We start from the raw sequence: 110,552 nt of genomic DNA on the forward strand, positions 1-110,552 counted from the left end.
GCATCAACGAAGGCGACTGGGTCGGCATCGGCAGCCGCGCCGGGCAGACCGTGCTGCGCGCCCGGGTCACCGAGCGGGTGGCACCGGGGGTGGTCTACACCACCTTCCACTTCCCCGAGTCGGGGGCCAACGTGATCACCACCGACAACTCCGACTGGGCCACCAACTGTCCGGAGTACAAGGTCACGGCGGTGGAAGTCAGCCGCGTCTACCACCCTTCCGAATGGCAGAAGCGCTACCAGGCATTCAGCGACGAACAGCATCGCCTGCTGGACAAGCGCGGCCGCTCCCGAGATGGCAAGGCGGAGATGCGCCGATGAGCACCGCCAACCTGATCAAGATGGCCAACCAGATCGCCTCGTACTTTGCCAACGAGCCGGATCAGGCACAGGCGGTGCTCAGCGTGCGCAACCACATGCAGATGTTCTGGACCCCGGCCATGCGCAAGGAACTGCTGGCCTGGCAGACCGAGCAGCAAGGCGCCGAACTGCACCCACTGGTGCAGCAAGCGCTGCGCGACACCGGCTGGGAGGCCTGAACCCGCACGCCCCGGCTTGTTGCAGCAGGCCGGGGATCCTGCAGCGGCTCAGTTACCCGGGCATTTTCTGTCCACCGGTGGCTTGGCCTGGAGCGCCAGCGGCATCACCGCCCCCGGCTTGCCCAGAGGCAACAGCTGGTACACCGCAAAGGCACACATCGCTGCGGTTTCACCACTGGCCTGGGGGATGTAGTTCAGGCCGACGTAGGCTTCGTAACTCTTGCCCGGCTCGAACACCACCACCTTCTTCACCTCAGGACAGGTGCGATAGGTGCTGCCGGATCCAGCGGCCGACACCCCACCTCCTTCCAGCAAAAAAGGCCGCCCCGCCGGCACCCGATACTCGGTGACAATCTCGTGGTACGCGCCCTCTCCCATGCGGATCGAGCCAACGTAGGCCGGCAGCTTCGGCGCGAAGCGCGGCAGCATGTCGATCTGCCGCGGCTGCAACGGAAACTGCGGGTAATTGATATTGGCTTGCTGATTACTGCCAAAACGCCCGGCCTTGGCCAGGCGCTTGCTGTCCCCCAGGCAACCGGCATAAGCCTCCCCACGCACCTCACCGTTGGTGATCACCCGCAACTGCGCGGTTGGCACACTCAGGGGTGGTTCCGAATAGGGCAGCACCGGTTTGACACTGCAAGCACCGAGCAACGACAGCAGCGCCAGCAAGGTGATATTTCTGGGTTTCATGACTGATCTTTCCTTTATTTGAAGCGGCATGAGCGGCTGAGCAGGCTATCGGCCGCGTGCCGGCAGTCTTCACTGGAACATCCCCTCATCGCGCATGAACCTTGAGTGCCGGGGAACACTGCGCACACAGCCCGCACAGGCCCATGCAAAAATAGTCAGATTTCAGGGGTTTACAGAACCCCGCCAATCGCTATAATCGTCGCCCTAACACGCCGGTATAGCTCAGTTGGTAGAGCAACTGACTTGTAATCAGTAGGTCCCGGGTTCGACTCCTGGTGCCGGCACCATACAAAACGAAGCCCCTGCAGAAATGCAGGGGCTTTGTTGTTTCTGGGGCCTGGGTGATGCCCTAGCCCCCCCTGTTCAAGTTATCCACAGCCGTAGACAGGAAGAACAACGGCTGTCGATGAAGCAACGCCCCGCCCCGCGTCAGTGGGCCCCCTCACCGGCCGCAAGGGCCTTGGTCCCCAATAGCACTCAGCGTCCACAAATTCCTTTGCCTTTTTATCCTTGAGCCCCATCTGCACACGGCACAGCGTGGCCCCTGATCTTGTCGCTGAATCACGCATTGTTTTAACGTGCTGCCGTTAGTACGACCTGAGCAAAAAATTGCGCTAGTGTTTCCCTGCGGCCCAGGACGGTTTTCACGTGCATTGCCTTAAACAGGGGGCGAAGGCTCATGACGAATGCAACGCCCTCGATCAAACTCAGCACGCTTCAACAAATAGCGCCCTATCTGAGCATGCGCGGGGTGTCGCCGCTGGAGTTCTTCCGGCGCTACGGTATTTCCCCGCATGTCTTTCAATACCCTGATGCCTGGGTGCCGCGAGCGACCTGCTTTCATATTGCCAATGAAATGGCCGCCATCGCCCAGGACCCCTTCGGCGGGGCAACGGTGGGGCACCTGATCGAGGTGCGTTCACTCGGTGCCTGGGGCGAGCTGATCTTGGGTTCGACCAACCTCGCTCAAGCTTGTGCGGTGGCGTCGATCCATACGGACTTACTGCATCAGGGAGGAGAGGTAAAAATCATCACCGAAGGCCGTACGACAAAACTCATCCATCGATTTACCGGGCAGCACGGGGCGGATCCGAAGCAGGTCATTCTCGGCACGCTGGCGCTGCTCAGAAAAGTACCGCTCATGTCCGGTGAGCCTGGCGCCATACGCGTGCATCTGCAAAACCCAAGGGAACGAGGAGATGAGGCGCTGGAGGAATACCTGGGGCCCCACCTGGAAATGAACGCGCAGTACAACATGATCGAATTCGACCGTGAGTTGCTCGACACGCCCCTGCAACCCGCTCGGGACGATGCCTGGAAAGTCACCGAAGCCTTGAGGTCGACCGTGGCCGCCGCCGGCGTGCTCAGCGAGCGGATCGCGGATCAGGATCAATCCAAACTGGGCGTGATCTCAAGGAACGTGGGGCTGTCTACTCGAACATTGCAGCGGCGCCTTAAATCCTGCGGTATCGACTTCGAAGACTTGCGTGACGAGACTCGCCGCAGTGAAGCACTTCAACTCATTGCCAGCGGTCGATACACCGCGACCGAAATTGCCTACAGGGTGGGCTACAGCGATCAAGCTCACTTCACCCGTGCCTTCAAGCGTTGGACCGGGAGTTCACCGTCGCACTACCGCGCCCTCTTGAAACGCGATCGCTAACTGGCTCTTCAACCTTTCTCGCCCCCCCTTACTCCCTGCAACTGACTGACTTCAAAGTTCGTCTTCGCGGCACGCACTCGCTTGGTTTTTGGCACCAAATGGCAAGTTTCCAGCGGGGCCTTCTTATAAAGTTTGAAAAACTGATGCCCACTTAAAAGCCCACGAGGTTTAAATGTCCTGTTCATCCACGGCGTGCATTGTCGCTCTGACATTGGCAACTTTCGGCAGTGTTAATGCCCAGTCGTCCACTGATACGACGCTCTTGGTGGGGGTCGACAATTTTATCCGTGCCGAGTCCGACCTCTACATGGGCAAGACCGTCGCGGATGGCGGCCTGGGTCGGTTTGTGCATAACCGCGAACCGGTTCCCATCGACGCTCAGAATGTCATCCGCATGAATCGCGACACGCTGTATTCGTCGGCCGTGTTCGACCTCGATGCTGGCCCGGTCACCATCACGTTGCCTGAGGCCGGCAAGCGGTTCATGTCGATGCAAGTGGTCAATGAAGACCACTACGTACCCGCGGTCATCTACGGTGCCGGCGACCATAGGCTGACGAAAGAGGTGATCGGTACCCGCTATGTCTTCGTCGCCGTCCGCCTGTTCTTCGATCCCACGGAGCGCAAGGACCTTGAGCAGGTGCATGTGCTGCAGGACGCAATCAGGGTCAGCCAGGCCAAGGTCGGGGAATTCGTGGTGCCCAAGTGGGATCAGGCCAGCCAGAAACAGGTGCGCGATGCCCTGGCGGTCCTGGGTTCGACGATACCCAACTACAACCAGTCCTTTGGCCCCAAGGGCAGGGTCAATCCGATCCATCACCTGATCGGCACAGCAACCGGCTGGGGCGGAAACCCCAGCAAGGACGCCATCTACCTCGGCGGCGTGATACCGCGCAACGATGGGAAAACCGTTTACCGTCTCAAGGTGGGGCAGGTGCCGGTCAACAGTTTCTGGTCCGTGAGTGTTTACAACGCCGACGGCTACTTCCAGAAAAACCCTTCTGATGTCTATTCGCTGAATAACCTCACGGCCAAAAAAAGTGATGACGGCTCGATTGTCATCCAGTTCGGGGCTTGCGACGCCAAGATCGTCAATTGCCTGCCGACCACGCCCGGTTGGAACTATACGGTCAGGCTCTATCGGCCAAGCAACGAAATACTCAGTGGCCAGTGGAGTTTTCCCCAGCCGCAGCCCATCGGGCTCTAGTCAAGGCATCCACTAAGAAGTGCTGAAACTTATACACAAGCGCAAACGCTGCCACGCCCGATAGTGCCCATCAAGTCGGGGGGCATCTCTGACTTGAAGCGTTCTACACCAAAGGAAATAAACAATGACAACCCAAGGTGCTTACAACTTCTTGCTGCATCAATTGCTGTTCATTAGCGCCTTGGCGACGGTGTTGCCGGCACAGGCGGAGGATGCAAGCGGCGCTGCGTCCGTGACGGTAGGCGGCGGATTGGCCGTGGGCCCTTTGTACGAAGGCTCCTCACGGTACGCCGCCTTCCCCTCACTGAAACTCAAGGCGGTCTTGCCGACCCAAGACTGGGGCACCTTTACCGCGGCCTTCCCGGAGGGGCTGCGTTGGGACTTGCCGGGGCTCTCGCCTTTTGGGGTGGCGCTGCTGGTCGGCTATGACCAGGGGCGCAAGGAGCGGATTCATACCCTGGACGGCCGTGACGATTACCTGAAGGGCATGGGCAACCTGGACAGCACCGCCCTGGTGGGGGCCGAAGCCTACTGGATCCTGCCGGCCGGCCGCCTGTTCGTGCGCGGCCTGCAATCGACCCAGGACCGCAACTACGGTGGCGAACGCCTGGGGCGTACCGCCTACCTGGAAGCCGGAGTCGCCACGGCGTACCCGCTGTCTTCGACCTTGACCCTGGACTCGACGCTGTACGGCACCTGGAGCAATGAGAACGACATGATGGCGCGCTTTGGCGTCACCGCTCAGCAAGCCGCCCGCACCCGGTTCGATGAATACCACCCGGGAGGCGGAATGCGCGACGTGACCCTGAAGCTGGGCCTCACCTGGCAATGGCAGCCACAGCTGGCACTGGAAGGCGGTATCAAGACCTACGCCCTGGTCGCCGACGCCCGCGACAGCCCGCTGACGGGCGAGAAAGTCGGCGCCGGGGCCTATCTGAATGCCCTGTACCGCTTCTGATCAACCCCCGGCCCCACGCGACGTAGAGAAGGAAACAGTCGATGAAAAAAGTACATGAACCCTGGGGGGTGACGCTGTCCCTGGCCGGCTTGCTTTGGCCCGGGCTGGTGCTTGCCGACGATGCCGCCACAACCGTCACGGACCCTCATTTCAAGCTGGCTCCAGGCTACCTGGCCCCGGCCGACTTGCCGTTGCGCCTGGCGCTGCTCGGCGCACCGCCCAAGCCTGGCTCCGCAGCACTGGCACGGGATGAAGAAGCACGGCATGCGGCGCTGGCGCTGCGCGGCAGCGCCCGGGAAAAACTCGCGGCAACGGATGCCGAACTGTCATTCCCAGGCCCGGCGCACACCTTCTCCTGCGCGCTGGGCACGCCCATCACCGAGCAAGGCACCCCGCATCTTTATAGCTTGATGCAACGCACCCTGACCGATGCCGGCGGCTCCACCTACGCCGGGAAGAATGCCTACAACCGGACCCGGCCCTTCGTGGTGCATGACGAAGGAACGTGCCGCAAGGACATGGAGCCACTGCTGCGCACGGACGGTTCCTGGCCGTCCGGCCACTCCGCGGCGGGCTGGGCCTGGGGCCTGGTCCTGGCCGAGATCAATCCTGCACGCGCCACGGAGTTGATGACCCGTGGCCTGGCATACGGCCAGAGCCGGGTGATCTGCGACGCACACTGGCAGAGCGACGTGGATGCCGGGCGCATCATGGGCGCCGCCACGGTGGCGAGCCTGCACGCCAATCCGGCGTTCCTGGCGGACTTGGCGGCAGCGAAGGAGGAGGTCAAGGCGGCGCAAAAGGCCGGTCTGAAGCCTACGCAAGACTGTAGGGCCGAGGACGTGGCGCTCGCGCTGACTCAGCACTGACCGGAGAAACACCATGATGCACCGTCCTTCCCCTCGTTCGTCATCACGGCTCAGGCACACCCGCCTGGCGCTGCTGCTCAGCGCGTTCAGCGCCGCCGGCTCCAGCCTGCCAAGCGTGGCCATGGCAGCGGACGATGACCATTGGCAGTTCAACGGCGGGCCTTACCTGTGGGGCGCCGGAATCCGCGGGCATGTCGGCCACCGCAGCACCGGCACCCAGTTCATCAAGTCCGACTTCTCGGACATCGCGCGCAGCGTCGACCTGTCGGTGATGCTGATGGGCGAGGCACGCCGCGGGCCCTACAGCGTGCTCGCCGACCTGATGTACATCGACACCGATACTCGCAACCGCCTGCCTGCCGGCGCCCCGGCGTCCAAGCTGGAGGTGGAAAGCAAGACCGCCTCGGGCTTCCTCGGCGGCGGCTACCAGGTGCTGGGGGATGACCAGCATCGGCTGGACATCGCAGGGGGCGTGCGCGTCTGGTACAGCAGCACCAGCATCACCCTGCACGGCGGACCGGCTGCCGGTCTGTCCGGGTCTGACAAGGCGACCTGGGCCGACGCAATGGCGGGACTGCGCGGACACTATGCCGTGAGTGAGCGCTTCTGGTTGTCGTCATGGGCAATGGCGGGCGCGGGGCAGTCGCGGGAAGACTGGGACCTGACCGCGCTGGCGGGCTGGGAGTTCCTGCCGGGATTTTCCGCGGTGGCCGGCTACCGGGCCATGGGGGTGAATTATCGCCATGACGGGTTTGTCTACGACATCGTCCAGAAGGGACCACTGCTGGGGATCAGCGGGCTCTTCTGAGGGCGTCATCGCCAAACGCCCACGCAACTCCCGGAACGCTCACTGCCCGCCTTTGCCAAGCAGGGGCACGGTTTCCACTTCCAGCATCAGCAAGACCATTGCCGTCAACTCGGCATCGGACTTGCGGCTTCCATAGAGGTCATGCAGGGCTTTGGCGAAGGGGATGCGCAGGTCCTGGTTTTCTTCGCGGGCGCTTTCGCCGTCTTGCATCAGTTCGCCGATGGCTCGCAATACAGCCGCTTGCCACCGAGCGGTGGTCCTCGGACCATCGCCGGTGGTGGCAAGCAGCTGGTCCTTCACCAACTGACGCAGGGCGGGTTCCCGCAGCGGCCTAGGCGGCCTTGGCTTGTGAGTGGTCTTTGACATGCCGGACGATACTCAACGTTTCCTGCTGGAACTGCTCATAGTCAATTTGCTGGGCATTGATAAACGTGCTGCCCATCATGGTCAATGCGCCCATGAAGCTGGCTTCGGATATTTCTTCGTCGCTCGCGCCAAACAACCGCGCAGCTTCCGTATGGAACAGGGCGCAATACTTGCAGCGGGTCGCCCCGGACACTGCCAGACCTATCAACTCTTTATATTTATTAGGAATCTTGGTCTCAGCCAGCCAAAAATCCCGTGCCATTCCCCAGAATCCATTCGCCCCGCCTTCCGGCATCTGCTTGATCCACTCAGGTACCTGGCCCAGGGCCTGCTCAATTTCCCGATAGGTATCACGAACATCCACTTGACACCTCCTTGCCTCTGCAACGACCTGTGCTTCAGAGGTACAGATTCAGTCTAGTACTCAGCCGGTGACGCAAGCGCCGGCAGCTGGGCTGAACCGGCGGTACGGGTTTAAACCTCGTAAAAACAAGAGGATGGGTTTAGATTTTTTCGGCCGCGATGAGCGCCCCCTCAGTACCCATAGTTCTCAAGCCTGTCGGGCTGGCCCGATGGCAATCGCAAGCTTCTGCTCGGGTCGAGAAGTGCATGGGGAGGCGCCCTGGGGTCCAGGCAGAAACACGAAGCGCCTGTGGCTTCAGGTGCCTGCAGCAGCACCGCAGCAAATTGCCGCAAGTTCTCCCGAACAATGGCTCTTCATGATCAAATAGCCGCCGATTTCCGCTGCATGCAGGCAAAACATGAAGCCCTTCGCCGTATCGATCCTGACCCTGTTGCTCCACTCCATGCTGTTTAGCGCACCGGCCATGGCTGGCGATGCCGAAGCCGGCGCCAAGCTGTTCAAGCGCCTGTGCAGCGGCTGCCACAACATCGGCCCTTCGGTACGCAGCTCGTTCGGGCCGCAGCTCAATGGCATCATCGACCGCCCGGCCGGCAGCGCCGCGGACTACCAGTATTCGACGGCCATGAAGTCGTCGGGCATCGTCTGGAGCCGGGACAAACTCATCCAGTACCTGGAAGATCCGAAGGCCGTGGTGCCCGGCACCCGGATGATTTTCTGGGGGCTGAGCGATGAGGAAAAAATCGATAACCTGCTGGCCTATCTGCAGACGTTCCCGACCCCCTGATGGGTTCCCGACAAGGATGTTTTGATGAAGCTCCCGTTACTCTCGCTGGCGGCCTTGGGCCTCGCTCTGGGCGTGTTCGCGCCGCACTCGCACGCCGCCGGCTTCGACTGTGCCAAAGCCACGACCCTGGTGGAAAAGACCGTCTGCGCCACGCCGAGCCTGTCCGCCCGCGACGACGAGATGAGCCGCCAGTACCAGGCACTGAAACACTTGCAGGTGTTCCGGCTGCTGCAAAGCCACTGGCTAAAAAACACCCGCAACAATTGCCCTGACACCGATTGCCTGGAGTCGGTCTACCGGGCCCAGGTGAAGATGTTGACGCTGTTGCCGATTCCGCCCGAGCCCGCCCCAGAGGCATTGCGCCCACTGGCTCCCGGCGGGGCCTACCTGGTCTATGACCCGGACGACTGGCAGAACTTCACCCTGGCGACCTTCAACTCCATGCTGCCACAGGGCGACCAGCAGATCGTCGACGCTCAGGTGATTGCCGGGGTGCTGCACGTGGTGCTGTTTGTCGGGCGCTACCAGCAGGGGCGACCGGCGTATGTCGGCACGCTGTACGAGTACGCCGATGACCAGCCGGGCCTGCACCCCATCGCCCAGGACATCGCCTTCGCCGGCTGGGCCAACCCCGGGGCCAATGACCAGGGACCGCGCTACGCCGGAATCGCCGACGGCCTGTTCTACTACCGCGAACAGCAGGCGGGCGGCCTGCAGCAAAGCATGGTCTACCGCCTGGGCTCGCGCAGCGCGCCGCACAGCACCCAGCAGGTGTTCCAGGTCGGCTCCAACACCTTGATGCATGCTCGAGCACGGGTGGAGCAGGACCTCAACCGCGACAGCAGCGAGCTGTCCCTGACCTATGACCGCGCCAACGCCGGCAGCTATTCGGAGAACATCACCGAACACAATCAGCCCGACGCCGGATGGGCCATCGTCAACCCGACCTGGAGCACCACGCGCCCGGTGCTGTACTTCGACAATGAAGGCCCGCGGGCCTGTATCTGGCGGGTCGATATCCGCGGCAAGGAATTGTCGAAGATCGTTGTCGAGCACGACGCCATGTCGGCCCGGCCAGTGGATATCCATGGCCGTGAAGCGGTGGTCTACCTACAGGGCAATCAGCTGAAGTTCGCCATCAATCCGGACGACTGAAGGGCCGCGCCGAAAAATGAAAAAGGCTCGCGATCAGGCGAGCCTTTTTTTATTGCATCGACAGCCCTGTACCTAGGGCAGCGTAATACGGTACTCGGCCAGCTTGGCCTGGTGCTGCGGTTCGACGTACTTCTGGTTCACCCGCTTGGCGAACTGGGTAAAGTCAGCGCGGGCATCGTCGGTCAGGCCCAGTTTTTCGTAGGCCAGGCCCCGGTGGTAGAAGGCCCAGGCATAGTCCGGCTGCTTCAACAGGCCGGTGCTGTACGCCTCCGCGGCCTCGCGGTAGCGGCCCAGGTCGTACAGCGTCTGGCCCAGATGGTAGTAGGTCGGCATGTTGAAGCCGCTGCCCTTGCCCGCCTCGCCCAGGTTGCCATCGAGGTTGGACTGCACCAGTTCCAGAGCCTTTTGCGGGTTGCCCGCTTCACGATACAGGCGGCTCAGGTCGAGCACCGCACGGGCATCGGGCTTGGGCCCCAGTTCGATGGATTTTTCCTTGGCAGCGATGGCTTCCGGGTAACGCTTGAAGCTCGCGTAGGCATCGGATTTCAACCAGTACACCAGGCTCTGCATGGGCTGGCTCAGCTGGTTTTTCTCAAGGCACAGGTCGGCCTCTTGCAGCACCACGTCAAATTTCTCGGCCTTGGAGGCCTGGCCCACCAGGCGGCAGTGGGCATAGTTGACCTGGTCCTGGCTCTGCAGGCTGGCGCAGCCGGTCACGGCCAGGGCACACACAAGCAGGATCGACCCGCGTACAGACAATAAAGGCATGTTGTTCAATCCAGCAGATGGGCGTTGAGGTCAGGGCGGTAGACTTGCAGCAGCGGCGCGGTGACCGTGCCCTGCAAGCTGCAGAAGATCGTGGTGCGGCCGGCAATCGGAGCGCTGCGGGTGCCTTTGTCGATGCTCAGCACCCGCTCGACGTAACCGAATGGCGTGGCCACCCCGCCACCCGCCAGGCCTTCGGTACGCCAGGCGTCGATGGGGTCGCCAACCCGGCGGATCTCCACCCGGGTCATGGCGCTGCGGTCTGCCTTCAGGCGGCTGTTGTCCACCAGCAGCGGCTTGAGCGCTGCGGCTACGTCCTTGGGTTCGCCCTCGGCAATGAACCCCCAGAACAGCAGGTTGCCCACCGACGGCAGCGACTGGGCTTCGTTGTAATAGCCCACCAGGCGCACACCGTTGACCAGCAGCGGCTGTGCAAAGGCCTGGTAGCGACCGCCCTCTTGCAAGGGGTCCATGACCTTGGGCGCACTCACCGCGCCGTACCGGGCCAGGGTCAAGGTAGCGGCCGGCAGTTGGGCCGTGTTCAAACTCTGGAAGAACTGTGCGTCGCAACGGGAGAACTGGCTCAGCAACTGCTCGGGAGCAGTCGCTGGCTGGCCGTGGGCAATGCTGGCGACGCCCAGCAGGCACAGGCCGGATAGCAGGGTACGGAACATCGAAATCATCCGTGACGGGAAAGGGGAGCGGACTGTAACAAGATTGATATCGACCAACCACTCGCCGAAAATACCGGCGCCATATGACCTGGCCATTCATGACCGAGGGCACAAAAAAGCCCCGAACCAGTCGGGGCTTCTTGCGTTGCGGCCACCTGCAATCAGGCGGTGATCAGGCGTTCATCAGAACACGTTGATCGGGTAGTCGACGAACACACGCAGTTCGTTGCCGCTGTCGTTGTAATCGCTGGATTTCTGCGATACACGCAGGATCGAGCTACGTACCTTGACGCTCAGGTCCTTGGCCGGGCCGCTCTGCACCACGTACTTGAGCTGGTTGAAGATTTCCCGCTCGGTGCCGCCGGTGGAGGTCGAGGTGGTGATGTTGTCGCCACGCACGTAGGCCACGTTGTAGGTCAGGCCCGGTACGCCGAAGGCGCCGAAGTCCAGACCGTAGCCCAGCTGCCAGCTGCGCTCGTCTTCAGCGTTGAAGTCGGACCAGTAGGAGTTGGCCAGGTAGATGGTGTTGCCACCGTCACCCACGCGGTTCTGACCACGCTGGTAGCCGCCGTAGGCATAGCCCAGGTGGCTGTCGCCGGTGCTGCGCTGGTGCGCCAGAGTGAACGAGTGCGGGCCCATGGCGTAGGTGGCCGCCAGGCTCCAGATCTTGTTGTCCTGGCCACCGGCGCCGGCGTCTTTGGCGTAGGCCTTGTCCAGCTTGGTCTGGTAACCGTTGAAGTCCAGGGTCAGGGACCGGTCGGTGGCCAGCGGGAACACGTAGTTCAGGTTGACGTATTGCTTCTTCAGCACGTCTTCGACGTCGGAAGCGTACAGCGCGCCCTTGAACTGCTCGGTGAACTGGTAGCTACCGCCCAATACGTTGATCGACTTCAGGCCACCGCTGTCACGACCTTCGGCGCTCTTGCGCGATTCGGCGGTGAAACGACCGGCGTTCAGCTCCAGGCCCTTGATCTCCTTGGAGGTGATCAGGGTACCGGTGTAGCTTTCCGGCAGCAGGCGCGAGTTGTCGTAGTTCAGTACCGGCAGCGCCGGCATCTGGTCACCGTAGGTCAGGACGGTGTTGGACAGGCGGAACTTGACCGCGGCGCCGGCCTTGGCCAGGTCGCCCGCAGGGGTCTGGTTGCCGTGTTCGCTGCGCTTGAAGAAGTCGATACCCTGGCCGCCGCTGTGGCTGCCTTTGTCCAGACGCAACGCGTACAGACCGAAGGCATCCACACCCACGCCGACGGTGCCTTGGGTGAAGCCCGACGAGAAAGTACCGATGGCCGCTTGGCCCCACTCGCGCTGGTCGTCGTTGCCGTCTTTCTTGTCACGGTTGATATAGGCGTTGCGCAGCAGCACTTTCAGGCTGCTGTCTTCAACAAAACCCTTGGCGTCGGCCTGGCCGTCGGCCATGGCTTGTGTAGCGCTCAAAATCCCCAGTGCAATCAAGCAGATCCGCTGTTTAAACATCTTATTTTCCTTATTACGGTTTGAGACGCGCTGTGAGCTCTGCGGCGACGGCGTTTGAACGCTCTTTTACCGCCGAAACAAAAAAGCCCGACCGCGAGTGATCGCGGCGGGCCTTTTATTATTTTGAAATATGGCTCTTGGCCACAGGCGTTGGGGCGAATCCTATCTGCGCCCTTAACAACGTGTCAATTTCGTGAATCGTCTTTGAATAGCTGAAAATATTCTAAGAACTGCGGGCTAGAGCATTGCCAGCTGCACACTGTGGCTGTCGACGAATTGCTCGAAGTGGGTCACCTTGCCGTCCTTGAGTGTCCACAAGTGGGCCACCCGGACATCGATCGGCTTGCCCGAGCCGTTATAGACGCCCTGATAGTTGCCATAGGCAAACACCTTGTCGCCCTGGGCCACATAGCCCTCGACCTTGAAAGTGAAGTCCTGCCATTCCGAGCCCAGGCGCTTGAAGACGTGCTCCAGCACCGCCTCGAAACCGACATAGGTGCCGGCATAGGGAAAGCCCGCCGCCTCGGTCCAACGCGCATCGGGGGCCAGGGCCGCGGCGGTGTTGCGCGCATTTTCCTGGGAGTTGGCACCTTCGTAGGTGCTCTTGATCAACGCTAGGTTATCCATGGGTAACTCCACGCAGGTCAGGTGAGATCAGAGCGTGCAACCGTCCAGGCCACAAGCCTGGACCACGCCATCATGAGGGCCGCTACCGGCGCCCAGGGAGGTCTTCAACCAGTCGGCGAAGGCCTCGGGTTTACCCAGCCAGGGGCTGATGTCGAGCAACTGGTAACGGCCATCGCGTTCCAGTACCAAGGTCGGGAAGCCCTGGCCGCCGACCTTGGCCAGCAAGGCCCGGCTGGCCTTTATATGGTGATCCAACTCATTGGCCACGGCCTGGTCGTAGGCGGCCGCGAACGCCGCCGAGGCAAACCCCAGGGCCTGCGCCAACTCCAGCAATACCTCCCGATCAGCGATCCGTCGCCCTTCCAGGTAATGGGCCGTCTGCAAGCGCCCCAGCAGTTCCAGCCCGCGCCCTTCCAGGGCCTCGGCGGCCAGCACGGCGGCAATCGGCGGCGCCGAGTCGAAGACCGCCGACGGATCACGCAGCAGGCCTTCGAAATAGGCCTGGCCAAAAGGCTGCCCGGTGTACTCGGCAATCCGCCGGTCGTGGGGCATGACGTAGTCACGCAGTTGGGGCGAGACCGCCTGGCGGTTGCGCCCGGTCATCATGCCCCCGGCATGGGCCAGCACCGGCACCACCGCCTGGGCCGCCTGCACCAGAGGCTTGGCGCCATAGCACCAGCCGCACAGCGGGTCATAAATATAGTGAAGGGTGGCCGAGGACATATCAGGGCTCCAGCAAGGTCTTGAGTATTCGATGCCACGCAGACTATGCCGCGCACGCCAGAGGAAAAACCTCGAATTGGCTTTTAGTCTGTTGCTGTAACCGGTCGAATCAGCCTGTTTAGCCAGTGTATTCGGGCAAATACCGCCAGACACATTTAGAAATAATCGCCCAAGGGAAGTTAATAGCGAATTTTTAACATTAGGCAATGGTAAGCATTACCATTCGCACCCCTCGAACTCCCCCTTCTCGGATGCGTTTCAGATGCCTGCCCATTTTCGCCTCACGCCCTTGTCCCTGGGACTTTGTACCCTGCTGACCGCCGGTTTTGCCTGCGCCGCCAGCACCACCCTGCCCATGACCTCCATCAGCGCCGAGGCCGAAGCCGACCCGGACGATCCCCGGGTCAAGGAAGTCAGCACCGCGACCCGTACTTCGACCCCGGCACGCTACGTGCCCCAGGCCATCGACACGATCAAGACCGCCAATGTGCTGGACTACGGCGTCAATGACCTGGGCAGCGCCCTGAGCGGTATTCCCAACGTCAGCAGCGGCTCGGACACGCGCTTCGACAGCCTGCGGATCCGCGGCTTCGATGCCAGCAACGACTTCTATCTGGACGGCATCCGCGACGACAGCCAGTACGTGCGCGACCTGCACAACATCGAACGCATCGAAGTGCTCAAAGGCCCCGCGGCAGTGCTCTACGGCCGAGGCAGCCAGGGCGGGATCATCAATCGGGTGAGCAAGCTGCCGGAATTCGGCCGTCGCTCCAGCGTCGAAGTCCAGGGCGGCAGCCAGGACCTGCGCAGCCTGTATGCGGACCTGAGCGCCGACCCGGCGGAAAACATCAGCCTGCGCCTGAACCTGGGCAACGAGGACCGCAACAGCTTCCGCAAGGGCGTCAGTGGCAACCGCCAACTGTTCGCACCGTCCATGAGCTGGCAACTCACCCCGGAGCTGAACTGGCTGGTGCAATACGAGTACAGCCGCTACAACCGCACCCCGGACCGCGGCATCCCCGGGGTCAACGGGCGCCCGGCAGACGTCGGCCGCGACACCACCTACAGCGACCACCGCGACTACATCGATGACAAGTCCCAGTCCCTGCGCTCCAAACTGAGCTACGAACTGAGCGACAGCTGGCAACTGCGCCATACCTTGGGGGTGTTCAAGCTCGACAGTGATTTCGAAAACACCTACCAGACCGGCTACAACGCCACCACCGGCAAGGTGCAGCGCCAACGCTGGCAGCAAGACCTGAAGACCCGCAACATCTACAACAACAGCGAGCTGGAAGGCCGTTTCGACACCTTTGGCCTGGAGCACCGCCTGCTCACCGGCCTGGAATTCGGCAGCCAGCGCCGCGACCCGATCCTCTACAACGCCGCCACCTCGGGCCCTGGCAGCCAGGCAGTGCCCGCCGTGGACCTGTACAACCCCAACCCGTACCAGAGCCATACCGGGCTCATGCAGGTCTGGAGCAACAACCACACCGAGGTGGAAAGCCGGGCGCTCTACGTGCAGGACCAACTGCGCCTGAACGATCAGTGGCAATTGCTGGCCGGCCTGCGCTACGACAACTTCGAGGTAGAAACCACCAATCGCAAGAACGGCCTCTCCGACAGCCGCGACAGCCACAGCGTCAGCCCGCGCCTGGGGGTGGTCTGGACGCCGCTGGAGCACCACTCGTTCTATGCCTCGTGGAGCAAGTCGTTCGCGCCGGTGGGCGGCGGCCTGATCGGCATCACCCCGAACGCCTCTGGCAACGACCTGAGCCCGGAACTGACCCGGCAGAAGGAAGTCGGGGTCAAGAGCGACTGGCTGGACGAACGCCTGAGCACCACCCTGGCGGTGTATGAGCTGGAACTCTACAACCGTCGTACCCCTGACCCGCAGGACCGCAGCATCACCTTGCTCACCGGCCTGCAACGCTCCCGGGGTGTCGAGCTGACCGCCAGCGGCAAGCTCGTCGGCAACTGGTACCTGCGCGGCGGCATCGGCCTGCAGGACGCGGTGGTGGTCAAGGACAACAACGGTTTCGAAGACAAGCGGGTGAACAACGTGGCCAAGCGCAATGGCAGCCTGTTCATCACCTGGAAACCGGAGCTGGGCTGGTACGCCGAAACCGGCCTGACCCTGGTGGGCGACCGTTACGCCGACAGCAGCAACACCGTGGTGCTGCCGGGCTACGGCCGCTGGGATGCCCTGGCCGGCTACCGGCACAAGGACTGGGACGTGCGCGCGGCGCTGAACAACATCGCCGACCGCGAGTACTACAGCTCGGCCACCAGCGTCTTTCAGATCCAGCCGGGGGATCCGCGCAGCCTGGTGGTCACCGGCAACTATCGTTTCTAAAACGACCGGCCAAAAAAAAGCGCTGCCATCCTGGCAGCGCTTTACCAATCCTTTGTCTTCTTATCCTTTCACCACATCCCACAATGCCTGCAGTTCCGCCTCGCTGAGCAACCCGGCGGGGTAGCGCTCAATGATGATCCGGCGCGGATCAGGCTCCCTGATCTGACGCGTTCCATTGGACTTCAACCATTGCACCAGAACCTGCAGCGACTCGTTATTCATTGCCAAGGGATGTGACGCCCGCTCGCTGACCATATTCATTCCAGCGCTCTCTCCTGGTATCTGAGCGGCCTAACTTATCCAAGGTTTATGACAGAACGAACACCGTTCTCCATGTCTCAGAATCACCTCGCAAGAGATACAAGACCTATGCCAATGTGTCGGCAACACCGACATCCGACCACAAAAAAGCCCGCAACCTGTCTAGGCTGCGGGCTTGGCGAAAAGCGTCACGCCCGGGACCGGGCCAACACCGTCAAGCAAACGACAACTTCTGTTACAACGGCACTCAATTGCGCTGTGGCGCGGGTTGCTGTTGGGTAAGGCAATGGATATTGCCGCCCCCCAGTAACAGTTCGCGGCCAGGCACCATCACCACCTCATGCTCGGGGAACAGCGCCTGCAAGATGGCCTTGGCCGGTGCATCCATCGGGTCGTCAAAACTCGGGGCGATGATCCCGCCGTTAACGATCAGGAAGTTCACGTAGGAACCCGCCAGACGCACTGAAGGATTGCGTTCCTGGCTGCCTTGCACCGCATCGACACCGGCACATTCCTCTTCGGTGGCGTACAACGGACCGGGAATCGGCATCTTGTGCACCTTGAAGGTGCGGCCCTTGGCGTCGCGGGTGTTTTCCAGCACCTGCAGAGCGGCCTGGCAACGGGGGAAGTTCGGATCCTGGGGGTCGTCGGTCCAGGCCAGCAGCACTTCGCCCGGGCGCACGTAGCAGCAGAAGTTGTCCACATGGCCGTCGGTTTCATCGTTGTACAGGCCGTCCGGCAGCCAGACGATCTGCTCCACTGACAGATGCTCGCGCAGCACCGCCTCGATCTGCTCGCGGGACAGGTGCGGGTTGCGGTTGTGATTGAGCAGGCACTCTTCGGTGGTGATCAGCGTGCCTTCGCCGTCGACGTGAATCGAGCCGCCCTCCAGCACGAAGCCCTCGGTGCGGTACTCCTGGCAACGTTCGATTTCCAGCACCTTGCTGGCCACCTGTTCGTCACGGTTCCACGGCGAGTACAAGCCACCCTCGAAACCGCCCCAGGCATTGAAGCCCCAGTGCACGCCGCGCACTTCGCCGCTGTGGTTGATGACGAAGGTCGGGCCGGTGTCGCGGACCCAGGCGTCGTCGCTGGACATTTCCACGACGCGGATATTCGGCACGTCCAGGCGCGCCCGGGCGTTTTCGTACTGGGCCGCGGACACCGCCACGGTCACCGGTTCAAAGCGTGCAATGGCCTTGGCTACCGCGACGTGGGCAGCCTGCGCCGGCTTGCCGCCCAGGCGCCAGTTGTCCGGGCGCTCGGGCCAGATCATCCAGGTCTGGGTCTGGGTCGCCCATTCGGCCGGCATGTAGAAACCGTCGGCGCGCGGCGTGCTGTGCAAAGTACTCATAGTGTTCAGGACTCCAGGGAACCGTCGAGGGTTTTCAGTGCGCCATAGAGGTTCGGACGGCGGTCACGGAAACTGCCCCAGGCGCTGCGGATGTGTTCGAGCTCGTCGAGGTCGAAGCGGTGCACAAGGATACCTTCTTCAGTTTGGTTGAGCTCCTGAACCTTCTCGCCGAACTGATTGGCAATGAAGGATGAACCGTAGAAGGTGATGTCGTAGCCGTCCTGTTCTTCGTTGCCGATGCGGTTGCTGGCGATCAGCGGCATCAGGTTGGCCCCGGCATGGCCCTGCTGCACGCGCTGCCAGTGATCGCGCGAGGAAATGCTCTGGTCGTGGGGCTCGCTGCCGATGGCGGTCGGGTAGAAGAGGATTTCCGCCCCTTGCAGGGCCATGCTGCGGGCGCACTCGGGGAACCACTGGTCCCAGCAGATACCCACGCCGATTTTCGCGTAGCGGGTGTTCCACACCTTGAAGCCGGTATCGCCCGGGTTGAAGTAGTACTTCTCGTGATAGCCGGGGCCGTCCGGGATGTGGCTTTTCCGATAAATCCCCAGGTTGCTGCCGTCGGCATCGATGATCGCGATGCTGTTGAAACGCGCACGCCCGGCCAGTTCGTAGAAGCTGATGGGCAGCACCACCTGCAGCTCCCGGGCGACCTTCTGGAAGTGCGCGATGGCGACGTTGCTGTCCACCGTGGTGGCCAGTTGCAGGTAGTCCGGGTTGGGCTTCTGGCAGAAGTACGGTGCCTCGAACAGCTCCTGGATCAGGATGATCTGCGCGCCTTTGGCGGCGGCTTCCCGGACCAGTTTTTCGGCGGTTTCGAGGTTGGCCTCAAGGTCCCAGGAACAGGCCATCTGGGTAGCGGCGACGGTAACGGTACGGCTCATGGATCAACTCCTGGGCAATGCGAAGCGGTCGATGACAACGGAGGAGAAAGGACCGGGCACGAAGGGCTCGTACCCGACTATGGCCACTTTATATCCGATAAATATCGACTTTAGAAGCTATAAAAATCTATGAGCAGCTAGATATCCGACAAAATACCGATAACAATCGAATTAAGAAAAACCCATTCGCCGGCAAGCCGGCGAATGGGGGCAACGCAAACCAGCGTCGTGCGCCTATAGCTCTTCGCCCAGCACCTTGGCCAGCATGTCGACAAAGAAATCCACGCTCTGGCGGGTGGTGACCATCGGCGGCTTGATCTTGAGGATGTTCAAGTGGTCGCCGGTCGGTTGCATGAAGATCCCCAGCTCGCGCAAGCGCTCGCACAACAGGGTGGTTTCCTCGGTCGCCGGTTCCAGGGTGGCGTGGTCGCGGATCAGCTCCAGCCCCAGGTAGAAACCGGAACCATGCACCGCCCCCACCAGCGGATGGCTCTGCTTGAGCGCCTCCAGGCGTTGGCGGAAGTGTTCACCGACCACTTGGGCGTTCTCCCAGAGTCGCTCTTCCTGCATCACGTCCAGCACGGCGATGCCGATGCGGCAACTGACCGGGCTGCCACCGGACGAGGAGAAGAAATAGCCCTCGGCCTCCAGCGCTTCGGCGATCTCGCGGCGGGTGATCACCGCGCCCAGGGGCTGACCGTTGCCCATGCCCTTGGCCATGGTGATGATGTCCGGCGTCACGCCCTGCTCCTCGAAACCCCAGAAGAACTCGCCCATGCGCCCGTAACCGACCTGGATCTCGTCGGCGATGCACACCCCGCCCCGGGCCCGCACCCGCTCATAGACCTGCGCCAGGTAGCCCGGCGGCAACGCGATGCCACCTGCGTTGCCGTACACCGGCTCGCAGATGAAGCCGGCCAACTGGCGGTGCTGCTGGTCCAGCTTGTGCAGTTGCTGGTCGACACTGCGCAGGTAGTCCGGGGTGCTGTCCTGGCCGCGAAACTCGCCGCGGTAGGTGTTGGGCGCCGTCACCGGGTGCACCCAGTCCGGACGACTGGTGAGGGCCTGGGGGTTGTCGGCGATCGAGGTGGACACCGCGTCCGCCGCCACCGACCAGCCGTGATAGGCCTCCAGCACACTGAGCATGTCGCGCCCGCCGCTGTAGGCCCAGGCCAGGCGGATCGCCAGGTCGTTGGCCTCGGTGCCGCTGTTGACCAGGAACACCCGGTCCATGGAATCCGGCGCCAGGGCCAGCAAGCGCTCGGAGAACTCGGCGATCGCCGCGTAGTGGAAACGCGAGTTGGTGTTGAGCAACGACCATTGCCGCGCGGCTTCGGCAACCATGCGTGGATGGCCGTGGCCGAGCACCGCGACGTTGTTGAGCATGTCCAGGTAGGAACGCCCCTGCATGTCGATCAGGTGGTTGCGCCAGCCGCGTTCGATCCGCGGCGGATCGACGTAGTAGTGCTTCTGCGAGCGAGCAAAGCTGGCATCGCGTCGTTCCAGCAGGGTCTGTGGATCCAGCTCTGGTTCGGCATCGCAGGCCAGCCCCAGCAGCGCCGCCGGCGAGGGGCACAGGGCTTGCCAGGCCGGGGCCCGGGACGGGCTGCAAAACAGCGGCGGGGCCAGTTCGGCCCCTCGGCACAGCTGGACCTTGAGCCGGCCATCCGCCGCCACTTCGCCCAGCACCTGGCCCTTGACCAGGGCCGCGCCCGGGTGCAGCGAAGGCACCACGCCCCACAGGTGCACGCTCAGGGTCGGGCCATCGAGGCGCAGCAGGCCCTGTTCGCCACGGTGCAGGACCCCGGCGAACGGCGCTTCCACCGCGGTGCCCGCCGGTACTTGCAGTTGTACGTGCAGGGGGCAGGTCGAGGGCTCCTCGGCACTGTCGGGACGGGTCTGCGACAGGCGGTACTGGCCATAACGGCTGGCGGCCAGGCCATGGGCGACGCCGGCTTCGGCCAGCAGCCGATCATCGATTCCCGGCTGCTCCCAGTTGCCGGCTTCGAAGTGCGGGCTGAGCACGCCCAGGTCGATCAAGGCGAACTCGCGGCCCACCAGGCTCGGCAACAGCGGCGCGAAACCCTCGCTGCCGATGGCTGGCAACGCCTGGCTGACGGCGCAGAGGATCGCCGCTTCCATCAACTCGAACGGCACCGAATGGGCGACCCGGAAGATCTCCCACTCGTGGTTCAGGTTGGCGCGGCTGTAGTCGTTGCCCGGGTCGATACTGACCTGCTGCTCGCCACTGAGCACCAGCACCGCCGCCCGGGCCACGATCAATGGCCAGAGCGCCAGCAGTTCCGCCCGTTGCAACGGATTGACCCGATGGTAGGCCTGGATCGCCGGCAGGATCCGCCACGGGTCGCCCTCGGCGTGATGCAGCAGCGCCGCGCAGGTCACCGACAGGTCAGTGATGCGCCAGGTGCGAATCAAGTCGCCAAAATCGATCACCCCCTGCACTTGCCAATGGCGCGCGGCATCCCGCTGCCAGACCACGTTGTCATCGGTGATGTCCATGTGGATCGCCTGCACCGGCAATTGCCCCGACAGCGCCTGCAAGCGCCGCTCGGCGTGCTCCGCAGCGGTGGCGATCAGCTCGCGCTGCTGCGGGTCAGCGATGACCGGCAGCAAATGCTCGATCAGCGCCGGGGCATGCCGGGCATCCCACTGCAGCGTACGTTCCAGGCCCGGATGCTCAAAGTCCGCCAGGGCCAGGTCCATCTGCCCGCAAAGCCGGCCCAGCCCCGCCACCAGCTCGGTGCCCAGGTGCGGCAGGTGGGTCAGGGAGCGGCCGTCTATATAGTCGAGCAGACGCACGTGCAAGGCTTGCCCGGCGATCTCCAGAGAGAGCAGTTCCTGGCCATTTTTCGCCGGAATCACCCTGGGTACCCGCAGCTCGGGATGCTGTTGCAGATGCTTGAGGGCAGCGTGTTGCGCCTGCAACTCCAGGACGGCGTAATCGCCGCGACAGATTTTCAGGACAAAGCGCCCCTGGGGGCTGTCGACGCGATAGTTGAGGTCTTGCTGGCTGCCCAGCGGGTGCAAGCTTGCGTGCAGGCCGTAATGGCTTTCCAGCAACTCCAGCGCTTGCTGCGCGGTGACTTGCGGGCTGGGCAGACTGGCGCGGTGGATCAAGGTAGCGAGCAACATACAACGACCCCTGGATTTGTTATAGGGGGCTTATATCGCCATTGCGCAAGGCGTTGTGCAAGCCCCGTATACCAGACAAAACCGAGAGTCTCATTGGCGATAGATGCCAGCGAGCGAAACAAAACCGACTGCCGGCGGTGACATCATCAGACAGTACCTATTGCGCCCAAGGCAGCTTGCCGACAAGCTATGCTGCATTTTTTGCAGCAAATGACCCTTTTCAAGGATACAGGCCCCCACAACATGCGCATTCTCGTTACCGGCGGAGCCGGTTTTATCGGCTCGGCCCTGGTTCGCCACCTGATTCAGCACACGGAACACGAAGTACTGAACCTGGACAAGCTGACCTACGCAGGCAACCTGGAATCGCTGCACAGCATCGCTAGCAACAGCCGCTATGAGTTCGTCAAGGCCGATATCGTCGACCAGGCTACCGTCGCCGCCGTGCTGGCGCGTTTCCAGCCCCACGCGATCATGCACCTGGCCGCCGAATCCCATGTCGATCGCTCCATCGACGGGCCGTCCGACTTCATCCAGACCAATATCGTCGGCACCTACAGCCTGCTGGAGGCCACCCGCGCCTATTGGCATAAGTTGCCCGAAGCGGACAAAGCCGCCTTCCGCTTCCACCATATTTCCACCGACGAGGTCTATGGCGACCTGCATGGCGTCGATGACCTGTTCACCGAAACCACGCCCTACGCCCCCAGCTCGCCCTACTCCGCCAGCAAGGCCGCGTCCGACCATCTGGTCCGCGCCTGGCAACGTACCTACGGCCTGCCGGTGCTGATCACCAACTGCTCCAACAACTACGGCCCGTTCCACTTCCCCGAGAAGCTGATCCCGCTGGTGATCCTCAATGCCCTGGCCGGCAAGCCCCTGCCGGTGTATGGCAATGGCCTGCAGGTACGCGACTGGCTGTACGTCGAGGATCATGCCCGAGCCCTGTTCAAGGTGGTGACCGAGGGCGTGGTCGGCGAGACCTACAACATCGGCGGCCACAACGAACAGAAGAACATCGACGTGGTCCGCGGCATCTGCAGCCTGCTGGAAGAACTGGCCCCGGAAAAACCCCAGGGCGTTGCCCACTACGCTGACCTCATCACCTTCGTCCAGGACCGTCCCGGCCATGATCTGCGCTACGCCATCGATGCCGGCAAGATCGAACGCGAGCTGGGCTGGGTGCCTGAAGAAACCTTCACCAGTGGCCTGCGCAAGACCGTGCAGTGGTATCTGGAAAACCTCGAGTGGTGCCGCCGGGTACAAGACGGCAGCTACCAGGGCGAACGCCTGGGCTCCACCAACATCAAGGATCTGATTGCATGATCAAAGGCATTGTTCTGGCGGGCGGCTCCGGCACCCGTCTGCACCCCATCACCCTCGGCGTATCCAAGCAACTGCTGCCGATCTACGACAAGCCGATGATCTACTACCCGATTTCGGTACTGATGCTGGCCGGTATCCAGGACATCCTGATCATCTCCACCCCTCAGGACCTGCCGCAATATCGCAACCTGCTGGGTGACGGCAGCCAGTTCGGCGTGCGCTTCAGCTACGCCGAACAGCCTTCGCCGGATGGCCTGGCCCAGGCCTTCCTGATTGGCGAGGAATTCATTGGCAATGACCCGGTGTGCCTGATCCTCGGCGACAACATCTTCCACGGCCAGTACTTCGGCGAACAACTGCGCGACGCCGCCAAGCGCAACTCCGGTGCCACGGTGTTCGGCTACTGGGTCAAGGACCCGGAGCGTTTCGGCGTCATCGATTTCGACAGCGAAGGCCGTGCCCTGTCCATCGAAGAGAAGCCCAAGCAGCCGAAATCCAGCTACGCCGTCACCGGCCTGTATTTCTATGACAACGACGTGGTGCAGATCGCCAAGGCGGTCAAGCCATCGCCCCGCGGCGAACTGGAGATCACCGACGTCAACAACGCCTACCTCCAGCGTGGCGACCTACATGTGGAACGCTTCGGCCGGGGCTTCGCCTGGCTCGACACCGGCACCCACGACAGTTTGCTGGAAGCCTCGCAGTACGTGCAGACCATCGAGCATCGCCAGGGCCTGAAAGTCGCTTGCCTGGAAGAAATCGCCTACGAGAATCACTGGATCAGCCGCGAGCACCTGCTGGAGCGCGCCGCCTATTTCGGCAAGACCGGTTATGGCCAGTACCTGTTCACTCTGGCAGGGGAGGCGCAATGAAGGTGATCCCCACCGACCTGCCCGGTGTACTGGTCATCGAGCCCAAGGTCTTTGGCGACGAACGCGGTTTCTTCTACGAAAGTTTCAATGCCAAGGCCTTTGAAGACGCCACCGGTTTGAACAAGAGCTTTGTGCAGGATAATCACTCGCGATCAGTCAAGAACGTCCTGCGCGGCTTGCACTACCAGGTCGAACACGCACAGGGAAAACTCGTCCGGGTGATTGCCGGCGAGGTGCTGGACGTCGCCGTCGATATCCGCCGCAGCTCCCCGAACTTTGGTCGCTGGGCCAGCGTGCGCCTGTCTGCGCAGAACAATCGTCAGCTGTGGATTCCCGAAGGGTTCGCCCACGGTTTCGTGGTGCTCAGCGACTCCGCCGAGTTTCTCTACAAGACGACCGATTACTACACGCCTTCCGCTGAGCGGTGCATTAGCTGGGACGATCCGACCCTGGCGATCGACTGGCAATTGCAGGAGCCACCAACCCTCTCGGCCAAGGATCAGAAAGGTAAAAGCCTTGAAGAGGCCGATCTGTTCCCATGACCGCCCCCCTGAAAATCCTTATCAGCGGCCAACACGGCCAAGTCTCCCGCGAGCTGCAACAACGGCTAGGCGACCTGGGAGAACTGGTGGTACTGGGTCGTGAGCAACTGGACCTGAGCCACCCGGAACAGATCCGCCAGCAGGTCCGGGCCATCCGTCCGGACCTGATCATCAACGCTGCCGCCCACACCGCTGTCGATCAGGCCGAAAGCGAGCCGGAGCTGGCCTTTGCAATCAACGCCAGGGCCCCCGGGATCTTCGCCGAGGAGGCCAAGGCCCTGGGCGTACCGCTGATCCACTACTCCACCGACTACGTGTTCGATGGTCGCAAGGACACGCCTTACGTGGAGGAAGATGAGCCCAACCCGCTGGGTGTCTACGGCCAGAGCAAACTGGCGGGCGAACGGGCCATCAACCTGATACAGGGCCAGCACCTGATCCTGCGCACCAGTTGGGTCTATTCCAGCCACGGCAAGAACTTCCTGCTGACCATGCAGCGCCTGCTGCAGGAAAAACCCGAACTGCGGGTAGTGGCCGACCAGATCGGTGCACCGACCTGGGCCGGCACCATCGCCAACAGCACCCGCGCGCTGATCGAACGCTGGCGGGCCGGGCAACCCGGGGCCTGGGGCACGTACCACCTCACCGCCCAAGGCGAGACCTCCTGGTTCGGCTTCGCCCAGGCCATCGGCGAGCAGTTGCAGGCCATGGACAAACCTTGCGCTGTGCTGGAGGCCATTCCTTCCAGCGCCTACCCGACCCCGGCGCCACGGCCATTGAACTCGCGCCTGGACTGCAGCCGCCTGGCGCGTGAATGGGGCGTGACCCAGCCAGACTGGCACAGCGCATTGCGCGAGTGTCTTGCCGAGCAGGGCTAGGCATAATGCGCCTGTATCCACAGGCGCCTTTTCCATGACTCCACCTCTTCCCCGTCGCCCCCGCTGGCGCAGCCTGGCCCTGCTGGCACTGTGCCTAGCGCCGTTGCTGTGGCCGCTGGAGCATCTGGCGGAACGCTATTACCGCAACGAGCTGATCAGCCAGAACCGCCAGACCCTCGACCTGTACGTGGCCAACCTGCTGGGCACCCTGCACCGCTACGAAGTGCTGCCGCAGATCCTCGGCGACCTGCCGGCGCTGCGCGCGGTACTCGGCGCCCCGGACGACGGGGTGACCCAGGGCAACGCCAACCGCCTGCTGAAAAACATCAGCGCCCAGACCGGCGCCGAAGTCATGTACCTGATGGACACCAGCGGCAAGACCCTGGCGGCCTCCAATTGGGACAAGCACGACAGTTTCGTCGGGCGCAACTTCGCCTTCCGTCCCTATTTCAGCGAAGCCATGGCCGGGCGCCTCGGACGTTTCTTCGGCCTGGGCACCACCTCGGCCAAACGTGGCTATTTCTTTGCCGCAGCGGTGCGCGACGGTGAGCGGATCCTCGGCGTGCTGGTGGTCAAGGTCGACCTGGACCACACCGAAAGCCTGTGGGGCCGGACCCCGGAGCAGTTGCTGCTGACCGACCACAATGGCGTGGTGATCATCACTTCGCGCCCCGAATGGCGCTTTCGGGCGACCCGTCCCTTGAGCGACGAAGAACGCCAGGCGATCGTCGCCATCCAGCCCTACCCGACCCAGGACCCGCGCCCGCTGAACCTCAATCCCGATGCCTGGCTGACCCAGACCCAGCAGATCGAGGAAACCCATTGGAGTGTCAGCATCCTCGCGCCGCGCACCCTGATCGATCGCCCGGTGCGCACCGTGGTGGCGGTCGGCGCCGCGGCGCTGCTGGCGCTGATGCTGCTGCTGGGGCTGATGATGCAGCGCCGCCGCCATTATCTGGAACGGATCGCCTTCGAAGCCAAGGCCCGGCGTGAACTGGAAATGCGCGTGGCCGAACGTACCAGCGACCTGGAAAGCCTCAACCGGCGCCTGAAACAGGAAGTCCTGGAGCGCGAAACCGCCCAGCAGGAACTGGTGCGCGCCCAGGACAATCTGGTCCAGGCCGGCAAGCTCTCGGCCCTGGGCACCATGTCGGCGAGTATCAGCCACGAACTCAACCAGCCGCTGGCGGCGATCCGCAGCTACGCGGAAAACGCCGAAGTGCTGCTGGACCACCAGCGCACCGACGACGCCCGGGGCAACCTCAAACTGATCAGCGAACTGACCGGGCGCATGGCCTCGATCATTGCCCACCTGCGGGCCTTTGCCCGGCGCGATCATCACGCTCCGGAAAGCGTGGCCCTGCAACCGGCCCTGGACGATGCCCTGGCACTGCTGGCCAAGCGTCGCCGGGCCATGGAAGTGGAACTGATCCGCGACCTGCCGGCCGCCACGCTGTGGGTCGAGGCCGGGGAAACCCGCCTGCGCCAGGTGCTGGGCAACCTGCTGGCCAACGCCCTGGACGCGCTGACGGAAAAAGGCCCGCCACGCAAACTCTGGCTGAGTGCCGAATCCACCGCCACCGGCGTCAACCTGTACATTCGCGACAACGGCCCGGGCTTCTGCATGGAAGCCCTGGGGCGCGCCGGAGAGCCGTTCTACACCACCAAGACGCGTACCCAGGGCCTGGGCCTGGGGCTGGCCATCTGCGACACCCTGATGCGCGCCTTTGGCGGCGAGCTGTCGTTTGCCAACCACCGCGAAGGCGGAGCCCTGATCACCTTGCGTCTGCGCGCCGGAGCACCCGGGGTCAGCCTGCAACCCTCCGAGGACCGCGGGGTATGAAGCGCAGCGGCCACCCGTTATCAACCCTGTCCGGCCCGGCGCTGCCGGCCACGACACGATCTGGAAAGTGAGCGATGAGCCATCCCGACAGCCTCGATCCCCAGCTGCAAGTGGTGCTGATCGATGACGACCCCCACCTGCGCCAGGCCCTGAGCCAGACCCTGGACTTGGCCGGGCTCAAGGTGCTGTCCCTGGCCGAGGCCCAGGGCCTGGCCCCGCGCCTGGAGCGGGACTGGCCGGGGGTGGTGGTCAGCGACATCCGCATGCCCGGCATGGATGGCCTGGAATTGCTCAACCAGCTGCATGCCCAGGACCCGGAACTGCCGGTGCTGTTGATCACCGGCCACGGCGATGTGCCCCTGGCCGTGCAGGCCATGCGCGCCGGCGCCTATGACTTCCTGGAAAAGCCCTTCGCCAGCGATGCCCTGCTGGACAGTGTGCGCCGGGCCCTGGACTGGCGCCGCCTGGTGCTGGACAACCGCAGCCTGCGCCTGGCCCTCAGCGACCGCCAGGAACTCAGCGCGCGGCTGGTGGGCCAGTCGGCGCCGATGCTGCGCCTGCGCCAGCAGATCGGTGCCCTCGCGGCAACCCGCGCCGATGTGCTGATCCTCGGCGAAACCGGCGCCGGCAAGGAAGTCGTGGCGCGCGCCCTGCACGACCTTTCCGGGCGGCGCAACGGGCCGTTCGTGGCGATCAACGCCGGGGCCCTGGCCGAGTCGGTGGTGGAGAGCGAGCTGTTCGGCCACGAGCCCGGGGCGTTTACCGGTGCGCAGAAACGTCGCATCGGCAAGTTCGAATTCGCCAACGGCGGCACCCTGTTCCTCGACGAAATCGAAAGCATGAGCCTGGATGTCCAGGTCAAGCTGCTGCGCCTGCTGCAGGAGCGGGTGGTGGAACGCCTGGGCGGCAACCAGCAGATCCCCCTGGATATCCGCATCATCGCCGCGACCAAGGAAGACCTGCGCCAGGCCGCGGACCAGGGGCGCTTTCGTGCAGACCTCTACTACCGCCTGAACGTCGCGCCGCTGAGCATTCCGCCGTTACGCGAACGCGGCGAGGACGTGTTGATGCTGTTCCAGCACTTCGCCGACGAAGCCAGTGCCCGCCACGGCCTGCCGCCCCAGGAACTGCAACCCGGGCACCGCGCCTTGCTGCTGCGCCATAACTGGCCGGGCAACGTGCGAGAACTGCAGAACGCCGCCGAGCGCTTCGCCCTGGGCCTGGAGCTGGCCCTGGACAACACCCCGCCGGAGGCGGCGACAGCCGCTCCGAGCCTGATCGAAGGTGGCTTGAGCGAGCAGGTGGAACACTTCGAAAAGGCCCTGATCGCCGCCGAAATGGCCCAGCCCCACAGTTCCATGCGCAGCCTCGCCGAAGCCCTGGGGATTCCGCGCAAGACCCTGCACGACAAGCTGCGCAAGCACGGTTTGAATTTCGCCGACAGCGTCGCCAGCCAGCCTGGCGACGACGCCGAATGAATCCTTCCGTTATTCCCTTGACCCTTGAGGCCCTTGCATGAACCGCGACAGTCGATACCTGGAATCCATCCTCCACCACGACATTCCCCTGACGCGGGACATGGGCCTCAAGGTGCTCGACTGGCAGGCGCAGCAGCTGCGTCTGCAATTGCCGCTGGCAGCCAACGTCAACCACAAGAGCACCATGTTCGGTGGCAGCCTGTACTGCGGCGCAGTGCTCGCCGGTTGGGGCTGGCTGCATTTGCGGCTCAAGGAACAGGGAATCGATGACGGGCATATCGTCATCCAGGAAGGCCAGATCAGCTACCCACTACCGGTAACCGGCGATGCCGTGGCGATCTGCGCGGCGCCGGATGACAAGGTCTGGAAAAAATTCATCACCATGTACCAGCGTTATGGCCGCGCCCGGCTGACCTTGCACACCCGGGTGGTGAATGCCGGCAGCGACGAAGACGCCGTGCGCTTCGCCGGCCAGTACGTCCTGCACCGCTAACCGCCGCTATTGCGCAGGAGCTGGCGTGCCAGCCAATCTTGCACAGGGCTCAAGGGGCCCTTCGCCGGCAAGCCGGCTCCTAGCAGCGGTTGCAAAAACCAATCGCCGCAGGGCGATCAGGAGCGGGCCAGCTCCAGCAGCTTGCCGCGCCACGCGGCCCTGGCCGGCAGTGCCAGGAAGAAACCGTTGAGCAATGACTCCCGGGGCGGATAACAGAACGCCGCGCCGGCCAGATCCAGCACCTCGCCTCCCGCCCCTTCAAGCACGCCCTGGGCCGCAGCGGTGTCCCACTGCGACGTGGGCGCCAGGCGCGGATAACAGTCTGCAGCGCCTTCGGCCAGCAGGCAGAACTTCAGCGAACTGCCGATATTGGCCAGTTGCAACTCACCCAGGGCGGCGCTCAAGCCACTGAGCAGACGCTCCTGCTCCGGGCTCGAATGCCGGCGGCTGGCGACTACGGTAAACGCTTCGCCGGCACCCGGCTGCTCACGCACCTGGATCACTTGCGGCGGCTGCCCGCGGTCCACGCGCCAGGCTCCCAGCCCGGCACCGCCCAGATAGCAGCGGCCGTTGGTGGGCATCGAGACCACGCCAAACACTACCCGCCCCTGTTCGATCAGGGCGATGTTGACGGTGAACTCCTCACTGCCGGAAATGAACTCCTTGGTGCCATCCAGCGGGTCCACCAGCCACCAGCGCTGCCAACTGGCACGAGTCGCCTGGGGAATGTTCGCGTCCTCTTCGGAAAGCACCGGAATGCTCGGGTCCAGGGCCTTGAGGCCGGCCACGATCAGGTGGTGGGCGGCCAAGTCGGCAGCCGTCACCGGCGACTCGTCGGCCTTGTGGCTCACTGCCACGTCGGCGCGCCAGAACGGCAGGATCGCTTCGCCAGCGCGCAGGGCCAATTCGGCAACCGGCGCCAACAGAGGGTGGGGAAAATTCATCGACGCCTCACTCATGCTTGAAAGACCCCGCGCTGGCTCAACAGGTCGCGGGTCAGGTACAGCGCGGCCAGGGCCCGGCCTTCGCTGAACTGGGGATTCTGCGCCAGGCTGGCCAGTTCACGCAGGTTGATCTTGTCGACCCGCATCGGCTCCGGCTCATCGCCCTCCAGGCGCTCTTCATACAGGTCGCTGGCCAGCACCACCTGGATCTTCTGGCTCATGTAGCCCGGGGACAGCGACAGCTCGGTCAGGTGCTCCAACTGCCGCGCGCCGAACCCGGCCTCTTCCTTGAGCTCGCGCTCGGCCGCCGCCAGCACATCTTCACCCGGCTCGATCAGCCCCTTGGGCAGGGACAGTTCATAAGCGTCGGTGCCGCCGCAGTACTCTTCGACCAACACCGCATGCTCGGCATCGAGCATGGCCACAATCATCACCGCGCCGTAGCCCGCGCCCTTGCCCACCAAGCGCTCGTAGGTCCGCTCGACGCCATTGGAAAACCGCAACTGCACCTCTTCGACACAGAACAGACGACTGGTGGCGACGATCTCGCGGGCGAGTACGGTGGGTTTCTGGCGCATAGCGGGCTCCTTGGCGATAGCGGGTTACTATACAGGCTGTTTTACGGTGATCGGGTTGCAGATTGCGCGTGCGCCGCCCTGCTCCGGGACCTATTGTTTACTGCGTGTGACCGTCCTCTTCAGTGCGGCTCCTTTCTATCCTTCTAGTGACCGGCGTCCCCTGCCCCACTGGCCTTGTCGACCTAGCCGGTCGGCTGTTTTCTTACCGCTGGAGAAGTGTTCGATGGCCCTACTGCCCTGGCACGAGATCGATACCGTCCTGCTCGACATGGACGGCACCTTGCTGGACCTGCACTACGACAATCATTTCTGGATGGAACACCTGCCCCAGCGCTACGCCGAGCTGCACGGGGTCAGCCGGGCCATGGCCGAGCTGGAGCTGCAACCGCTGTTCGAGCGCAATGCCGGTCAGTTGCAGTGGTACTGCCTGGACTTCTGGAGCGCCGAACTGAAGCTCTCGGTGCGCGAACTGAAACTCGAGACGGCGCACCTGATCGCCCTGCGCCCAGACGCCGACACCTTTCTTGCGGCGATCAAGCAGGCCGGCAAACGGGTGATCCTGATCACCAATGCCCACCGTGACTCCTTGTCATTGAAGCTGGAGCGGATCGAACTGGCGCCCTACTTCGAGCGCCTGATCAGCTCCCACGATTACGGTTTCCCCAAGGAGAGCCCACAGTTCTGGGACGCCCTGCAGGCCGATATCCAATTCAATCCGGCCCGCAGCCTGTTCATCGACGACACCCTGCCGATCCTGCGCAGTGCACGGGATTTCGGCGTGGCGCAATTGCTGGCGGTCAGCCAGCCGGACAGTCGCAAAGGACCAAAGGACACCGCGGAGTTCGCGGCGCTGGGGGATTACCGGGCGTTGATCGAAGGGCTGTGAAACCCTTCGCGGGCAAGCCCGCGCCTACGCCCGGCAACGGCTCGAACGGTTACTCGGGAATACGCAGCACCTGGCCCGGGTAGATCTTGTCCGGGTGGGACAGCAGCGGTTTGTTGGCCTCGAAAATCTTGTGGTACTGATTGGCGTCGCCGTATTGCACCTTGGCAATGGCGCTCAGGGTGTCGCCCTTCTTCACGGTGACAAACACCGCGGACACCAGCACTGGGCCGGTCACGCTGATCTGGTCCTCGACGCTGCCGACTCCGGCGATGTTGCCCAGGGCCAGGAGGATCTTTTCCTTCTCTTCCTGGCTCGCCACTTCACCGCTGACGATCACCTTGTCGCCTTCCACCGTGGCATGGACATTGGGATTGCCCAGGCCGACCTTTTCAATGTGTTCCTTGAGTTGCTCACTGGCATTGGCGTTACCCGGGGTCAACAGATCGATCAGTTTCTCACCGGCTTCCTTCACAAAGCTGAAAATGCTCATGTCGCACACTCCTTGGTTGATAGATCCAGACGCGAAAGACTAGACCAGCCCGACCAGATGAGGTTCCCCGGCGACCGGTGACCCAAGGTCACGGCGACGCGGTAGAATCCCGGCCTTTTGCCGCTCCGGAGCGAAGATGGACCTCAAGCAGCTGAAATTCCTCATCGCCCTCGACGAAACCCGGCATTTCGGCCAAGCCGCCGCGCGCTGCCATATCACCCAGCCGACCCTGTCCATGCGCCTGCGCAGCCTGGAAGAAGAACTCGACCTGCCACTGGTCAACCGGGGCCAGCGTTTCGAAGGCTTCACCGCGCCCGGCGAACGGGTCCTGGCCTGGGCCCGCACGGTGCTGACCGCCTATGACGGATTGCTGGCCGAGGCCGCCGCCTGCCGCGGCAACCTGGTGGGCACCCTGCGCATGGGGGTCGTGCCGCTGTCGAGCTTCAATCCGCAGCCATTGATGCAGCGCCTGCATGCCGAGCACCCGAACCTGCGCTTCGAACTCTCGTCCCTGAGTTCGGAGCAGATCCTCGAACAGCTGGCCAGCAACCGCCTGGACCTCGGGGTTTCCTACCTGGAGCGCCTGGACAGCGAACACTTCGACTCGCTGCCCCTGGAGCCGACCCACATGGGCCTGCTCTACGATCATCGGCACTTCAGCTTCGGCGAGCAGCCGCTGAGCTGGGAGGCGCTGATCGAGCTGCCCCTGGGCCTGCTCACCAGCGGCATGCACTTTCGCCAATCCATCGACCACAACTTCCACATTCGCGGCCTGCAACCACAACCGGTGCTCCAGACCGACGCCGTCCATCAACTGGTGCAGATGGTGCACGGCGGCCTGTGCTGCGCGGTGATGCCGTTGGACAGTGGCCTGGAAACCCTCACCGAGCACCTGCGCCTGCAACCCATCGAAGACGCCCAGACCCTGGCCCGCCTGGGCCTGATCATGCGCCGCAGCGCGCCACGCTCGGCCCTGGCGCAAGCCTGCTTTGCCCTCTACCAGCAATCCTTCAGCGGTTCGTGATCGACGCCATCTATCAATAGATCAGTACTAGCAATTAGACGCGACAGAATGCCGCGCTTAGTCTTGGGAGCCGTTACGCCGCTGGTCACCCAGGCGCGGCGCCAGCCCCGGCGAAACGGGCACCCGCACTCGCTGCCAACCAGCCCCTCAACACCCTTCGAACGCTAGTACGCGACCGCTCTTGCCTGGCCATGCACCAGCCGCGCGAGCCGTGTCGCCACCTTGTCCACCTGCCGCCTGACAGTGCGCTGCGGGTCCGTAGCCCGCGATGGAGAGTCGCCCGTGAGTACACATAACCAAGCCGATCAGAAACCCGTGGCCCGCTACAAGCCCTACAAGGGACCGGCCGGTGGCTGGGGTGCCCTGATCAGCGTGGCCCAGGCCTGGCTGACCAGCGACAACGCGCTGAAGAACATCCGCATGATGCTCAAGACCAACCAGAACGGCGGCTTCGACTGCCCGGGCTGCGCCTGGGGCGACTCGCCGGAAAGCGGCATGGTCAAGTTCTGCGAGAACGGCGCCAAGGCGGTCAACTGGGAAGCCACCAAGCGCCGGGTGGACGCCGCCTTCTTCGCCAAGCACAGCGTCACCGCGCTGCTGGAGCAGAGCGACTACTGGCTGGAGTACCAGGGCCGGCTGACCGAGCCGATGAGCTACAACGCCGAGACCGACCGCTACCAGCCCATCAGTTGGGAGAACGCCTTCAGCCTGATCGCCAAGCACCTGCACAACCTGCCGAGCCCGGACATGGCCGAGTTCTACACCTCGGGCCGGGCCAGCAACGAAGCGGCGTACCTGTACCAACTGTTCGTGCGTGCCTACGGCACCAACAACTTCCCCGACTGCTCGAACATGTGCCACGAGGCCAGCGGCGTGGCCCTGGCGCAGAGCGTCGGAGTCGGCAAGGGCACCGTGACCTTCGACGACTTCGAGCACGCGGACGCCATTTTCGTCTGGGGCCAGAACCCCGGCACCAACCACCCGCGAATGCTCGAACCGCTGCGTGAAGCCGTGAAGCGCGGCGCCCAGGTGGTCTGCATCAACCCGCTCAAGGAGCGCGGCCTGGAACGCTTCCAGCACCCGCAAAGCCCGATCGAGATGCTCACCAACGGCAATCGCCCGACCAACACCGCCTACTTCCGCCCGGCCCTGGGCGGCGACATGGCGCTGCTGCGCGGCATGGCCAAGTTCCTCCTGCAGTGGGAACGCGATGCGCAGAAAGCCGGTGCAGAATCGGTGTTCGATCACGACTTCCTCAACGCCCACACCGCCAGCGTGCTCGACTACCTGGGCACCCTCGATGACACCCCGTGGGAGCAGATCGTCGAGCAGTCCGGCCTGACCCTGGTGGAGATCGAGCAAGCGGCGCGCATGTACGCCAAGGGCAAGAACGTGATCATGTGCTGGGCCATGGGCATCACTCAGCACCGCCACTCGGTGCCGACCATCCAGGAAATCGCCAACCTGATGCTGCTGCGCGGCAACATCGGCAAGCCCGGCGCCGGCCTGTGCCCGGTACGCGGCCACAGCAACGTGCAGGGCGACCGCACCATGGGCATCAACGAGCGCCCGCCGGTGGCCTTCCTCGATGCCCTGGAGCGGCGCTTCCAGTTCAAGGTGCCGCGGGACAACGGCCACAACGTGGTCGAGGCGATCCACGCCATGCTCGAAGGCCGCTCCAGGGTCTTCATCGGCCTGGGCGGCAACTTCGCCCAGGCCACCCCGGACAGCCCACGGACCTTCCAGGCCCTGAGCAACTGCGACCTCACCGTGCAGATCAGCACCAAGCTCAACCGCAGCCACCTGGCCCACGGCAAGGACGCGCTGATCCTGCCGTGCCTGGGCCGCACCGACATCGACCAGCAGGCCGGCGGCCCGCAAGCGGTGACCGTGGAAGACTCCTTCAGCATGGTCCACGCCTCCAACGGCCAGTTGCAGCCACTGTCATCGCAGATGCGCTCCGAGCCGTGGATCGTCGCCGGCATCGCCGCCGCGACCCTGGGCAGCCAGCCGGTGGACTGGAACTGGCTGGCGGCCGACTACGGGCGCATTCGCGACCTGATCGCCGACACCATTCCCGGCTTCAAGGATTTCAACGAGCGGCTCCAGCATCCGGGCGGGTTCTACCTGGGCAACAGCGCCGGCGTGCGCCAGTGGAACACCCCGTCGGGGCGCGCCAACTTCCGCGCCAACCAGCTGCCCCAGGACCTGATCCACGAACGCACCCGGGCCACTGGCCAACTGCCGGACCTGATCCTGCAGTCGATGCGCTCCCACGACCAGTACAACACCACCATCTACGGCCTCGATGACCGCTACCGCGGGGTCAAGGGCCAGCGCGACGTGCTGTTCGTCAACGAGGCGGACATCATCCGCCTGGGCTTCAAGCCGGGGCAGAAGGCCGACATCGTCTCGCTGTGGGATGACGGCCGCGAGCGCCGGGTCAAGGGCTTCACCTTGCTGGCTTTCGACATTCCGGCGGGCCAGGCCGCGGCCTACTACCCGGAAGTGAACCCGCTGGTGCCGCTGGAAAGCACCGGCGACGGTAGCCACACCCCGACGTCCAAGTTCATCGCCATCCGCCTGGAGGCAGCCAGCGATAATGGCCTGATCATGGCACGCTCGGCCTGAGGGCCTGTTCGCCGGCTTGCCGGCGAAATCCCAGGCACAAAAAAGGCCGCCTTGGTATCAAAGCGGCCGTTCCGAAGTAGCTAAAGACCTGTAAAAACCACTTAAGTTCCGCAATAAAAACAGTAAGTTACGAGATTGTGTACAACTCGTGCTATTCGTCGGATTTCGTTTGTAAGCCTCGTGATACAGCCTCAGGATCGCGCCGTCATCCCTTTGAGGTTCCCCCATGAAGTTCTCCTCGATTCTCTTGTTGTCCCTTGGCCTGGTCAGCGGCATCGCCTCTGCCGGAGGCACCACTGAAGCAGGTGTGGGTGGCGCATTGGGCGGGGTTCTAGGCTCGGTGGTCGGTCAACAGATCGGCGGCAATACCGGCTCCGCCATCGGTGCAGCGCTGGGCGGCGCGGGCGGCAGTGCGGTCGGTGCGGACAAACGCAGCCGCGGCCAGGCCGCCATTGGCGGCGCCCTCGGCGCAGCAGGCGGTAACGTGGTCGGCCGCAGCATGGGCGGCAACACCGGCAGCCTGATCGGCGCAGCCGCTGGCGGTGGCGCCGGCGGCGCGCTGGGTAACTACATGGGCAATGAAAGCGCCCGGGAAGATCGCGACTACCGTGGCCGCGACGACCGCCGCTACTACCGCGATGGCCACCGTGGCCGCGGCCATGCCTACGGGCACCGCAAACACCATCACGACCGCGACTGATCTGCCGCGACAGCGATCGGGATCAAACCAGCAGCAGACGCTCCAGCGCCGCTCGCAACGCGGGCGGAATCGGCACCGGCTGGTTCGATCCCCGATCCACGAACACATGGACAAAGCGCCCTGCCGCACAAGCGTCCGCTTCCCCCGCCTTGAACACCGCCAACTCGTACTGCACCGAGCTGTTGCCCAGCTTGCCGACCCGCAGGCCAATCTCGATGCGCTCGGGGAAGGCAATGGAGGCGAAGTAGTCGCAAGCCGAGCTGACCACGAACCCCACCACCTCGCCATCATGGATGTCCAGCCCGCCCTGTTCGATCAGGTAGGTATTCACCGCCGTGTCGAAGAAGCTGTAGTAAGTGACGTTGTTCACATGGCCATAGACATCGTTGTCATGCCAGCGCGTGATGATCGGCTGGAAGTGACGGTAGTCGCCGCGTTGCGGCATAGGCTCGGACATCAGGGCTCTCTCCCATGGATTGCAGGCCAGACGATCGGTTGATCGCCCGGCATTTCACCCCAGGCGGCCGAGCCTGGGCAAACCCTTTTACGTCGATCGCGCCGCCGGACGCTCACGCCGCCAGATGCGTCTCGCACCACTCACGCACGGCGGCGTAAGGGTAGTCCTCCAGCGCCGCGAAACCGGGAATGCTCCGGGCCTTGAGCCGGGTGAACAACGGCACGCTGATGCCACAGAGGAAACGGGTCAGCCGCTCCGCCCCAGGCCTATCGCCCGTGTGCTGCTGGTGCCTGTGGATAAATTGGCCGCACAGCCCGTCAAAACTTTTATCCACAAGCGCCGGCAGCGCGGGGGGCTCCGGCAAGCGCGCCACCTGGCCATGGCAAACCGAGCAATGGCCGCAACGCAGCGGCGCCTGCTGGTCGCCGAAGTACTGCGCCAAGCGATGCCCCAGGCACTCGTCGGTGGCGAACAGCTCGAGCATGGCGTGGATCCGCGCAATCTCGCTGCCCTCGTGGCGGGTGAAATAGCCGTGCAGGTCCGCGCTCAAGGCCACAGCGTCGAAATCCGTCTGCAGCAAGCTGTAGACCTCGGTCATCTGCTTGCTTTCCAACTCCACCCAGCCCTTTTCCTGGAAGTAGTCCAGGGCCTTGACCACCCGGTTGCGCGGCGCCTGGTAGTGCTCGTAGAGCGCGTCGAAATTCACCGTGGCCCAGGTCCGGGCGCGGCTGGAGGTGTTGATCACCGCCTCGACAAAGTCCCGGCGCTCACCGTCGAAACGCGCCAGCAACGCCTGCGGTTCCTCAAGGAGCTTGAAGCGGTACTCGGCGAAATAGGCGTAGCGCGGAGCGATCAGGCCGCGCAGTTCCAACTGCACCAGCAGGGTCTTGAGCGGCAGCTGGCGAATGTTGCTCTGGTCCGCCAGGGGGCCAAGCAGGAACTCCCACTGCCCCTCCACCGCGCACGCCTGCAAGTCCTCCAGCACACAGCGGATGCCGCTCAATTCCGGGGTGTCGCCGTAGACGAAATTCTCCAGCACGTTGAGGCTGTCGCGGTTGGCCAGCACCAGGCAATCCGCAGGCTGGCCGTCGCGCCCGGCGCGGCCGATTTCCTGGCTGTAGTTCTCGATGGACTTGGGCAGGTCGAAGTGCACCACGTTGCGGATGTCACTCTTGTCGATGCCCATACCGAAGGCGATGGTGGCGACGATGCAGTGGCTGCGCCCATCCATGAACCGCCGCTGGATCGACTCGCGCTGCTCGTGGGGCAGGCCGGCGTGATAGGCCTCGGCGGCGATGCCCTCGCGGCTCAGGTGCTCGGCGATCTGCTCGGCGGTTTTTTGCAGGGTCACGTAGACAATGCTCGGCTGCCCGGCCCGAGCACTCATCCACTGCACCAGGCGTCGACGCTTGTCGGCGCCACGTACCGGCTCCACCAACAGGTTGAGGTTGGGCCGGTAGAAGCCGGTGGTCACCACATCCTGCGGGACGATGGCGAACTTGGCCTGCATGTCGGCAATCACCTTGGGCGTGGCCGTGGCCGTCAGCAGCAGGGCTTGGGGAATATTGAACTGGCGCTGGTAGTCCGGCAGCTTCAGGTAATCGGGGCGGAAGTTGTGGCCCCACTCGGAAATGCAGTGCGCCTCGTCCACCACCAGCAGGGAAATCGGCACCTGCTGCAGGAAGTTGCGAAAGCGCTCGTTCTTCAACCGTTCCACCGAGATCATCAGGATCTTCAGTTCCCCGGAACGGGCGCGGGCCATGACCTCGTTGGCTTCATCCCGGCCCTGGGCCGAGTCGATGCTGGCGGCGGCAACACCGTGGCGCTGGAGGAACGCCAACTGGTCCTGCATCAACGCCAGCAGCGGCGAGACCACCAGGGTCAGGTGCGGCAGCAGCAAGGCCGGCAACTGATAGCACAGCGACTTGCCCGAGCCGGTGGGAAAGATCGCCGCTGCCGAACGCCCGGCCAGCACCGCGCTGACCGCGGCCTCCTGGCCCGGACGAAACTGTGGATAACCGAAGACCTGTTCCAGGGTGCTGTGCATGAGGGTCACTCCTTGGACCGCTGACCTGCCTTGAAGACTAGCGGGGCAGATCGGCAAGGCCAGAAAAGGTCGGGGAAAAAGAGCTACCGGATGCTACCGCGAGCAAGACATTCAACGGCGGCCCCGATGCAGGAACCGGCTTGCCGGCGAAGGTCGCCAACCGCTAACGCAGGCTCCGGCAATCCAGCCACTGCACGCCGTTGTGCTGATTGGCCTTGAGCAGCGCTGGCACCGCTTGAGCTGCCTTGGCGTGCGTGTCATGAAACAGGACGATGCCACGCCGCCAGAGCAGCATCAGCGTCTGCACCCGCTGCGCGGCCGCCTCGGCGCTGACCTTCTTGCTCCAGTCCTGGGAGTCGATGTTCCACAGCATCAGGCGCAGCTCCTGGGCCTTGAAGAACCCGGCACTGTCGCTGCGACGCTGCCCGTAGGGCGGACGGAATATCGGCAGGTACTCATGGGTCAACGTGCGGTTGGCCAGGTTGGCGCTGCGGATCACCGAACCCTGCCATTCGCTCCAGGAGGAGTGGGACTTGTGCTCCCAGCCATGTACGCCCACGCACTGACCGTCGTACAACTCGCGCATTTGCCCGGCAGACGATTGACCCAGGCGCGCCTGAAACGAGTCCCCCAGGACAAAGAAAAGGCTGTGCAGATCGTAGGTGCGCAACTCATCGATCAACTGATCCGTGCGCCCGTCGCGAATGCTCGGGCCATCATCAAAGGTCAGCAGGAACTGCCGGTCCGCCAGTTCGTCACCCAATTGCTCGGCCGGGTCCATGCGCTGGATCTCGCTGCTGACAGAGGGAAACAAGGCGGCCAGGCGCAGTTGCTCATTCAGGTACTGCCGATGGAACAGCGTACTGGCCTCGGCCCAGGCGGCGTAGGAGGCCTTGCTCCCGCCGGTGAAACTGGCGACCAGCTGGCGCAGTTCGCCGAGGTTGCGCACAGGCAGGCAGAACGGTTCGGCCTCACAGTCCTGGCTGGCCAGTTGGTAGTTGCCCAGCAGCTGTTCCCAGAAGCGCTGGCGCACCTGATTGAGCGACTTGAGGTCCAGTTGGCGAACCCCGAGCTGTTGCTTCAAGGCCTTTTCATCCAGGGTTTCGCTGGCCAGCAAGGCCTTGCCGAACATCAGAATCTCGCCCCGTGAGGCGGTGTCGAAATCCACGGAGCTGGTCAGCGGAGTCGGCCAGCCGCTGCGGTCGATGGTGGCGAACACCAGAGGCCCGGCCGCCTGGGCCACCCCCGTGCTCAGACACAACGCCAGCAACCAGGGGAAAACACGAATTCGCATACCAACCTCCATAAATGCACAACGCGCCACTGCCGGCGCGTTGTGGAGATAACTTCTGCCTGTGTGATCAGCGGTTCTGCAGCCGCTCTATGGCCTTGTCGTACACCGGGTTGGCCTTCTGCTCCCGCGCCTTGCGGTAGTGCTCCAGCGCCGTGGCCAACTGCCCGGCATCCTCGTAGATGCGCGCCATGTCGTAGTAGGCGCTGGCGCGTACGGTGGCCGCCGAAGGACCGCTGGCCAGAGCGATTGCCTGGCGATCGGCGACGATGGCTTCGTCGGGGCGGCTGTGCTTGCGGCTGGCCAGGGCCAGGTTGCTGTAGGCCTGGGCATAGCCGGGATCAAGCTCGATGGCTTCGCGGTAATAGACGGTCGCGCCACCGAAGTCGCCCTTGCGGTAGGACGCTTCGCCTTTCTGGTTGAGGCTTCTGGCATCCACCGGCCCCTCGTCCTTGGCCAGCACCGCATCGATGGGCTTGGCATTCTCCAGCAACGGATCGAGCTCGCCCATCCGCGCCTCCACCTCCTGGTTGCCCTGCAGCACCCGATCGATGTCCTGCAACTGGCCCTCAGCCGTCAGACGAAACACCACCCACAGGTTGCCCTGGCGGTTCTGCGGCACCCGGTAGCTGCGCATCAGCGTCGGGCCTCTATAGACAAAGACCTGCGCCTGGCTGCGGCCCAGGCGCAACGATTCGGGGTTATTGCCATGGGTGAAATCGTGCACGGCATACACGTAGGCATCGCCCGGCACAGGCTGTTCGATGGTGAGGGTTTCCGGCCCGCTGCTGTCGCTGCTGTCCACATTCATTCGCGCGCCGGGCCCGGTGCCCGTGGCGTAATACAGCAGCCGGTGGGGATAGCTCAAATACGCGTCCAGGTCTTCCCCCGGCGCGCTCCAGCTCAGCACCACGCGCAGGCTTTGCGGATCCTTGAGCACCGGGCTCATGGCGAAGCTCAGCCCCTGGCACGGGCACTTGGCCCGCAGGTCGGCATAACCGAGCTTGCGGATCAGCAGTTCACTGCCCCCTGAGTCGGCGGCATCCAGGGTCACTCGCCCCTGGGCGTCGGTACGCCCGGAAGCCTGCCCCAACTGCACCTCGGCATCGGCGAGCACAGCGCCCTTGGCCACTGCGTCCAGCACCTGGATCGACAACGACTGAGCCTGTACCGGGCTCATCAGCATCCCTAGCCACAACAACGCCGCCAGGCGGAAAACAGCCATAACAAAATCCCTGTAGACAAAGAGGGCAGGAGCTCTGCCCCGCCCCACCAATCAGCGGCGAACCATACACAGTTTTGCCCGCCAATGCTCGGCCCGAATCCGTGAAATGCAGCGCCAAGTGAACGCCTCAACCACTGGCCACGACGCTCCCGGACGTCCCGGCGAGCACTTGCAAGCCGAGCCTCGAATCGCCTTACACTGCACCCCCTAGAAACGCCAAGTGAACCCCGACCATGCAACTGGCCCCCGACTTTCCCGACGACGCCATCATGCGCCAGCTGATGCAGCTGCTGCATGAGGAAATCGGCCTGCCCGAACGCAAGACTCTTCGCCTTAGCACCGCGATCAATCTCGACCTGGGCTGCGACGGCGCCGATGCCCGGCATTTGCTGCAGGCCCTGGAAGAGCAGTTCGCTCTCGATTTTGTCGATTTCGACAGCTATCGCTACTTCCAGCCCGACGGCTTCGACCCGTTCCAGAAACGCCGGGCCAAGGGCCGGGGCGACAAGGTGCCGCTGACCATCGGCATGCTGTACCAGGCGATCAAGCAACAGCGCTGGGACACCCAGGCGCTGGAAGCGCTCTAACCCCGGCAGGGTCAAATCCACCCTCGGAAAACATCCGCAGCAGCGGCCTGCCCAGCCCTGGAGCGAACTGGCGCATCTGCAATCAAGTGCTAATATTCTGGCAGTTTCTGTTAAAAAACCCAGGAATAATGGCACATGTCTAAGAAAACCGCCCCACTCCTGCCCGCCACAGGCAAGCTGCTCGATGCCTTTGGCGAACGCCTGAAACTGGCTCGCCTGCGGCGCAAGCTGACCGCCAAGCAAGTGGCCGAACGCGCAGGCATGTCACTGACCACCTTGCGCTCCCTGGAGTCTGGCGGGTCCGGCGTGACCATGGGTGCCTACCTGTCGGTGATGCAGGTGCTGGGGCTGGAAAGGGACCTGGAGCAACTGGCAGCCCGCGACGAGCTGGGCCGCCAGTTGCAAGATGCCCGACTCTTGCCGGGAGACAGCAACGCGCCAGGCAAAACGCGCCGGGCCCCCAGCCGGCGTTCGGCCAAGGCGCCTGCTGCCGGCCTGACGCTGCATGAAGCCGCGGCCGAGCCGATCCCCCCAGCCCCGCCCTCGGCTGACTTCCCGATCAATACCCAGTCGCTGAGCAGCCTGCTACAGCCCGCGAAGAAGCCGGCGCCAAGGATGGACGAGCCATGACCCTGATCGCCGTCTATGCCGACTGGCAATCCTTGGGCGGGCCAAGGCGCTTGGGCTGGCTGCATGTCAGGACGGTCCGCGCTGCCAGTGTCTTCGAGTTCGAATATGACCCCGCGGCGCTGCTCGATCCCGAGCTGACCAGCATTGCCCTGGACCCGCGCATCGGGCGATTCGCCGGCCGGCAATTCAGCGGCCAGCAGCAAAACCGCTTTGGCGTGTTTGCCGACTCCAGCCCCGATCGCTGGGGCCATCTGCTGATGCAACGCCGGCTGGAACGGGACATCCGCGAAGGCCTGACGCCCGCCGGCACCCGCCTGCAGGACGCCGACCTGCTGCTGGGGGTGCACGATCTGTATCGCGTCGGCGCCCTGCGCTATCGCCTTGATGACCAAGGCCCGTTCCTGGATGACCGCGACGGCCTCGCGGCGCCGCCCTTCGTCGAGCTGCGCGCCCTGGAACAGGCCAGCCGCGCCCTGGAAAACGATCCGCACAACACTTCCGCCGACGGCGGCCAATGGTTGCGCATGCTGATCGCCCCGGGTGGATCGCTGGGTGGCGCCCGCCCCAAGGCCAGCGTCGCCGACGACAAGGGCCACCTGTGGATCGCCAAGTTTCCCAGCGTCCGCGACGAGCATGACGTCGGCGCCTGGGAGATGCTGGTCAACGCCCTGGCCAGCCACTGCGGGTTGCGGGTTCCCGGGGCCATGGCGCAACGCTTCGCCAGCGACCAGCACTGCTTCATGATCAAGCGTTTCGACCGTACCGAAGCGGGTGGCCGACTGCACTTTGCCTCGGCCATGACCCTCACCGATCGCAGTGACAGCGACGACGCCTCCACCGGCGCCAGCTACCTGGAACTGGCCGAAGTGCTGATCGCCCACGGCGCGCAGACCCGTGCCGACCTGCGTGAGCTGTGGTCGCGCATGGTCTTCAACCTGCTGGTGTCCAACAGCGACGACCACCTGCGCAACCATGGCTTCATGTTTGAACCCGGACGCGGCTGGCGCCTGTCCCCGGCCTACGACATGAACCCCTGCGCCCACGCCAACGGGCTGAAACTCAACATCAGCGAAGCCGACAATGCGCTGGACCTTGAACTGGCACGGGAAGTAGCGGCATATTTCCGCCTCGGTCGTGCAGAGGCGGAAGGCATCATCGAACACTGCCAGAGCGTGGTTCGCCAATGGCCCACCCTGGCCCAGGCCCTGGGGCTGTCCCGGCGTGAACAAGAACGCATGGCGTCGGCGTTTCGACTCGCACAGCAGTAAACAGCGCGGCTGTTGGACTCCTCCAACCCGTCAATCGACAAGGACAGTCAGTGGACGTATTGATGGGCTTGCTCGCCGCCCTGCTCTGGGGCGGCACCGATTTCCTCGTGGGGCTCAACGTCCGCGCCGTGGGCGTGAAACGTGCGGTGTTCTTCAGCCAGAGCCTGGGGTTCACCCTGATGAGCCTGCTGCTGGTGATCTTTCCGGCCATCCTCTACAAGGCCATGGCCGCGCCCGCGCAAGTCTGGCTGATGGGCGTGGTCGCCGCGGCCTTTACCGTCTCCGGCGCCCTGGCCCTGGGCAAGGCGTTCTCCCTGGGCAAGGCCTCCATCGTCGCCCCATTGGTGACCTCCTACGGCGTGGTCACCACCCTGCTGTCCTGGGCCAGCGGCGAACAGATCAGCCTGCTGCAACTGCTGTGCATCCTCGTGTGCGTGATCGGCGTGATCCTCTCCAGCCTGCACTCGGATCCCAAGCTGCCCCACAGCACCGCCGCCGGCCGCTCGATCTTCTTCGCCCTGCTCTCGGCCGTTCTGTATGGCACCAGCTTCTGGCTGCAGGGCCGCTACACCCTGCCGCAACTGGGGCCGATCAGCATGCTCTGGCTGGGTTACGCCGTGGGCAGCGGGGTGATGCTGCTGATGGTGCTGAAAGTCGCGGACGGGCTGAAGATCCCGCCGCTGAAAAACTGCGGTCTGCTGGCCTCCACCAGCCTGATGAACCTCGGCGCCTTCTTCGCCTTTTCCTGGGGCGCCATGAGCGGCTCGGTGTCGGTGGTGACGGTGATCAGTACGCTGTCCGGCGGCATTGCTGCGGTGCTGGGCTATGTGTTCTTCAAGGAGCGGCTGACGGCGGTGCAAGTGACCGGGGTGGTGCTGGTGTTGCTGGGGGCGTTGGTGCTGCACTTGAAGGCGTGAGGCCTTTCTGTAGCCCACAAAAAAGCCGCCCCGAAGGGCGGCTTTTTCATTGCAGGTCGAAGCTTACAGCTTTGGACCGGCAGCCTTGATCGCGTCGCTCACGTCGAACTTCTTGAAGTTCTCGATGAACAGGCCGGCCAGGGCCTTGGCGGCTTCGTCGTAGGCAGCTTGGTCAGCCCAGGTGTTGCGTGGGTTGAGCAGGCCGGTTTCGACGCCCGGTACGGCTTTCGGCACGTCCAGGTTGACGATGTCCAGGTGCTCGGTCTCGGCACCGATCAGCGCGCCGCTCTGGATCGCTGCAATCACGCCACGGGTGGTGGGGATGTTGAAGCGTTTGCCCACGCCGTAGCCACCGCCGGTCCAGCCGGTGTTGACCAGGTAGACCTTGGAGCCGAAACCGCGGATGCGCTTGATCAGCAGCTCGGCGTATTCGCCAGCCGGACGCGGGAAGAACGGGGCGCCGAAGCAGGTGGAGAAGGTCGACTTGATGCCCGAGCCCGAACCCATTTCAGTCGAGCCCACCAGAGCGGTGTAGCCGGACAGGAAGTGGTAGGCGGCTTGTTCTTCACTGAGGATCGACACCGGTGGCAGTACGCCGGTCAGGTCGCAGGTCAGGAAGATCACCGCGTTAGGCTCGCCACCGAGGTTCTTCGGTGCGCGTTTTTCGATCAGCTCGCGCGGGTAGGCGGCACGGCTGTTCTGGGTCAGGCTGTCGTCGGCGTAGTCGGCTTTCTTGGTGACCGGGTCGATCACAACGTTTTCCAGTACGGCACCGTGCTGGATGGCTTTCCAGATCACCGGCTCGTTCTTCTCCGACAGGTCGATGCACTTGGCATAGCAACCGCCTTCGATGTTGAACACCACGCCCACGCCCCAGCCGTGTTCGTCGTCACCGATCAGGTAACGGCTTTCATCGGCCGACAGGGTGGTCTTGCCGGTGCCCGACAGACCGAAGAACAGGGTCACGTCGCCTTCTTCGCCCATGTTGGCGGCGCAGTGCATCGGCAGCACGTCGGCAGCTGGCAGCAGGAAGTTCTGCACGGAGAACAGGGCTTTCTTCATTTCACCGGCGTAGCGCATGCCGGCGATCAGCACTTTCTTGGCCGCGAAGTTGAGGATCACGGTGCCGTCGGAGTTGGTGCCGTCGCGCTCAGGCTCGCAGACGAAGTTTGGCGCGTTGAGGATCTGCCATTCGTCTTTGCCACCGGCGTTGTACTGCTCGGGGTTGATGAACAGGCAACGGCCGAACAGGTTGTGCCAGGCAGTCTCGGTGGTCATTTTCACTGGCAGGTAGTGCGCCGGATCGGAACCTACATGCACGTGGGAAACAAAACGCTCGCGCTCGCCCAGGTAGGCTTCAACGCGGTCCCACAGGGCGTCGAACTTGGCCGCCGGGAACTTGCGGTTGATCGGGCCCCAGGCGATAGCGTCCTGGGTGGTGGGCTCTTCAACGATGAAACGGTCCACTGGCGAACGGCCGGTACGATGACCGGTGCGAACCACCAGAGCGCCGGTATCGGCCAGTTCGCCCTCACCGCGGTTCAGGGCTTCTTTGACCAGATCATCCACACTCAGATCGGTGTACACGGCGTTATTGGCTTGCGTCATGAGGTTCCCCGTCGGCCATTGGCCGAGTGCTCCAAACGTTTTGTAGTAGAAACTCGCGCACTACTACCGCGAAAAAAGTGCGCCGGATTATGCCAGAAAAGCCCAAAAATAGTAGGGTCCTCCCGTCAGTACGGCGTAATTCCGGCGTTTGCCAGGTGATTTACCTGCGCTGAACCGTTTTAGTGACGAGTATCTGACGGCGTGTCGACGCCCGCACCGGCAAACAATTGCGCGATATCGGCGGCATCGAACAGGTAGCGTTCGTTGCAGAACTGGCAATCGATCTCGATGCTGCCGCCATGTTCCACCACCAGCTCCTGAGCATCTTCCAGCCCCAGGCTGACCAGTGCATTGCCCGAACGCTCACGGGAGCAACTGCAGCGGAAACGCAGCGGTTGCACGTCGAACAGGCGCACGGCCTCTTCGTGGTACAGACGGTGGAGCACGGTTTCGTTGTCCAGGCTCAGCAGTTCATCGGCGGTCAGGGTGCTGGCCAGCGCGGTGAGGTGCTGCCAGTTGGCTTCGCGCTCCTCCGGATCGCGCAGGCGATCGGCAGGCAGTTGTTGCAGGAGCAGACCACGGGCATTGCGGCCGTCGGCATAGAGCCAGAAACGGGTGCCGGTCTGTTGCGACATGACGAAGTAGTTGGTGAAGCATTCGGCCAGGGTGGCGCCGTCCAGGTCGACGATACCCTGGTAACGCTGGCCCTGGGTCGGGTCCACGGTCAGGGCCAGGACGCCGTTGGGCATCATGTCGGCGAGGGTCGCGTCGGGGGCGATCTGCGACGCGTCGTAGCGGGCCAGGCCGCGGATCTCGCGCTCGCTGGAGCACTCGATCATCAGCAACGGCACCGGGCCTTCGGAGCGGGCCTGGAGAATCAGCAAGCCATCGAACTTCAAGGTGCCGACCAGCAACGACGCCGCCGCCATCAGCTCGCCGAGCAGCTGTGCCACCGGCTCGGGATAGGCGTGTTTGGCGAGGACTTCAGCGTAACTGCGCTCCAGCGCCACCAACTCGCCGCGGGCGTCGCTCTCATCAAAGATGAAGCGTTGAGTGAAGTCGGTATCCGGCAAATCAGTCATAGGTCTGGGTATCTGAATGATGACAAAAAGGTTACAAGCACCGAAAATTACGTTTTTGCACCATTAGGGTGCAGTTTTTGCGGTGATTGGAGATATTTTATGAACAATCCGGGTTTGTTCCAAGCAAGGTGGAACCTCGGCAAGCTGGTTCTGTGCAATTTACTCCCTTTGGCCCTGCTGGGATTCTGGTTGTGGCCGACCGGACAGATGTACTGCGCAATGTTCGACGAGTGGCTGTTCCGCCACCTCAACGCCCCCCTCGCAACAAACGCCACCTGGCTGCACATCTGGGCCGTGGCCAGCCTGCGCCCCTTCGATGTCGTGGTGGGCCTGATCATGCTCGGCCTGCTGATTCGCGGTGATTGGGTGTTCAAGGCGGTGGACGTGCGTCGGGCGTTTTTCGGTTTCCTGTCGATCCTGATTCTTATGGTGGTGATTCGCGCACTGTTTTCCAAGTTGGTGGCGCTGATGAACTGGCAACACAACAGCCCGTCCATGGTGCTCGAAGGCGCCGTGCACATGAGCGACTACTTCCCTGGCTGGGAAAAGACCTGGGAACTCAAGGACCGCTCCAGCCAGAGCTTCCCCGGCGACCACGCTTCGGTGCTGCTGATCTGGGGCCTGTTCATGGGGATCTTCAGCCGCAGCGTCGGCCAGTTCCTGATCGTCTGGTGCCTGACCCTGCTGTTCATGATGCCGCGCCTGGTGGCGGGCGCGCATTGGGGCCAGGACGACTACATCGGCGGCGTGCTGCTGGCGGTGCTGGCCCTGGGCTGGGGCTACTACACGCCGTATGCGGCGCGGATGTCGAACTTCCTGCTGCGCCTGACGCATCCGCTGTTCAAGCTGATGAGCCGGATGCCGGTGCTGTCGCGCATGAACGTGGTCCGCGCCAGCAGCCTGCTGCGCTGATCAGGCCTGTAGGAGCCGGCAAGCCGGCTCCTATGCTTTCACTCGTGGCTGCTGCCGTGGAACTTGAACAGGTCCCGGCGCTGTTTCTTGCTCGGTTTGCCATCGGTGCTGACGCCCAGGGCGCCTGCCTTGCGCTGGGCCGCCGCAGTTTCGCGCTTGGCGATGCTGGCTTCGGTTTCCGTGTAGAGCGTCTGCGCTTCGGGCGCGCCACGGCGAACGATGGAAAGGGCCTGGACCACCACGGTGCGCTCGTCGAAGCCGGCGCGAATCTGATATTCATCGCCTACCCGCGGTTCCTTGCCCGGTTTGCAGCGTTCGCCACGGTGATGCACCTTGCCGCTTTCGATGGCCGCCTTGGCCAGGGCACGGGTCTTGTAGAAACGCGCCGCCCACAGCCATTTATCCAGACGTACCTTGTCCTCTTCTTCCTGCTTGTGCGCCACTGGAATTCCTCTTGCTGAAAAATGTCGCAACGGTAGAGCCTGCAAGCGGGCTCTCATAAACCCTGCCGCTCACCTAAAATAACCCAGGTTGCGCCCTGATACGCGAGGCGTCCTGGTCACCGAGATCTCGCGACCAATCCGCTGGCCCAGGTGGTGCGCGTTCCCGGGTCGAGCGCGTTTCGAAATCCTGGAAGCCGGTACAGAGATAACTGTCGCCATTTGCCGCAGATTCTGCGTGAATACCGCGAATTCGGCTGCTTGACCTGCATCGACTCGGCGGCCGCAGGCGCGCCGGATGATCATCCGCGATGATTGTCACAATCTGTGTGGAGTTGAGGACTAGAGTCATCGCCGAAAGCCAAAGAAAAGTACATTGCGGATTTCCCATATTTGAAGACTTTTGACCATTTGACCGTTGTCGGTCTGCGCGAATGGGTGGCGCTCCCCGATCTGGGAGTGGCCGGCCTGCGCGCCAAGATCGACACCGGCGCCAGTACCTCCAGCCTGCATGCCACCGAGATCGAGCCCTTCGAGCGCGACGGTGAGCAGTGGGTGCGCTTCAATGCCCACTTGGGCAGTGTGGTGCAGTTGCGCCACCGGCGTTGCGAAGCGCCGCTGGTGGCGATGAAAACCATTAAAAGCTCCAACGGCCAGGCTCAGGTGCGCTATGTAATCAGCACCACCCTGGCCCTGGGCGATCGCGTGTGGCGAGTGGAATTCACCCTCGCCTGCCGCAAGGCCATGCGCTATCGCCTGCTGCTGGGCTCCAAGGCCCTGATCGACGGCCAACTGGTGGTCAATCCGGGCATCAAGTACGTACAAGACAAACCGGTGTTCCCGGTATCCACTACCTCTGCCACAGGTGTTGCATGAAGATCGCTGTGCTGTCGCGTAACCCGCGTCTGTATTCCACTCGTCGTCTGGTCGAGGCCGGCACCGAGCGTGGCCATGAAATGGTAGTGGTCGATACCCTGCGCGCCTACATGAACATCGCCAGTCACAAACCGCAGATCCACTACCGCGGCAAGCCCCTGGAAGGCTTCGATGCGGTGATCCCGCGGATCGGTGCCTCGGTGACCTTCTATGGCTGCGCGGTGCTGCGCCAGTTCGAAATGATGGGGGTCTTCCCGCTCAACGAGTCGGTGGCCATCGCCCGTTCGCGGGACAAACTGCGTTCGCTGCAACTGCTATCACGGCGTGGCATCGGCCTGCCGGTGACCGGCTTCGCCCATTCACCGGACGACATTCCCGACCTGATCGAAATGGTCAACGGCGCGCCCCTGGTGATCAAGGTGCTGGAAGGCACCCAGGGCATCGGCGTGGTGCTGTGTGAAACCGCCACCGCCGCGGAATCGGTGATCGAGGCCTTCATGGGCCTGAAGCAGAACATCATGGTTCAGGAATACATCAAGGAAGCCGGTGGTGCCGACATTCGCTGCTTCGTGGTGGGCGACAAGGTGATCGCGGCCATGAAGCGCCAGGCCAAGCCGGGGGAGTTCCGCTCCAACCTGCATCGCGGCGGCAGCGCCAGCCTGATCAAGATCACCCCGGAAGAACGCATGACCGCGCTGCGGGCGGCCAAGGTCATGGGGTTGAGCGTGGCGGGGGTGGACATCCTGCGCTCCAATCACGGGCCGCTGGTGATGGAGGTCAATTCCTCGCCGGGCCTCGAAGGCATCGAGACCACCACCGGCAAGAACGTGGCGGGGATCATCATCGAGCACATCGAAAAGAATGGCGGGCCGAACATGACCCGGACCAAGGGCAAAGGGTAAAAATAGCGGCAAGTTTCCAGCTGCAAGCGGCAAGTAGAAGCGCTGAGCCTCACTTGTCGCTTGGAGCTTGCAGCTTGCAGCTGCTTCTTAGTCTGCGTCACGCGGCAGCAGCAGCCCCAATGGCAAGCGCACCCGCGCTTCCAGGCCGCCATCGGGGCGGTTGCGCAGTTCGACGTTGCCGCCGTGCATGGCGGCAATTCGCTTGACGATGGCCAGCCCCAGGCCAGTGCCCTTGCCACCCCGGGCACGGTCGCCACGGGTGAAGGGGTTGAAGATCGCCTCCAGCTCCGAAGGGTCGATCCCCGCGCCGCGATCCATCACGCTCAGCACCACATACGGCGCATTGGTGTCACCGGACACATAGGCCGCCACCTCGACATCCGTTCCCGCGTGATTCAAGGCGTTGCCGATCAGGTTGTTGAGCAGGCGCTTCATCGATACCCGGCGCAACGGAAACGGCTGGATCGGCTCCAGGCGCAGGTGCACCCGTTCCTGGTTCTGGTTGTAGGGCGCGGCCACTTCGCGCACCAGGTCGCTCAAGTCCACCTCTTCCACCGACTCGTCGCGGCCGTCGCGGATGAACGCCAGGAACTGATCGAGAATGGCGTCCATGTCCTCGATGTCCCGGACCATGTCGTCGGTCAGGTCGGTGTGCTCGCCCATCAGCTCCAGCGACAGGCGCAAGCGGGTCAGCGGTGTGCGCAGGTCGTGGGACACCCCGGCCAGCATCAGCTCACGCTCACGTCCGGCCTGCTCGACGTCCTCGGCCATCTGGTTGAAGGCGCGGTACACCTCGGTCATCTCGCTCGGTGTATCGCTGATCGGCAGCCGCACGCTGCGGCCCTGGCCCAGTTGCCGGGCGGCATACACCAGGCGCTTGAGCGGCTGGTTGAGCTGACTGACGAAGATCCACGCCGAGGCGGTGGACAGCAGGCCGATGGCCAGGAACCAGCCCAGCACGCTCCAGATCTTCTGCCCCCGCAGCGGATGCGGATACAGCGGCACCTTGAGCCAGCCATCCCCAAGGCTCGGCGCCCGCACCCAGAGCGCCGGCGGCGCATGCATGCGCAGACGCACCTCGGTGTCGGCGCCCAGCTCGGCCTGCATCTGCCGCTGGTAGATCTCGCTGTAGGGCCAGTGTTGCTCGCCGGCCGGCACGCCGCTGCCCACCACCTTGATCAGGCCGGCAGCCTCGGCGATCTGGTCGCGGTTGGATTCATCGGCGGCCCAGTAGGCGCGCAGGGTCAGGGCCACACCGTGGCTGTATTGCCGGTCCACCAGCACGTCCTCGTTCATCAACAGATAAACCAGGGTCAATGCCTTGGAAAACAGCACCACGATCAGCACCAGCCACAAGGTGCGGGAGAAGAAACTCTGGGGGAACCACAGCGGGGTTTTCATAACAGCCACTACACACTTTGCAGGAGCGACTCGCGCTCGCAGCCTTGTGGAATGCGAACGCCCGGGTCGTTACCGGCCCGGGCGTTCGCTCCTACACAGCACCTATCACTTGGTCGCGGTGCCATCCGGCACGAAGACATAACCCACGCCCCAGACAGTCTGGATATAACGCGGCTTGGAAGGATCGGGCTCGATCATCCGCCGCAGGCGCGAGATCTGCACGTCGATGGAGCGCTCCAGGGCATCCCACTCACGGCCACGGGCCAGGTTCATCAGCTTGTCGCGGGTCAGCGGCTGGCGGGCGTTCATCACCAGGGCCTTGAGTACCGCGAACTCACCGGTGGTGAGCATGTGCACTTCATCGCCGCGCTTGAGCTCGCGGGTGGCCAGGGACAGTTCGTAGTCACCGAAGGTCACGCTTTCGTCTTCGCTGCCCGGCGCACCCGGCACCGGAGCCGACTGGCGACGCAACACGGCCTTGACCCGGGCCATCAGCTCGTCAGGGTTGAACGGCTTGGCCAGGTAGTCGTCGGCGCCCAGTTCCAGGCCCTTGATGCGGCTCAGCTCGTCGCCCTTGGCGGTGAGCATGATGATCGGGATCTGGTTGTTGGCGCTGCGCAGGCGGCGGCATGCGGTCAAGCCGTCTTCGCCGGGCAGCATCAGGTCGAGGACCACCAGGTTGAACACTTCGCGACCCAACAGACGGTCCATTTGCTCGGTGTTCGGGACTGCGCGGGCACGGTAGCCCTTGCTGACGAAGAAACGCTCCAGCAGGCTGCTCAGCCCCGGGTCATCGTCAACAATAAGAATTTTTTCGCCTTCAGCAGTTTGTGCAGTGCTGCTCATTGGATGCTCCTCTAATCTCGGTGCGCATTATGGCGTAGCTGCCGTTATACGCACCGTGTGCATTGTTAGCAGATTTTTCCTCCATCGCCAGCAAACCCGCTGTCGGCCTGAGGCTGGCGATCACCCCGCGGCGACCAACGCTGGGTATAATGCGCCGCCTTTTGTGTTGGGCAATATCTGATCAGTACGACTTTGCCGGTTTATTTTTTTACCCGGGCCGGCAGTATTTTTTCGATTTCACGGGTCAACAGGCAGCCTTTTGATCCAGGTGGCGGTGCGTGCCAGGCCGCTCAACCAGACCCGCCGGGCCTTAACTTGGGTGCCCGCGGGCCTGCTTTCACACATTTGTCAGGTGGTTTTATGGACAGCATCAACAGCCGCATTGCCGAGGAACTCGGTGTACGCCCACAACAGGTCGAAGCGGCCGTCGCTCTATTGGATGAAGGCTCCACCGTGCCCTTCATCGCCCGCTACCGGAAAGAAGTCACCGGCAGCCTCGATGACACCCAGCTGCGTCATCTGGAAGAGCGCCTGCGCTACCTGCGAGAACTCGACGAACGGCGGATCAGCATCCTGGCCAGCATCGAAGAGCAAGGCAAGCTGACCCCGGAACTCGCCCGTGACATCAAGCTGGCCGACACCAAGACCCGCCTCGAAGACCTGTACCTGCCTTATAAGCAGAAGCGCCGCACCAAGGGCCAGATCGCCCTGGAAGCCGGCCTCGGCGAGCTGGCGGACGGCCTGTTCAACGACCCAGGCCTGGCCCCGGAAACCGAAGCCGCACGCTTCGTCAACGCCGACAAAGGCGTGGCCGACGTCAAGGCCGCCCTGGAAGGCGCCAAGTACATCCTCATGGAGCGCTTCGCCGAAGACGCCGGCCTGCTGGACAAGCTGCGCAATTTCCTCAAGCAGGAAGCCACCCTCAGCGCCCGCGTGGTCGCTGGCAAGGAAGAGGAAGGCGCCAAGTTCCGCGACTACTTCGAACACGATGAACCACTGAAAAGCATGCCGTCGCACCGCGCCCTGGCGATTTTCCGTGGCCGCAACGAAGGCATTCTCAGCTCCGCGCTGAAAGTCGGTGACGAGCTGCCGGGCACCATGCACCCCTGCGAGGGCATGATCGGCCAGCAATTCGGCATCCAGAACCAGAACCGCCCCGCCGACAAATGGCTCGGCGAAGTGGTGCGCTGGACCTGGAAGGTCAAGCTCTACACCCACCTGGAAACCGACCTGCTGGGCGAGTTGCGCGATGGCGCGGAAACCGAGGCGATCAACGTCTTCGCCCACAACCTGCACGACCTGCTGCTGGCCGCCCCGGCCGGCCCGCGCGCCACCCTGGGCCTGGACCCGGGCCTGCGCACCGGCTGCAAGGTGGCGGTGGTGGATGCCACCGGCAAGCTGCTGGACCACGCCACGGTCTACCCCCACGTGCCACACAACAAGTGGGACCAGACCCTGGGCATCCTGGCCGCGCTGTGCGCCAAGCACTCGGTGGACCTGATCGCCATCGGCAACGGCACCGCCAGCCGCGAGACCGACAAGCTGGCCGCCGAACTGATCAAAAAATACCCGGCCATGAAGATGACCAAGGTCATGGTTTCCGAAGCCGGTGCATCCGTGTACTCGGCCTCGGAACTGGCGGCCAAGGAATTCCCGGACCTGGACGTGTCGATCCGTGGCGCGGTGTCCATTGCCCGCCGCCTGCAGGACCCACTGGCGGAGCTGGTGAAGATCGACCCGAAATCCATCGGTGTCGGCCAGTACCAGCACGACGTCTCGCAGCTGAAACTGGCCCGTGGCCTGGATGCCGTGGTCGAGGACTGCGTGAACGCCGTGGGCGTCGACGTCAACACCGCTTCCGTGGCCCTGCTGGCGCGGATCTCCGGGCTCAACGCGACCCTGGCGCAGAACATCGTCAGCCACCGCGACGAGCACGGTGCGTTCAAGACCCGCGCCGCGCTGAAAAAGGTCGCGCGCCTGGGTGAAAAGACCTTCGAACAGGCCGCCGGCTTCCTGCGCGTGATGAACGGCGACAACCCGCTGGACGCTTCGGCGGTGCACCCGGAAGCCTACCCGCTGGTGCAGCGCATCGCCGCCGACACCGGCCGCGACATCCGTTCGCTGATCGGCGACAGCGGCTTCCTCAAGCGCCTGGACCCGAAGAAATTCACCGACGAAACCTTCGGCCTGCCCACCGTCACCGACATCCTTCAGGAACTGGACAAGCCGGGCCGCGACCCGCGTCCCGAGTTCAAGACCGCCGAGTTCCAGGACGGCGTCGAAGACCTCAAGGACCTGCAACTGGGGATGATCCTCGAAGGCGTGGTGACCAACGTCACCAACTTCGGCGCCTTCGTCGACATCGGCGTGCACCAGGATGGCCTGGTGCACATCTCGGCGCTGTCGGAGAAGTTCATCAAGGACCCGCGTGAAGCGGTGAAGGCCGGCGACGTGGTCAAGGTCAAGGTCATGGAAGTCGACATCCCGCGCAAACGCGTGGGCCTGTCGATGCGCATGGGCGACACCCCGGGCGAGAAGATCGACGGCGCCCGCGGTTCCCGTCCGGGCTCGGCGCCACGCTCGTCCCAGGGCAGCGCACCGCGCAAGGAAACCGCGACCGCAGCCCCGAGCAACAACGCCATGGCTTCGCTGTTCGCCAACGCCAAGCAGTTGAAGAAGCGCTGATGCAAATCCCTGCCGGCCTGACCGAAAGCGCCTTCAGCCAATTGCTCGGCTGCCGTCTGCAACGCCTGGAAACAGGCGAGGCGGACGTCGCCCTGGAGCTGACCCCGCAGCTGCGCAATCGCGGGCAAAAGCTGCACGGCGGGGCGATCTTCAGCCTGGTGGACATTGCCATGGGGCTGGCCTGTTCCAGCACCCACGGCTTTGACCAGCAGAGCGCCACCATCGAGTGCAAGATCAACTACATCCGCGCGGTGGCCGAGGGCGAGGTGCTGTGCCGGGCCAAGGTGATCCACCCCGGCCGCCGTACCCTGGTGGTCGAGGCGGATGTGATCCAGGGCGACAAACTGGTCGCAAAAGCACAAGGCACCTTCGCGGTCCTATAGCTCCCTGTCATGAATTTGGGTTAATTTCGGCGCTGCGAAAGCGGCGTCGGAGTTTTCTTGCCCGCGCTGAAGCCAGATTCAAGGATGGAGTGTTGGCGTTTTCAGGCGAGTCGGCTTGACTCAAAAACCAGGCGAAAACGCCAGTTTTAACTTCACCCTTGTAGACCGTCCTGCCCACCCCCATATTGGGGCGACTGACGCGTGAAGGAATCCAACTTGAGCGAACTTCTCAACCGCCGCCTGGCTCTGCTCGGCGAGCGCGCTAACCTCTCCCTGCTCGAGCAGTGCCTGCACGGTATCGAACGTGAATGCCTGCGTGTCACCGGCGAAGGCCGCCTGGCACAGACCCCGCACCCGGAAGAACTGGGTTCCGCGCTGACCAACGAACAGATCACCACCGACTATTCCGAGTCGCTGCTGGAGTTCATCACCCCGGCCCTCGCGGACCCGGCGGACACCCTGGCCAGCCTCGACAAGATTCATCGCTTCGCCTACAGCAAGCTCGGCAACGAGTACCTGTGGAGTCCATCGATGCCGTGCCCGTTGCCGGCCGAGGAAGACATCCCGATCGCCTACTACGGCACCTCCAACATCGGTCAGCTCAAGTACGTGTACCGCAAGGGCCTGGCCCTGCGCTACGGCAAGACCATGCAGTGCATCGCCGGCATCCACTACAACTTTTCCCTGCCGGAACAGCTGTGGCCACTGCTCAAGGACGCCGAAGGCTTTGTCGGCAGCGACCGTGACTACCAGTCCTCGGCCTATATCGCGCTGATCCGCAATTTCCGCCGCTACAGCTGGCTGCTGATGTACCTGTTCGGCGCCTCGCCGGCCCTGGACGCGGGTTTCCTGCGCGGCCGCTCGCACCAGTTGGAACAGCTGGATGCTGAAACCCTGTACCTGCCCTACGCCACCAGCCTGCGCATGAGCGACCTGGGCTACCAGAGCAAGGCCCAGGCCGGCCTGACCCCCTGCTACAACGACCTGAACAGCTACACCGACAGCCTGCGCAAGGCCGTGGCCACGCCCTACGCGCCTTACGTCGCCGTCGGCACCCACAAGGATGGCGAGTGGGTGCAACTGAACACCAACATCCTGCAGATCGAAAACGAGTACTACTCCAACATCCGCCCCAAACGCGTGACCTACACCGGCGAGCGACCGATCCAGGCGCTGATGGCCCGGGGCATCCAGTACGTCGAAGTGCGCTGCCTGGACATCAACCCGTTCCTGCCCCTGGGCATCGACCTCCAGGAAGCCCGCTTCCTCGACGCCTTCCTGCTGTATTGCGCGCTCAACGACAGCCCGCTGTTCGAGAACAACGAGTGCGGCAATGCCACCTCGAACTTCCTCGCGGTGGTCAAGGAAGGCCGCCGCCCGGGCCTGCAACTGCAACGCCAGGGCCAGCCGGTGGAAATGAAGGAGTGGGCCGCCGAACTGCTGGAGCAGATCGCCCCGCTGGCGGCCCTGCTCGACCGGAGCCACGGCAGCGACGTGCACAGCAAGGCGCTGGACGCCCAGCTGGCCAAGGTCAAGGATTCGTCCCTGACCCCATCGGCCCAGGTGCTGGCCGCCATGAGCGAGCACAAGGAGAGCTTCAGCCAGTTCTCACTGCGCCAGAGCCAGGTGCATGCCGAGCACTTCCGCAGCCAGGCCCTGAGCAAGGAAGAGCAAACCGCCTTCGAAGCAGCGGCGCGCAAATCCCTGGAGCAGCAGACCGAGCTTGAGCAGAACGAAGTGGGTGATTTCGACGTGTTCGTCGGCGCCTACCAGGCCAGCATCCTGGCCATCAGCAACTAGAACCGTGGCGAGGGAGCTTGCTCCCGCTGGGCTGCAAAGCAGCCCTCAGCTCAGGCGGCGCGGTTATTCAGGAATATCCGGTCGCCAGGTTTGAGGATGGCTGCGCCACTTAACGGGAGCTTGCTCCCTCGCCACAACAGCCTGCGGGCCAGGCCCACGAATTTCCCCTCATAAGCTAATGCAAATAAGTTATTTATTTCTGCATTCTTAGATCATTTAGTCTGCTCCCACGCCGATCACTGGCCGCCTATGAGGAGCAACTCCATGAAACTGCACTTCCCCCTTCGCCTCCTGGCGGCCGCGTCCCTGGCCGCTGCGAGTCTCTTTGCCCAGGCGGCCGACGTCACCGTCGCCTACCAGACCACCGTCGACCCGGCCAAGGTCGCCCAGGCCGACGGCAGCTACGAAAAAGCCACCCAGGCCAAGATCAACTGGCGCAAATTCGACAACGGTGCCGACGTCATTGCCGCCATCGCTTCCGGTGATGTGCAGATCGGCTACCTGGGCTCCAGCCCGCTGACCGCCGCCATCACCCGCAAGGTGCCGGTGCAAACCTTCCTGATCGCCACCCAGATCGGCGCCGCCGAAGCCCTGGTGGCCCGTAACGGTTCCGGGATCAACAGCCCCCAGGACCTGATCGGTAAAAAAGTCGCCGTGCCGTTCGTTTCCACCGGCCACTACAGCCTGCTGGCGGCGCTGAAGCACTGGAACATCGACCCCTCGAAAGTGCAGGTCCTCAACCTCGCGCCACCAGCGATCATCGCTGCCTGGAAGCGCGGTGATATAGACGCCACCTACGTCTGGGACCCGGCCCTGGGCGTGGCCAAGGAAAACGGCAAGGTGCTGATCACTTCCGGTGAGCTGGCCAAGTTCGGCGCGCCGACCTTCGACGCCTGGATCGTGCGCAAGGATTTCGCCGAGAAGCACCCAGAGATCGTCACGGCCTTCGCCAAGGTGACCCTGGAGGCCTACGCCCAGTACCGCAAGGACCCACAAGCCTGGCTGGCCAATCAGGGCAACGTCGACAAACTGGTCAAGCTCTCCGGGGCCAAGGCCAGCGATATCCCGCTGCTGCTGCAAGGCAACGTCTACCCACTGGCCGCCGACCAGGTGGTCAGCCTCGGCGCCCCGACCACCAAGGCCATCACCGACACCGCGGTGTTCCTCAAGGAGCAAGGCAAGGTCGAAGCGGTGCTGCCGGACTACGCCCCCTACGTCAGCGCCCAGTTCATCCCTGAATAACCCGCGACCGGACAGGAGATAGCCGTCATGGCCTTGCTACAACTGGAGCGCATCAGCGCACAGTACCCCGGCGCCGCCGAACCGGTGCTGGCGGATATTTCCCTGACCCTGGGGCCACAGCAACTGCTGGTCGCCCTGGGCCCTTCCGGCAGCGGCAAGACCTCGCTGCTGAACCTGATTGCCGGCTTCGTCGACCCCAGCGCCGGGCGCATCAGCCTCGACGGCGTGCCGGTCAAGGGCCCCAGCGCCGAACGTGGCGTGGTGTTCCAGGACGACGCCCTGCTGCCCTGGCAGGACGTGCTGGGCAACGTCGCCTTCGGCCTGGAACTGGCCGGCGTGGCCCGCGCCGCGCGTGAAGCCCGGGCCCGGGAGATGCTCGCCCTGGTGGACCTGGCCGGCTTCGACAAACGCCGCATCTGGCAACTTTCCGGTGGACAGAAACAGCGCGTGGGCCTGGCCCGCGCCCTGGCCGCCGACCCGCGCGTGCTGCTGATGGACGAGCCCTTCGGCGCCCTGGATGCCTTCACCCGCGAACAGATGCAGGAGCTGTTGCTGCAAGTCTGGCGGCGCACCGCCAAGCCGGTGTTCCTGATTACCCACGACATCGAGGAAGCGGTATTCCTCGCTACCGACCTGATCCTCCTGGCGCCCAACCCAGGGCAGATCGTCGAGCGCCTGAACCTGGACTTCGGCCAGCGCTACGCTGCTGGCGAATCGGCCCGGGCGATCAAGTCCGACCCGCTGTTCATCGAAACCCGCGAACACGTGCTGGCCCGGGTGTTCTCCCAGCGCAGCGCCACCCAGCAGCAGGAGCGTCCATGAGCATCTACGAGATTCCCGCCACCGCGACCCGCGATGCCAACCCTAAAGCGCCACAAACCGTGCGCCGCAGCCTGAGCACCCGCTGGATCAGCGTGCTGACCCTGATCACCCTGCTGGCCCTGTGGTGGGCGGTGACCGCCAGCGGCCTGATAGAACCGCTGTTCCTGCCACCGCCTGCCGCCGTGCTGCAAAAAGGCTGGTTGCTGGCCACCAGCGGCTACATGGATTCCACCCTCTGGCAGCACCTGGCGGCGAGCCTGGAACGCATCGGCCTGGCCCTGGGCTGTGCCGTGCTGACGGCGATTCCGGTGGGCATCGCGATTGGCGCCAACCGCATCGCCCGTGGCGTGCTCGACCCGTTGATCGAGTTCTACCGGCCGATACCGCCCCTGGCCTACCTGCCGCTGATCGTCATCTGGTGCGGCATTGGCGAGCTGTCCAAGGTGCTGCTGATCTACCTGGCGATCTTCGCCCCGATCGCCATTGCCACCGCCACCGGTGTGCGCACCGTCGACCCGGCCAAGCTGCGCGCCGCGCAGTCTTTGGGCGCCACCCGGGCGCAGCTGATTCGCCACGTGATCCTGCCCAGCGCCCTGCCGGACATCCTCACCGGCGTGCGCATCGGCCTGGGCGTGGGCTGGTCGACCCTGGTGGCCGCGGAGCTGATTGCCGCCACCAGCGGCCTGGGGTTCATGGTGCAGTCCGCCGCGCAGTTCCTGGTCACCGATGTGGTGCTGCTGGGGATACTGGTGATTGCCCTGATCGCCTTCGCCATGGAGATGGGCCTGCGCGCCCTGCAACGCAAGCTGGTGCCCTGGCACGGCCAATCCCACTGACCTGCGGCGTCACTTGCTGTAGCCGCTGTCGAGCCCCAGCGAGGCTGCGACCGAGCGCGTAGCGCTCGCAGCGATCGACCAGGACGACCGCGTTGTACGGGTTTGCGTCTGCTGCGCAGCCGTTCGCAGCCTCGCCAAGGCTCGGCAGCGGCTACAAGAGCAGTGCATGCCCGCGATTTTCAGATTGCTGCAGATAAACCGAATCCGACCACGCCGAGCGTTCGGCGCCGTACAAGAGAACCCCCATGAGCCTGACCATTACCCCCTTAAGCTCCGCTCTCGGCGCCCAGATCAGCGGCGTCGATATCAGCCAACCGCTGAACGTCGAACAACGCGATGCCATCGAGCAGGCGCTGCTCAAACACCAGGTGCTGTTCTTCCGCGACCAGCCAATCACCCCACAGCAACAGGCGCGTTTCGCCGCCAGCTTCGGTGACCTGCACATCCACCCGATCTACCCCAATGTGCCGGAACAGCCGGAAATACTGATCCTCGACACCGCCGAAACCGACGTGCGCGACAACGCCATCTGGCACACCGACGTGACCTTCCTGCCGACCCCGGCCCTGGGCGCGGTGCTCAGCGCCAAGCTGTTGCCGGCGTTCGGCGGCGACACCCTGTGGGCCAGCGGCATCGCCGCCTACGAGGCACTGTCGGAGCCCATGAGGAACCTGCTGCAGGGCCTGACCGCAACCCACGACTTCATCAAGTCCTTCCCCCTGGAACGCTTCGGCAACACCCCCGAAGACCTGGCGCGCTGGGAGGAAACCCGACGCAAGAATCCCCCGCTGTCGCACCCGGTGATCCGCACCCACCCGGTGAGCGGGCGCCAGTCGCTGTTCGTCAACGACGGCTTCACCACCAAGATCAACGAACTGTCCGAAAGCGAAAGCGAGGCCATCCTCAAGCTGCTGTTCGCCCACGCCACCCGCCCGGAATTCACCCTCCGCTGGCGCTGGCAGGAAAACGACGTGGCCTTCTGGGACAACCGCGTGACCCAGCACTATGCGGTGGACGACTACCGCCCACAGCGCCGAGTGATGCAGCGCGCGACCATTCTTGGGGATGTGCCGTTCTTTCGCTGAGACGCGGGGAGATGCAACAGGACCCGGCCGCGCTGGATGAGCGAAGCCGGGCACAGCAGGCTATTTGACGCTGGCAGGGGCTTTTTTCTTGCGATTGCCGATATGAATCGCCTGGCCATTCACCGCCAGCGCCGCTTCATGCAGGGCTTCGGACAGGGTCGGATGGGAGAACACCATCATCCCCAGGTCTTCGGCGCTGGTGCCGAACTCCATGCCGATCGCGCCCTCCTGAACCAGCTCCGCGGCGCCCGGCCCGATCACATGCACGCCAAGCACCCGGTCGCTGGCGGCATCGGCAATCACCTTGACCAGCCCGGCAGTGTCGTTGGCCGCCATGGCCCGGCTGCTGGCGGAAAACGGGAAGGTGCCGATGTTCAGCTCGATGCCCTGGGCCTTGAGGGCTTGCTCGGTCTGGCCGACCCAGGCGATTTCCGGGTGGGTGTAGATCACTGACGGGATCAGCTCGTAATTGAGCGGATGCTGATGGCCAGCCAGGCTCTCGGCCACCATCACCCCCTCCTCCGAAGCCTTGTGCGCAAGCATCGGGCCGCGCACCACGTCGCCAATGGCAAACACACCGGGGACGCTGGTGCGGCACTGGCCATCGACGTGGATAAAACCGCGCTCGTCCAGTTGCACGCCGCTGTCGGCGGCCAGCAGATCGGTGGTCAGGGGCCGGCGGCCGACGGCAACGATCAGCCGGTCGAAGGTTTGCTGCCGCTCCTCGCCGGCCTCGCTGAGGCTGACCCGGACGCTGTCGCCCTGCACTTCGCAAGCGGTCACCCGGGCGCCGAGGCGGATATCCAGGCCCTGTTTGCCGAAAATCTTCCGTGCTTCCCTGGCGATCTGCACGTCCACTGCCGGCAGGAAGCTGTCGAGGGCTTCGAGCACCGTGACTTCCGCGCCCAGCCGGGCCCAGACCGAACCCAGTTCCAGGCCGATGACGCCAGCACCGATCACCCCCAGCCGCTTGGGCACGCGGGTGAATTCCAGGGCCCCGGTGGAGTCGACTATCACCTCGCCGGTCAGGGGCGCCGCGGGAATGTCGATCGGCCGCGAGCCCGGGGCGAGGATGATGTGGCTGGCGCTGATGCGTTGCGTGCTGCCGTCGGCGGCGGTGACCTCCACTTGCCGGTTGGCCAGCAACTTGCCGTGGCCTTCCAGCAGGGCCACGCCATTGGCCTTGAACAGCGCGGCGATACCGCCATTGAAGTTGCGCACCACGCTGTCCTTGCGTGCCAGCATGGCCGGAACGTCGATCTGCGGATGGCTGATGCCAATGCCGTGCACGGCCAAGCCGTTGCGCGCTTCGTCATAGTGGTGGGAGCTGTCCAGCAGCGCCTTGGAAGGAATGCAGCCGACGTTCAGGCAGGTGCCCCCCAGCGCGGTCTTGCCATCCTTGCCCTTGTAGCGCTCGATGCAGACTGTCTTCAGCCCACGTTGCGCCGCCCGGATGGCCGCGACATAGCCGCCAGGCCCCGCGCCGATAACGATCACATCGTATGGTTCACTCATAGGTTGAGGTCCTTTGTGCAGACGAACTCGACCACGGCCGCCAGGGCCGCGTCGTTCTTGAGGATGTTCAGATGACCGAGCCCGCGGGTCTGTAAAACCAGAGGCCGAGGCAAACGTTCGGCGAAGGCATGCAGGTCATCTACTGGAATCTCCTGATCCTGCTGGTCGTGCACCAGCAGCACCGGGATGTGCACCTGGCCGCCATAGCCGCTGACCGCCAGGCTGCGCAGGCCCTTCTGATAGCGCTGCTCCAGCAGCCGTTGCATGCGCTGCCTGACGTTGCCGTTGATCCACAGCAACGCGGCAAAGCGCCGGACCACGTTTTCGATATCGGCCGGCGCAGCCACCAGCACCGCCCGCTCGAACCCCTCGCCGGCCCGGGTGCTGAGGGCATAGCCGACGGCAGCGCCGCCCAGGGAGTGGCCGATCACCGTATCGAAGGGCCCCAGTTGCTGCTGCACCAGGCCGAGCATGCTGACGAAGGTCGGCAGCGAGGCCTGTCGACCACCACTGTCGCCATGGCCGATGCAGTCGAAGGACAGCACTTCACAACCTTGCTCCAGCAGCCGCGGGATCAGGTACTGCCACTGGGTACTGGCGCCACTCCAGCCGTGCACCAGCAGCACCCGGCGGCGGACCTGCGGCGGGGTCCAGCCAAAGCAGCGCAGGTGCCCTTGCGCGGTTTCCAGGTCCTGCACCGTGGCGCCGGGCAAGGTTGACGGGAATCGCCGGCGCAGCCGCTGCGGCGTGGTGAACATCTTCAGCGCCCGCACCGCGGCACGCTGGGGAACCAGCCGCGACTCAAGCCAGAAGCGGCACCGCAGCACCGCCAAAACCCCGTTGTAGAGGCCCTTGAACAGCGCCTTTCTGAAGCGCTTGCGCCGGCGCCTCAAGGGTGCCGACGGTTGTGCGTGAGTCTTCATCTGCCATGCTCTCCGGGCGCTACCGCACCTCAACCCTGCTGCACTGGAAACAGCCGCTTCCACCCTGTGCCACCTGGCCTGGTACTGCCCGGCGGCGTGCGCGGGCGATTGCGCCAGCGCTCGATCAGCGCGCGTCCATGAGCCCGCCCGGCGCGCAATGCCGCCTCGTTGCAGGCGTAATCATTGCCATAGGGCGGGCAGGCAAAATGCAGCGAAAAACTTGGATGCTGGCCATGCCCGGCCAACCTTCCGACGTAGCTGAACGATGCCTGCGCCGTGCATGAATGAAGATGTGGCGGACCCGGCTCCTTGATGATCATCAAGTAGATATCGTGGTCGTACCAAGTCTCCCGAAACCAATGACCGGGATAATCCATGTTTCACCTCCTTGTGTTTTTTGCCGAGCCGATCAGCGCCTGAACGCAACCGGCGCAACGCCAATTTCGGCGCTTGGGCCCTGTAACGACCCAGCAGAAGCACTCACTTTTGCTTCGCCCCCGGCTCTGTCAGCGCCGGGGGCACCTTGCACAACGGCACCAGCAACAGCGCCGCCACGAACATCAGCGCCATCAACTGGAATACCTCGCCAAACGCCAGGGTCAGGGCCTCGCGCCCCACCAGCCGACCGAAAATCCCCTGGGCCATGAGCAACGCGTGGCTGGGGTCCGGGGTGTCGGCGGCCATCTTCAGCGCCAACTGGCCCATGAACTCCTGCGCGGCGAGAGCCTGGCTCCCCAGCGACTCGGACAAGCGCAGGAACTGGGCCCGGGTATCGTCCTGCAGCCAGGTGTTGACCGTGGCAATGCCAATGGCCCCGCCCAGGTTGCGCATCAGGTTGAACAGCCCGGAAGCCTGGCGCAGTTCAGTTCCCTGGAACGAACCCAGGGCCATGTTCACGCTCGGCACGATGCACAGCATCAGGAACAGGCCGCGCGCCACTTGCGGCACCAGCCACTCATCGAAGCCCCAGTTGGAAGTGACCCGGGAGGTCAACCACAGGCTCAACGCCAGGCCCAGGAACCCCACTGAAATGATCAGGCGCCGATCGACTTTCTCCGAGGCGCGAGCAGCAATGATCGTACTGACCAACTGCCCGATGCCGACGACAAACACCGTGGTGCCGATTTCCAGGCTATCGAAGCCACGCACTCGTCCGAGGAACACCGGCACCAGGTACGTCGAGGAATACAGACCAAAGCCGATCACCAGGTTCAGCAGGCAGGCAATGGCAAACGTGCGGTCGCGGAACGGCCCCAGCGACACGAGCGGATTGTTCGAATACAACGAGCGCTCGATGAACAAGCCAAAGGACACCAGGGAAACCCAGGCTGCGATGACGATCCCGCTGTCGCTGAACCAGTCCTTGCGCGGCCCCTCCTCCAGCACGTATTCGAAGCACCCCAGGGCCAGCGCCATGGCGACAAAATGCAGCCAGTCGATGCGCCGCAGCAGGGCCAGGTCGGGGCGGTCGACGTCGATCAGCAACGCCGCGCCCATGCAGATCAGCAGCCCCGGCAGCACGTTGATAAAGAAGATCCAGCGCCAGTCCAGGTAGAAGGTCACCAGGCCGCCCACGGTGGGGCCCAAGGTCGGTGCCAACACCGCAGTCATGCCGAGGATCGCCGGGACCATCGCCCGCTGCTTGCCTTCGAACAACACGAAACCCACGGCGAATACCGTGGGCACCATCGCCCCGCCGGCAAAGCCTTGCAAAGCCCGCAGCACGATCATCGACTCGATGTTCCAGGCCAGGCCGCAGCCCACGCTGAACAAGGTGAAGAACGCCGCACTGGCGGCGAACAGCCAGCGGGTGGAAAGCGCCTGGGCGAGAAACGCCGAGAAGGGAATCATGATCAGTTCGGCGATCAGGTAAGCCGTCTGTACCCAGCTCACTTCATCAGGGCCGGCACTGAGCCCGGCCTGCACATCGTTGAGCGAAGCCGCGACGATCTGGATGTCGATCAGCGCCATGAACATGCCAAAGGCCATGATCGTGAAGACCAGAAATTTCCGTTTTGTCGAATGCTGCCCAGGCTCGAGGCCCGCATCGGAAAGGTCAGTTGCGCTCGTCGTCACGGTAGGTGCTTCCCTGTGGTATTGCGACCGACATATGAATATTATGATCGTAATACAAACCGCATGGAGCTTCAACATGGAGCAGAGCACCCAGACTCAGAACGCCATCCTGCAAGCCGCCCAGGAGGCCGAGACGCCGCCCAAACGCTCCAGGCGCCCACTGATCGCCGGCGCAGTCGCCCTGACGCTGGTGGCGGTCGGAGCGGGCTGGGTGTTGCTGGCACCGTCGACGGAAGCCACGGACGATGCCTACATCGCCGCCAACGCCACCTCCGTCGCGCCACGGGTCCACGGACTGGTGACACAGGTGCTGGTCAAGGATCACCAGCCGGTCAGCGCCGGCCAGCCGCTGGTGCGCATCGACAGCGAAGCGTTCGACAGCCGGGTGACCCTGGCCGAAGGCGATCTGGCGGACAGCCAGGCACAGGTCGCCCTGGCCGAAGCCGCGCTGACCATCCAGGACGCCGAACAGCGCCTGGCCAGCGCCCGCGTGCTGGCCGCGCGAACGGCCATCCGCACCAACCAGGCCGAATCCAGGCGCGCCGGCGCGGAACGCAATCGCTTCGATACCCTGGTCAGCACCGGCGCCGTGGCACGCAACGAAGTGGAGAAATACAGCACCCGGGCCATCTCGGCGGAACAGGGGCTGGCCTATGCCCAGGCCATGCTGCAAGTGGCCGAAAACAACCTGGCGGTCACGGCTGCGCAACGCCAACGCCTGCAAGCCCAGTTGCAGATGGCCAGGGCCAAGGGGGTGACTGCCCAGGCGCGCCTGGCGCTGGCGCAACAGGACCTGCGCCACACCACCGTCTATGCACCGATGGACGGCACCGTCGGCAATCGGCAGGTCCAGGTTGGCGACTACGTGCAGCCGGGCTCGCGCCTGCTGACTCTGGTGCCGCTGCACGAGCTCTATGTGCTGGCCCATTTCAAGGAAACCCAGACCCAGCACATGCACCCGGGGCAATCGACGCGGATCAACATCGATGCGCTACCGGGCGTCAGCATCACCGGCACCGTGGAAAGCCTGGCACCCGGCTCGGGCTCGACCTTCGCCCTGCTGCCCTTCGAACCGGGCACCGGCAACTTCACCAAGATCGTCCAGCGGGTGCCGGTGCGCATTCGCTTCGACGCCCATCAGCCCGGGCTCGAACGCTTGCGGCCGGGCCTGTCGGTAACCGCCAGGGTTGCCCTGGATGATGCGCACGAGCGCGCCGTTGCCAGCCGCCCAGCCACGCTGCAAATCGACACCACGCTCGCGGGCACGACCCCGCCATGAAAAACAGCCCCCGGCAGATCACTCTGCCGGGGGCTGCTGCGTGAACACGCCACCCAACGCGGCTATTGCGCGGTCGAGGGTTTCTCCCACAGGTTGATGCGCCCTTCTTTGGCGAAATGATCGATTTGCGCCAGCTCCTCGACGCTGAAACTCAGGTTCTGCAGCGCCCCGACGTTCTCGACAATCTGCTGCGGCCGGCTGGCGCCAATCAGCGCCGAGGTCACCCGCGGGTCGCGCAGGGTCCAGGCCAGGGCCAGTTGCGCCAGGCTCTGGCCACGGTTCCTGGCGATCTCGTTGAGTGCACGGACATGGGCGATATTCGCCTCCGACAAGTGCGACGCCTGCAACGAACCGCCACCCGGGCGATTGATCCGCGCATCTTCGGGAATGCCATTGAGGTACTTGTCGGTGAGCAGGCCCTGAGCCAGAGGGGTAAAGGCGATGACCCCGGCGCCCAGCTCCTCGGTGGTGTCCAGCAGGTCTTTCTCGACCCAGCGATTGAGCATGTTGTAGGCCGGCTGGTGAATCAGCAGCGGCACTTTCCACTCCTTGAGCAACGCGGCCATTTCCCGGGTCTTGCTCCCCGAGTAGGAAGAAATGCCGATATACAGCGCCTTGCCCTGCTGCACCGCGGTGGCCAGGGCGCTGGCGGTTTCCTCCAGCGGCGTATCGGGGTCGAAGCGGTGGGAATAGAAGATATCCACATAGTCCAGGCCCAGGCGCTGCAGGCTCTGGTCAAGGCTGGCGAGCACGTACTTGCGTGAGCCGCCGCCCTGTCCGTAAGGCCCGGGCCACATGTCCCAACCGGCCTTGCTGGAGATGATCAACTCATCGCGATAGGCCTTGAAATCCTCGCGCAGCAGACGGCCGAAGTTGATCTCGGCACTGCCGTAGGGCGGGCCATAGTTGTTGGCCAGGTCGAAGTGGTTGATCCCCAGGTCAAAGGCCGTGCGCAGCAAGGCGCGCTGGGTGTCGATCGGCGTGCTGTCGCCAAAGTTGTGCCAAAGCCCCAGGGACAGGGCCGGCAGCACCAGGCCACTGCGGCCGACGCGGCGATAGGGAATGGCGTCGTAACGATTTTCGGCAGCGATGTAAGTCATCGAATCCTCTCTAGGTCAGGTCTTTGCAAAACAACGAACGTCGATCAATGCGCCCCCAGGCGCCGGCGTGCCGGCTCCTGCAGCAGGCGGTGGTTACACAAACTGATTCTTCGGCCGTGCCAGCCCCAGGTTCTCGCGCAGCGTGCGGCCCTCGTATTCCGTTCTGAACAGCCCGCGCCGCTGCAGTTCCGGAATCACCCCCACCGCAAAATCCCGCAGGCCGCCCGGCAGATGCGGCACCAGCACATTGAAGCCGTCGGCCGCGCCCTCCTCGAACCAGGCCTGCAGTTCGTCGGCAATCTGCGCGGGCGTACCGATCAGGCTGTAGTGCCCACGCCCGCCGGCAATCTTGCGCCCCAGCTGAGCCAGGGTCAGGTTGTCCTTGCCGGCCAGTTCGGTGAGCAACTGCTGGCGGCTCTGCTGGCCACTCTCGGTCAGGGGCAACGGCGGCAACGGCCCATCCAGCGGATAACCGGACAAATCGAAATTGCCCAGCATCCGCCCGAGCAGGGCCACCCCCACTTCAGGTTCCACCAGCGCCTGCAACGATTCGAATTTCTCCCGGGCCTGGCTTTCGCTGTCGCCCACCACCACGAACACCCCGGGCATGATTTTCAGCGATTCCGTACTACGATCGTACTGCTTGAGACGCCCTTTCAGGTCCGCATAAAAAGCCTGTGCAGCGGCCAGGGAAGGCTGCGCGGTGAACACCACTTCAGCGGTCTGCGCCGCCAACTGACGACCGCTCTCGGAAGAGCCGGCCTGCACGATCACCGGGTAACCCTGCGGTGGGCGCGGCACATTCAAAGGCCCTTTGACCTGGAAGAATTCGCCGCTATGGCCCAGTAAATGCTGCTTGTTCGGGTCGAAATACTCACCAGTGGCCTTGTTCCGGACAAAGGCGTCGTCCTCCCAGCTGTCCCAGAGCCCGGTGACCACCTGATGGAACTCCCGGGCCCTGCGATACCGTTCGGCATGCCCGAAATGTTCATCCCGCCCGAAATTCTGCGCTTCGGTGGCATTGTCCGACGTCACCAGGTTCCACCCCGCCCGGCCCCCTGAAAGATGGTCCAGCGAAGCGAATTTACGTGCTACGTGGTACGGTACGTTATAGCTCGTAGTGCTAGTGGCAATAAGCCCTATCCGCTCGGTCACGGCCGCCAGGGCCGACAGCAACGTCAAGGGTTCGAAGTAATCGGAACGGGCCATGCGGCTGGCGATGGTGCCGGTAGGCGCTGCCAGGCTGTCGGCAACGAACAGTGCATCGAAGCGCGCGGCCTCGGCGATCTGCGCCAGTTCTTTATAGACCGCAAAGTCCAGTCCTGCCTGGGCCAGCACCTGCGGATGACGCCAGGCGGCAACGTGGTGACCGGTGGCCATGAGAAAGGCGCCGAGCTTGAGCTGGCGAGTGGAACGAGACATGAGCAACTCCTGTTTCACACTGCAAAAAAACACCCTCCGCAACAGCTGGCTTGCCAGCGCAAGCGCCCGCAAGGCCCGTGGCAAGCCGGCACCTGCAAAGGGTCAGAAGTCCTTGCGCAACTGCACGCCGAAGTAACGTTCGTCGTCCCGGGGCACGGCGCGGTAGATGTAGTTGCCGCCACTGGCCAGCAACGGCGAATAGGACTTGTCAGCCAGGTTCTTGCCGAGCAATGCCACGCGCCAGCCGTCGTTGTAGTCGGCCAGGGCGATGCTGGCGTTCCAGATGCCGTAGGCGCCCTGCCGGGTGTCGGGGTTTTGGCTGATGTCGTACTGCACTTCGCTTTGCCAGCTGTAGTCGGTGCCCAACTCAAGATCCAGGCCGTTATCCAGGGGAATGCTGTAGTCGGCCCGCACGTAGCTTTTCCAATCCGGGCTGAAGGGCAACGGCTTGCCGTTGACGTTGCAGGAAGCCGCCGCGCCCGCCGGGCAGGCGAACGCGTCGATGCGCGCCCGGGTGTAGGCCAGGGCCCCGGAGAGCTTCAATTGCTGGGTGGCCTGCAGGGCGTAGTCCAGCTCGACGCCCTCACTGCTGACGCGGCCGGCGTTGATCAGGCGGGTCACCACCTGCCCGGCCACGGTGTCGAAGAAGTTGGCCTGGTAGTTGTCGTACTCGCTGCGGAACACCGCGAGGTTGGTGGTCAGGCGGTTGTTCCAGCCGCTGGCCTTGATCCCCGCTTCCCAGGTGTTGGAAGTCTCTGGCTTGAGCGCATCGGTGTCCCGCGGCTGCATGTTGAAGAACACGTTGTAGGCCGGGCCCTTGTAGCCTCGGGAATAGGTCAGGTAGCTGGTGACGGTGGGGCTGAGGTCGTACTGCAGGCCCAGGCGACCGGACCAGCCATCCTCGTCCACCGAGCCCGAGCTCCGGGTGCCGGGCTGGATCCCGCTGACCGTGGTCGCTGACGTCGACACCCGACGGTGGTCGTATTTCAGGTCGTCATGAGTCCAGCGCAAACCGGCGATACCGCGAAAGTCCTCGGTGAAATTCAGGGTGCTTTCGCCGAAGACCGCGTAGCTGTCGTTGGTGGTGCTGTAGTCGGCAATCCCGCGGTTGACGCTGGTGGTCGTGGTCAGGGTGCGCTGGTAGGTTTCCTCGTCCTTGCCGTGCAGGTAGAACAAGCCGCCGACGTACTCCAGGAACTGCCCCTTGGGCGAGGCCAGGCGCAGCTCCTGCGAGTACTGGTTGTAGTCCAGGTCACCCTTGTCGGCGGTCCCGGGAAACGCCGCGGTGACCGTACCAAGACGGTCGCCATCCTGGTACTGGGTGTTGTTCCAGCCGCGCCAGGCGGTGATGGACGTCAAGGTGTAGTCGCCGAGGTTCCAGTCCAGTTGGCCGGACAGGCCCTTGTTGATGTCGTCCACATGGGTGCGGGTATCGGTGTTGATATCGCGGTTGTCGCTGCTGGCCCGCGCCGGGCCCAGGGCATTGGCGAAGGCCGGGGTCAGGGCCTTGCTGACCACGCCATTGGGCGCGTCGTCATGGGACTGCATGTAGTCCGCCGCCAGGGTGAACTTGAGGTCGGCGCTAGGGGTGAATTCCAGCTTGCCGCGCACGCCCTTGCGGTTGTAGCCGTTGACCTCCTGGCCGTTGTGGCGGTTGTCCACATTGCCGTCGTAACTGCCGAACAAGGTGGTGACCGAACCCTTGAGGACATCGGGAACCAGGCTGCCGCCAATGCCGAAGCGGGTACGGCTTTCATTGCCGCTGTAATAGGACTGGTCGATGTAGCCGTGGGTCTCGGCGGAAGGCGCCTTGGTCACGATATTCAGCACCCCGGCCGAAGCGTTCTTGCCGAACAGGGTACCCTGGGGACCGCGCAGCACCTCGATGCGCTCCAGGTCCAGCAGGTCCAGGGTGGCCTGGCCGGGACGCCCGTAGACCACACCGTCGATCACCGTCGCGACCGTCGGCTCCACCCCCGGCGAAGTGGAAATGGTGCCCACGCCGCGGATGAACAGCGAGGTGTCCTTGTTCGAGGCCCCGGTGCGGAAATTCAGCGATGGCACCTGCTGCACGATGCTCGCCACGCCGTTGCGGTTGTCCCGCTCCAGCTGCTCGCCATCCACCACCGAAACCGCCACCGGGACTTTCTGCAGCGATTCTTCGCGGCGGGTGGCGGTGACCGTCACCGACTTCAGGGTCGGCTCCTGATCCTGCGCCGTGGCCGCGCTTTCGCCGGCCAGGGCCGCTGGCAACGGCAATGCCGCCAGGCCCGCCAACAGCCAGCCCAGATGCGAGCGCGAGGCCGTGGTGCCACGGATCGAATGCGCGAGTCGGTGTTGCTCCCCATGAAATATCTGCATGCTGCACCTGCTGGAAAATGCCCCGAACCACTGCCGATCTGCGCCGGCAGCGCCTGAAATCTGTCTTGGGCATTCGCTCGAGCGAGTAGCAGACATGACGCTTTGTTAGCGCTAACATCGCCAGTATCGACACGCTCTACATAGAGCGTCCAATACTGAAAAATTACTTTTATATGCCTTTTGGTTCAGTCCAAGGAGCGCGCTCATGACCACTGACCCAGCACCTGGCCGCAAGCGCCGCGGCGCCGGCCGCGTGACCTTGAACACCGTGGCGCGCCAGGCCGGGGTCTCGGCGATCACCGTGTCGCGCTACTTCAACCAGCCCGAGAGCGTCTCCGCCGAACGTCGAGAACGCATCGCCGCCGTGGTGGCCGAACTCGGCTACGTGCCCAATCTGGTGGCCGGTGGCTTGGCCTCGGCCCGGGGCAGAATCGTCGCCATGGTCATTCCGAACATTTCCGGGCCGATCTTCGCCCAGACCATCCAGGGCTTCAGCGACACCCTCAGCCGCCACGGCTATCAGCTGCTGCTGGCCTCCAGCTACTTCGACGAGAAACAGGAAGAGAGCGCGGTACGGGCCTTTCTCGGCTGGTCACCGGCAGCCCTGGTGCTGACCAGCCACTTCCACAGCCCGGGCACGGAAAAGATGCTCGCCGAAGCCGAGATCCCGCTGATCGAAACCTGGGATTACCAGCCACAGCGCCAGCCCATGCAGATCGGCTTCTGCCACTTTCAAGTGGGGGTCAGCGCGGTTCGCCACCTGCACGCCAAGGGCTACCGGCGCATTGCCTTCGTGCAGAACAGCGCGCCTGGCGACTACAGCGCCCTGGAGCGCCGCGATGGCTATCTCGCCACGCTGAAAGAGCTGGAGTTGCCACCTCGGGTGTTTGCCCCGGATCCCGACCGCCTCCCGTTCGAAGCGGGCAAGCAGGCCATGGAGGCCCTGATGAGCGCCTCACCGCGCCCCGACGCCATCATCTTCGCCAACGACAACCTGGCCGCCGGCGGCCTGCTGGCGGGGCAACGCGCCGGGCTGAAGATTCCAGAGGACTGCGCGGTGCTGGGCTTTGGCGACTACCCCTTTGCCCAGATGCTGCTGCCCAGCCTGAGCACCATCCAGCCACCGGCGCTGGAGATCGGCGTACTGGCCGCGACCCGGGTCCTGGAAAGCCTCGGGGTGCTGCCGACCCGCGCGCCGGTGCAGCGCCTGAACCTGCTGCAATGCCGAGTGATCGAACGCGAAAGCACCTAGCCTCAGGCCGACAGTTCGCGCAGCGCCGCGGCGGCCAGGAACCCGGAACGCGAGCTGTAGCGATGGTCACGCTTGATTAATCAATACGCTGATAGCCCAATGCCTGCTCATGAGCACGGGAGACGGCTGGCCGACCAAGAACCCCGTCTCCTTGCATCAGATGGTCTGGTTTGCCGCCTATGCTGCATGGACAGGTCGACAAACACCCCGTGCCGGCCAGCGCGATGCCGTCCGACCGCTCCTGCAGGAGACGCTTTCCATGCACACCACCATCATCATCACCTTCGGCCTGATTCTGCTGGCGCTGCTGCTGTTCATCGGCGAGCGGCTGGGCTTTTCCCGATCGATATTGGGCTTTGGATTTAGCGGGTTGTGGCTGGCGTTGACGGTGATCAACGGCGCGGCGGGGATGGTCACCGCCCATCAGCCCCTGAGATCGGAACTGATGGTCGGCAGCCTGGTGTTTGCCGTACCGGTGCTGGCCCTGGTGCTCTACCTGCTGTTCACCAGGGCCTGAGCGCCTGGCTCAGCGCACCAGGTGCAGGAACTGCATGTGGCGTTCGTACTGGTCGAGGATGTCGTTGATGATCTGCTCCTTGCTGTAGCCCATCAGGTCGTAATCCTGACTGCCCTCGGCCAGATGCACCTCGGCCCGGTAGTAGCGGCGGTTGCGCAGCTCTTTGGGGCCCATGCCGCCACGGGCGAAGGACGGGGTGAAGTAGCCGCGCATCTGCACCTGGTAGATGAACGGGTGCTGGTCGCCATGGCCGATTTCCAGGCTCACGCTGTCGTTGGCCGGGTCCGGCTGGGTCACCACGTTCAGGCCTTTCTCGACGAACACCGCGGTCACCTCTTCGATGGCCGGGCGCACCGTCTGGTCGAGGAAGCGATACACCTCATCGCGTGACGGGAAGTGCACCGCCTGGCTCAGTCGCTGGCGCCAGCCGCCCTTACCGCGCCGCGAAGGCGCGACCGGCGCCAGGGAATGCAGTTGGGCAATGCGCCGCTGCGACTCCAGGTAGAACGCCTTGTGCAGCCCCCACATCATCATCAGCAGGATCAGCGAGAACGGCAGCGAGGTCAGCACCACCGCCGACTTCAGCGAATCGATGCTGCCGGCGAACAACAGCGCGCTGGTGACCAGCGCGGTCATCGCACCCCAGAACACCCGCAGCCATTTCGGCCCGTCCTCGTCGGCGTTGCCGCCCCTGGCCGACAGGGTCGAGAGCACCACGGTGCCGGAGTCCGCCGAGGTGACGAAGAACACGAAGCTGATGAACACCGTGACCGCGATCACGGTCTTGCTCCAGGGGTAGGTTTCCAGCAGCAGGTAGAGGGTCATCGACGGGTTGTCGATGGCCGACAGGCCCAGGGCGCTCATGCCGTGGTTGAGCACCTGGTCGATGGCGCTGTTGCCGAAGATCGACATCCACGCCAGGGTGAAGCCCAGGGGAATCAGCAGCACGCCGAAGACGAACTCGCGAATGGTCCGGCCCCGCGAGATCCGCGCGATGAACAGCCCCACGAACGGCGACCAGGCAATCCACCAGGCCCAGTAGAACACCGTCCAGCCGCCCAGCCAGTCACTGGGTTTGTTATAGGCGTAGACGTCGAAACTCTTGACCGGCAAGGCACCCAGGTAATCCCCCAGGTTCTGGATCAGGGTGTTGAGCAGGTGCTGGGTGGGGCCGGCGAACAGCACGAACAGCAGCAGCGCCACCGCCAGCAACATGTTGATGTCGGACATCACCCGCACGCCCTTGTCGACTCCCGACACCGCGACAATGATCGCCGCGCCCATCATCAGGGTGATCAGGCCGACCTGAATCCACTGGGTGTGAGCGATGCCGAACAGGTAGTCGAGGCCGGAGTTCAAGTGCAGCACGCCAAAGCCCATGTCGGCGCCCAGGCCGAACACCGTGGCGATGATGCCGAAGCCGTCCACCGCGTAGCCGATGGGGCCGTTGATGCGCTTGCCGATCAGCGGGTACAGCGCCGAACGCAGGGCCAGCGGCAGGTTATGCCGGTAGGCGAAGTAGGCCAGGGCCATGCCGACGAAGGCGAACACCCCCCAGCCGTGCAAGCCCCAGTGCAGGAACAGCAACTGCATGCCCTGGCGCGCCGCCTCGGCGGTGCCGGCCTCGCCCTGGGGCGGTTGCAGCATGTGGGTCAGGGGTTCGGAAACGCAGAAGAAGAACAGGGTGATGCTGATCCCGGCGGCGAACAGCATGCCGGCCCAGGACAGGTAACTGAACTCGGGTTCGTCGTGGTCGGCACCGAGCTTGATCTTGCCGTAGCCGGACAAGGCGGTGACCACCACGAAGACCAGGTACAGGGTCATCGCCAGCATGTAGTACCAGCCGACCGTATTGGCCGCCCAGTTTTGCGCCGCCAGGAGCCAGGCGCCGGCCTGTTCCGGCATGGAAATCACCACCACGCCGAAGATCAGGATAAAGCTCGCGGCGAAGTAGAACACCGGAGGGTTCATGCGAATAAGGCTATTCGCGGAGCTGGATGGCGCACTCATGAACGGTGCACCTCGAAGGGATGAAACACGGCTGAAATGTACGGACTCAGCAAAGGCAAGCCTCCTGTTGTGAGCGGGCAGCGAACCACCGGTTTAACTTGAACTAGCGTTCAAGTTAAACATGGATAGGCGTTCAAGGACTAATCGCAGGGCTCAGCGGTACTGTTCAGTACGCTAGCTCAGGGAAGGGTATGACGGATGGCGAACGGAATCGTTCAGCCGAAAAAACCGCCGCAGGCTGTGTGTGGCGGTTGATCGTCAAGCCAGGTCCTGCGGACCTTTTCGCAGACTCGCGGGCTCGGCAGCGGCTACAAGAAGCCGGTGCGGCGGGAGGCATGGACGCCTCTGTAGCCGCTGCCGCAGGCTGCGAACGAGCCGCAGGCTCGCCGGCGATCGCACCACCGCCGAGGCCCCTGCGGTGCCTAGCGCAGCCTGCGGCAGCGGCTACAGGAGGCCTGTCCTACTTCTGCGAGCCGTCGTCGTGCTGCAGGTTGGCCTGGGTCAGGTTGCAGCCGGCCGGCACGCTGCGGGTCAGCCAGACGTTGCCACCAATGGTCGAGCCCTTGCCGATGGTGATGCGCCCGAGAATGGTCGCGCCGGCGTAGATCACCACGTCGTCCTCGACAATCGGGTGGCGCGGGTGGCCCTTCTGCAACTGGCCGTCTTCGTCCGCCGGGAAGCGCTTGGCGCCCAGGGTCACCGCCTGGTAGATGCGCACCCGCTCACCGATGATCGCGGTCTCGCCGATCACCACGCCCGTGCCGTGGTCGATGAAGAAGCTGCGGCCGATCTGCGCCCCCGGGTGAATGTCGATGCCGGTGGCCGAGTGAGCGATTTCCGAGCTGATCCGCGCCAGCAACGGCAGGCCGGCACGGTACAAATGGTGCGCCAGGCGGTGATGAATCACCGCCAGGATGCCCGGGTAGCACAGCAGCACTTCATCGACGCTGCGGGCCGCCGGGTCACCGTGGTAGGCGGCCAGCACGTCGGTGTCCAGCAACACCCGCAGGCCCGGCAGGGCCAGGGCGAAATCCTGGATCAGGCGAATCGCCCGGGCGTTGACCTCGGCGTCCGCCTCGCCGTTCTGCCGGGCCACGTAACGCAGCTCCAGGCGCGCCTGGGCCAGCAACGCATTGAGCGCCGCGTCCAGGGTGTGGCCGACGTAAAAGTCTTCACTCTCTTCGCGCAGGTCCACCGGCCCCAGGCGCATGGGGAACAGGGCGCCGCACAGGGCCTCGAGGATCTCCGCCATGGCCGCTCGCGACGGCAGCTCACGCCCGCCCTGCTCGCCGCTGACCCGACCGTTGCGGCTACGCCACTGATCACGGGCATCACGCAGTTGGCCAACGATGGTCTGCAACTGCCAATGGCTGGAACGCTCGCTCACGATAAGACTCCTCACTCGGGCGGCCGGACAATCGGGCCGCGCAAACGGCGATCACTTTACGCCCCGTCAGGGCGAGGTTTAAGAACTAATTGTTCGGCACCAAGCACTTTTTCGCATAAGCGATTGGCGGTTGCCCGGCCAAATATCGCTGCCTATAGTCCTTGCACCTTCCCTGCTCCGTGCGGACTCATGATCAAACAACAGCTTGCCCGCTTTAACCGTCTCGACCTGCTCGGTCACACCACCGCCCTGGAAAAACTCGAACGCTTGTCGGCCTGGGTCGGTCGCGATATCTACGTCAAGCGCGACGACACCACGCCCCTGGCCATGGGCGGCAACAAGCTGCGCAAGCTCGAATACCTGGCCGCCGATGCCCTGGCCCAAGGCGCCGACACCCTGATCACCGCCGGGGCGATCCAGTCCAACCACGTGCGCCAGACCGCGGCCCTGGCCGCCAAGCTCGGCCTGGGTTGCGTGGCCCTGCTGGAAAACCCCATCGGCACCGAAGACCCCAGCTACCTGGGCAACGGCAACCGCCTGCTGCTGGACCTGTTCGACGCCAAGGTCGAGTTGGTGGAAAACCTCGACCAGGCCGACGCACAGTTGCAGGCCCTGGCCGCGCGCCTGCGCAGCAACGGCAAGAAACCCTACCTGGTGCCCATCGGCGGCTCCAACGCCCTGGGCGCGCTGGGTTACGTGCGCGCCGGCCTGGAGCTGGCGCAGCAGATCGAAGACAGCGGCCTGGAATTCGCCGCGGTGGTCCTGGCCTCCGGCAGCGCCGGCACCCACAGCGGCCTGGCCCTGGCCTTGAGCGAAGTGCTACCACAGTTGCCGGTGATCGGCGTGACCGTCTCGCGCAGCGACGAGGATCAGCGGCCCAAGGTCCAGGGCCTGGCCGAGCGCACCGCCGAACTGCTGGGGGTGAATCTGCCGGCGGCGTTCAACGTGCAACTGTGGGACGAATACTTCGCCCCCCGTTACGGCGAACCCAATGCCGGCACCCTGGCCGCCGTCAAGTTGCTGGCCAGCCAGGAAGGCCTGTTGCTGGACCCGGTCTACACCGGCAAGGCCATGGCCGGCCTGCTGGATGGCGTTGGCCGCCAGCGCTTCAACGATGGCCCGATCATTTTCCTGCACACCGGCGGCGCCCCGGCTCTGTTCGCCTACCCCGGCGCCTTCGCCTGACCCGCAGGAGCCGGCTTGCCGGCGAAGAGGCCCACAGGCCTTGCACCGGCCTCGGGGACGCCTTTGCTGGCAAGCCAGCGCCTACGAGGGGGATGGCCCACGGACAACCAAACAAAAAGGAATAACAAAGTGAATTTATATTATTTTTAAACCTATAAGCGGCGCCTTATAGTCGCGCCGCAGGCTGATTTGCCAAAAGACGCATACGCTGCATTAAGGCAGGATAAGGCGTCACTCTCGGCTCACCGATTGACCTGCAACTCCCACCCGCATCGTGCATAAGAAAATCACAGGGGCTTGTCATGAATCTTTCCGTACTGCGTCGCAATCTGCTGATTGGCACACTGGGCCTGGCCCTCGGTGCCGGACTGATGGGGCAAGCGGTTGCCGGCGAGCAACTGCAGAAGATCAAGGAGGCAGGCGTGATCAACGTCGGCCTGGAAGGCACCTACCCACCGTTCAGCTTCGTCGATGAAAACGGCAAGCTGGCCGGCTTCGAAGTGGAATTCTCCGAAGCCCTGGCGAACAAGCTCGGGGTCAAGGTCAAGCTGCAGCCAACCAAGTGGGACGGCATTCTCGCGGCCCTGGAATCCAAGCGCCTGGACGCGGTCGTCAACCAGGTGACCATCTCCGAGGAGCGCAAGAAAAAGTACGATTTCTCCACGCCCTACACCGTCTCCGGGATCCAGGCCCTGACCCAGAAAAAGGATGAAGGCAAGTTCAAGACGGCCGCCGACCTGGGTGGCCACAAGGTCGGCGTGGGCCTGGGCACCAACTACGAGCAATGGCTCAAGGACAACGTCCCCAACGCCATCATCAAGACCTACGACGATGATCCGACCAAGTACCAGGACCTGCGCGTAGGCCGTATCGACGCCATTCTGGTGGACCGCCTGGCGGCCTTCGAGCTGATCAAGAAAACCAAGGACACCCTGGTGGTCTCCGGCGAACCCTTCTCCCGCCAGGAAGCCGGTGTGGCCCTGCGCAAGGGCGAACCCGAACTGCTGGCCGCGGTGAACAAGGCGATCGAGGAACTGCGGGCCGACGGCACGCTGAAAAAACTCTCGGAGAAATACTTCAACGCTGACGTCACCCAATAATGGAAGCAGGCCTGCAACTGGCGCTGGATTCAGCGCCATTTCTCCTCAAGGGCGCGTATTACACGGTCATCCTCAGCCTTGGCGGCATGTTCTTCGGGCTGCTGCTGGGTTTCGGGCTGGCCTTGATGCGCCTGTCGCGCCTGGCCCTGGTGAGCTGGATTGCCCGGGTCTACGTGTCGTTCTTTCGCGGCACGCCGCTGCTGGTGCAGCTGTTCGTGATCTATTACGGCCTGCCGCAACTGGGGCTGGAACTGGATCCGTTGCCCGCCGCGCTGATCGGCTTCTCGCTGAACATGGCGGCCTACGCCTGTGAAATCCTCCGGGCCGCCATCGGCTCCATCGAACGCGGTCAATGGGAAGCCGCCGCCAGCATCGGTATGACCCGGGCCCAGACCCTGCGCCGGGCGATCCTGCCGCAAGCCATGCGCACGGCCCTGCCGCCGCTGGGCAACAGCTTCATTTCCCTGGTCAAGGACACCGCCCTGGCTGCCACCATCCAGGTGCCGGAACTGTTCCGCCAGGCGCAGCTGATCACCGCCCGTACCTTCGAAATCTTCACCATGTATTTTGCCGCCGCGCTGATCTACTGGGTTCTGGCCAGCGTGCTCGCGCACCTGCAGAACCGCCTGGAGCAGCGGGTCAATCGGCACGACCAGGAGTCCTGAAGCCATGATCGTGGTGGAAAAACTGACCAAGCAGTTCAAGGGCCAGACGGTGCTCAATGGCATCGACCTGCAGGTCAAGGAAGGCGAAGTGATTGCCATCATCGGCCCCAGCGGTTCGGGCAAGACCACCTTCCTGCGCTGCCTGAACTTCCTTGAAGAACCGACCAGCGGACGCATCCGCATTGGCGACATCGCCATCGACAGCAGCATCCCCCTGAACCAGCAACAGAGCCGGATCCGCCAGTTGCGCCAGCAAGTGGGTTTCGTGTTCCAGAACTTCAACCTGTTCCCCCACCGCACCGCGCTGGAGAACGTCATCGAAGGCCCCCTGGTGGTGAAAAAGACCCCGCGGGAGCAAGCCGTTGCCCTGGGGCGCGCGCTGCTGGCCAAGGTCGGCCTGGCGGGCAAGGAAGACAGCTACCCGAGGCGCCTGTCCGGTGGCCAGCAGCAACGGGTGGCGATCGCCCGGGCCCTGGCCATGGAACCTCGGGTGATCCTGTTCGACGAACCGACCTCGGCCCTGGACCCGGAACTGGTGGGCGAAGTCCTGGCCACCATCCGCAGCCTGGCCGAAGAGAAACGCACCATGATCATCGTCACCCACGAAATGGGCTTCGCCCGGGACGTGGCCAACCGGGTGATCTTCTTCGACAAGGGAGTGATCGTCGAACAGGGCGAAGCCAAGGCGCTGTTCGCCAACCCCCAGCACGAGCGCACCCGACAGTTCCTCAGCAAATTTCTCCACCCCGGCACATGAAGCTTGAAACTCCCCTAGCCGGCTGCCCGCTCCCCTTCCAGGCCATGGAGGCCTGATGCTGGCGCCGCAGAAAATCCACAACCTGCTCCGGCTCTCGCCCCAGGCGCGGTGTGACTACCTGATTCGCAAGGTGGCGGATTTCCAAGTCATCTGGGGGCTGTTCGCTGACGGCTGGGCCACCGCCGGCTCCGCCCAGGCCAGCGCCATCGCCATCGCCTTCTGGCCAGAGGCGGAGTTCGCCGCCTTGTGCGCCCACGGCCCATGGCACGGCTTTGAACCCAAGCCCATTGAGCTGGGCCATTTCCTCTCCCACTGGCTGCCTGGCATGCAGCGCGACACCAGGCTCTGCCTGGTGTTTGCCGATGCGGACGGACAAGGCCTGTTGCTGCCCCCCGAGTCACTGCTGCAATCGCTCACCCACGAGCTGGATCAGTACCAGTAACGCCTGCGGCGGCGCCTGAACGCTCAGCGCCGATCGCCTCACTTCGCGTGTTTGCATCCCCCTGCCCGTGTTCTTTTGCGCCAACGAAAAATGCTCGCCGGCGTCTGCCGCACACCGCGCCAGCCCGCAGCCACTGGGCCGCAACCGGCCATCCTGCCGTATACGTAAAGCCCTTCTATTCATATTCCTAAAAGTTAGTTTATTTAATTTTTATACGCGCTTAGGGTATATGCACCGGACCACCGGACATTCTTGATTCTGATTTCGCCGCATGACGCGGCCTATCCAAAAGATGTGAGGTAGGTATGGTCCGGAACACAATCACCCCAGTGCAGATCGCCAGGGCATTGCGTGCAGCCAAGGAGTGGCACTGATGTCCAGTCTGATCGAAGCCCAGGTCCAGAGTGACCTGGATATTGCTCCCCTTTTGCTGCCCGCTCGGGTACTGCGCAACGACGCCGAAGCCCTGCAAGCCGCCCATGAACTGGCCGACGCGGCCCGCCAACAAGCCGCCCAACGCGACCGTCAGCGCAAGCTGCCCTGGGCGCAGATCGAACAATTCACCCGCAGCGGCCTGGGCAGCATTGCCGTGCCCCGCGCCTACGGCGGACCACAGGTGTCGTTCGTCACCCTGGCCGAGGTCTTCGCGATCGTTTCCGCGGCCGACCCGGCCCTGGGGCAGATCCCGCAGAACCAGTTCGGCCTCCTCGGCCTGATCCTCGGTTGCGGCACCGAACGGCAGAAGAAACAGCTGCTGCAAAGCGTCCTGGAAGGCTGGCGCATCGGCAATGCCGGCCCGGAACGTGGCACCAAGAACACCCTGGAGCTCAAGGCGCGAATCACCACCGACGCCGACGGCCATGTGCTCAACGGCCAGAAGTTCTACTCCACCGGCGCCCTGTTCGCCCACTGGGTGGCGGTCAAGGCGCTGAACGAGGAAGGTCGCCAGGTGCTGGCCTTCGTCCGCCGTGGCACTCCGGGGCTGCGCATCGTCGACGACTGGTCGGGCTTCGGCCAGCGCACCACCGCCAGCGGCACCATCCTGCTCAACGATGTGCGGGTCGAATCCGAGCTGGTGCTGGACAACTGGCGGATCAACGAGTCGCCGAATATCCAGGGCGCGGTGTCGCAACTGATCCAGGCCGCCATCGATGCCGGCATCGCCCGGGAAGCGCTGGCCGACGCTATCCGCTTCGTTCGTGAACGGGCCCGCCCGTGGATCGACGCCAACGTCGAGCGCGCCAGCGACGACCTGTACGTGATCGCCGACATCGGCAAGCTGCAGATCGAACTGCACGCCGCCGAGGCCCTGCTGCGCAAGGCCGGGCAGGTGCTGGACCAGGTCAGCGCGGCGCCGATCACCGCCGAGTCCGCGGCCCGCGCCTCGATCGCCGTGGCCGAAGCCAAGGTGCTGACCACCGAGATCTCCCTGCAAGCCAGCGAAAAGCTCTTCGAGCTGGCCGGCAGCCGCGCCACCCTCGCCGAATTCAACCTCGACCGCCACTGGCGCAATGCCCGGGTACACACCCTGCACGACCCGGTGCGCTGGAAGTACCACGCCATTGGTGCCTACCGCTTGAACGGCACCCTGCCCGCGCGTCACTCCTGGATCTAACCGCCCAGAACACTTTTGACCAGATCTCTGGAGAAACACATGACTCTTTCTCAACACGTCGCGGTCATCACCAGCGATGAACAAGCCCTGATTGTCGCCAGCGACCTGGCGGAAGATTTCAAGCGCGACAGCGCCCTGCGCGACCGTGAACGGCGCCTGCCGCACCCCGAGCTGGAAGCCTTCAGCCGCTCCGGCCTGTGGGGCATCAGCGTGCCCAAGGAATACGGCGGCGCCGGGGTGTCCAACGTCACCCTGGCCAAGGTCATCGCCCTGATCGCCGAGGCCGACGCCTCCCTGGGGCAGATCCCGCAGAACCATTTCTACGCCCTGGAAGTGCTGCGGGTGAACGGCAGCCCTCAGCAGAAACAACGGCTGTACGCCGAGGTCCTGGCCGGCCGCCGCTTCGGCAACGCCCTGGCCGAACTTGGCACCAAGACCGCCCACGACCGCACCACCCGCCTGAGCCGCGACAGCAGCGGCCTGGGCTACCGCATCGACGGGCGCAAGTTCTACGCCACCGGCGCCATCTATGCCCAGCGCATCCCCACCTCGGTGGTGGATGAGCACGGCGTGCAGCAACTGGCCTTCGTCCCCGCCGACGCCCAGGGCCTGAGCGTGATCGACGACTGGAGCGGCTTCGGCCAGCGCACCACCGGCAGCGGCTCGGTGCTGTTTGAAAACGTCGCGGTGGACGAGGCCGACGTGGTGCCATTCCAGAGCGCCTTCGAACGCCCGACCCCGGTCGGCCCCCTGGCGCAAATCCTCCACGCCGCCATCGACACCGGCATCGCCCGCGCCGCCTACGAAGACGCCCTGCGCTTCGTGCGCACCAAGACCCGGCCGTGGATCGACTCCGGCACCGACAAGGCCACCGACGACCCGCTGACCCTCAAGAGCTTCGGCCACCTGAGCATCCGCCTGCACGCCACCGAAGCCCTGCTGGAGCGCGCCGGAGAATTCCTCGACCGGGCCCAGGCCGAGACCAACGCCGACACCGTGGCCGCCGCCTCCATCGCCGTGGCCGAGGTCCGCGCCCTGAGCACGGAAATCTCCCTGGCCGCCGGCAGCACCCTGTTCGAACTGGCGGGCAGCCAGGCAACCCTGGCCGAGCACGGCCTGGACCGTCACTGGCGCAACGCCCGAGTGCACACCCTGCACGACCCGGTGCGCTGGAAGTACCACGCGGTGGGTAACTACTACCTCAACCAGCAGAACCCGCCGCTGCGGGGGACCATCTGATGGCCGCTGCCGAAACCGCCAAGAAGAAGATCCTGCTCAACGCCTTCAACATGAACTGCGTCGGGCACATCAACCACGGCCTGTGGACCCACCCACGGGACAACTCGACCCAGTACAAGACCCTCGAGTACTGGACCGAACTGGCCCAGCTGCTGGAGCGCGGATTGTTCGACGGGCTGTTCATCGCCGACATCGTCGGGGTCTACGACGTCTACCAGAACTCGGTGGACGTGCCCCTCAAGGAGTCGATCCAACTGCCGGTCAACGACCCGCTGCTGCTGGTCTCGGCCATGGCCGCGGTCACCCGCAACCTGGGCTTCGGCCTCACCGCCAACCTCACCTACGAGGCGCCCTACCTGTTCGCCCGGCGCCTTTCCACCCTCGACCACCTGAGCCGTGGCCGGGTCGGCTGGAACATCGTCACCGGCTACCTGGACAGCGCGGCCCAGGCCATGGGCCTGAAGGAACAGATCGAGCACGACCGTCGCTACGACCAGGCCGATGAGTACCTGGAGGTGCTGTACAAGCTCTGGGAAGGCAGCTGGGAAGACGACGCGGTGCTCAACGACCGCGAGCAGCGCGTCTATGCCCAACCGGACAAGGTGCACAAGGTCGAGCACCAGGGCGAGTTCTACCAGGTCAGCGGCTATCACCTGTGCGAGCCCTCGCCGCAGCGCACCCCGGTGCTGTTCCAGGCCGGCAGCTCGGACCGCGGCCTGCTGTTCGCCGGGCGCCACGCCGAGTGCGTGTTCATCAGCGGGCAGAACAAGGCGGCGACCAGGGCCCAGGTGGACAAGGTTCGCGCCAGCGCCGTGGCCGCCGGGCGCAATCCCGAGGACATCAAGGTGTTCATGGGCCTCAACGTGATCGTTGGCCAGACCGAGGAACTGGCCTGGCAGAAGCACGCCGAGTACCGCCGCTACGCCAGCGCCGAGGCCGGGGTGGCGCATTTTTCCGCGTCCACCGCGATCGACTTTTCCCAATACGAGATCGACGAACCTATCCAGTACGTGAAAAGCAACGCCATCCAGTCGGCCACCCAGCACCTGCAGAACAACGACTGGACCCGGCGCAAGCTGCTGGACCAACACGCCCTGGGTGGCCGCTACTTCACCGTGGTCGGCTCACCGCAGCAGGTGGCCGACGAGCTGGAATCCTGGATCGCCGAAACCGGCCTGGACGGCTTCAACCTGACCCGCATCGTCACCCCGGAAAGCTACGTCGACTTCATCGACCTGGTGATCCCCGAACTGCAGCGCCGCGGCTCCTACAAGACCGCCTATGACGCCGGCACCCTGCGGGAAAAACTGTTCCACGAAGGCCACACACTGCCCGAACGACACACCGGCGCGGCCTACCGCCGCTGACCACCCTGTGGCGAGGGAGCTTGCTCCCGCTGGCTTGCGCAGCAAGCCCAAACCCGGACGGCGCGGTATGCCTGCAACACCGCGGCGCCTGGGTCCGGGGCCGCTTTGCGGCCCAACGGGAGCAAGCTCCCTCGCCACAGACAGCGGTCTCGCCATACACCCACGCAATGGCTCAACCCCCACATTCGGATTGACTGGAAGTAACCACCATGAAAACCAAGCTCCTGCGCCACCCGGTCAAAGCCCTGGCCCTCGCCCTCGGCCTGTTCAGCAGCGCCGTGTTCGCCGCCGACGCGCCGCTCAAGGTCGGCACCACCGCCGCCTTCGCCATTCCCCTGGAGGCCGCCGTGGAAGAGGCCGGCAAGCAGGGCCTGAAGGTGGAGCTGGTGGAGTTCACCGACTGGATCGCGCCCAACGTCAGCCTGGCCGCCGGCGACATCGACGTGAACTACTTCCAGCACATCCCCTTCCTGGAAAACGCCAAGGCCGCCGCCGGTTTCAATCTGGTGCCCTTCGCCCCGGGCATCATCAACAACGTCGGCCTGTATTCGAAGAAATACACAAGCTTCGCCGAGCTACCCGAAGGCGCCAGCGTGGCCATCGCCAACGACCCGATCAACAGCGGACGCGGCCTGCAACTGCTGGCCAAGGCCGGGCTGATCACCCTCAAGCCGGGCGTGGGCTACAAGGCCACCGAAGACGACATCGTCAGCAACCCGAAGAAGATCAAGATCCTCCAGGTCGAAGCCGTGCAACTGGTGCGCGCCTATGACGACGCCGACCTGGTCCAGGGCTACCCGGCCTACATCCGCCTGGCCAAGACCTTCGACGCCGGCTCGGCGCTGCTGTTCGATGGCCTGGACCACAAGGAATACGTGATCCAGTTCGTGATCCAGCCCAAGAGCAAGAACGACCCGCGGCTGATCAAGTTCGTCGATATCTACCAGCACTCGCCCGCCGTTCGCGCCGCCCTGGATAAAGCCCACGGCACGCTCTACCAAGCCGGCTGGGAAGGTTGAGATGAGTGTCGCGACGCTGCAGCGCAAGCTGCCAGAACCTGCGCCCCAGCGCGCCGAGCAGACCGAGCTGCACCCCGAACTGAACCGCGCCCAGGTGCGCTTCATCGGCCTGGGCAAGACCTACCAGGGCCAGCAGGGCCCGGTGCAGGCGCTGCACGGCATCGACCTTGCGATCCAGCGCGGCGAGGTGTTCGGCATCATCGGACGCAGCGGCGCCGGCAAGTCGTCGCTGATCCGCACCATCAACCGCCTGGAGCAACCCAGCAGCGGCCGGGTGCTGATCGATCAGGTGGACATCGGCGACTTCGACGAAGACCGGCTGGTGGCCCTGCGTCGACGCATCGGCATGATCTTCCAGCACTTCAACCTGATGTCGGCCAAGACCGTGTGGCACAACGTCGAGCTGCCATTGAAGGTGGCCGGGGTGCCCAAGGCCGAGCGCCAGCGCAAGGTTCGCGAACTGCTGGAACTGGTGGGCCTCAAGGACAAGCACCAGGCCTACCCGGCGCAGCTGTCCGGCGGCCAGAAACAGCGGGTGGGCATCGCCCGGGCCCTGGTCCACGACCCCGAGATCCTGCTGTGCGACGAGGCCACCTCGGCCCTCGACCCGGAGACCACCCAGTCGATCCTCGGCCTGCTCAAGGAGATCAACCAGCGCCTGGGCCTGACCATCATCCTCATCACCCACGAGATGGCGGTGATCCGCGAGATCTGCGACCGGGTGGTGGTGCTGGAGCACGGGCGCATCGTCGAACAGGGGCCGGTGTGGGAAGTCTTCGGCAACCCGCAACACGAGGTCAGCAAGACCCTGCTGGCGCCCCTGCAGCATGGCCTGCCGCCCGAGCTGCAAAGCCGCCTGCGCAGCCAGCCCGAGTCCGCCGATGCGGCAGTGGTCCTGAGCCTGCGCTTTACCGGCGGCGGCCGCGAGGAGCCGGACCTGGCGGCCTTGTTCAGCGCCCTGGGCGGGCGAGTGCGCCTGCTGCAGGGCGGAGTCGAACGGATCCAGGGCCATGCCCTGGGGCAACTGCTGCTGGCGGTCCAGGGCTCGTCCCTGGGCGCCGTGGAGCTGCGTCAGCGGGCCGAGCAATGGGCACAACAGGTGGAGGTACTGGGTTATGGGGTTTGATCGTTTGTTGCAAGGCATTCTCGACACCCTGCTGATGGTTGGCGTGTCCTCGCTGATCGCCCTGCTGGCGGGGATTCCCCTGGCGGTGATCCTGGTCACCAGCGGCAAGGGCGGGATCTACGAGGCGCCGCACCTGAACCGGGCCCTGGGGGCCTTTGTGAACCTGTTCCGTTCGATCCCGTTCCTGATCCTGATGGTGGCGCTGATCCCCTTTACTCGGTTGATCGTCGGCACAACTTACGGCGTGTGGGCGGCGGTGGTGCCGCTGACCATCGCCGCCACGCCGTTCTTTGCGCGCATCGCCGAAGTCAGCCTGCGCGAAGTCGACCACGGCCTGATCGAAGCGGCCCAGGCCATGGGCTGCCGGCGCTGGCACATCGTCTGGCACGTGCTGCTGCCGGAAGCGCTGCCGGGCATCGTCGGCGGGTTCACCATCACCCTGGTGACCATGATCAACTCCTCGGCCATGGCCGGCGCGATTGGCGCGGGTGGCCTGGGGGACATTGCCTACCGCTACGGTTATCAGCGTTTCGACAGCCAGATCATGCTCACGGTGATCGTACTGCTGGTGATCCTGGTAGCGGCGATCCAGCTGGGCGGCGACCGACTGGCGCGGGTGCTGAACAAGCGCTAGTGGCGCCAACGGCACCCCGTGTGCATGGGGTATATTCGGGCCATTCCTCTTCACGCCATGTAGCCCGCCATGAAACTTGCTCCAGACGACCTAGACACCATCACCGCCACCACCCTCGGCCACTACCAGCAGGTGGCCGAGGACTTTCGTGAAGGCACCCGCGACCACGACGTCAGCCAGAACATCGACGCGCTGCTGCGGCATATCCAGGGCCCGGCGCCGTTCAGCGTGCTGGACTTCGGCTGCGGCCCGGGGCGCGATCTGCAGGCCTTCACCCGCCTGGGCCATGTCGCCATCGGCCTCGACGGCTGCGAGCGTTTCGCCCAGATGGCCCGGGACGACAGCGGCTGCGAGGTCTGGCAGCAGGACTTTCTCAAGCTCGACCTGCCCGCGGGGCGCTTCGACGGCATCTTCGCCAACGCGGTGCTGTTCCACATTCCCCGCCAGGAACTGCCACGGGTGCTCAAGCAACTGCATGCCAGCCTGAAGGACGGCGGCGTGCTGTTCAGCTCCAACCCGCGCGGCGACAACCAGGAAGGCTGGAACGGCCCACGCTACGGCGCCTACCACGACCTCGCGGCCTGGCAGGCGCTGCTGAGCGAAGCAGGCTTTGTCGAGCTGGAGCACTACTACCGCCCCGCCGGCCTGCCCCGGGAACAGCAGCCCTGGCTGGCCAGCGTCTGGCGCAAGGCCTAATGGGCCGCCGGCCGTGAGCGCTCGACGTCCTTGCTCGGCTCCTTGATCTTGTACCAGGCCACGTACAGCGCCGGGAGGAACAGCAGGGTCAGCAAGGTGGCGACGATGATGCCGCCAATCATGGCGTAGGCCATCGGCCCCCAGAACACTTCCCGGGCAATCGGGATCATCCCCAGGCTGGCCGCCGCGGCGGTCAGCAGGATCGGCCGACGCCGGTGGTGGGTGGCTTCCAGCACCGCGTCCCAGGGGTGATAGCCCTCGCGCTCGTAATCATCGATCTGAGTCACCAGGATCACCGAGTTGCGGATGATGATGCCGATCAGCGCGAGGATCCCGAGGATCGCCACAAAGCCCATCGGCGTGCCGGTGGGCACCAGGGCCAGGACCACGCCGATCAGCCCCAGGGGCGCCACGCTGGCCACCAGGAACAGCTTCTGCACGCTGTGCAGCTGGATCATCAGGAAGGTCGCCATGAGGAACAGCATCAGCGGCACCACCTTGGCGATCGGGCCCTGGGCCTTGCCGCTTTCCTCCACGGTGCCGCCGGTGGCCACCGAGTAACCGGCCGGCAGGCTGGCGGCGAAGCGCTCGATCGTCGGCTTCAGCTGCTTGACCAGGTCAGTGGGCTGGATCGCGTCGCGCACCGCGGCCTTGATGGTGATGGTCGGCTTGCGGTCGCGGCGCCACACCAGCGGCTGCTCCAGCTCGTAGCCCACGGTGGCGAAGGCCAGCAGCGGAATCGACGTGCCGCTGGGGGTGACGATCTGCAGGTTCTGCAGGGTTTCCGGGGAACCGCGTTCATTGTCGTCGGCGCGGCCGACCACGTTGATCAGGTAGATGTCGTCATGCACCTGGGTCACGGTGGAACCGCTGACGATGCTGTTCATCAGTTGCGCCACGTCCTCGGAAGACAGCCCCAGTTGCCGCGCCTTGTCCTGGGCGATGTCGATGCGCAGCACTTTGCCGGGCTCGTTCCAGTCGTAGATGATCTCGCCGATGTGCGGGTTCTTGTCCAGTTCAGTGGCCAGGTCGATGGCGTGCTTGCGCACCTGGTCGATGTCCTTGCCGCTGACCCGGTACTGGATCGGTCGCCCCACCGGCGGGCCCATTTCCAGGGCCTGCACATAGCTGCCGATGCCGACGAAGTCTTCGCGCAGGCGCTTCTGCAGGCGCTGGGTCAGGGCGGTGCGCTGCTCCAGGCCCTTGCTGACGATCACCAGCTGGGCGTAGTAGGGGTTCTGCAGCTGCTGGTCCAGGGGCAGGTAGAAACGGATCGCGCCCTCGCCGATGTAAGTGCTCCAGCGCTCGATGTCCGGGTCGTCCTTGAGGGTCGCTTCCAGGCGGTCCACGGCCTGGCGGGTCTCGTTGATCGAGGCGTTCTGCGGCAGGTTGAGGTCCACCAGGATTTCCGGCCGGTCGGAAGACGGGAAGAACTGGTTCTGCACGAAGCGCATGCCGAACACCGAGGCGACGAACAACAGCACGGTGATGCCGATCGCCCACCAGCGGTTGCGCATGGCCCACAGCAGGCCGCCATTGAAGGCCCGACCGACGCGCCCCGGCTCCTCGGAGTGGGGTTTGACGTCAGTGCTGAGGATATGCAGGCCGATCACCGGGGCGAACAGCACCGCGACGATCCACGACACCAGCATGGCCACGGCGATCACTGCGAACAGGGTGAAGGTGTACTCGCCGGCGGAGCTGGCGTTGAGGCCAATGGGCACGAAGCCGGCCACGGTGACCAGGGTTCCAGTGAGCATCGGGAAGGCGGTGGAGGTGTAGGCGAAGGTCGCCGCCTGCTCCTTGCTCTCGCCCTTTTCCAGGCGCGTGACCATCATTTCCACGGTGATCATGGCGTCGTCCACCAGCAGCCCCAGGGCGATGATCAAGGCCCCCAGGGAAATCCGCTGCATGGTGATGCCGCTGTACTCCATGAACACGAAGACCATGGCCAGCACCAGCGGGATCGAGCAGGCCACCACCAGCCCGGCGCGCACCCCGAGGCTGATGAAGCTCACCACCAGGACGATGATCACCGCCTCGAACAGGGCGCTGGTGAAACCGCCCACCGCCTCCTGCACCACCTCGGCCTGGTCGGACACCTTGTGCACGCCGATGCCGACCGGCAGGTCGGCGGTCAGCTCATCCATGCGCGCATGCAGGGCCTTGCCGAAATCCTGGATGTTGCCGCCCTTCTTCATGGCAATCGCCAGGCCGATGGCCGGCTGGCCATTGAAGCGGAACAGCGGCGTGGAGGGGTCGACGTAGCCGCGGCTGATGTCGGCGATGTCGGCCAGGCGATAGAAGCGGTCATTGAGCCGCAGGTTGACCGTGGCCAGGTCCTTCTCCGAGGCGAACTGCCCGGAAGTGCGCACCGAAATCCGCTCCGGCCCGGCCTCGATCACCCCGGCCGGGGTCACCGCGTTCTGCGCTTGCAGGCTTTGCAGGACCTGGCGCTGGTCGATGCCCAGGGCCGCCAGCTTGCGCGTGGAAAAGTTCAGGTAGATGACTTCGTCCTGCTCGCCGACCATCTCCACCTTGCCCAGGTTCGGCACTTCGCGGATCTGCGCCCGTACCTGCTCCACGTAGTCGCGCAGCTGGCGCATGCTCAGGCCGTCGGCGGTAAAGGCGTAGACCGAGCCGAACACATCGCCGAATTCATCGTTGAAACCCGGGCCCTGCAGCCCCTGGGGAAAGTCGCCGCGAATGTCGTTGATCTTCTTGCGCACCTGGTACCAGATCTCGGGAATGTCCTTGGCACTGGTGGTGTCGCGCAGGTAGACGAACACCGTCGACTCGCCGGGGCGGGTGTAGCTTTTCACGTAGTCCAGCGAATCCAGTTCTTCGAGTTTTTTCTCGATGCGGTCGGTGACCTGCTTCAGGGTTTCTTCCTGGGTCGCGCCGGGCCAGCGGGTCTGGATCACCATGGTCTTGATGGTGAAGGACGGGTCTTCCTCGCGCCCCAGGTTCATGTACGAGAAGACGCCCATCAGCAGCGCGACGAACATCAGGTACCAGACGAAGGACTGATGCCTGATCGCCCATTCGGAGAGGTTGAAGCTTCCTTTGCTGGCAGGCGTCATTGCGCGCGATCCTCGTCGATTTTGACTTTCTGCCCCGGTTTGAGGCTGTTGACGCCGGCACTGACCACGCGCTCGCCGGGCTTGACGCCGTGGCTGATCAACGCCGAATCGCTGTCGCGGCTGAGCACCTGGACCTCACGCGGGGCAACGGTCTGGCTCTGCGGATCGATGACCCAGATCCGGGTCTGGCCCGCCACCTCTTGCAGGGCACTGAGCGGCAGCTCGGTGCGCGGCGTGATGGCGGTGCTCAGGGTCACGCTGATGGCGGTGCCCAGGCGAAAGGCCTCGGGGGTGTCCTTGAGGGTCAGGCGCGCGCGGCGGGTGCGGGTCGCGCTCTGGGCCTGGGGCTCAATCTCGCGCACCGTGGCGGTGGTGTTGATGCTCGGGTCCAGTTGCGCCGCCACCTTGAACTCCACGTCCGCCGGCAGCTGGTCCACCAGGGTCGCCGGCAAATCGATCACCGCTTCCTTGATCTCCGGTCGGGCCAGGGTCACCACTTGCTGGCCGGCGGTCACCACCTGCCCGGCCTCGGCGTTCCAGGCGATGACCACGCCGCCGTGATCGCTGCGCAGCTGGCTGTAGTTGAGCTGGTCCTGGGCCTGGCGCACCGCGGCCTTGGCCTGATCCAGGGCGGCGCCGGTAGTCTTCAGGTCGGTCTGGGCGATGTCCAGTTGCGCCTGGGCGCCGACGCCGCGGTCGAACAGTTCCTGCTGGCGCCGGGCATTGGCCTGGGCGTTGATCCATTGCGCCTCGACCTTGGCCAGGTCGCCCTGGGCCGCGCGCAGCTGGTTCTGCTGGTCGGTGGGATCGAGGGTCGCCAGCAGGTCACCGGGGCCGACTTCGGCGCCGACATCGACACTGCGGTTGGCGATGCGCCCCGGCACCCGGAAGCCCAGGTTGGTTTCATAACGGGCCTGGATGTTGCCGGCAAAGCGCCCCAGGCTTTCCTCGGACTGCGGCGCCACCTGGAACGACAGCACCGGGCGCACCGGGTCCGGCGCCGGTTCTTCCCTGGAGCAGCCCGGCAACAAGGCGCAGGCCCAGAACAACGGCAGCAGGCGCTTCATGGTTGTGCTCCCGGGTCCCGGGGCTGCCCGGCAACTTCGACCCGCATCCCCGGGTGCAGCAACTGCCCACCCGCCACCACCACCTTCTCGCCGCCCTTGAGGCCGTCGCTGATGATCACCTTGCCGGTCAGGTAACGCCCGACCTTGACCGTGTGCAAGGCGGTCTTGCCGTCCTCGCCCACCAGCCACACCGCCGGTTCACTGAGGTTCTTGGTCAGGGCCGACCAGGGCAGCACCACCGTGGCCTTGCCCTGGGCCCGGGCCGTGGCGCTGACCACCGAGCCCAGGTCCATGCCCGGCGGCAACGAGTCGAGCACCACCTTGACCTGCACCGTGCCGCTCTGGGCCGAGACCACCGGGGTCACCTCGCGGACCTTGCCGGTGGTGGTCACCTTGGGGTTGTCCAGCAGGCTGATGTGGATGGTTTCCTGGCCCGGCGGCTGCATCAACAGCGACTCGTAGACGTTGAACACCGCGTCGCGCTCGCCGTCCCGGGCCAGGCTGAAGATCGGCATGGTGGCCTGCACCACCTGGCCGACCTCGGCCTGGCGCGCGGTGATCACCCCCGGCGCCTCGGCCACCAGCTCGGTGTAGCCCAACTGTTCGCGCGCGTTGGCCAGTTGCGCCTGGGCCGCGCTCAGAGCGCTCTGGCTGCTGCGCAGGGCGGCCTGTGCCGAATCGTATTCACTCTGGCTGGTGTAGCCCTTGGGCAAGAGCTTCTGCTGACGGACGAACGCCGCGCTGGCCTGCTTGACCCGCGCCTGCTCGGCGAACACCGCGGCGGCGGCGGAATCGACCTGGGTCTGCAAATCCTTGGGGTCGAGCCTGGCCAGCACCTGCTGGGCCGACACCCGGTCGCCGACATCCACCTTGCGCTGGATGATCTTGCCGCCCACACGGAACGACAACTCGGTCTGCACCCGCGCCTGGATGTCACCGGTGAGGGTCACCGAAGGCGCGAAATCACTGCTCTGCACTTCCTCGATACGCACTCGCGGGCGGTCCTTCTCGGTCGGCTTTTCCGCGCCGCAGCCGCCGAGCAGAGCCAGCAGCCCCAGCCCCACCATCCACTTCGAATTGAGACCGGTCATGCAGGCTCCTTGTGCTTGTTCGTCGCGCCAGTGACGTTACGACTGTGAGCTTAGAACAGGGTTCAACCCTTGCACGCCGGTCCATCAGTGATGGGCTTCGGTGGCGAGTGAGCCTGCTCCCGCTCGGCTATGCAGCAGCCGCAACGGCCCTCGACGCGCTCTATCCTGGCAAGCACAACGTCGGTTTCGGGGGCAGCCGCAATCCAGCTCCCTCTCTACAAATCAGGCACACTGCGCGCCACGCAACAGGAGACCCGGCATGCTCAAGACCCTGGCGGTGGCCAATTACCGCTCCATCAACAAACTGGTGATTCCCCTCGGCCGGCTGAACCTGATCACCGGCGCCAATGGCAGCGGCAAGTCCAACCTGTACCGCGCCCTGCGCCTGCTGGCGGAGACCGCCCAGGGCGGGGTGGTCAACGCCCTGGCCCGCGAGGGCGGGCTGGATTCGACCTTCTGGGCCGGGCCGGAACACCTCAGCCGCCGCATGCGCAACGGCGATGTGCCGATCGAAGCCAGCGTGCGTTCCTCCAGCAAGCGCCTGCGCCTGGGCTTTGCCGGTGAAGACTTCAGCTACGCGATCGCCCTGGGCCTGCCGGAACCCAGCCACTCGGCGTTTGCCCTGGACCCGCAAATCAAGAAGGAGTGCATTTGGTCCGGGCCGTTCTACCGCCCCGCCAGCCTGCTGGTCGACCGCGCCGGCCCATTGATCCGCGCGCGCCAGGGGCGCAGCTGGGACGTGCTGAGCCAGCACACGCCGGATTTCGACAGCCTGTTCGACCAGGTGGGCAGCCTGCGCGCTTCACCGGAGGTACTGCAGCTGCGCGAGTTCATCCGGCGCTGGCGCTTCTACGATCACTTTCGCAGCGACAGCGAAGCCCCGGTGCGCCAGCCGCAACTGGGCACCCGCACCCCGGTGCTGCACCACGACGGCCGCGACCTGGCGGCGGCGTTGCAGACCATTCGCGAGATCGGCGACCCCGAGGCATTGCAGGCGGCCATCAGCGACGCCTTTCCCGGCGCGCGCCTGAACATCGCCCCGCTGCAGGGCGGACGCTTTGCCATCGAGTTCCATCAGGAGGGTCTGTTGCGGCCGCTGTCGGCCGCGGAGCTGTCGGACGGCACCTTGCGCTACCTGCTGCTGGTGGCCGCCTTGCTGACCCCGCGCCCGCCGAGCCTGATGGTGCTCAACGAACCGGAGACCAGCCTGCACCCGGACCTGTTGCCAGCGCTGGCGCGCTTGATCATCAGTGTTTCCGAGCAGTGCCAGGTGTGGGTGGTGTCCCACGCCCGGCGCCTGATCGCGGCCTTGCAGGAAGACCCCGAATGCAACTGCATCGTGCTGGAAAAAGAGCTCGGCCAAACCGGCATCGTCGGCCAGCGCCCGCTCGACGAACCGGCGTGGTACTGGCCGGACTGAAAATCGCGCCCCCCACACCCTGTAGCCGCTGCCGCAGGCTGCGACAAGGTCCGCAGGACCTTCCGAGGCCCTCAAGAGCGGCGTCTCCTTCGGAGCCGTTCGCAGCCTCCGGCAGCGGCTACACAGTGGATTCAGGATCCGCTTTCAGCCGCCAGCAGTGCGCCTCAGCCCTGCCATTTGCCGCCTTCGACGATCACGCTCTCAGGCGGGGTGTCATCGCTCAGTTCCTTGCGCACGTACTGGTCATACAGCTTGAGCAGGTATTTCTCTTCGCCCAGCTTGGCCAGTTCGGCATTCACCCAGTCCCGCAGCTCGAGGTTGCCCTTCTTCACCGCCGGGGCAATCGGTGCCTGCTCGCCCAGGGTCTGCGGCAGCACGCGGTAGCCCGGGTTCTGCTTGGACCAGCTGAACAGGATCAGGTTGTCCTGGGCATAGGCATCGCCACGACCATTGGCCAGGGCCTGCAGGGACTCGGTGTTCTTCTCGAACTTCAGCAGTTTCCAGTCCGGGTGGTTCTGGGTCAGCCACAGGTCGGCGGTGGTGCCGGTGGTGACGATGGTGGTGCGGCTCGCCAGGTCATCCAGGCTCTTCACCGCGCTGCCTTCGGGCACCAGGGCCTGCACCGCCACCTTGAGGTTGGGGTTGGTGAATTCCACCGCTTCCTTGCGCTCCGGGGTCACGGTCATGTTGGCCAGGATCAGGTCGACCTTGTCGCTCTGCAGGAAGGGAATGCGGCTGGCCGGTTCCACGGCGACGAATTCCACCTTGTTCTCGTCCCCCAAAAGGTCCTTGGCGAACTGGCGGCCGATGTCGGTATCGAAGCCCACATAACGCCCGGTTTCATCGACGAAACCGAACGGCGGCTTGTCGGTGAACACGCCGACGATCAGCTTGTCCCGGGCCTTGATCTTGTCCAGGTAGCCGGCCGCCGGCGCGGCGCTGGCGGTCGTGGCCGCAGGCTTGGGCGCATCATTGGATTTATCGCAGCCGGCCAGCAGGGCCAGACCGAACAGCGGCAGTAACAACAGCGAAGACTTGGCAGTTTTCATAAGAGCTCCAGTTCCTTTTTGGGGGCTTTCTTGGGCAGTGCTTCAACGAACGAGAACTTCTCCAGGAACTGCTGCGCGCGTGCGCTCTGCGGGTTCGTGAAGAAAGCCTCGGGGGTGTTCTGTTCCACGATGCGCCCGCCGTCCATGAACACGATGCGGTCGGCCACGGCCCGGGCGAAGGCCATTTCATGGGTGACGATCAACAGGGTCATGCCGTCCCGGGCCAGGCCCTGGATCACTTGCAGCACTTCCTTGACCATCTCCGGATCAAGGGCCGCGGTGACCTCGTCGAACAGCATCACCTGGGGGTTCATGCACAGCGAGCGGACGATGGCGATGCGTTGCTGCTGGCCGCCGGACAGTTGCCGGGGAAAGGCTTCGCGCTTGTCCAGCAGGCCCACCCGCTCCAGCAGCGATTCGGCCTGGTCCTGGGCTTCACGACGCTGGCGCTGCTGCACCTTGAGCGGCCCGAGGAGGATGTTGTCCAGCACGTTCATGTGCGGGAACAGGTGATAGCTCTGGAACACCATGCCGATCTGCTGGCGCACCTGGCGCCAGTCGGTAGCGGGGCTCAGCAGCTCGCGCCCGGCAAAACGCAGGTGCCCGCTGTGGGCCGTTTCCAGGCCGTTGAGGCAGCGCAGCAAGGTGCTCTTGCCGCAGCCGCTGGGGCCGAGGATGACGATCACCTCCCCCGCCGCCACACTCAGGTCGACTTCCTTGAGCACCTGCTGCGGGCCGAAGAATTTGTTGAAACCCTGGAACTCGATCAATGCGCTCATGCTTGCGTCCAGCGCCGCTCCAGCACGCGGGAGGCGGCCGACAGCGGGTAGCAGATAAAGAAGAAAAACAGGAATAGCACGCCGTAGATCAGCACCGACTCGTAGGTGCGCTCGATGATCTGCTGGCCGACCTTGATCACGTCCACCACGCCGATCAGCACCGCCAGGGAACTGGTCTTGATGATCCGCGTGTAGACGTTGATGGTCGGCGGCGTCATGCGCTTCAGCGCCTGGGACAGCAACACATAGCCGTACAGCTGGGCAGCGGACAGGCCGATGGACAACCCCGCTTCACGCTGGCCCCGGGGCAGCGATTGCAGGGCGCCGCGCACCACCTCGCCGACCTCGCTGGCGCCCCACAGCGACAGCACCAGCACTGCACAGGTGAAGCTGGGAATGCTGAGGCCGAAGAAGATCGGAAAACCGAAGAACAGCAGGTACAGCCAGACCAGCACCGGGATCGCCCGGAACAGCTCCAGGTAGATCCGCAGCGGCACCTCCAGCACCTTGCGCTGCAGGCTGCGCAGCACGCCATAGAGCACCCCGCCCAGGGTGCTGAAGGCGATGCTCAACAGCGAAATCGACAAGGTCTGCGCCGCGCCCCGGGCCAGTTGCGGCAGGGACACCAGCAACAGTTCAAGACCCGAACTGGCCATGTTGCAACCTCCTTTCCAGACGGCTGAGCAACAGCGACAGCGGCAAGAACAGCAGCACGCAGATCAGCGTCAGCACCGCGAGCATTTCGTAGGTTTTGTAGTACAGGGCGATGTAGCTCTTGGTGGTGTAGAGAATCTCCGGCACCGCCACCGCCGAAACCACGGTGGTTTCCTTGAGCAGGAAAATGAAATTGGCGAACAGCGACGGCAGGCTGAGGATCCCGGCCTGAGGCAGGATCACGTAGCGCAGCAGTTGCCACTGCGACAGGCCGATCGAGCGCCCCGATTCCAGCTGCGCCAGGGGCACCGCTTCCACCCCGGCGCGCAGCACTTCGGTGAGATAGGCGCCGCCAAGGAAGGTCATGGTGATGATCGCCGCGGTGAAGCCGGAGACCTTGATCCCCAGGGCCGGCAAGGCGAAGTAGACGAAGAACAGCTGGATCAGCAGCGGTGTGTTGCGCGCCAGTTCCACGTACAGGCCGATCAGCCGGTGCAGGTAAGGGGTGCGAAACACCAGGACAGTGGCGTTGATCAGGGCCACCAGCAAGGACGTGCCGATGGCGATCAGGCCGACCTGCAGGGTCACCCCCACGGCTTTGAGAAAGGCCGGCAGGGTGCTGAGGATAAACGCGTAATCGAGGGTCATGAATCATCCTGGACGCCGCTGGGGTACAGCGGCGGTGGTGCAGTCCGTGGGGCAGTGGGTAACCGCCCGGCTGCCGCGACTTTATAGCTATAAAAAGCAGAATTTAAATACCGTTAAGGCATATTGATATCACCCAAAAACCTAACCCGCGGATTTGCCGGGCTGGCGCCGAGCTACTACCTTTTCTGCCCTTGAGCCTGACCAGGACGATCACCATGGCCGACGCGAAGACCCCGCAACCGCTGGACCCCCATGAATGGGTGAAATGGCTGACGGCTTTGCACCGGGCCACCCAAGCCACCGCCAAAAGCGCACCCGTGTAGGCGCTGGCTCCTACGATTTTCGCGGGGCAATAAAAAACGCCGACGCTGTCATAGCCGTCGGCGTTCAAACCTTGAAGGGGTTTATCGCGTCAGTAGCCTAGTTCATCAGAACGCCGGCAGTACCGCGCCGTTGTATTTCTTCTCGATGAAGGCTTTCACCTCAGGGCTGGTCAGGGCCTTGGCCAGCTTCTGGATCGCCGCGCTGTCCTTGTTGTCCGGACGCGCCACCAGGTAGTTCACGTAAGGCGAATCGGAACCTTCGATGATCAGCGCATCCTTGGCCGGGTTCAGGCCGGCTTCCAGGGCGTAGTTGGTGTTGATCATGTCCAGGTCAACCTGATCCAGGACCCGCGGCAGCATGGCCGACTCCAGCTCCTTGAACTTGAAGTTGTGCGGGTTCTTGGCGATGTCCTTGGGCGTGGACACGGCGTTCTTCGGGTCCTTGAGCTCGATCAGGCCGGCCTTCTGCAGCAGGATCAGGGCACGGCCGCTGTTGCTGCCTTCGTTGGGGATGGCAATGGTGGCGCCGTCTTTCAGCTCGGCCAGGGACTTGACCTTCTTCGAGTAGCCACCGAAGGGTTCGACGTGCACGCCGATCACGGTTTCCAGGTGGGTGCCTTTGCCTTCGTTGAAGCTCTTCAGGTACGGCAGGGTCTGGAAGTAGTTGGCGTCCAGGCGCTTCTGGTCAACCTGTACGTTGGGTTGTACGTAGTCGGTGAACACCTTGATTTCCAGGTCCACGCCTTCCTTGGCCAGGGTCGGCTTGATCAGTTCGAGGATCTCGGCGTGGGGCACCGGGGTCGCGGCGACCACCAGCTTCTCGCCGGCCTGGGCGATACCGGCGCTCAGGGCTGCCGCCAGTGCGGTGAACAACAGAACTTTTTTCATGCAAGGTCCTTAGGTGTCGGGATCGACGACGGCTTCAAATAGGGGGCTGATTGCGGTGCCAGTGAAGTGCCACTGCTGGCGTGAAGCGGACAATACCGAGATTTTTTATTCCCGAACAATATCTTTTATTCACGTTCATATTCCATTTTTTTCATACACCCCGCCCCACCACCGCGCCCTGTAGCCGCTGCCGCAGGCGCTTGAGGGCCTAGCACTCCCCTGTAGCCGCTGCCGCAGGCTGCGAACGACGACGCAGTCGGCGCCAGGGGTACCGTGGCTATCCAGCAGGATCCTGGTGAACGGTTTTGCGTCTGCTGCGCAGCCGGTCGCAGCCTGCGGCAGCGGCTACACCGCCAGCAGGCGCTTGAGGGCCTGGCGGTCCGCGTCTGAACCGCTCTCGGCGATCTGCCGCAGCAGCTGCTCGATCTGCTCCAGCGTCGAGAGCGTCGGCGGCAGGTTGAGGTGCTCCGGGAGGATTTCTTCGCCGCTGCTGACCAGCAGGGCAAAGTGAATGACGTTCTCCAGCTCGCGGGTGTTGCCCGGCCAGCTGTGACGCTCCAGGGCCTGCTGCGCGGCTTCGCTGATCTGCGGCACCGGCAGGTCCAGGCGTTGGCTGTAGATGCCGAGGAAGTACTCGGCCAACGACTCGATATCCCCCACCCGCTCGCGCAGCGCCGGCAGTTCCAGCTGGCCTTCACTGAGGTAGCGATACAAGCGCTCGTGAAACTTGCCCGCCGCCACCGCCTGGGCCAGGTCGATGCTGGTGGCCGCCACCAGGCGCACGTCCACCGGGCTCGGCTGTTGGGCACCGACCCGGGTCACTTCGTGGTTCTCCAGCGCGGCCAGCAGCTTGGTCTGGATCGGCAGCGGCAGGTCGCCGATTTCATCCAGGTACAGGGTCCCGCCATTGGCCGAACCGAACCAGCCGGCGCGGCTGCTGGCCGAGCCGCTGAAACTGCCGGCGGCATAGCCGAACAGTTCGGCGTCGGCGTAGGTCGGGCTGATGGCGCCGCAGTTGACCGAGACGAACAGGCCGCTGCGGTCGCTGGCGCGGTGGATGTGCCGGGCCAGCAGTTCCTTGCCGGTGCCGGTTTCACCGCGGATCAACACCGAAACCGCACGCGGCGCCAGTTGCTCCAGTTCTTCACGCAGTTGCCGCGAACGCGGGTCGACGAACACCAGCGCCTTGGCGCGGATGCTCAGGGGGCTTTTTTCCGCATCGGGAAAGGTCAGCAACGGCTGGCCGAAAGGGGTGTGAGGACTCATGGCAGACTCCCGCCCCAGGCCGCCTGGGGACGGGGCGTTTAAACAGGAAAAGGACGATCAGGCACGACGCCGCGCGTGTTGCTCCATGCGGTTCTGCAGACGGTAGAGATAGGCAAAGCCCTGCTCCCAGCGATGGTGGCCGGACTTGACGTTGATGTGCCCGGCACCGGCCAGGATGCCGGCTTCAGCGCCCCAGTCGCGGGCCAGTTCCAGGGCACGCGGGGCACTCACGGCGCTGTCGTTGTCCGAGCTGACCACCTGGCTGGGGAACGGCAGCAGGTCCCGGGGAATGGGCGCAAAATTGCGCAGCGCCGGGGCACAGGCCGGACGCTCGACATCCGCCGGCGCCACCAGCAGCGCGCCACGCACCTGACGCAACGCGGCCACTGGCGCCCGCGCTGCCCAGTGCGCCACGGTGATGCAACCCAGGCTGTGGGCAATCAGGATCACCGGGGTGTCGTCGGCGGCGATGGCTTCGGCCAGGGCCGCCACCCAGTCTTCGCGACGCGGCGTCAGCCAATCGGCCTGCTCCACCCGCGCACTGTTGGGCAGGCTGTTCTGCCAATGGGTTTGCCAATGATCTTCTGGCGATCCTTGCCAGCCCGGCACAATCAAGTAGCGAATGGATTCGTTGCGCATGGGGAACTCTCCTGCTGCGTGTCTGTTCCCGGACGAGTATAGGGAGGGGATTTATATTCGTTAAGGAATAAGAAGCTATTTATTAATACCCTAAACGAATATAAAAACCCTATCCTCCCCGCAGGATCCGGCTTACCGGCGAAAGGGCCAGTGGGTCTTGTGTCGCGCTGGGAGCTTTGCGGAGGGACTTTTTCATCGGCCAAAAAAAAGGCCGCACCCTGCCAAGGAGACGGCCTGAAAAGTCGTGGCTTTGTTGCTCGGTTTCAGCGCGCGGTAATCACCGACAGCTTGGTGATGCCCGCCCGCTCGATGGAGGCCATGGCTCGGGCCACTTCTCCGTAATTGACGCCATCGTCGGCCTGCAGCTGCACCCGCACTTCCGGGTCCTTGGCCTTGGCCGCCTGCAAGTTGGTTTCCAGCAGGTCGGGCTGGATCGGGTCCTTGTTGATAAAGAGTTGGCCGGTGCCGTCGATGCTCACCACCAGCGGGTCTTTCTGCTCCACCGGGGCCACGGCCTCGGTCTTGGGCAGGTTGATCGGGATGGCGTTGGTCAGCAGCGGCGCGGTGACGATGAACACCACCAGCAGCACCAGCATCACGTCCACCAGCGGGGTGACGTTGATCTCGCTCAGCACTTCATCGCTGTCTTGGGTGGAGAAGGCCATGTCAGGACGCCTCCTTCACTTTTTGCGGGCTGCCCTGGGCCGCGGCCTTGTGCACGCTCGGGTGGATCAGCACGCGAAACGAGTTCTTCTGCGCCAGGCTGTAGAAGTCGTGGGCGAAGTCGTCGAGGTCGGCGGCGGTGAGCTTCAGGCGGCGCAGGAAGTAGTTGTAGACCAGCACCGCCGGCACCGCGACGGCGATCCCCACGCCGGTGGCCACCAGCGCCGCGCCGATCGGCCCGGCTACGGTTTCCAGGCTCGCCGAGCCGGCGGCGCTGATGCCTTTCAACGCTTCCATGATCCCCCACACGGTGCCGAACAGGCCGATGAAGGGCGAAGTGCTGCCGATACTGGCGACCACCGCCAGGCCGGTTTCCAGGGAGCGGCGTTCACGCACGATCTGTTGGCGCAAGGCGCGTTCCAGGCGGTCCTGGTGGTTGATCGCCTGGCTCAGGTCCGCCGCGTGCGGTGCCTCGCCAACCTGGATCGCCGCGTAGCCGGCCTGGGCCACCCGGGCCGCCGCGCCGGGCTGGGTTTCACTCAGGGGGGCGGCAGAGTCGAGGCTGGAGGCGGCCCAGAACTGATTGTGGAACTTGCGATCCTGGGCCTTGAGGCGGGCGAACTGCACGCCCTTGACCAGGGCCAGGCCCCAGGTGGCGACGGAGAAGACCACCAACAGCCAGATCACCGCGCTTTCGATGGATTCCAGTGGAGATGCCAGTAACGTCATGATGTGTTCCCTCTGTGTAAGCGTTTAGCGCGCGTTATTTGATCGGCCTTGCGGCTCAATGAATCTTGAAATCGATGGGTACGCTGACCCAGCCGTCCTGGGCCACGTCGCCCTGTTTGGCGGGAACGAAACTCCAGCGCTTGACCGCGGCCAGGGCCGCATCATCGAGCTGCTGGCGACCGCTGCTCTTCTGGATCTGGATCTCGCCCGGCTTGCCGCTGGCCAATACATGCACCCGCAGCAGCACCGTGCCTTCCCAACCCCGGCGCTGGGCCAGGGAGGGGTATTCCGGCGCCGGGTTCTTCAGGTACGCGGCGCTGGCCGAAGCCGGGGTCACGGGGGCCGGGGCCGGTGGCGCGGGTGGCGCCGGGGCGGCTACCGGGGTGGCCGGCTGCGGCGCTGCCGGCGCCTGCTGCACAGGCTTGGGCGCAGGCTTCGGCTCGGGTTTGGGCACTGGCTTGGGCTTGGGTTTGGGCACCGGCTTGGGCGGTGGCGGCTTGACCGCCAGCTCGTCCTCCACCGGAGGCGGCGGCTCCACCACCGGCTGTACCGGCACAGGCGGAGGCGGCTCGACCACGGGCGGCGCCGGGTGCGAGAACTCGATGGTCATGGGCGGGATTTCCGGCGGCACGATCGGCAACACCGGGGTCGGCTTCTGGCTCAGCCAGTAGATCACCGCCGCGTGCAGCAGCAGCGCCGCCGCGCCAAGGATGATTGCCTCCCGGCGACGCAAGATTCCCTTGGGCGTGCGTTGCAGACGCAATTGGCCCAACGGCAAGCGGTGAGGCCGGCCGAGGTCGACCAACTCGCCGCTCGGTGCCTGGCGCCACAGCACCTCGTGTGCACTGGCGGCGGTCTGGACATTGCCCATGGATTCACTCCCTACGATCTTTTGAAAAACCCGGCACCGGCGTTTGAACACCCCCCACGCAACGGTGCCGCGAGGTCAATGATCAGTGCCTCGCGCTTATCTCTTAAAGTAATCTTTCAAGTTATACATAGATCAAAATCGAATACTTGATCCGAGCACCAGGCTCCAGGCCCCGTGTTTAAAGGGCTGTAGCCCAGCGGCGAAAAAACCATGCTTTGCAGGCATTGAAAATATTCCCGCAAAGCATCGAAACAACACCCAGTGCGGAGCAGGAAAAGAACAGCGCTACAGCCAGCAGCGACAACTAAGACAACTTCTAAATCCGTTGAACAACTTTATAAGCAGGCACGACAAAGCCGCCGGACCACTGCGCCACTTATATAAGACGACGAGTATCCAGCGGCTGTCCGTTATCGAACTTGTTACTGTTTGACAAACTCCCCACTCAAGCCAACCACATCGCCACTGAAGTTGCTGCGAGCGCCGGAAGCGCGCAGTCGGGCGTAGTTGTGATCCGGGGAAAACAGCGCCCAGGCCTGATAGCCATAGCCGTCGTTGTAACCGGAGACGTTGATGATGGTGGGCTGGCCGGTGCTGTTCTGGAAGTGGTAATGCCCGGCCACGCTGTACTTGACCCCGGCCTGGGTCAACTCGCCGCTGAACGAGCCGTTGGAATCGTTGCCGTCGGTCACGACCAGGCGGGCGTCAGCGTTGGAGTTTACGTAGGTTCCATTGATGCTCGACATAATGCGGGTTTCCTTTTGCAGTTGAAGTTTCATCCAATGAAGCAAGTTCCTCCTGGAACTCACAAACCCAGCATGGCCGGCATTTACAACCCTGTCCAAAATAAACTTCTCCACCCACTAACTAAATAGCTATAGCCTCCAACCACCCTTCTATAACTTATGACCAGACAGCAACTACTTATAACTTACCAACTTACAACTTGACGCTTGCCACTGCCCTCAACTGCTCTTGCAACGCCTTGCCGGCCTGGCTCAAGCCACTGCCGGCGTACAGCGCCAGGCGCACGCCCTGGATATCCGGCAAGCCGCTGTCGGCACCGAGCATCCGATGCCCCTTGCCCAGCACCCGCACCGGCAACAGGCTGATGCCCAGGCCCGCCGCCACCGCCGAACAGACGCTGGCCAGGCTGGCGCTGGAATAGGCAATGCGCCACGGCCAGCCGCCGACTTCCAGGTGGTGGAGCATTTCCTGGCGGTACAACCCGCCCACGGGGAACGCCACCAACGGCAGCGGATCGCGGCCAAAGGCCGGCTGGCGCAGGCTGTCGACCCAGCACAAAGGCTCGGGCCAGGACTCCACGCAGTCGTCGCTGTAGCCCATCTGCTTGACCAGCAGCAGGTCGAATTCACCGCGCCGGTACTGGCGCAGCAGCTCCGGGCCCAGGCCACTGCTGACCTCCAGGCGCACCGCCGGGTGGTCCAGGCCAAAGCGCGAAAGCAAAGGCATCAGGCGCTCGGCGGCGAAATCTTCCGGCACCCCCAGGCGCAGCACCTCTTCGCCGCGCTGGTTGACCAGCACATCGCAGGCCTCTTCATGCAGCGCCAGGATGCGCCGGGCATAAGCCAACAGGCGCTCGCCCTCCACCGTGGCCACCACCCGGCGCTGGTCGCGGTCGAGCAACTGGCACCCCAGGCTCTCTTCCAGGCGCCGCACCTGCTGGCTCACCGTGGACTGAGTGAGGTGCAGGCGCTCGGCGGCGCGGGTGAAGTTCTGACTGTCGGCCACCGCGACAAAACTACGAAGCAACACAGGATCCAGCATGCTGATCTACCATCTTCAATGCCACTGATTGGCATGATTATATTTAATTTCAGAATACCCAGGACCGTCACCATACTCCCCTTTCATTGGCAGGAACGGGAGGTTCTGATGCAACTCAAGCGCTTTCTGAAACGCGGCCTGATCGCCGCCGGTCTGCTCACGGCGGGGGTGATCATGGCCAGCGATGGCTCGTTGCTGGAGGCGGTGCGCCAAGGTCAGCTGCAACAGGTGCAACGGTTGCTTGAACAGGGCGCGCCACTCGATGGCCGGGGCCTGGACGGCAGCAGCCCGCTGCTGCTGGCCACCCGCGACAACCGCATCGACATCGCCCGGGCGTTGATCGAAGCCGGGGCCGACGTCAACCGCAAGAACCTGATCCAGGACAGCCCCTACCTGCTGGCCGGTGCCAGCGGCCACAACGAAATCCTCAAGCTGACCCTGGCCCACGGCGCCGACCTCAAGAGCACCAACCGCTACGGCGGCACCGCGCTGATCCCGGCCTGCGAACGCGGGCATGTGGAAACCGTGCGCCTGCTGATCGCAGCCGGCGTCGAACTGGACCACGTCAACCACCTGGGCTGGACCTGCCTGATGGAAGCCATCGTGCTGTCCGATGGCGGTCCGGCGCACCAGCAGATCGTCGCCCAGCTGATTGCCGCCGGCGCCGACCTGAACCTGCCGGACCGCGCCGGCCTCAGCCCGCTGCAACAGGCCGAGCGCCGTGGCCAGCGCGCCATCGCCAAGCTGCTGCGCGAGGCCGGCGCCGCCTGAAGCCCCCCTTTTTAGGAACCTTGCATGCACGACGATCAACACTACCTGCAACGGGCCGTTGAACTGGCCCGGCACAATGTCCAGCAGGGCGGCCGCCCGTTCGGCGCACTGCTGGTGCGCAACGGCCGGGTGCTGGCCGAAGCGGTGAATGAAATCCACCTCAGCCAGGACCCCACCGCCCACGCCGAAATGCTCGCCATCCGCGCCGCCAGCCGGCAACTGGGCCCGCGCCTGGACGACTGCGTGATCTACGCCAGCGGCCAGCCCTGCCCCATGTGCCTGGCCGCCATGTACCTGTGCGGCGTGTCCCGCGCGGTGTTCGCCGCCAGCAATGAACAGGCGCAACCGTTCGGCCTGTCCACCGCGGCCATTTACCAGCAACTGGGCAAGCCCCTGGAAGCCCAGCGCCTGCCGCTGCTGCACTTGCCCCAGGCGGCGATGATCGCCCTGTACCAGGATTGGCAGCAGCGCCATGCCGCGAACTGAATCCACCTTCCGGCGCTGGGCCGGCTGGGCGCTGCTGGTGTGCCTGGGCCTGAACCTGCGACCGATCCTCAGCTCGGTCAGCCCGCTGCTCAACGAGATCCGTGGCGCCACCGGCATGAGCTTCCAGAGCAGCGCCTGGCTCACCAGCCTGCCGGTGATCTGCATGGGCCTGGTGGCCTTGCTCGGTGTGCGGATCGAAGCCCGACTCGGCGAACGCCGCGGCGTGTCCCTGGGTTTGCTGCTGGTACTGCTGGCCTGCCTGGTGCGGCTGTTCTTCGGCCAGGCCACGGCCTTGCTCGCCAGCGCCCTGCTCGGCGGCGCCGGCGTGGCCTTGATCCAGGCCCTGGTGCCGGCGCTGATCAAGCGCCAGTTCCAACAGCGCGTGGCCCTGGCCATGGGCGTCTACTCGGCCTCGCTGATGGGCGGTGGCGGCATCGCCGCGCTGCTCAGCCCGCAAGTGGCCAGCCACTTCGCCCACTGGCAAGTGGGGCTCGGCATCTGGGTGCTGCCGGCCATGGTCGCCCTGCTGCTCTGGGCCTGCCTGCCCCTGGGCGCCGGCCGCCGCAACGGCAGCCCGGCGCCCATGGCCGGGCTCTGGAGCAACCGCCGCGCCTGGCTGCTGGCGCTGTATTTCGGCTTGGTGAACTGCGGCTACATGAGCATGGTGGCGTGGCTGCCGGCCTACTACCTGCAGTTGGGTTGGAGTGCTACCCAGAGCGGCTCGCTGCTGGCCTTCATGACGATTTTCCAAGTCACCGCCGCCCTGCTGATGCCGGCCCTGGCCCAGCGCAGCAGCGACCGCCGCCCACTGCTGGGCATCAGCCTCGCGGCCCAGGCCGTGGGGTTTCTCGGGCTGGTGCTGTGGCCCTTGCAGAGCCCGCACCTGTGGGTGGCGCTGATCGGCTTCGGCCTGGGAGCGTGCTTTGCCCTGAGCCTGATCCTCACCCTGGATCACCGTCGCGACCCTCGGGAAGCCGGGCAACTGGCGGCCTTTGTCCAGGGCGTGGGCTTTCTGCTCAACGCCGTCTCACCGTGGCTGAGCGGCTGGCTGCGGCAAGTCACCGGCAGCTTTGCCAGCGCCTGGTGGGTGCTGATCGTCGGCGTGCTGGCGATGCTGCTGTTGACGCGGATCTTCAGCCCGGCCAGCTATCAGGCCAGGGTCGCTATCGGCACTGTCGCGCCAGCGACCTGAGCGCGACCGTCAATCGATGCCGCCTGCGAGGGCTCGCAGGCGGACAAGCGTCAAGGTACGGATCAGACCTCGATCCGCCACTGCAATGCATCCAGCACATCGCAGCCGTCCTGCAGCAGCAGATGGGCGGCATTGGCCACATGGCTCAGGTCTTGATCGGCAACACCCTTGATGCTCAGGCAGTTGAGACTGTGCATCAGATCGCGAGTGGCCTTGATCCGCTGCACAGCGCAGCCATAGAGATCGGCCGGAGGGGCGGCAGGGTTGAGGTAGAGCACCGGGGTAGAGGTGAGATTGCTTTGTAGCGGGGTGAACTCGGACATGGGTACATCTCCATCGGTTTATGGAGCTGTCACCCGTTGCGGCTAAACAAGAGGGGTGGCAGCTGTACGCGGGTTAGCCGACCGAGCAAACCAATGGAAACCCGGCACACCCGAAGGTGTCCCGCGCACAGCCGCCATAACAAACGCCAAGCGATAAGCGCTGGGCATTATAGAGGCAGAAATGCGTCCATTCGTTTGTTTTCGACCGGCTAAGATCGGTCACCGATGCGTCGGTGACAGGCCGGACTATAGGCAGGAGGTCCTGGCGGAACAATCGCCGAAGTATTGCCATTCCCTTCCATCAGCCCCGGCGCCACGTAGAATCCCTTCGCGACAATCCGCACGCACTCAATCAAGGACACGAAGCACCCATGGACGCCGCAACGATCAGCCGCCTGGTACAGGGCATGGGCCTCACCTACGAAGAGCTGGTCGCCCAAGGCGAAAGCATCGAGCGCCCAACGGGCAAGCTCTACGACGAATTCGAATGGCTGACCGTGTTCGTCAAGCCCGGCCTGGTACTGGACTTCTGTGAGGACAGCCTGGTGCTGGAGAAGGTCATTATCGATGTGCTGCCACTTGAAGAGGGACGCAGGTTCTATACCGGTGAATTGCCGGCACCCTTCTCACGCACCATGACCCGCGCAGAAATTCGTGCCCTGCTGGGCACGCCCCTGCAATCGGAGGAACGCAGGCCATCTGCGGATGGGCAACGCATGCTCAACGCCTGGGAGAGCTACCGCTTACCCACCAGCCTCCATCCCAAGGCCCGGGTCGGCTTCAGCTACAGCGCCGATATGCGGATCAAAAATCTGACATTCACCTTGCTCGAACCGATACGCGACTGACCCGGCTCTGGCTTTTCGTAGGAGCAGCCGCAGGCTGCGCCCACGTTTGACCTGATACATCGCGGATGTCTGGCCGTCCGCCCTGTCGGAGTGCCGCCCACCCCGTTCGCAGCCTTGCGCAGCTCCAGGGAGTACGCCCACCCCGTCTTCAGGCCGGCAGGCCGGCCGCCGTCAGATTTTGATCTTGATCTGTCTGTTGATCTGCCCGCCCCCTTAGACACGATGGCCGAACGCAGGCATTGAGCCGTGGGTAACCCGGCAGGACGCCGGGTTAGCCGCCCCAGGCCATGGATGGCCTGTGGCGGCGGCCCACGGATCAATGCCGGAGAGAGGGCACGCCTCGCTATGCGAGGCGCCGAGTGGAGGGGCAAAGCCCTTTGGTTACTTTGGGGCCCCAAAGTGACTCGCCGTAAGGGCGAAACCGCCAGCCACCACACCCGCAGCAACGGATATGTACACCCATAACACCACAACCTCAGGTTTTACGGCCGCTGCGCGCCCGAGCGGGAGCAAGCTCCCTCGCCACCGTCAAAGGCTCAAGAGAATCGCGGCATGGGCTCTTCGCAGAAGCTACCGAAAGCCCCA

At 64.2% G+C, this 110,552-nt stretch carries 104 protein-coding genes, 1 tRNA gene and 1 pseudogene (1 of these 106 only partly in view); 56 read left to right on the top strand and 50 right to left on the bottom strand.

Features of this window, described 5'->3' with window-relative positions:
• Both fdhF and LXM55_RS19155 read left to right on the top strand, forming a co-directional pair.
• Positions 1–320 carry the 3' portion of a formate dehydrogenase subunit alpha gene (gene fdhF, locus LXM55_RS19150; RefSeq protein ID WP_233321821.1) on the top strand. It extends 2,578 nt beyond the left edge of the window, so the window shows 320 of its 2,898 coding nt (coding positions 2,579–2,898); its start codon lies off the left edge, out of view; the stop codon is at positions 318–320.
• The gene (locus LXM55_RS19155) at positions 317–538 is read left to right on the top strand and encodes a formate dehydrogenase subunit delta (protein WP_233321822.1); all 222 of its coding nucleotides are present in this window, start codon (positions 317–319) and stop codon (positions 536–538) included. Before fdhF ends, LXM55_RS19155 begins: the two co-directional genes overlap by 4 nt.
• Before the next feature lie 48 nt (positions 539–586).
• Here LXM55_RS19155 and LXM55_RS19160 read toward each other — a convergent pair whose 3' ends face one another.
• On the bottom strand, positions 587–1,231 hold the full coding sequence (locus tag LXM55_RS19160; protein WP_233321823.1) for an amidase: 645 nt from the start codon (positions 1,229–1,231) through the stop codon (positions 587–589).
• 211 nt (positions 1,232–1,442) lie between these two features.
• Between LXM55_RS19160 and LXM55_RS19165 the strand changes: the two genes are divergently transcribed.
• The 6 genes from LXM55_RS19165 (at position 1,443) to LXM55_RS19190 (ending at position 6,736) form a co-directional block, all read left to right on the top strand.
• Positions 1,443–1,518: transfer RNA gene (locus tag LXM55_RS19165), tRNA-Thr, on the top strand.
• A 392-nt stretch (positions 1,519–1,910) separates the two neighbouring features.
• The gene (locus LXM55_RS19170; RefSeq protein WP_233321824.1) at positions 1,911–2,894 is read left to right on the top strand and encodes a helix-turn-helix domain-containing protein; all 984 of its coding nucleotides are present in this window, start codon (positions 1,911–1,913) and stop codon (positions 2,892–2,894) included.
• A 172-nt stretch (positions 2,895–3,066) separates the two neighbouring features.
• Complete coding sequence (locus LXM55_RS19175) at positions 3,067–4,101, top strand: DUF1214 domain-containing protein (RefSeq protein ID WP_233321825.1); 1,035 nt, start codon at positions 3,067–3,069, stop codon at positions 4,099–4,101.
• 124 nt (positions 4,102–4,225) lie between these two features.
• Complete coding sequence (locus tag LXM55_RS19180) at positions 4,226–5,059, top strand: MipA/OmpV family protein (protein ID WP_233321826.1); 834 nt, start codon at positions 4,226–4,228, stop codon at positions 5,057–5,059.
• Positions 5,060–5,100: 41 nt separating this feature from the next.
• Positions 5,101–5,928, top strand: coding sequence for an acid phosphatase (locus LXM55_RS19185; protein ID WP_233321827.1), 828 nt, complete (start codon positions 5,101–5,103; stop codon positions 5,926–5,928).
• A gap of 13 nt (positions 5,929–5,941) precedes the next feature.
• Positions 5,942–6,736, top strand: coding sequence for a hypothetical protein (locus LXM55_RS19190; protein WP_233321828.1), 795 nt, complete (start codon positions 5,942–5,944; stop codon positions 6,734–6,736).
• 39 nt (positions 6,737–6,775) lie between these two features.
• Here the strand turns inward: LXM55_RS19190 and LXM55_RS19195 are convergent, their stop codons facing one another.
• Together LXM55_RS19195 and LXM55_RS19200 are read right to left on the bottom strand one after the other, a co-directional pair.
• On the bottom strand, positions 6,776–7,102 hold the full coding sequence (locus LXM55_RS19195; protein ID WP_233321829.1) for a hypothetical protein: 327 nt from the start codon (positions 7,100–7,102) through the stop codon (positions 6,776–6,778).
• Positions 7,068–7,466, bottom strand: coding sequence for a carboxymuconolactone decarboxylase family protein (locus LXM55_RS19200; RefSeq protein ID WP_233321830.1), 399 nt, complete (start codon positions 7,464–7,466; stop codon positions 7,068–7,070). The genes LXM55_RS19195 and LXM55_RS19200 overlap by 35 nt, the downstream gene beginning before the upstream one ends.
• A 397-nt stretch (positions 7,467–7,863) precedes the next feature.
• On the opposite strand from LXM55_RS19200, the gene LXM55_RS19205 reads away from it, so the two are divergent.
• Both LXM55_RS19205 and LXM55_RS19210 read left to right on the top strand, forming a co-directional pair.
• The gene (locus LXM55_RS19205) at positions 7,864–8,250 is read left to right on the top strand and encodes a c-type cytochrome (protein WP_233321831.1); all 387 of its coding nucleotides are present in this window, start codon (positions 7,864–7,866) and stop codon (positions 8,248–8,250) included.
• Positions 8,251–8,274: 24 nt separating this feature from the next.
• Positions 8,275–9,405: a lysozyme inhibitor LprI family protein gene (locus tag LXM55_RS19210; RefSeq protein ID WP_233321832.1), complete on the top strand. Its 1,131-nt coding sequence runs from the start codon at positions 8,275–8,277 to the stop codon at positions 9,403–9,405.
• A 72-nt stretch (positions 9,406–9,477) separates the two neighbouring features.
• On the opposite strand, the gene LXM55_RS19215 is transcribed toward LXM55_RS19210, so the two are convergent.
• The 5 genes from LXM55_RS19215 to LXM55_RS19235 form a co-directional block, all read right to left on the bottom strand.
• On the bottom strand, positions 9,478–10,173 hold the full coding sequence (locus LXM55_RS19215; RefSeq protein WP_233321833.1) for a tetratricopeptide repeat protein: 696 nt from the start codon (positions 10,171–10,173) through the stop codon (positions 9,478–9,480).
• A gap of 5 nt (positions 10,174–10,178) precedes the next feature.
• A complete protein-coding gene (locus LXM55_RS19220) occupies positions 10,179–10,844 on the bottom strand; it encodes a hypothetical protein (RefSeq protein WP_233321834.1) in 666 nt (221 codons plus the stop codon).
• A gap of 183 nt (positions 10,845–11,027) precedes the next feature.
• Positions 11,028–12,317: an OprD family porin gene (locus LXM55_RS19225; protein ID WP_233321835.1), complete on the bottom strand. Its 1,290-nt coding sequence runs from the start codon at positions 12,315–12,317 to the stop codon at positions 11,028–11,030.
• Positions 12,318–12,554: 237 nt separating this feature from the next.
• Positions 12,555–12,944, bottom strand: coding sequence for a nuclear transport factor 2 family protein (locus LXM55_RS19230; protein ID WP_233321836.1), 390 nt, complete (start codon positions 12,942–12,944; stop codon positions 12,555–12,557).
• Between the two features lie 27 nt (positions 12,945–12,971).
• Complete coding sequence (locus LXM55_RS19235; RefSeq protein ID WP_233321837.1) at positions 12,972–13,667, bottom strand: DsbA family protein; 696 nt, start codon at positions 13,665–13,667, stop codon at positions 12,972–12,974.
• 262 nt (positions 13,668–13,929) lie between these two features.
• On the opposite strand from LXM55_RS19235, the gene LXM55_RS19240 reads away from it, so the two are divergent.
• Positions 13,930–16,023 carry a TonB-dependent receptor gene (locus LXM55_RS19240; protein ID WP_233321838.1) on the top strand — a complete coding sequence of 698 codons (2,094 nt, stop codon included), beginning with the start codon at positions 13,930–13,932 and terminating at the stop codon, positions 16,021–16,023.
• A gap of 60 nt (positions 16,024–16,083) precedes the next feature.
• On the opposite strand, the gene LXM55_RS19245 is transcribed toward LXM55_RS19240, so the two are convergent.
• The 4 genes from LXM55_RS19245 to LXM55_RS19260 all read right to left on the bottom strand — a co-directional run bounded on the left by LXM55_RS19245 (position 16,084) and on the right by LXM55_RS19260 (position 21,675).
• Positions 16,084–16,284 (bottom strand): hypothetical protein, encoded by a 201-nt coding sequence (locus LXM55_RS19245; RefSeq protein WP_233321839.1) that lies wholly within the window; start codon positions 16,282–16,284, stop codon positions 16,084–16,086.
• A gap of 247 nt (positions 16,285–16,531) precedes the next feature.
• The gene (gene aguA, locus LXM55_RS19250) at positions 16,532–17,638 is read right to left on the bottom strand and encodes an agmatine deiminase (protein ID WP_233321840.1); all 1,107 of its coding nucleotides are present in this window, start codon (positions 17,636–17,638) and stop codon (positions 16,532–16,534) included.
• A gap of 5 nt (positions 17,639–17,643) precedes the next feature.
• A complete protein-coding gene (gene aguB / locus LXM55_RS19255; RefSeq protein ID WP_233321841.1) occupies positions 17,644–18,522 on the bottom strand; it encodes an N-carbamoylputrescine amidase in 879 nt (292 codons plus the stop codon).
• Between the two features lie 234 nt (positions 18,523–18,756).
• Positions 18,757–21,675, bottom strand: a complete 2,919-nt coding sequence (locus tag LXM55_RS19260; protein WP_233321842.1) for an aminotransferase — start codon at positions 21,673–21,675, stop codon at positions 18,757–18,759.
• Positions 21,676–21,918: 243 nt separating this feature from the next.
• Here LXM55_RS19260 and rfbB point away from each other — a divergent pair, with 243 nt between their 5' ends.
• The 7 genes from rfbB to LXM55_RS19295 all read left to right on the top strand — a co-directional run bounded on the left by rfbB (position 21,919) and on the right by LXM55_RS19295 (position 29,107).
• Positions 21,919–23,001 carry a dTDP-glucose 4,6-dehydratase gene (rfbB, locus tag LXM55_RS19265; RefSeq protein ID WP_233321843.1) on the top strand — a complete coding sequence of 361 codons (1,083 nt, stop codon included), beginning with the start codon at positions 21,919–21,921 and terminating at the stop codon, positions 22,999–23,001.
• Complete coding sequence (gene rfbA, locus LXM55_RS19270; protein WP_233321844.1) at positions 22,998–23,873, top strand: glucose-1-phosphate thymidylyltransferase RfbA; 876 nt, start codon at positions 22,998–23,000, stop codon at positions 23,871–23,873. Before rfbB ends, rfbA begins: the two co-directional genes overlap by 4 nt.
• A complete protein-coding gene (rfbC, locus tag LXM55_RS19275; RefSeq protein ID WP_233321845.1) occupies positions 23,870–24,415 on the top strand; it encodes a dTDP-4-dehydrorhamnose 3,5-epimerase in 546 nt (181 codons plus the stop codon). Before rfbA ends, rfbC begins: the two co-directional genes overlap by 4 nt.
• Complete coding sequence (rfbD, locus tag LXM55_RS19280; protein WP_233321846.1) at positions 24,412–25,293, top strand: dTDP-4-dehydrorhamnose reductase; 882 nt, start codon at positions 24,412–24,414, stop codon at positions 25,291–25,293. Before rfbC ends, rfbD begins: the two co-directional genes overlap by 4 nt.
• A 34-nt stretch (positions 25,294–25,327) precedes the next feature.
• Positions 25,328–27,136 (top strand): sensor histidine kinase, encoded by a 1,809-nt coding sequence (locus tag LXM55_RS19285; protein ID WP_233321847.1) that lies wholly within the window; start codon positions 25,328–25,330, stop codon positions 27,134–27,136.
• A gap of 74 nt (positions 27,137–27,210) precedes the next feature.
• Entirely contained in the window at positions 27,211–28,614 is a 1,404-nt protein-coding gene (locus tag LXM55_RS19290; protein WP_233321848.1) for a sigma-54-dependent transcriptional regulator, read from the top strand.
• Positions 28,615–28,651: 37 nt separating this feature from the next.
• A complete protein-coding gene (locus tag LXM55_RS19295; protein ID WP_233321849.1) occupies positions 28,652–29,107 on the top strand; it encodes a YiiD C-terminal domain-containing protein in 456 nt (151 codons plus the stop codon).
• Positions 29,108–29,223: 116 nt separating this feature from the next.
• Here the strand turns inward: LXM55_RS19295 and cysQ are convergent, their stop codons facing one another.
• Both cysQ and nudE read right to left on the bottom strand, forming a co-directional pair.
• The gene (gene cysQ / locus LXM55_RS19300; RefSeq protein ID WP_233321850.1) at positions 29,224–30,051 is read right to left on the bottom strand and encodes a 3'(2'),5'-bisphosphate nucleotidase CysQ; all 828 of its coding nucleotides are present in this window, start codon (positions 30,049–30,051) and stop codon (positions 29,224–29,226) included.
• A gap of 11 nt (positions 30,052–30,062) precedes the next feature.
• On the bottom strand, positions 30,063–30,629 hold the full coding sequence (nudE, locus tag LXM55_RS19305; protein WP_233321851.1) for an ADP compounds hydrolase NudE: 567 nt from the start codon (positions 30,627–30,629) through the stop codon (positions 30,063–30,065).
• Between the two features lie 223 nt (positions 30,630–30,852).
• Here nudE and yrfG point away from each other — a divergent pair, with 223 nt between their 5' ends.
• Positions 30,853–31,515 (top strand): GMP/IMP nucleotidase, encoded by a 663-nt coding sequence (gene yrfG, locus LXM55_RS19310; RefSeq protein ID WP_233321852.1) that lies wholly within the window; start codon positions 30,853–30,855, stop codon positions 31,513–31,515.
• Between the two features lie 49 nt (positions 31,516–31,564).
• On the opposite strand, the gene lysM is transcribed toward yrfG, so the two are convergent.
• Positions 31,565–32,005 (bottom strand): peptidoglycan-binding protein LysM, encoded by a 441-nt coding sequence (gene lysM, locus LXM55_RS19315; protein WP_233321853.1) that lies wholly within the window; start codon positions 32,003–32,005, stop codon positions 31,565–31,567.
• 136 nt (positions 32,006–32,141) lie between these two features.
• Here lysM and LXM55_RS19320 point away from each other — a divergent pair, with 136 nt between their 5' ends.
• The 3 genes from LXM55_RS19320 (at position 32,142) to LXM55_RS19330 (ending at position 36,360) form a co-directional block, all read left to right on the top strand.
• Positions 32,142–33,029 carry a LysR family transcriptional regulator gene (locus tag LXM55_RS19320; protein ID WP_233321854.1) on the top strand — a complete coding sequence of 296 codons (888 nt, stop codon included), beginning with the start codon at positions 32,142–32,144 and terminating at the stop codon, positions 33,027–33,029.
• 282 nt (positions 33,030–33,311) lie between these two features.
• Entirely contained in the window at positions 33,312–35,660 is a 2,349-nt protein-coding gene (locus tag LXM55_RS19325) for an FdhF/YdeP family oxidoreductase (RefSeq protein WP_233321855.1), read from the top strand.
• Positions 35,661–35,886: 226 nt separating this feature from the next.
• A complete protein-coding gene (locus tag LXM55_RS19330) occupies positions 35,887–36,360 on the top strand; it encodes a YMGG-like glycine zipper-containing protein (RefSeq protein ID WP_233321856.1) in 474 nt (157 codons plus the stop codon).
• A gap of 22 nt (positions 36,361–36,382) precedes the next feature.
• Here the strand turns inward: LXM55_RS19330 and LXM55_RS19335 are convergent, their stop codons facing one another.
• From LXM55_RS19335 to LXM55_RS19350, 4 genes are all read right to left on the bottom strand, one after another.
• Complete coding sequence (locus LXM55_RS19335) at positions 36,383–36,817, bottom strand: acyl-CoA thioesterase (protein WP_233321857.1); 435 nt, start codon at positions 36,815–36,817, stop codon at positions 36,383–36,385.
• Positions 36,818–36,929: 112 nt separating this feature from the next.
• Positions 36,930–38,864 (bottom strand): RecQ family ATP-dependent DNA helicase, encoded by a 1,935-nt coding sequence (locus tag LXM55_RS19340; RefSeq protein WP_233321858.1) that lies wholly within the window; start codon positions 38,862–38,864, stop codon positions 36,930–36,932.
• Between the two features lie 163 nt (positions 38,865–39,027).
• Complete coding sequence (locus LXM55_RS19345; RefSeq protein ID WP_233321859.1) at positions 39,028–40,158, bottom strand: polysaccharide deacetylase family protein; 1,131 nt, start codon at positions 40,156–40,158, stop codon at positions 39,028–39,030.
• A gap of 67 nt (positions 40,159–40,225) precedes the next feature.
• On the bottom strand, positions 40,226–41,380 hold the full coding sequence (locus tag LXM55_RS19350; protein ID WP_233321860.1) for a tetratricopeptide repeat protein: 1,155 nt from the start codon (positions 41,378–41,380) through the stop codon (positions 40,226–40,228).
• Positions 41,381–41,613: 233 nt separating this feature from the next.
• Here LXM55_RS19350 and LXM55_RS19355 point away from each other — a divergent pair, with 233 nt between their 5' ends.
• The 4 genes from LXM55_RS19355 to LXM55_RS19370 all read left to right on the top strand — a co-directional run bounded on the left by LXM55_RS19355 (position 41,614) and on the right by LXM55_RS19370 (position 44,782).
• Entirely contained in the window at positions 41,614–41,967 is a 354-nt protein-coding gene (locus LXM55_RS19355) for a DUF1493 family protein (RefSeq protein WP_233321861.1), read from the top strand.
• A 135-nt stretch (positions 41,968–42,102) separates the two neighbouring features.
• Positions 42,103–42,597: a helix-turn-helix domain-containing protein gene (locus LXM55_RS19360; RefSeq protein ID WP_233321862.1), complete on the top strand. Its 495-nt coding sequence runs from the start codon at positions 42,103–42,105 to the stop codon at positions 42,595–42,597.
• Positions 42,594–43,865 (top strand): type II toxin-antitoxin system HipA family toxin, encoded by a 1,272-nt coding sequence (locus LXM55_RS19365; RefSeq protein WP_233321863.1) that lies wholly within the window; start codon positions 42,594–42,596, stop codon positions 43,863–43,865. Before LXM55_RS19360 ends, LXM55_RS19365 begins: the two co-directional genes overlap by 4 nt.
• A gap of 62 nt (positions 43,866–43,927) precedes the next feature.
• On the top strand, positions 43,928–44,782 hold the full coding sequence (locus LXM55_RS19370; RefSeq protein ID WP_233321993.1) for a DMT family transporter: 855 nt from the start codon (positions 43,928–43,930) through the stop codon (positions 44,780–44,782).
• Between the two features lie 63 nt (positions 44,783–44,845).
• On the opposite strand, the gene LXM55_RS19375 is transcribed toward LXM55_RS19370, so the two are convergent.
• Together LXM55_RS19375 and hslO are read right to left on the bottom strand one after the other, a co-directional pair.
• Positions 44,846–46,390, bottom strand: coding sequence for a phosphoenolpyruvate carboxykinase (locus tag LXM55_RS19375; RefSeq protein WP_233321864.1), 1,545 nt, complete (start codon positions 46,388–46,390; stop codon positions 44,846–44,848).
• Positions 46,391–46,569: 179 nt separating this feature from the next.
• Complete coding sequence (gene hslO, locus LXM55_RS19380; RefSeq protein ID WP_233321865.1) at positions 46,570–47,472, bottom strand: Hsp33 family molecular chaperone HslO; 903 nt, start codon at positions 47,470–47,472, stop codon at positions 46,570–46,572.
• Between the two features lie 99 nt (positions 47,473–47,571).
• Between hslO and LXM55_RS19385 the strand changes: the two genes are divergently transcribed.
• Positions 47,572–48,384 (top strand): phosphatase PAP2 family protein, encoded by an 813-nt coding sequence (locus LXM55_RS19385; protein ID WP_233321866.1) that lies wholly within the window; start codon positions 47,572–47,574, stop codon positions 48,382–48,384.
• Between the two features lie 38 nt (positions 48,385–48,422).
• Here LXM55_RS19385 and LXM55_RS19390 read toward each other — a convergent pair whose 3' ends face one another.
• Positions 48,423–48,827 (bottom strand): RNA-binding S4 domain-containing protein, encoded by a 405-nt coding sequence (locus LXM55_RS19390; protein ID WP_016966989.1) that lies wholly within the window; start codon positions 48,825–48,827, stop codon positions 48,423–48,425.
• Between the two features lie 390 nt (positions 48,828–49,217).
• Between LXM55_RS19390 and rimB the strand changes: the two genes are divergently transcribed.
• Positions 49,218–49,700 (top strand): retropepsin-like aspartic endopeptidase RimB, encoded by a 483-nt coding sequence (rimB, locus tag LXM55_RS19395; protein ID WP_007931742.1) that lies wholly within the window; start codon positions 49,218–49,220, stop codon positions 49,698–49,700.
• Positions 49,697–50,602, top strand: a complete 906-nt coding sequence (rimK, locus tag LXM55_RS19400; RefSeq protein WP_007931744.1) for a 30S ribosomal protein S6--L-glutamate ligase — start codon at positions 49,697–49,699, stop codon at positions 50,600–50,602. The genes rimB and rimK overlap by 4 nt, the downstream gene beginning before the upstream one ends.
• A gap of 87 nt (positions 50,603–50,689) precedes the next feature.
• Here the strand turns inward: rimK and LXM55_RS19405 are convergent, their stop codons facing one another.
• Positions 50,690–52,003 (bottom strand): ATP-binding protein, encoded by a 1,314-nt coding sequence (locus tag LXM55_RS19405; protein ID WP_233321867.1) that lies wholly within the window; start codon positions 52,001–52,003, stop codon positions 50,690–50,692.
• 105 nt (positions 52,004–52,108) lie between these two features.
• On the bottom strand, positions 52,109–52,849 hold the full coding sequence (ompR, locus tag LXM55_RS19410; RefSeq protein WP_016966992.1) for an osmolarity response regulator transcription factor OmpR: 741 nt from the start codon (positions 52,847–52,849) through the stop codon (positions 52,109–52,111).
• A gap of 360 nt (positions 52,850–53,209) precedes the next feature.
• Between ompR and LXM55_RS19415 the strand changes: the two genes are divergently transcribed.
• From LXM55_RS19415 to tauD, 7 genes are all read left to right on the top strand, one after another.
• On the top strand, positions 53,210–55,534 hold the full coding sequence (locus LXM55_RS19415; RefSeq protein ID WP_233321868.1) for a Tex family protein: 2,325 nt from the start codon (positions 53,210–53,212) through the stop codon (positions 55,532–55,534).
• Positions 55,534–55,917: a PaaI family thioesterase gene (locus tag LXM55_RS19420; RefSeq protein WP_011058654.1), complete on the top strand. Its 384-nt coding sequence runs from the start codon at positions 55,534–55,536 to the stop codon at positions 55,915–55,917. Before LXM55_RS19415 ends, LXM55_RS19420 begins: the two co-directional genes overlap by 1 nt.
• A gap of 216 nt (positions 55,918–56,133) precedes the next feature.
• On the top strand, positions 56,134–57,717 hold the full coding sequence (gshA, locus tag LXM55_RS19425) for a glutamate--cysteine ligase (protein WP_233321869.1): 1,584 nt from the start codon (positions 56,134–56,136) through the stop codon (positions 57,715–57,717).
• A gap of 264 nt (positions 57,718–57,981) precedes the next feature.
• On the top strand, positions 57,982–58,959 hold the full coding sequence (tauA, locus tag LXM55_RS19430; protein ID WP_233321870.1) for a taurine ABC transporter substrate-binding protein: 978 nt from the start codon (positions 57,982–57,984) through the stop codon (positions 58,957–58,959).
• A 27-nt stretch (positions 58,960–58,986) separates the two neighbouring features.
• Entirely contained in the window at positions 58,987–59,781 is a 795-nt protein-coding gene (tauB, locus tag LXM55_RS19435; RefSeq protein WP_060837031.1) for a taurine ABC transporter ATP-binding subunit, read from the top strand.
• Positions 59,778–60,617, top strand: a complete 840-nt coding sequence (gene tauC / locus LXM55_RS19440) for a taurine ABC transporter permease TauC (RefSeq protein ID WP_233321871.1) — start codon at positions 59,778–59,780, stop codon at positions 60,615–60,617. The genes tauB and tauC overlap by 4 nt, the downstream gene beginning before the upstream one ends.
• A 245-nt stretch (positions 60,618–60,862) precedes the next feature.
• Complete coding sequence (tauD, locus tag LXM55_RS19445) at positions 60,863–61,702, top strand: taurine dioxygenase (protein ID WP_233321872.1); 840 nt, start codon at positions 60,863–60,865, stop codon at positions 61,700–61,702.
• A gap of 60 nt (positions 61,703–61,762) precedes the next feature.
• Here tauD and lpdA read toward each other — a convergent pair whose 3' ends face one another.
• From lpdA to LXM55_RS19465, 4 genes are all read right to left on the bottom strand, one after another.
• Entirely contained in the window at positions 61,763–63,217 is a 1,455-nt protein-coding gene (gene lpdA, locus LXM55_RS19450) for a dihydrolipoyl dehydrogenase (RefSeq protein ID WP_233321873.1), read from the bottom strand.
• On the bottom strand, positions 63,214–64,140 hold the full coding sequence (locus tag LXM55_RS19455; RefSeq protein ID WP_233321874.1) for an alpha/beta hydrolase: 927 nt from the start codon (positions 64,138–64,140) through the stop codon (positions 63,214–63,216). The genes lpdA and LXM55_RS19455 overlap by 4 nt, the downstream gene beginning before the upstream one ends.
• A gap of 29 nt (positions 64,141–64,169) precedes the next feature.
• Positions 64,170–64,517 carry a hypothetical protein gene (locus LXM55_RS19460; RefSeq protein WP_233321875.1) on the bottom strand — a complete coding sequence of 116 codons (348 nt, stop codon included), beginning with the start codon at positions 64,515–64,517 and terminating at the stop codon, positions 64,170–64,172.
• Between the two features lie 103 nt (positions 64,518–64,620).
• Complete coding sequence (locus LXM55_RS19465) at positions 64,621–66,129, bottom strand: DHA2 family efflux MFS transporter permease subunit (RefSeq protein ID WP_233321876.1); 1,509 nt, start codon at positions 66,127–66,129, stop codon at positions 64,621–64,623.
• A 163-nt stretch (positions 66,130–66,292) separates the two neighbouring features.
• Between LXM55_RS19465 and LXM55_RS19470 the strand changes: the two genes are divergently transcribed.
• The gene (locus LXM55_RS19470) at positions 66,293–67,495 is read left to right on the top strand and encodes an HlyD family secretion protein (protein ID WP_233321877.1); all 1,203 of its coding nucleotides are present in this window, start codon (positions 66,293–66,295) and stop codon (positions 67,493–67,495) included.
• 62 nt (positions 67,496–67,557) lie between these two features.
• Here LXM55_RS19470 and mgrA read toward each other — a convergent pair whose 3' ends face one another.
• The 3 genes from mgrA to LXM55_RS19485 form a co-directional block, all read right to left on the bottom strand.
• Complete coding sequence (mgrA, locus tag LXM55_RS19475; protein ID WP_233321878.1) at positions 67,558–68,595, bottom strand: L-glyceraldehyde 3-phosphate reductase; 1,038 nt, start codon at positions 68,593–68,595, stop codon at positions 67,558–67,560.
• A 93-nt stretch (positions 68,596–68,688) separates the two neighbouring features.
• Positions 68,689–70,017: an LLM class flavin-dependent oxidoreductase gene (locus tag LXM55_RS19480; protein ID WP_233321879.1), complete on the bottom strand. Its 1,329-nt coding sequence runs from the start codon at positions 70,015–70,017 to the stop codon at positions 68,689–68,691.
• Positions 70,018–70,119: 102 nt separating this feature from the next.
• Positions 70,120–72,378 (bottom strand): TonB-dependent receptor, encoded by a 2,259-nt coding sequence (locus LXM55_RS19485; RefSeq protein ID WP_233321880.1) that lies wholly within the window; start codon positions 72,376–72,378, stop codon positions 70,120–70,122.
• 205 nt (positions 72,379–72,583) lie between these two features.
• Between LXM55_RS19485 and LXM55_RS19490 the strand changes: the two genes are divergently transcribed.
• Positions 72,584–73,630, top strand: a complete 1,047-nt coding sequence (locus LXM55_RS19490; RefSeq protein ID WP_233321881.1) for a LacI family DNA-binding transcriptional regulator — start codon at positions 72,584–72,586, stop codon at positions 73,628–73,630.
• A 2-nt stretch (positions 73,631–73,632) separates the two neighbouring features.
• Here the strand turns inward: LXM55_RS19490 and LXM55_RS19495 are convergent.
• Positions 73,633–73,707 (bottom strand): annotated as a pseudogene (locus tag LXM55_RS19495) (type II toxin-antitoxin system HicB family antitoxin); the annotation flags it as partial.
• Between the two features lie 182 nt (positions 73,708–73,889).
• Here LXM55_RS19495 and LXM55_RS19500 point away from each other — a divergent pair.
• Entirely contained in the window at positions 73,890–74,147 is a 258-nt protein-coding gene (locus LXM55_RS19500; protein ID WP_233321882.1) for a hypothetical protein, read from the top strand.
• A 9-nt stretch (positions 74,148–74,156) separates the two neighbouring features.
• On the opposite strand, the gene betT is transcribed toward LXM55_RS19500, so the two are convergent.
• Together betT and epsC are read right to left on the bottom strand one after the other, a co-directional pair.
• Entirely contained in the window at positions 74,157–76,118 is a 1,962-nt protein-coding gene (gene betT / locus LXM55_RS19505; protein WP_233321994.1) for a choline transporter BetT, read from the bottom strand.
• 499 nt (positions 76,119–76,617) lie between these two features.
• Positions 76,618–77,544 carry a serine O-acetyltransferase EpsC gene (epsC, locus tag LXM55_RS19510; RefSeq protein ID WP_115581371.1) on the bottom strand — a complete coding sequence of 309 codons (927 nt, stop codon included), beginning with the start codon at positions 77,542–77,544 and terminating at the stop codon, positions 76,618–76,620.
• Between the two features lie 189 nt (positions 77,545–77,733).
• Here epsC and LXM55_RS19515 point away from each other — a divergent pair, with 189 nt between their 5' ends.
• The 12 genes from LXM55_RS19515 (at position 77,734) to LXM55_RS19570 (ending at position 89,389) form a co-directional block, all read left to right on the top strand.
• On the top strand, positions 77,734–78,729 hold the full coding sequence (locus LXM55_RS19515; RefSeq protein WP_233321883.1) for a D-cysteine desulfhydrase: 996 nt from the start codon (positions 77,734–77,736) through the stop codon (positions 78,727–78,729).
• A 302-nt stretch (positions 78,730–79,031) separates the two neighbouring features.
• Positions 79,032–79,829: a cystine ABC transporter substrate-binding protein gene (tcyJ, locus tag LXM55_RS19520; RefSeq protein WP_233321884.1), complete on the top strand. Its 798-nt coding sequence runs from the start codon at positions 79,032–79,034 to the stop codon at positions 79,827–79,829.
• Positions 79,829–80,494, top strand: a complete 666-nt coding sequence (tcyL, locus tag LXM55_RS19525; RefSeq protein ID WP_233321885.1) for a cystine ABC transporter permease — start codon at positions 79,829–79,831, stop codon at positions 80,492–80,494. Before tcyJ ends, tcyL begins: the two co-directional genes overlap by 1 nt.
• A 4-nt stretch (positions 80,495–80,498) precedes the next feature.
• Entirely contained in the window at positions 80,499–81,251 is a 753-nt protein-coding gene (gene tcyN, locus LXM55_RS19530) for an L-cystine ABC transporter ATP-binding protein TcyN (RefSeq protein WP_233321886.1), read from the top strand.
• Between the two features lie 55 nt (positions 81,252–81,306).
• Complete coding sequence (locus tag LXM55_RS19535) at positions 81,307–81,693, top strand: DUF2750 domain-containing protein (protein ID WP_233321887.1); 387 nt, start codon at positions 81,307–81,309, stop codon at positions 81,691–81,693.
• Positions 81,694–82,066: 373 nt separating this feature from the next.
• On the top strand, positions 82,067–83,308 hold the full coding sequence (locus LXM55_RS19540) for an SfnB family sulfur acquisition oxidoreductase (RefSeq protein ID WP_233321888.1): 1,242 nt from the start codon (positions 82,067–82,069) through the stop codon (positions 83,306–83,308).
• 39 nt (positions 83,309–83,347) lie between these two features.
• Entirely contained in the window at positions 83,348–84,547 is a 1,200-nt protein-coding gene (locus LXM55_RS19545; RefSeq protein WP_233321889.1) for an SfnB family sulfur acquisition oxidoreductase, read from the top strand.
• Complete coding sequence (locus tag LXM55_RS19550; RefSeq protein WP_233321890.1) at positions 84,547–85,914, top strand: LLM class flavin-dependent oxidoreductase; 1,368 nt, start codon at positions 84,547–84,549, stop codon at positions 85,912–85,914. Before LXM55_RS19545 ends, LXM55_RS19550 begins: the two co-directional genes overlap by 1 nt.
• Before the next feature lie 209 nt (positions 85,915–86,123).
• Positions 86,124–86,933 (top strand): MetQ/NlpA family ABC transporter substrate-binding protein, encoded by an 810-nt coding sequence (locus LXM55_RS19555; RefSeq protein ID WP_233321891.1) that lies wholly within the window; start codon positions 86,124–86,126, stop codon positions 86,931–86,933.
• A 1-nt stretch (position 86,934) separates the two neighbouring features.
• Positions 86,935–88,059: a methionine ABC transporter ATP-binding protein gene (locus LXM55_RS19560; RefSeq protein WP_233321892.1), complete on the top strand. Its 1,125-nt coding sequence runs from the start codon at positions 86,935–86,937 to the stop codon at positions 88,057–88,059.
• Complete coding sequence (locus tag LXM55_RS19565; protein ID WP_233321893.1) at positions 88,049–88,693, top strand: methionine ABC transporter permease; 645 nt, start codon at positions 88,049–88,051, stop codon at positions 88,691–88,693. Before LXM55_RS19560 ends, LXM55_RS19565 begins: the two co-directional genes overlap by 11 nt.
• 69 nt (positions 88,694–88,762) lie before the next feature.
• Positions 88,763–89,389 (top strand): class I SAM-dependent methyltransferase, encoded by a 627-nt coding sequence (locus LXM55_RS19570; RefSeq protein ID WP_233321894.1) that lies wholly within the window; start codon positions 88,763–88,765, stop codon positions 89,387–89,389.
• Here LXM55_RS19570 and LXM55_RS19575 read toward each other — a convergent pair.
• The 3 genes from LXM55_RS19575 to LXM55_RS19585 are packed head-to-tail and all read right to left on the bottom strand — an operon-like array spanning position 89,386 to position 94,630.
• A complete protein-coding gene (locus LXM55_RS19575; protein WP_233321895.1) occupies positions 89,386–92,472 on the bottom strand; it encodes an efflux RND transporter permease subunit in 3,087 nt (1,028 codons plus the stop codon). The two genes, LXM55_RS19570 and LXM55_RS19575, sit on opposite strands and share 4 nt — an antisense overlap.
• Positions 92,469–93,539, bottom strand: coding sequence for an efflux RND transporter periplasmic adaptor subunit (locus tag LXM55_RS19580; RefSeq protein ID WP_233321896.1), 1,071 nt, complete (start codon positions 93,537–93,539; stop codon positions 92,469–92,471). The genes LXM55_RS19575 and LXM55_RS19580 overlap by 4 nt, the downstream gene beginning before the upstream one ends.
• Positions 93,536–94,630, bottom strand: a complete 1,095-nt coding sequence (locus LXM55_RS19585) for an efflux RND transporter periplasmic adaptor subunit (protein WP_233321897.1) — start codon at positions 94,628–94,630, stop codon at positions 93,536–93,538. Before LXM55_RS19585 ends, LXM55_RS19580 begins: the two co-directional genes overlap by 4 nt.
• Positions 94,631–94,889: 259 nt before the next feature.
• Here LXM55_RS19585 and LXM55_RS19590 point away from each other — a divergent pair, with 259 nt between their 5' ends.
• Complete coding sequence (locus tag LXM55_RS19590; protein WP_233321898.1) at positions 94,890–96,050, top strand: AAA family ATPase; 1,161 nt, start codon at positions 94,890–94,892, stop codon at positions 96,048–96,050.
• Between the two features lie 164 nt (positions 96,051–96,214).
• Here LXM55_RS19590 and LXM55_RS19595 read toward each other — a convergent pair whose 3' ends face one another.
• From LXM55_RS19595 to LXM55_RS19650, 12 genes are all read right to left on the bottom strand, one after another.
• Positions 96,215–97,099, bottom strand: coding sequence for a transporter substrate-binding domain-containing protein (locus LXM55_RS19595; protein WP_233321899.1), 885 nt, complete (start codon positions 97,097–97,099; stop codon positions 96,215–96,217).
• A complete protein-coding gene (locus LXM55_RS19600; RefSeq protein ID WP_233321900.1) occupies positions 97,096–97,878 on the bottom strand; it encodes an amino acid ABC transporter ATP-binding protein in 783 nt (260 codons plus the stop codon). The genes LXM55_RS19595 and LXM55_RS19600 overlap by 4 nt, the downstream gene beginning before the upstream one ends.
• The gene (locus LXM55_RS19605) at positions 97,875–98,534 is read right to left on the bottom strand and encodes an amino acid ABC transporter permease (protein WP_233321901.1); all 660 of its coding nucleotides are present in this window, start codon (positions 98,532–98,534) and stop codon (positions 97,875–97,877) included. Before LXM55_RS19605 ends, LXM55_RS19600 begins: the two co-directional genes overlap by 4 nt.
• On the bottom strand, positions 98,515–99,180 hold the full coding sequence (locus LXM55_RS19610; protein ID WP_233321902.1) for an amino acid ABC transporter permease: 666 nt from the start codon (positions 99,178–99,180) through the stop codon (positions 98,515–98,517). Before LXM55_RS19610 ends, LXM55_RS19605 begins: the two co-directional genes overlap by 20 nt.
• Positions 99,181–99,608: 428 nt before the next feature.
• Positions 99,609–100,391, bottom strand: coding sequence for a MetQ/NlpA family ABC transporter substrate-binding protein (locus tag LXM55_RS19615; protein WP_233321903.1), 783 nt, complete (start codon positions 100,389–100,391; stop codon positions 99,609–99,611).
• Positions 100,392–100,736: 345 nt separating this feature from the next.
• On the bottom strand, positions 100,737–101,657 hold the full coding sequence (locus LXM55_RS19620) for a sigma 54-interacting transcriptional regulator (RefSeq protein ID WP_233321904.1): 921 nt from the start codon (positions 101,655–101,657) through the stop codon (positions 100,737–100,739).
• A 57-nt stretch (positions 101,658–101,714) separates the two neighbouring features.
• Entirely contained in the window at positions 101,715–102,296 is a 582-nt protein-coding gene (locus LXM55_RS19625) for an alpha/beta hydrolase (RefSeq protein WP_233321905.1), read from the bottom strand.
• A gap of 263 nt (positions 102,297–102,559) precedes the next feature.
• Positions 102,560–102,961 (bottom strand): ExbD/TolR family protein, encoded by a 402-nt coding sequence (locus tag LXM55_RS19630; RefSeq protein ID WP_233321906.1) that lies wholly within the window; start codon positions 102,959–102,961, stop codon positions 102,560–102,562.
• Position 102,962: 1 nt separating this feature from the next.
• Positions 102,963–103,688, bottom strand: a complete 726-nt coding sequence (locus LXM55_RS19635) for a MotA/TolQ/ExbB proton channel family protein (protein ID WP_233321907.1) — start codon at positions 103,686–103,688, stop codon at positions 102,963–102,965.
• A gap of 55 nt (positions 103,689–103,743) precedes the next feature.
• Positions 103,744–104,559 (bottom strand): energy transducer TonB, encoded by an 816-nt coding sequence (locus LXM55_RS19640; RefSeq protein WP_233321908.1) that lies wholly within the window; start codon positions 104,557–104,559, stop codon positions 103,744–103,746.
• Positions 104,560–104,981: 422 nt separating this feature from the next.
• Positions 104,982–105,305, bottom strand: coding sequence for a hypothetical protein (locus LXM55_RS19645; RefSeq protein WP_233321909.1), 324 nt, complete (start codon positions 105,303–105,305; stop codon positions 104,982–104,984).
• A gap of 193 nt (positions 105,306–105,498) precedes the next feature.
• Entirely contained in the window at positions 105,499–106,347 is an 849-nt protein-coding gene (locus LXM55_RS19650; protein WP_233321910.1) for a LysR substrate-binding domain-containing protein, read from the bottom strand.
• 108 nt (positions 106,348–106,455) lie between these two features.
• Here LXM55_RS19650 and LXM55_RS19655 point away from each other — a divergent pair, with 108 nt between their 5' ends.
• Genes LXM55_RS19655 through LXM55_RS19665 form a run of 3 tightly spaced genes read left to right on the top strand, consistent with a single transcriptional unit; the run spans position 106,456 to position 108,796 of the window.
• The gene (locus LXM55_RS19655) at positions 106,456–107,118 is read left to right on the top strand and encodes an ankyrin repeat domain-containing protein (protein WP_233321911.1); all 663 of its coding nucleotides are present in this window, start codon (positions 106,456–106,458) and stop codon (positions 107,116–107,118) included.
• Between the two features lie 24 nt (positions 107,119–107,142).
• Positions 107,143–107,604, top strand: coding sequence for a nucleoside deaminase (locus tag LXM55_RS19660; RefSeq protein WP_233321912.1), 462 nt, complete (start codon positions 107,143–107,145; stop codon positions 107,602–107,604).
• Complete coding sequence (locus LXM55_RS19665) at positions 107,591–108,796, top strand: CynX/NimT family MFS transporter (RefSeq protein ID WP_233321913.1); 1,206 nt, start codon at positions 107,591–107,593, stop codon at positions 108,794–108,796. Before LXM55_RS19660 ends, LXM55_RS19665 begins: the two co-directional genes overlap by 14 nt.
• Positions 108,797–108,858: 62 nt before the next feature.
• Here the strand turns inward: LXM55_RS19665 and LXM55_RS19670 are convergent, their stop codons facing one another.
• Positions 108,859–109,119, bottom strand: a complete 261-nt coding sequence (locus tag LXM55_RS19670) for a hypothetical protein (protein WP_233321914.1) — start codon at positions 109,117–109,119, stop codon at positions 108,859–108,861.
• Between the two features lie 371 nt (positions 109,120–109,490).
• Between LXM55_RS19670 and LXM55_RS19675 the strand changes: the two genes are divergently transcribed.
• Complete coding sequence (locus LXM55_RS19675) at positions 109,491–109,967, top strand: DUF6392 family protein (RefSeq protein WP_233321915.1); 477 nt, start codon at positions 109,491–109,493, stop codon at positions 109,965–109,967.
• The last annotated feature ends 585 nt before the right edge of the window (positions 109,968–110,552 follow it).

This window comes from Pseudomonas sp. Au-Pse12 (genome assembly GCF_021341665.1).
GTDB lineage: Bacteria > Pseudomonadota > Gammaproteobacteria > Pseudomonadales > Pseudomonadaceae > Aquipseudomonas.

What these genes read in the sequence shown, in the direction of transcription:
- LXM55_RS19155 (WP_233321822.1), top strand. Translation starts at nt 317, where the DNA reads ATGAGCACCGCCAACCTGATCAAGATGGCCAACCAGATCGCCTCGTAC.
- LXM55_RS19160 (WP_233321823.1), bottom strand. Translation starts at nt 1,231, where the DNA reads ATGAAACCCAGAAATATCACCTTGCTGGCGCTGCTGTCGTTGCTCGGT.
- LXM55_RS19170 (WP_233321824.1), top strand. Translation starts at nt 1,911, where the DNA reads ATGACGAATGCAACGCCCTCGATCAAACTCAGCACGCTTCAACAAATA.
- LXM55_RS19175 (WP_233321825.1), top strand. Translation starts at nt 3,067, where the DNA reads ATGTCCTGTTCATCCACGGCGTGCATTGTCGCTCTGACATTGGCAACT.
- LXM55_RS19180 (WP_233321826.1), top strand. Translation starts at nt 4,226, where the DNA reads ATGACAACCCAAGGTGCTTACAACTTCTTGCTGCATCAATTGCTGTTC.
- LXM55_RS19185 (WP_233321827.1), top strand. Translation starts at nt 5,101, where the DNA reads ATGAAAAAAGTACATGAACCCTGGGGGGTGACGCTGTCCCTGGCCGGC.
- LXM55_RS19190 (WP_233321828.1), top strand. Translation starts at nt 5,942, where the DNA reads ATGATGCACCGTCCTTCCCCTCGTTCGTCATCACGGCTCAGGCACACC.
- LXM55_RS19195 (WP_233321829.1), bottom strand. Translation starts at nt 7,102, where the DNA reads ATGTCAAAGACCACTCACAAGCCAAGGCCGCCTAGGCCGCTGCGGGAA.
- LXM55_RS19205 (WP_233321831.1), top strand. Translation starts at nt 7,864, where the DNA reads ATGAAGCCCTTCGCCGTATCGATCCTGACCCTGTTGCTCCACTCCATG.
- LXM55_RS19210 (WP_233321832.1), top strand. Translation starts at nt 8,275, where the DNA reads ATGAAGCTCCCGTTACTCTCGCTGGCGGCCTTGGGCCTCGCTCTGGGC.
- LXM55_RS19215 (WP_233321833.1), bottom strand. Translation starts at nt 10,173, where the DNA reads ATGCCTTTATTGTCTGTACGCGGGTCGATCCTGCTTGTGTGTGCCCTG.
- LXM55_RS19220 (WP_233321834.1), bottom strand. Translation starts at nt 10,844, where the DNA reads ATGTTCCGTACCCTGCTATCCGGCCTGTGCCTGCTGGGCGTCGCCAGC.
- LXM55_RS19225 (WP_233321835.1), bottom strand. Translation starts at nt 12,317, where the DNA reads ATGTTTAAACAGCGGATCTGCTTGATTGCACTGGGGATTTTGAGCGCT.
- LXM55_RS19230 (WP_233321836.1), bottom strand. Translation starts at nt 12,944, where the DNA reads ATGGATAACCTAGCGTTGATCAAGAGCACCTACGAAGGTGCCAACTCC.
- LXM55_RS19235 (WP_233321837.1), bottom strand. Translation starts at nt 13,667, where the DNA reads ATGTCCTCGGCCACCCTTCACTATATTTATGACCCGCTGTGCGGCTGG.
- LXM55_RS19240 (WP_233321838.1), top strand. Translation starts at nt 13,930, where the DNA reads ATGCCTGCCCATTTTCGCCTCACGCCCTTGTCCCTGGGACTTTGTACC.
- LXM55_RS19245 (WP_233321839.1), bottom strand. Translation starts at nt 16,284, where the DNA reads ATGAATATGGTCAGCGAGCGGGCGTCACATCCCTTGGCAATGAATAAC.
- aguA (WP_233321840.1), bottom strand. Translation starts at nt 17,638, where the DNA reads ATGAGTACTTTGCACAGCACGCCGCGCGCCGACGGTTTCTACATGCCG.
- aguB (WP_233321841.1), bottom strand. Translation starts at nt 18,522, where the DNA reads ATGAGCCGTACCGTTACCGTCGCCGCTACCCAGATGGCCTGTTCCTGG.
- LXM55_RS19260 (WP_233321842.1), bottom strand. Translation starts at nt 21,675, where the DNA reads ATGTTGCTCGCTACCTTGATCCACCGCGCCAGTCTGCCCAGCCCGCAA.
- rfbB (WP_233321843.1), top strand. Translation starts at nt 21,919, where the DNA reads ATGCGCATTCTCGTTACCGGCGGAGCCGGTTTTATCGGCTCGGCCCTG.
- rfbA (WP_233321844.1), top strand. Translation starts at nt 22,998, where the DNA reads ATGATCAAAGGCATTGTTCTGGCGGGCGGCTCCGGCACCCGTCTGCAC.
- rfbC (WP_233321845.1), top strand. Translation starts at nt 23,870, where the DNA reads ATGAAGGTGATCCCCACCGACCTGCCCGGTGTACTGGTCATCGAGCCC.
- rfbD (WP_233321846.1), top strand. Translation starts at nt 24,412, where the DNA reads ATGACCGCCCCCCTGAAAATCCTTATCAGCGGCCAACACGGCCAAGTC.
- LXM55_RS19285 (WP_233321847.1), top strand. Translation starts at nt 25,328, where the DNA reads ATGACTCCACCTCTTCCCCGTCGCCCCCGCTGGCGCAGCCTGGCCCTG.
- LXM55_RS19290 (WP_233321848.1), top strand. Translation starts at nt 27,211, where the DNA reads ATGAGCCATCCCGACAGCCTCGATCCCCAGCTGCAAGTGGTGCTGATC.
- LXM55_RS19295 (WP_233321849.1), top strand. Translation starts at nt 28,652, where the DNA reads ATGAACCGCGACAGTCGATACCTGGAATCCATCCTCCACCACGACATT.
- cysQ (WP_233321850.1), bottom strand. Translation starts at nt 30,051, where the DNA reads ATGAATTTTCCCCACCCTCTGTTGGCGCCGGTTGCCGAATTGGCCCTG.
- nudE (WP_233321851.1), bottom strand. Translation starts at nt 30,629, where the DNA reads ATGCGCCAGAAACCCACCGTACTCGCCCGCGAGATCGTCGCCACCAGT.
- yrfG (WP_233321852.1), top strand. Translation starts at nt 30,853, where the DNA reads ATGGCCCTACTGCCCTGGCACGAGATCGATACCGTCCTGCTCGACATG.
- lysM (WP_233321853.1), bottom strand. Translation starts at nt 32,005, where the DNA reads ATGAGCATTTTCAGCTTTGTGAAGGAAGCCGGTGAGAAACTGATCGAT.
- LXM55_RS19320 (WP_233321854.1), top strand. Translation starts at nt 32,142, where the DNA reads ATGGACCTCAAGCAGCTGAAATTCCTCATCGCCCTCGACGAAACCCGG.
- LXM55_RS19330 (WP_233321856.1), top strand. Translation starts at nt 35,887, where the DNA reads ATGAAGTTCTCCTCGATTCTCTTGTTGTCCCTTGGCCTGGTCAGCGGC.
- LXM55_RS19335 (WP_233321857.1), bottom strand. Translation starts at nt 36,817, where the DNA reads ATGTCCGAGCCTATGCCGCAACGCGGCGACTACCGTCACTTCCAGCCG.
- LXM55_RS19340 (WP_233321858.1), bottom strand. Translation starts at nt 38,864, where the DNA reads ATGCACAGCACCCTGGAACAGGTCTTCGGTTATCCACAGTTTCGTCCG.
- LXM55_RS19345 (WP_233321859.1), bottom strand. Translation starts at nt 40,158, where the DNA reads ATGCGAATTCGTGTTTTCCCCTGGTTGCTGGCGTTGTGTCTGAGCACG.
- LXM55_RS19350 (WP_233321860.1), bottom strand. Translation starts at nt 41,380, where the DNA reads ATGGCTGTTTTCCGCCTGGCGGCGTTGTTGTGGCTAGGGATGCTGATG.
- LXM55_RS19355 (WP_233321861.1), top strand. Translation starts at nt 41,614, where the DNA reads ATGCAACTGGCCCCCGACTTTCCCGACGACGCCATCATGCGCCAGCTG.
- LXM55_RS19360 (WP_233321862.1), top strand. Translation starts at nt 42,103, where the DNA reads ATGTCTAAGAAAACCGCCCCACTCCTGCCCGCCACAGGCAAGCTGCTC.
- LXM55_RS19365 (WP_233321863.1), top strand. Translation starts at nt 42,594, where the DNA reads ATGACCCTGATCGCCGTCTATGCCGACTGGCAATCCTTGGGCGGGCCA.
- LXM55_RS19370 (WP_233321993.1), top strand. Translation starts at nt 43,928, where the DNA reads ATGGGCTTGCTCGCCGCCCTGCTCTGGGGCGGCACCGATTTCCTCGTG.
- LXM55_RS19375 (WP_233321864.1), bottom strand. Translation starts at nt 46,390, where the DNA reads ATGACGCAAGCCAATAACGCCGTGTACACCGATCTGAGTGTGGATGAT.
- hslO (WP_233321865.1), bottom strand. Translation starts at nt 47,472, where the DNA reads ATGACTGATTTGCCGGATACCGACTTCACTCAACGCTTCATCTTTGAT.
- LXM55_RS19385 (WP_233321866.1), top strand. Translation starts at nt 47,572, where the DNA reads ATGAACAATCCGGGTTTGTTCCAAGCAAGGTGGAACCTCGGCAAGCTG.
- rimK (WP_007931744.1), top strand. Translation starts at nt 49,697, where the DNA reads ATGAAGATCGCTGTGCTGTCGCGTAACCCGCGTCTGTATTCCACTCGT.
- LXM55_RS19405 (WP_233321867.1), bottom strand. Translation starts at nt 52,003, where the DNA reads ATGAAAACCCCGCTGTGGTTCCCCCAGAGTTTCTTCTCCCGCACCTTG.
- ompR (WP_016966992.1), bottom strand. Translation starts at nt 52,849, where the DNA reads ATGAGCAGCACTGCACAAACTGCTGAAGGCGAAAAAATTCTTATTGTT.
- LXM55_RS19415 (WP_233321868.1), top strand. Translation starts at nt 53,210, where the DNA reads ATGGACAGCATCAACAGCCGCATTGCCGAGGAACTCGGTGTACGCCCA.
- LXM55_RS19420 (WP_011058654.1), top strand. Translation starts at nt 55,534, where the DNA reads ATGCAAATCCCTGCCGGCCTGACCGAAAGCGCCTTCAGCCAATTGCTC.
- tauA (WP_233321870.1), top strand. Translation starts at nt 57,982, where the DNA reads ATGAAACTGCACTTCCCCCTTCGCCTCCTGGCGGCCGCGTCCCTGGCC.
- tauB (WP_060837031.1), top strand. Translation starts at nt 58,987, where the DNA reads ATGGCCTTGCTACAACTGGAGCGCATCAGCGCACAGTACCCCGGCGCC.
- tauC (WP_233321871.1), top strand. Translation starts at nt 59,778, where the DNA reads ATGAGCATCTACGAGATTCCCGCCACCGCGACCCGCGATGCCAACCCT.
- tauD (WP_233321872.1), top strand. Translation starts at nt 60,863, where the DNA reads ATGAGCCTGACCATTACCCCCTTAAGCTCCGCTCTCGGCGCCCAGATC.
- lpdA (WP_233321873.1), bottom strand. Translation starts at nt 63,217, where the DNA reads ATGAGTGAACCATACGATGTGATCGTTATCGGCGCGGGGCCTGGCGGC.
- LXM55_RS19455 (WP_233321874.1), bottom strand. Translation starts at nt 64,140, where the DNA reads ATGAAGACTCACGCACAACCGTCGGCACCCTTGAGGCGCCGGCGCAAG.
- LXM55_RS19460 (WP_233321875.1), bottom strand. Translation starts at nt 64,517, where the DNA reads ATGGATTATCCCGGTCATTGGTTTCGGGAGACTTGGTACGACCACGAT.
- LXM55_RS19465 (WP_233321876.1), bottom strand. Translation starts at nt 66,129, where the DNA reads ATGGCCTTTGGCATGTTCATGGCGCTGATCGACATCCAGATCGTCGCG.
- LXM55_RS19470 (WP_233321877.1), top strand. Translation starts at nt 66,293, where the DNA reads ATGGAGCAGAGCACCCAGACTCAGAACGCCATCCTGCAAGCCGCCCAG.
- mgrA (WP_233321878.1), bottom strand. Translation starts at nt 68,595, where the DNA reads ATGACTTACATCGCTGCCGAAAATCGTTACGACGCCATTCCCTATCGC.
- LXM55_RS19480 (WP_233321879.1), bottom strand. Translation starts at nt 70,017, where the DNA reads ATGTCTCGTTCCACTCGCCAGCTCAAGCTCGGCGCCTTTCTCATGGCC.
- LXM55_RS19485 (WP_233321880.1), bottom strand. Translation starts at nt 72,378, where the DNA reads ATGCAGATATTTCATGGGGAGCAACACCGACTCGCGCATTCGATCCGT.
- LXM55_RS19490 (WP_233321881.1), top strand. Translation starts at nt 72,584, where the DNA reads ATGACCACTGACCCAGCACCTGGCCGCAAGCGCCGCGGCGCCGGCCGC.
- LXM55_RS19500 (WP_233321882.1), top strand. Translation starts at nt 73,890, where the DNA reads ATGCACACCACCATCATCATCACCTTCGGCCTGATTCTGCTGGCGCTG.
- betT (WP_233321994.1), bottom strand. Translation starts at nt 76,118, where the DNA reads ATGAACCCTCCGGTGTTCTACTTCGCCGCGAGCTTTATCCTGATCTTC.
- LXM55_RS19515 (WP_233321883.1), top strand. Translation starts at nt 77,734, where the DNA reads ATGATCAAACAACAGCTTGCCCGCTTTAACCGTCTCGACCTGCTCGGT.
- tcyJ (WP_233321884.1), top strand. Translation starts at nt 79,032, where the DNA reads ATGAATCTTTCCGTACTGCGTCGCAATCTGCTGATTGGCACACTGGGC.
- tcyL (WP_233321885.1), top strand. Translation starts at nt 79,829, where the DNA reads ATGGAAGCAGGCCTGCAACTGGCGCTGGATTCAGCGCCATTTCTCCTC.
- tcyN (WP_233321886.1), top strand. Translation starts at nt 80,499, where the DNA reads ATGATCGTGGTGGAAAAACTGACCAAGCAGTTCAAGGGCCAGACGGTG.
- LXM55_RS19535 (WP_233321887.1), top strand. Translation starts at nt 81,307, where the DNA reads ATGCTGGCGCCGCAGAAAATCCACAACCTGCTCCGGCTCTCGCCCCAG.
- LXM55_RS19540 (WP_233321888.1), top strand. Translation starts at nt 82,067, where the DNA reads ATGTCCAGTCTGATCGAAGCCCAGGTCCAGAGTGACCTGGATATTGCT.
- LXM55_RS19545 (WP_233321889.1), top strand. Translation starts at nt 83,348, where the DNA reads ATGACTCTTTCTCAACACGTCGCGGTCATCACCAGCGATGAACAAGCC.
- LXM55_RS19550 (WP_233321890.1), top strand. Translation starts at nt 84,547, where the DNA reads ATGGCCGCTGCCGAAACCGCCAAGAAGAAGATCCTGCTCAACGCCTTC.
- LXM55_RS19555 (WP_233321891.1), top strand. Translation starts at nt 86,124, where the DNA reads ATGAAAACCAAGCTCCTGCGCCACCCGGTCAAAGCCCTGGCCCTCGCC.
- LXM55_RS19560 (WP_233321892.1), top strand. Translation starts at nt 86,935, where the DNA reads ATGAGTGTCGCGACGCTGCAGCGCAAGCTGCCAGAACCTGCGCCCCAG.
- LXM55_RS19565 (WP_233321893.1), top strand. Translation starts at nt 88,049, where the DNA reads ATGGGGTTTGATCGTTTGTTGCAAGGCATTCTCGACACCCTGCTGATG.
- LXM55_RS19570 (WP_233321894.1), top strand. Translation starts at nt 88,763, where the DNA reads ATGAAACTTGCTCCAGACGACCTAGACACCATCACCGCCACCACCCTC.
- LXM55_RS19575 (WP_233321895.1), bottom strand. Translation starts at nt 92,472, where the DNA reads ATGACGCCTGCCAGCAAAGGAAGCTTCAACCTCTCCGAATGGGCGATC.
- LXM55_RS19580 (WP_233321896.1), bottom strand. Translation starts at nt 93,539, where the DNA reads ATGAAGCGCCTGCTGCCGTTGTTCTGGGCCTGCGCCTTGTTGCCGGGC.
- LXM55_RS19585 (WP_233321897.1), bottom strand. Translation starts at nt 94,630, where the DNA reads ATGACCGGTCTCAATTCGAAGTGGATGGTGGGGCTGGGGCTGCTGGCT.
- LXM55_RS19590 (WP_233321898.1), top strand. Translation starts at nt 94,890, where the DNA reads ATGCTCAAGACCCTGGCGGTGGCCAATTACCGCTCCATCAACAAACTG.
- LXM55_RS19595 (WP_233321899.1), bottom strand. Translation starts at nt 97,099, where the DNA reads ATGAAAACTGCCAAGTCTTCGCTGTTGTTACTGCCGCTGTTCGGTCTG.
- LXM55_RS19600 (WP_233321900.1), bottom strand. Translation starts at nt 97,878, where the DNA reads ATGAGCGCATTGATCGAGTTCCAGGGTTTCAACAAATTCTTCGGCCCG.
- LXM55_RS19605 (WP_233321901.1), bottom strand. Translation starts at nt 98,534, where the DNA reads ATGGCCAGTTCGGGTCTTGAACTGTTGCTGGTGTCCCTGCCGCAACTG.
- LXM55_RS19610 (WP_233321902.1), bottom strand. Translation starts at nt 99,180, where the DNA reads ATGACCCTCGATTACGCGTTTATCCTCAGCACCCTGCCGGCCTTTCTC.
- LXM55_RS19615 (WP_233321903.1), bottom strand. Translation starts at nt 100,391, where the DNA reads ATGAAAAAAGTTCTGTTGTTCACCGCACTGGCGGCAGCCCTGAGCGCC.
- LXM55_RS19620 (WP_233321904.1), bottom strand. Translation starts at nt 101,657, where the DNA reads ATGAGTCCTCACACCCCTTTCGGCCAGCCGTTGCTGACCTTTCCCGAT.
- LXM55_RS19625 (WP_233321905.1), bottom strand. Translation starts at nt 102,296, where the DNA reads ATGCGCAACGAATCCATTCGCTACTTGATTGTGCCGGGCTGGCAAGGA.
- LXM55_RS19630 (WP_233321906.1), bottom strand. Translation starts at nt 102,961, where the DNA reads ATGGCCTTCTCCACCCAAGACAGCGATGAAGTGCTGAGCGAGATCAAC.
- LXM55_RS19635 (WP_233321907.1), bottom strand. Translation starts at nt 103,688, where the DNA reads ATGACGTTACTGGCATCTCCACTGGAATCCATCGAAAGCGCGGTGATC.
- LXM55_RS19640 (WP_233321908.1), bottom strand. Translation starts at nt 104,559, where the DNA reads ATGGGCAATGTCCAGACCGCCGCCAGTGCACACGAGGTGCTGTGGCGC.
- LXM55_RS19645 (WP_233321909.1), bottom strand. Translation starts at nt 105,305, where the DNA reads ATGTCGAGCATCAATGGAACCTACGTAAACTCCAACGCTGACGCCCGC.
- LXM55_RS19650 (WP_233321910.1), bottom strand. Translation starts at nt 106,347, where the DNA reads ATGCTGGATCCTGTGTTGCTTCGTAGTTTTGTCGCGGTGGCCGACAGT.
- LXM55_RS19655 (WP_233321911.1), top strand. Translation starts at nt 106,456, where the DNA reads ATGCAACTCAAGCGCTTTCTGAAACGCGGCCTGATCGCCGCCGGTCTG.
- LXM55_RS19660 (WP_233321912.1), top strand. Translation starts at nt 107,143, where the DNA reads ATGCACGACGATCAACACTACCTGCAACGGGCCGTTGAACTGGCCCGG.
- LXM55_RS19665 (WP_233321913.1), top strand. Translation starts at nt 107,591, where the DNA reads ATGCCGCGAACTGAATCCACCTTCCGGCGCTGGGCCGGCTGGGCGCTG.
- LXM55_RS19670 (WP_233321914.1), bottom strand. Translation starts at nt 109,119, where the DNA reads ATGTCCGAGTTCACCCCGCTACAAAGCAATCTCACCTCTACCCCGGTG.
- LXM55_RS19675 (WP_233321915.1), top strand. Translation starts at nt 109,491, where the DNA reads ATGGACGCCGCAACGATCAGCCGCCTGGTACAGGGCATGGGCCTCACC.